The sequence below is a fragment of the Hamadaea sp. NPDC050747 genome (assembly GCF_040654195.1).
Taxonomy (GTDB): Bacteria; Actinomycetota; Actinomycetes; order Mycobacteriales; family Micromonosporaceae; genus Hamadaea.
Map to the genome: position 1 here is coordinate 444,399 of NZ_JBFAHM010000004.1, position 113,267 is coordinate 557,665.

Below are 113,267 nucleotides of genomic sequence, written 5' to 3' on the forward strand. Positions count from 1 at the left end.
CCTGCGGGAGGCCGAACAGTCCGCCGTCGCCGAACGCATCCCCACCCTGGTCTGAACGCCCACCCGGCTCAGCACCGGGACAGGCTGGATCAGGCGGCGGCCTCCCAGGTGAACCCGTCCAAGTCGGTGAACGGCCCGGCCGCGCTGCCGACGGCCAGCCGGTGGGAACCGCTCCCGTCGGCGGGCAGCCCGGCGTCCTTGGCTTCAGGACGGTGGCACCGGCGTCGACGGACTGACAAACGGCGATGTCCCGGCTGGGACGGGACATCGGCCCGTGCGCCCAGGACGCCGTCCGTCCGACGATGACAACCGTCAAACCGACGACTACGGCGGCAGATTCAGTACAGGCACTGATACGTCGCCGCCGTGACCCTGGCTAGCGTGCGGGTAGCCCGCCGACCACAGCCGTCCGAGGGAGGAAACGTTGACCAACGTCCGACCCAAGTCGCTGGACAACAGCGCTAACGCGCTGGTCGAGCTGGCCGGTCTGCTACAGGCGGGCCGCCCGGAGCCGGCGCTCTCCGGCAAAGTAGCGGCACCCGCGACCCACGAACATCTCGCGCGGGTGACCGCCGAGTTCGCGACCTATGCGGGTAACCAGTTCGAAGACGCGGTCGCACTGATCGCCGCCCTGTCCACGAAACTCAAGACAGCCGTGGGCGCGTACCACGCCGTCGACGCCCGGGCGCAGGCGACGCTCGACTCCTTCCTGCGCAACTCCACGTATCGAGCTCCGTAGGAGGACAACGATGGCGACTTACCGCGACGACGTCGCGTACGTCGAACACATGCGGCCGGAGCGGATCATGATCGGGGCCGAGGAGTTCCATCGCGTGGCTCGGCTCATCGCATCGGCCCAGCCCACCTTCGACGAGGTACGCCAGAAGGTCGAGTGGGCGGGCACGGCGCGAGAGCTGTTCGACCGGAGACTACGTGAGGCCGACCTGATCCTGGACGCGCTGTCGCACAGTTACGAGAAGGCAGGCCGTGCACTGGACGACTATCGGATCGCCCAGCGAACGGCGATCGACCTCGTCGTCGACGGTGTGGCGAAGGAGAACCAGCTCGCCGATCTTCTCCGCGGCGAGGTGACGGAGCCGGGTCCGCAGCCGATGCGCCGATGGGAAGATCTGCGCAGCAAGGACGGCGTTCTCGACTGGTTCAGCGAGCTGGGCGAACGCGACGACGTCGACCGGGTCCGGGCCGAAGCCGACCGGCTCTATCACGAGGCGAGCGACCTGTACGCACGAGCCAAGAAGACCGAGAACGACGCGCGTAGCGTCGCCGTGGCCGCGATCGACATGGCCCGGCGCGACCTGCCCGATTTCCAGGCCGACGCCGGTCACGCGCAGGCGATCATCAGCTCGGTTCCCGGGCTGCGGGAGGAGATCCATCAGGCGGCCCGGGATCCCAATGCCCGGCGACCCGGCCTGGGAATCCTGCAGGAGTACCAGGTGGAGGCGGACACGGATCAGGAAACCTACCTGGGCCTGACATTGAGCGGCTCCGAGCGCCGAATACTCCGCGAACGGGCAGCGGTCGAAGTGGCGGAGGTCTACGCCGTCCGGGAGGCGGCCTTCGCCGAAGCCCAGAAACGCTTCCCGAACGCGTTCGGCGAGGACGACCACCAGGACGCGTTTCGCCACGCGTACGCCAGCGCGCTGCTGACCCAGACCTACGGCGAGGACTGGGCCGAGCGGTTCACGACCGCGCACGAGACCGGGCCGAACAATCCAGGCACCCGTGAGGCGATGGACCTGTACAACAACGAGGTCGGCCGCAAGATCGCCCTGGAGCATCCGGATGCCACCCCGGAGCAAATGGCCGACCTGGTGCAGCAGTCCGTCCGGGACGGGCAGATGGTCGTCGTCGGACCGGACAAGAAGCTGGACTTCAGCGATGCGGTACGCCCGCTGGAGGGCGACTTCACCGACCGCGCGACGCTACCTGGACATCCCCAACGGCACGCCGGAGATCCGCTGCCCTGATGCGGCCGCCTATGATGGCGCGATGTCTTCCGCAGCACTGTGGACTCGGCTCCTGATGGTGGTGACAGCAGCCGCCCTCGCCGGTTCGGCCTACGCGATCCGGGCCGTGGCGGACGGGGCGGTCGACCAGTACTCAGGCGCCGCCTTGTCGGGGGCCATCGTCTACACCATCGTGATCTTCATCCGGCCGCGGATCTCCCCACTGGTCGCCGGCATCATCGCGACCGGGTATTGCTGGTTCATCGAGTTCGCGCAGCTCACTCCGGTCCCTGCGGCGCTCTCCGAGCGCAGCTGGCTGTTGCATCAGCTGCTCGGCATGCAGTTCGACCTCGTCGACGTCGTCTGGTACCCGGTCGGCGTCATCGCGTTGGCCGCGGTGCATTGGTTCCTCCGTGCGCGCACGGTTCGCCGAACTAGCCCCACCCCGTCCGAGCCGTAGGCCGCAGGCAGCCTGTCCGCAGTCCGCCGACGAGCGCCGGGTGACCTTACGGTTGGTCCGGCAAGCGCCAGACGACCGGCAGGACCGCCTCCGATCCGTCGGCCGTGTAGTCGTGGGACACCTCCAGCAGTTCCGCCATGCGCGCCTGCCAGGCGATGTTGACCGGCAGCGCAGACAGCCGGTCGAGCATCGCGGCGTAGTCGTCGACGTCGATCAGGTGGAACAGGTCCGATCCGCTGCGCCAGATCGTCCACTCGTGGACGCCCGAGTCCCGGATGGCGGCGGCCAGTTCTTGCGGCACCTGCTGGTGGGCGGCGTCGTAGTCGGCGATCCGATCCGGGCGCACCCGGGTGTGCAGTGCCACGCGCATGGCGGTTCCCTCCTCTGTCAGTCGCGCCCAGTGCCTCGGTAGAGATCCAGCTCGCCGTCGAACTCGACCGCGAGCACGGTGGCGTACTCGTCGAGGTCCGCGGCGGCGGGGGCGTCGATCCACGTCACGCCGGGTACGTCGCCGAGGCCGCCGTCCCGGCGATGCGCCAGTTCGGCGTCCCGCCCCACCACGCGTACCCGCTGGATGGCAGAGCGCAGACCGCGGACCGCGACCGTTTCGCGGGGCTGGTCGAACAGGTAGAGGTAGAGGGTGCGCCGGTCGGCGGACAGGGTGCTGGGTCCATAGTGGTGGCCGGCGGGCAGGCCCGCGGCCGTGCCGTAGACGGCCTCGGCGTGTGCGGCGATCCAGCCGCCCAGGCCTTCCAGGCGCGCAGTCTGCTCAGGTGTGATGCGCCCGTCGGCGGTGGGGCCGACGTCGAGCAGCAGGTTGCCGCCGGCGCCGATGGCCTCGGCGAAGTAGCGCACCAGCTGCCGGACCGACTTGTGGTTGGTGTCGCGGCTTTGGTAGCCCCACGAGTCGTTGATCGTGAGGCACAGCTCCCACGGCCCGTCCGGCGGCGTGATCGGCACGCCTTGCTCGGGGGTGGCGTAGTCACCGCGCGACAGCATGCGCGCGTTGAGCACGGTCTGCGGGTTGACGGCCAGGATCCGGTCGGCGAGCTTGTCGATCCCCCACTGCTCCTCGGCCCGTTCCCATTCGCCGTCGAACCACAGCAGGTCGGGCCGGTAGCGGTCCATCAGCTCGCCCACCTGCCCGTCGCGGTACGCGAGGTAGCGTTGCCACGCCGCCGGGTCTTCGCCGCCTTCCGGCGGCGCGGACAGCCGGTTGTCGTTGACGTACCTGGCTGCGCCGGTGCTGCGGACGGTGGCGTAGTCGGGATGGGTCCAGTCGGAGTGCGAGTAGTACAGGCCGACCTTCAAACCCTTGTCGCGCAAGGCTTCCGCGTAGGGGCCGATCAGGTCGCGGCCTACGTTGTTGGTCCCGTACGCGGTGTCCCACAGCGCGAAGCCGTCGTGGTGGCGAGCGGTGAGCACGGCGTAGCGCGCTCCGGCTCGCGCGAACAGGTCGGCCCAGGCCTGTGGGTCGTAGTGCTCGGCGGTGAACCCGTCGATCTGGGCCAGGTAGTCCGCGCGGGAGACCTCCCCGGTGTACATGGCCCACGATTCGGGCACTCCGTCGACCGCGTAGATCCCGTAGTGGATGAAGATCCCCAGCTTGGCGTCCGGGAACCAGGGCTGCATCGGCATGGCGTCATCTTCTCCAGGAGTCCACGAGGTCACGTGGGACGAAATCTTCGTCGGCCAGCCGCTGCCACAGCTGGTCCGGGATGTCCCAGTGGTACGCGTCCACGTTGCGTACCACTTCGCCGGCGGAGCGGCAGCCGACGATGACGGAGCTGACCGCGGGGTGCTGCAGCGGGAACTGTATCGCCGCCGCGGCCAGCGGTACGCCGAACTCGGCGCAGATCGCAGCGCACCGCTGGGCCCGCGCCAGGACGTCCGGCGGGACCGGACGGTAGTGGAACATCGCGTCGGGGTTCGGATCGGCGAGCAGGCCGGTGTTGAACACGCCGCCGACGACCACGGCAGTGCCGGTCTGGTGGCAGACCGGGAGCAGCGTGTGCAACGCGTCGTGGTCCAGCAGGGACAGCCGGCCCGCGATGAGGACGACGTCCACCTCGAATTCGGCGACGTACGCGGCCAGCGGGCCGCTGTGGTTCATGCCGAAGCCGATGGCGCCCACGAGACCCTCGTCGCGCAGCCGGCGCACCGCCGGGTACGCCGTTCGGCGTACCTCGTCGGGGAAGTCGTCGGGGTCGTGCAGGTAGAGCACGTCGACTCGGGAGCGGCCGAGGCGTTCGAGACTGGATTCCAGGGATTCGCGGATGCCGCGTTCGCTCCAGTCGGGCACCACCTGCGTCGGCCCGCCGGGTTCGCCGGTCGGGCGCAGCAGCCAGCCGGTCTTGGTCGAGATGACCGGTTCGGTGATCCCGGCCGCCGGCAGATAGCGCCCGAGGCGTGTCTCGGCCAGTCCGTGTCCGTAGCGGGGGGCGGTGTCGAAGAAGGTGAGACCGGCTTGGGCGGCCGCCTGGACGGTGGCTGCGGCGTCCTGGTCGGCGACTTCGGTGAACAGGCCGCCCAGTGGTGCGGTGCCGATGCCGAGCCGTGGCAGTGTGATCATTGGTCATCCCAGGGACGTCGGTAGGTCGGCGCGTCGGCTCGCCGGGTCATGGTCAGCGTGACGCGTACCTGGGTCTGGGCGGGCAGTCGCACGGTCAGGTAGCGGCCCTCCACGGGGTGGGCCGGCTGGTCGTCGACGCTGACGGTGTCCAGGCGGTGTTCGGCGTAGGTGCCGGCCTGGATGATGACCGACCGTGGCGTTCCGCCGAGGTTCGCGAACTCGATCACGGTATGCCCGGGGTCGATGTCGGAGACGAGGGCAGCCACATCGGCCGGGAGCCCGGCCTGGTGCGTTTCGGCGTCGTGGTAGCGGACGTGCATGTGGGCCAGCCCGCCGTTGTAGAGCACCTGTGGCGAGCCGGTGGTCAGCTGCAGCAGCGCCTCGGTGAGGACCGGATTGTGGTCCTGCCAGTGGTGGATGCCGAAGGTGTCCGGTCCGGTCGCGGGATCCACTGGATCGTTCTCGATCTGGGCGACCTTGGCCGCGCACGTGGCCAGCGCGCTGCGCAGCATGCGTTCGGGGAACTCGGGGTTGCGCCCGGCGAGGTATTCCCACCAGGGTTCGTCGTGCCCGGCCTCGTCTTTGAGGCGCTGGGTGTGGACCGCCGTCCAGTCCCAGGCCGACAGGGCGCGCAGTCGCTCGACGCGGTCGTGGTCGGCCGGATCGCGGGTCAGCTGCCACAGGGAGACGGTCAGCTGGTTGGGCATGATCGTGAAGTCGAACCAGCCGGTGTCGTCGCGCCGCTGGGGGATCATGAAGGTCGTGTCGGCCGGCATCGCGGCCAGGTGTGGCCGCCAGCGACGGCCGAGGGTGCCCATCTGCGCGGCGGTGCGCTGCTCGCCGTGGCGCATGGTGACGTCGAGCGGGTTGCGGGCGAGGTCGAGGTAACCGGGATCGCCGGTGACCAGCAGGGCGTTGGCCGCGCCGACAAGGGCCGCCATACCGACCGAGTGCAGGCCGTGGGGCCAGGACCAGCCGTAGTGACCGCCGTACCAGCGCCCGTCGAGGTACTCGCCCACGACACCGGTCAACCCGGCGTTGTCGGGCAGCACTTCGGAGCCGGTCAGCCGGTCGCGCCAGGCGCCGGCGTACTCGGCGACCCAGTCGGCGTAGCGGCGGTCGCCGGTGAGCAGGAACGCGTTGGCGGCCAGACTGGTCGACGCGAGGTTGACCAGGGTGTCGCCGCGGCCCATGCGGTCCCACATCGCGCGTCCGTAGGCCCGGGCGCGGTCCGGCGATCCGGCCAGCTCGTCGAAGGGGGCGGCCTCGTCGATCCAGTCCAGCGGCAGTCCGTAGGGACGCAGCGCGAGGCTCCACGGGAAGTACGCCTCTTCGTCGCTGAATCCCCAGCGCGGTCCTTCGGAACCGTTGTGGGGCGCCCGGATCACCCGGTACGCCGGATCGTAGTTGGGCCCGCCGGGCAGGTAGAAGTCGGCGAACCGGGTGGCGAGCGCCCGTAGTTCGGCGTCGTCGGGCCGGGCCAGGCAGAGCCCGTAGAACAGCAGCATCCCCTCGCCCTGGTGGAACCAGTCGTAGCCGCGCTCCATACCCTCGTGCAGCATGCCCATCCCGGCGAGCTGGCCGGTGACGGCGCGCCAGTGGCGGTGGGCCGCGTCGAGGACGTCCTGGCCGCCGCCGAGCAGGTGCAGTGTGGGCCAGTTGAAGAACGGCTCGTAGAAGTCGTCGACACCGTCGCGCCCGTCGAGCCCGACGCCGAGGGTGTCGCGGAAGATCAGCCGGCCGTCGGCTTCGGTGTAGCGCTCGGTGAACACGCGCCAGGCGGAGTCCAGCGCGGTGAACAGGTCTCGTTCGAGGACCGCCCAGGTGGGCGGCGTGGTCAGGGTGCGGGTCGCGGACACCGTGGGGGCGGTCGGCTTGACGGACACCGAGTCTCCAAATCGCTGATCGATTACCGATGACTACAATTCACGAGCCGGTGGCGACATGTCAACCGGCGTACGCCGGCCGGACGCGAGGAGCCACCGTGATCGACTGCCACGTCCACCTGTGGGACCCGGCCGACGGCCATCCGTGGATCCGCCCGGATTCTCCACACTTCCGACGCTATTCCGTCGAGGACCTGGCCGCGTCGGGAACCCCCGTAGAGGACCTGGCCACGTCGGGAACCGGCGTGCGGCTGGCTGGGTCGATTCTGGTCGAGGCCGCCCGCGGCGACGCCGGTGAAACGGCGGCTCTGTGGGAGGTGGCGCGGCGCCGTCCGGACCTGATCGCCGGGTACGTGGCCAACCTGCACGTGCACGCGGATGCCGGGCCGGCCGCGTTCGCAGCGCTGCTCGACCGGTACGCCCCCAACGGGATGCGGCTGGGCGGCCCGGACTGGCCGCGTACGCCTGAATCCGCCCGAGCCCTCGTGCCGATGCTCGCCGAGCGTGGGGTGGCGTTGGAACTCAACCTGATTCACGGCGCGCTGCGCACCGCCGCCGAGGTGGCCGACCGGCATCCGGAGCTGACCGTGATCGTCGACCACCTCGGCAATCCGGGCAACCTGTCCGCCGAGGACCCGGCGACCTGGCGGGCCGACGTCGCGTACGCCGCCCGCCGGCCGAACGTGGTGATCAAGATCTCGGGACTGCTGACCCAGCAGCGGGGCGTACGCGCTGCCCGGGTGGCCGAGCTGGTGCGGCACGCCGTCGCCTCGTTCGGCCCGGAGCGCTGTCTGGTCGGCTCCGACTGGCCGATCTGCCTGACGGCCGGGTCCCGGGCCGAGGCGCTGGAGCTGGCCCTGCTCGGCCTGACCGGCCTGACGGCGGCCGAATGTGAGCGTGTCCTGCACGGCACCGCGGAACGCGTCTATCGCCTGCGCCGGGTCGCCACCGAGCCCGACACCAGGCATGATCGATAAGCGATGAACGCTCGCAGGTCCGCTATCATCGACAAGCGGATCCGGTATCCACATGATGGGGAACTCATGGCACCGAAACAACCAGCGGACAACGCGGCGGGCGGCTTCGCCTCCACCCTGGGCACGAAGAAGGTCCGGCACACGCTGATCTCCGACCGGGTGTACGAGCTGCTGCGGTCGGCCATCGTGGAGGGCGAGCTCGCACCGAACGAGCGCGTCGTGGAGTCCGAGATCGCCCGGCGGCTCGGGGTGAGCCAGGCTCCCGTCCGCGAGGCGGTCAAGCAGCTGGCCCGTGAGGGGCTGCTGACCCATATCCCACGCCGGGGCAACTTCGTCGTGGAGATCTCCGGTCAGGACGCCGACAACGCCCGCCAGGTCCGCGAACCGCTGGAGCGGCTGGCCGCCCACCTGGCCGCCGAGCGGATCACCGACGAGCACCTGCGCGAGCTGGGCGAGCTGGTGGATCAGATGCACCGCGCGGTGGCCATCAACGACATCAGCCGGTTCCGGGACGCCGACATCGCCTTCCATTCGCTGGTCAGCCAGGCCTCCGGCAACCAGTTCCTCCTGCGCATGTGGGAGCTGCTCGAACCGAGCCTGCGCGCGCTGCACGCCATCGCGGATCCGCTGTTCGAAGGCGACTGGCATGCGATGGCCGACGAGCACGGGCGGCTGATGTCGCTGCTGCGCGACGGCGACCCGGACAAGGCCGCTGAGGCGTTCGCCGCCCACGCCGCAGGCCGGGCCCCCGTCGCCGACCTGCGCGCCGAGAAGAAGCCCGCGCGGGGCAAGTGACGCACGGGCGTCCCGGGCCGCTCGTCGCGGCCCGGGACGTCTGCTGAGGTTCGTCAGCGGGTCGCGCCGGCGATCCACATCGGGGCTCCATATTGGTACGCGCCGAGGCTCGGCACGGGGTCGGTCGACCCGTCGTTGATCCCCGGCAACGGGATCGCCTGCTGACGTGCCGGTGAGGCGTCCGTGAGCCGGAAATCGTGGCCGGCCGCGTCGACGAACAGCGGATCGACCTCCGGCGCGAGGTTGTTCGACAGGACCATGCCGCCGTTGGTGGCGTCGGTCAGCCCGCGGAACGTGCCGATGTTGTTGTAGACCTTCGTCCCGGTCGACTGGCCCGGTCCCTTGACGTAGAAGAACGTGCCGCCGCCGGTGTTGTTGTAGACGCCGTTGTTGCACGAGCAGCTGCCGAGTCCGTTGAGCATGATCGTGCCCTCGGGGTTGCCCCAGCCGACGTTGTTGGCGATGACGATGTTGCTCTGCCCGTTGTCGGCGTACACGCCGGTCACGCCGAACGACGTCACGCCCTTGCGCGGCGCGGGATCGTGGAGCACGTTGTGGTCGATCGAGGTTTGCAGCATGTCCGATCCGCAGCAGGTGTAGACCGCGGCCACGTCCAGGCTCAGCTTGGCGTACTGGGAGATGTCGTTGTAGGCGATGCGGTCCGGGCCCGGCGTACCGCCGATGGCGTTGTCCCACTGCAGGTTCACGCCGCTGCGGCCGACCCGGTAGATCGTGTTGTGGGTGACCGTCTGGCTGTTGCCCTGCACCGCGACGCCGGCCGCGTACGTGCCGAGGTAGTCCACGTCGTGGATGACGTTGTTGATCGCCGAGTTGCGCTGCCCGCGCAGGGCCACGCCGTTGCCGGCGCTCAGCGACAGGTCGCTGTTGATCACCTGGTTGTCGGTGCCGTTGAGGACGATGCCGGTGTCGGCGACGCCACGGGTGACCGTCGAACCGCAGTCGGTCGCGCCCCGGGTGATGTCGGTGTAGTGCGACAGGTAGGTCGCGGTGATTCCGTCGATCACATCGTTGGTGCTGCCGACGCCGGTCTCGATGCTGCTGGCGAACAGCTTCACTCCGGCGACCTTCGTGTGGCTGGCGTTGCGCAGGTCGAAGGCGAGTTTGCGGGACTTGGCCTCGATGGTGTGCGCGCTGGGGTCGTCCTCGCTGTAGAGGTAGAGGCGCTTGGCCGGGGCGTCGTAGAACCAGGTGCCGGGGGCGGCCAGCTCACCGATCTTGCCGGTCAGGGCGTACCGGGTGTCGTTGGGCACGATCTTGTGGATGCAGGGCGGCGCGATGTCGAGGGTCACCGAGCCGACGTCGGAGGAGGCCACCGTCCCGGTCGCCGTGATATACCAGTAGTTGGTCTGCACCCGGGCGCCGTTCCAGTACCCGGCCGGGCGGGTCAGCGCCGGGTCGACGATCGTGGCGGCGGCGCTGCCGGTCTTCGCGTACTGGAAGACCGGGTCGAGCAGGGTGAGCCCCGGGTAGGGCCATTGCGCCTCGACGTCCATCCGCTTGTCGGTGAAGATCTGCACTGTGGACACGTCGGAGCCGAGGTCGACGGCGGTGCTGTAGACGTGACCGGCGTCGACCGCGGCGCTGAACGGCGAGCCCACGGCGTACGGGTCGGTCTGCGCGATCTGTTGCACGGCGGCGCTGGTGACCTGGGTCCAGCCGGACACGCGCGTGGCGCCGCTGACGGTGACGTCGGCGCCGGGCGCGGGCCGGTAGGTGATGGGCTGGCCGGCGGTGCCCGAGCGGGCCGGCACCACCGTCTCCTCGTAGGTGCCGGACATGATCAGGCAGGTGTCGCCGGGCACCATGACGTCGGCGCACTGCTGGATGGTCGGGAACGGCGCGGCGGCCGACCGGCCCGCGAACGCCGGCTTGCCCCAGCCTCCGACGTAGTAGGTGGTGCCCTGGCGGCCGTGCGCGGCGGCGGGCGCGGCGGGAAGGACGACTCCCACCGCGGCCAGCACCGCTACGACTGCTTTCGTGCTGACTACTTTCATGCCTATCTCCCGTCCCGGGTGGATGGATGGTCGACGTGCGATGAACCTCAGGTCAGCCCTTCACCGCTCCGACGGTGAGTCCGCTGATGATGTGGCGTTGCATGTAGAGGAAGAAGACGACCACCGGCGCGATCGCCAGCAGCAGGTTGGGGAAGACCTTCGTCAGGTCGGTCGAGTACTGGCTGATTCCGGCGTAGATCGCGGTGGTCACCGTGTACTTGCCCGAGCCCGGGCTCAGCAGGATCTGCGGGCTGACGAAGTCGTTCCAGATGCCGATCGAATTGAGGATCAGCACCGTGACGACGGCCGGTCGCATGAGCGGGAAGATGATCGTCCAGAAGGTACGCAGCCGGCCGGCCCCGTCGATCATCGCGGCCTGGTCGATGGAGGCCGGGATGGTGCGGATGAAGCCGACGAACAGGAAGATGCTCACCGGCAGCGTCGAGGCGACGTCGTGGGCGATGAGACCGGCCACGGTGTTGGCCAGCCCGATCGATCGCAGCACGTAGATCACCGGGATGATCAGGGCCGCGCCGGGGATGAAGGTGCCGGCCAGGAAGTAGAGCATCACCAGTTGCGTGCGCCGTTTGAGGCTGCGCGCGATCGCGTACGCGGCGGGACCGGCCATCACGATGCACAGGATGTCGACGACGACGACCAGGAAGAGGGTGAACCCATAGCCCTGGATGACGTTGTACTGCGGGCTGCGTACCGCGTCCATGAGGTGCCGGACGGTGAGGTCGGCCAACGGCAGCGAGAACGGGCTGTTGAGGATGTCCTCCTGCGACTTGAAGCTGTTGACCACCAGCAGGTAGACCGGCACCGTCATGACCACCAGCAGGGCCAGCAGCATCAACGGGCGTACGGGCGATCGCCGTGGCCGCCCGGCGTGTCCTTGGACCATGATCAACGCCTCCTAACTCGCCACGTCCGTGTCCTGGCGATTCCGCAGTGCGGTCACCACCAGGGCGAGGACGGCCGACACGACCATGAGGAAGACGGCCTGGGCGGTGGCGTAGCCGACCTTGGTCCCCTCGAAGGAGCGGGCCAGGATGACGTACGCGTAGGTCTGCGTCGCCCCGGCGGGGCCGCCGCCGGTCAAGCTGACGACCAGGTCGTACGTGCGGATCAGGCCGATGAGGTTGAGGACGGTGGCCACCGTGACGACCGGGGCGATCATCGGAATGACCACGCGGCGGTTGGTCTGCCACCGGCTCGCGCCGTCGATGGCGGCGGCCTCGACCAGTTCGGCCGGGACCGTCTGCAGGGCGGCCACGAAGAGCACCACGTTGAACCCGAACCCGGCCCAGACGATGACGCCGATCAGCGAGATCAGGGCGAGCTTCTCCTCGAAGAGGAAGCCGATCGGCCCCATCCCGAACTTCGCCACCGTGTTGTTGATCGCGCCGTTGGTGCCGAGGATCGCCGACCACAGGTAACCCAGGATCAGGGCGCTGATGACGTGCGGGTAGTAGGCCAGCGCCCGGAAGAACGAGTTCGTGCGGGACGACTGTTTGAGCAGCAGCGCGTACGCCAGCCCACCGCCGATCATGAGCACGGTGCCGCTGACGGCGACGATCGCGGTCACATACCAGGCGCTTTGGGTGTTCGGATCGTCGAACAGGTGCCGGTAGTTGTCCCAGCCGATGAACGCGGCTTCGGAGAAGCCGTTCCAGTCGGTCAGGCTCAGGTAGATCGCCACTCCGACCGGCACGATCGTCATCACCGTGTAGAGCACGACGGACGGGGCGAGCAGGCCGGTGGTGACGGCTCCGGCCCGGAAGCGCGCCCAGCGGCGGCTGTGGGACCGGCCCAGGCGCGACCCGGTGGATCGCGCCTGGGACCGGGTTACTTCTGCGAGTTCCACCACTTGTCCAAACCGGCGGCCACCTGCTGGGCGGTGGCGTTGCTGTACAGCGACTGGACCTGCGTGTTGAGTTCACTGGAGAAGCCGCTGATCGGCTGGCGCTCGCCCGCCTTGACCAGCACCGACGGCGAGGCGTCGAGGATCTGCTGCACCGCGGTGCCGAGGCTGGACATCTTGTAGGTGAAGCCCTTGCGCAAGTTGCCGTCCGCCGCGAGCTGGCTTTCGATCGCGGTGGGGTCGGTGGTCAGCCACTTGACGAAGTCGATCGCGGCCGCCTTGTGCTTGGAGGCGCTGGCCACGACATAGGGGTTGGCGATGTTGCCGACCTGGCCCGACGGGTACGCCCCGTCGGTCGGCATGGTGAACACGCCGATGTCGTCGCTCTTCTTGGCGGCGTCGGCCGCGGGGACGAAGAACGATCCCATCACGTACATGGCCGACTTGCCGTTGACGAAGTCGGTCTGGCCGTCGGCGTACGTCAGGCCCAGGGCGCTCTTCTGCAGGTAGCCCTGGCTGATCCAGTTCTTGTAGCGCTCGAGGTACTTGACGTAGTCGCTGCCGGCGAAGGTGACCGAGCCGGCCTTGCGCTTGGCGTACCAGTCGGCGTCGGCGGTCAGCAGGCCCGAGTCGTTGACCAGGGTGAACTGCCCACCGGGAACCCACTGGCCGGCGGTCTGCAGCGGCGCGTACCCGGCCGCCTTGAGCTTGCCCATCGCGTCGGAGAACTGATCGAGGGTCTTGATGTCGGCCGCGACCAGGCCGGCCTTGGTGAACGCGGCCTTGTTGTAGAAGACCAGCGACTGGATCTGCACGCCCACGCCGACGAGATAGCGCTTTCCGTCGATCGCGTACTGGTCGACCAGCGGCGTGTCCTTGATCCAGTCCTGGTCGGACAGGTCGGTGAACAGGCTCGCGTTCTCCTTGGTGGGGGTGATCTGCTGGGCGATGTCCGGCGGGTCGCCGGCGGCCAGGTCCTGCGTCAGCTTCGCCTGTGCCGAGACCGTCCCGGTCAGCTCCAGCTTGATCTTGACGTCCGGGTGGCTCTTCTCGTAGTTGGCGAACAGCCCCGTCCAGTACTGCTCGGTCAGGTTCGGAGTGATGTTGACGATGATGCGCAGCGTCGTCTGCCCGTTCGAGTCGCCCGAGTCGCTCGAGCAGCCCACGGCCGATGCCGCGACCACGGTCGCCGCGACCGCCGCCGTCCACGTTCGGCGCCAGAGTCGTCTCATGTCTCCACTCCATTACGTAGTCGTGAATAATCGATAGTCGAGATGTAACCACGCGGTCTGGGGAAGGTCAAGAGCTCCGGTCGGCGGTGGTCACGCTCCCCTGTCTGCGTGATCATGAACTTACCGTCGCGCTCGACCGGCGCGCCGTGTCCGCCAGCCCCTGATCAACTCCCCTGCCCCATGATCGTCAACCGGCGGCCGCCCGGCGAACGCGGGGTTTGACAAGTCCCACCCGTTAGCGATTACATCTACTATCGATAGACGATCGCACGGAGGGCTACACGATGAACGCGAACGGCCACAGGGCAGCACCGGCAGCGGCGGAGCCGCAGACCTACGAGGCGATGGCGGGACCGCTCGCCGAGACCTCGTTCACCCGCCCGACGGCCCAGATGGTGACGGCCCTCAGCGACGTCAGCGCGGCGACGGCCTGCGCGAAACTGCACCAGATGGGCGTCACCCGCACCTTCATCGACGGTCCGGTCCCGCTGCACCGCACCCCCGACGTCCACGTCGTCGGCGGCGCCGTCACGCTGCAGTTCCTGCCCCAGCGCGAAGACGTCTTCTCCGGCGCCGCTCAGGAAGACGCCGAACGCAAGACCGCCCTCTGGCGGGTGCTCGAGACCATCCGGCCCGGCGACGTTCTGGTCGTCTCGGCGCAGGCCAGTCACTTCACCGGCTGCCTCGGCGACATGCTCGTGCGCTACTTCAAGCTTCGCGGTGGTGCGGGCATCGTGGTGGACGGACGGGTACGCGACGCGCAGCGCATCCGGGCGCTCGGCGTACCGGTCTGGTGCACCGGCGTGACCCCGCATTACGCCTCGCAGACCGAGCTGTTCCCGTACGCGTTCAACGTGCCGGTCGGCGTCGGCGGCACCCTCGTGACGCCGGGCGACCTCATCGTGGCCGACGAGGACGGCGCGGTCGCGGTGCCTCAGCAGCGCGCGATCGCCATCGCCGAGGACGCGCTCGCCCACCAGGATCGGGAGGCCTTCGCCCGCCATCGGCTGGACGCGGGGGGCCGGCTGTCGGACTACTACCCGCTGACCGGGCGCGGCCTGGACGAGTACCTCGCCAGCCGGTCAGCCGACTGACCCCCGGCCAGCGGAGGAGCATGATGACCCGCCGGCCCGTGACCGCCCTGGTCATGTCGACGTCCACCGCCCCAGACCTGTTCGACCCGCCCCGGCTCGACCGGCTCCACGCGTTGGCTCAGCTCGACCGTCCCGAGCCGCTGACCGAGGTCGTCTCCGCCGCGAACCGGGCGCGGCTGCGGGAGGTCGAAGTGATGATCACCGGCTGGGGCAGCCCGGTCCTCACCAGCGATGTTCTCGACGCCGCGCCACGCCTGCGGGCGGTGCTGCACGCCGCCGGTTCGGTGAAGCACCACCTGACCGACGCCTCCTGCTGGGACCGCGGCATCCTGGTCACCTCCGCGGCCGACGCCAACGCGGTGCCGGTCGCGGAGTTCACCCTCGCCGCGATCCTGCACAGCGGTAAGCGCGTGAGCGCCTTCGTCGAGGCGTACCGCCGCCGGAGCAGCGACTCCACCTGGCGCGACGGCGTACCAGAGGCGTCGAACTACCGTCGCACGGTGGGCATCGTCGGCCTGTCGCGCATCGGCCGGCGGGTGGCTCGCCTGCTGCAGTCCTTCGACTTCACCGTCCTCGCCCACGACCCGTACGCCGATCCCGCCGACGCCGAGGCGCTCGGGACGGTCCTGCTGCCGCTGCCCGACCTGGTGCGCCGAAGCGACATCCTCACGCTGCACGCGCCGTCGCTACCGGAGACCCGTAACCTGCTCGACCGGGAGACCCTGGCCCTGCTGCCCGACCACGCCACCGTGATCAACACCGCTCGCGGCAGCCTGATCGACACCGACGCGCTCACCGCCGAGTGCGTACGCGGGCGGCTCAACGCCGTCCTCGACGTCACCGAACCCGAGCCGCTGCCGCTCGACTCACCGCTGTTCGGGCTGCCGAACGTGCAGCTCACCCCCCACATCGCCGGAGCGATGGGCGCGGAGGTCCACCGGCTCGCCGACGCAGCCCTCGACGAGCTCGATCGCTACGCTCGGGGACTGCCGCCGGCATGCCCGGTCCACCTGCGCGACCTCGCCCGCATGGCCTAGTACTAGACGTAAGGATTCCCGCGATGACCGAGCTCTTCCGACCGGGCCAGCACATCGTGTTCATCGGCGACAGCATCACCGACTGCGGCCGCCGCGATCTCCGGCCGCCCTACGGCGACGGCTACCTAAGCCTCGTCCGCGCCTTCTCCATCGCCCGGCGTCCGGAGCTGGGGCTGCGGTGGACGAACCGGGGCGTCGCCGGCAACACCGTCCGTGACTTGGCCGACCGCTGGGAAGAGGACGTCGTCGCGCTGCGGCCGGACTGGCTGTCGGTGATGATCGGGATCAACGACATCTGGCGGTCCTTCACCGGGCACCCGGACGAGGCGGTGCCCGTCGACGAGTACGAGCAGACCCTGCGTGGCCTGCTGCGTCGTGCCGTTGACGTCACCGGCTGCCGGCTCGTCCTGGCCGACCCGTACCTCATCGAGTCCGACCGCGACGATCCGCAGCGCGCACAGACCATCCGGTACGGCGAGGTCGTCGCCGCCTTGGCGGCCGAGTTCGACGCGGTGCATGTGCGTACGCAAGCGGCCTTCGACCGGGTGCTGGAGACCTCCATCCCGAGCGACTGGTCGCGGGACCGCGTGCACCCGAGCCTGCCCGGGCATGCGGTGATCGCCGAGACGTTCCTCACCGCCCTCGGCATGTCGGCGTCGGACTTCGGACCGGCGGAATAGCCGCTCTGGTCAGGGGCGTTGGTCGTACACGTGACGTTGACTGGAGAGTACGCGCCGAGCGCGAGCGGATGGGTTCGCGACCATGTCGAGCAGGTGATGCGGACCGGGACGACCGAGGGTGTCACCATCCGAGGCCTGCCGACTGTGCTGATGACGTATCGCGGGGCGAAGACCGGCAAGGTCCGCAAGACGCCGGTCATGCGGGTCGAGCACGACGGGCAGTACGCGGCCGTCGCGTCGCAGGGTGGCGCGCCGAAGAACCCCCAGTGGTACGCCAGCCTCGTCGCCGAGCCGATCATCGACCTGCAGGACGGCCGGCTCACGCAGCAGTACCGGGCACGTGAGGTGTTCGGCGACGAGAAGGCGCTCTGGTGGGAACGGGCCGTCCAGGCGTACCCGCCCTATGCCGACTATCAGCTCAAGACCAACCGGCAGATTCCCGTGTTCGTGCTGGACCCGGTCGACGCCGTGGGCTGACGCCGGTCAGCTTCCTTTCTCCCAGACCGGGACCGAGGGCAGCCCTCGTTCCGCCCTCGCCCGGTCGGTGAGTTCCTGGATCAGGGCGGTCTTGTGCCGCGAGTAGTCGGGCAGCCCGGCGATCTCCCGCTTGAGCCGGGCGTACCGCTGCGCGTCGGCCGGATGCCGGCGGAGGTGGTCACGCAGGAGGCGCTGGTTGCGCGTCGGCCAGCTCTCCAGCGTCACGACGTGCAGGATGTGCGTACGCCGCCCGTCGCTTTCCCGCACGTAGAGCAGGCGATCTGTCATGCCGTTGAAGTGACGCCGATACCCGAGACGCCCGATCGTGTCATCGTCCACAGTGTCCAGCGACGCCACCGCGGCCATCAGATCGATCACCGGTTTGGCGGCCAGACCGGCAACGGCGGTCGAGCCGATGTGTTCCACCTCGACGATCACGTCAGGCAACGCCGCCCGGAGTTCGGTCATCGCCTCCTCCGCCTTGACCGGCCACGCCGGATCGTAGTCAGCGATCACGGCCTTACCGTACAGCGGACTGGTTGCGGGCCTGGGCGATCCGGCTGGCGGGGCTGCGGCACACTAGGCGTTCGACGTGACAGGAGTACGCCGTGACCTTGACCGCGACCGCCCGCCGGTTCGTGACCCGTTTCGCTGTGGTGTTCGCGCTGGCCGCGATGATGTTGAGCGCCGATCCGGCGACCTCGGGCGCCTGCGCCTGCGGGGCGTTCGTCGCCAACGACAAGCTCTCCCCGCAGCGGGAGACCGCGCTGGTCGAGCTGGCCGGTCGCACCGAGGCGGTCACGGTGTCGGTCCTGACGCGCTCGGAGGTCCATCAGGCGGCGTTCCTGATGCCAGTGCCCAGCCGGGCCCGGTTCGAGATCGCCGACGCGAAGATCTTCACCGAACTCGATCAGATCAGCCGGCCGGAGGTCAAGGTGCGCCGGGTGGTCGTCAGCGGTGACGGCGCGGGCGCACCCGGCCAGTCGGCGGACGGCGCCACCGTCGTCGACCACGTCGAGGTCGGCCCCTACGACGTGGCCCAGCTCAGCGGCACCGACGCCACTGCGGTGTCGAGATGGCTGACCGACAACGGTTTCACCCTGCCCACCGCGCTCGGCGACGCGCTGAAGCCCTACCTCGCCGAGGGTTGGCTCGTCGTCGCGGTACGCCTCGCGCCGACGTCCGGCAGCCTCTCCGACGGACTGCCGCCGATGCGGGTGGAGTTCGAGACGGACACCCCGGTCTATCCGATGCGGCTGTCGGCGACCGCCGAACGTCGGCAGCCGTTGCGGCTGTATGTGCTGGCGGATCACCGCATGGACATCAGCAACCCGGCGCCCAAGGGCAGCGCCCCCGACCTGACGTTCGCCGGTGAGGTGAAGCCGGATACGGCGACCCCGACGTTGTCCGCGCTGTTGACCGGCCCGCGCTTCCTGACCCGCTACGACGGGGAGTTCAGCCCGTCGCAGATCACCGACGACATCCGGCTCCGCCAGGCGTCCTCCGACGAGCACTACCGCGCCGTCGTGACCGTCACGAAGTACGTCCAGTCCCCCTGGCCGATGCCCGCCGTACCGTTGATCATTCTGGCGCTGGTGGTCGTGGGGGCGCTGGTGGTTGCGGTGACGATGCTGGTACGCCGCCGGGCGGCGCGGGTCTGACGACAGCCACCTGCGACGGTTCCCGGAATCGCCACTCGGCGGCGAGATACGTGCGTACGCGTGGGTTCGACACGAGCCACGCCTCGCCGACGAGCAGGACGATCGGGAACAAGGCGATGCACATCGCGACCGGGGCGCGCTCGCCGGAGTCCGACGTGTCCGATGCGGTCGCGATCGCCCCGGCCAGTGCCACGACGATGAACGCGACCCGTAGCCAGGTCAGGGACAGCAGGAATGCCCGGCCCCAGCGCCTCGTGACCGGCAGCGACGCCGCTGCGGCCAGTGAACCCAGGTCGGCGAGGAGGAACGGCACCCCGGTGATGGCGAGCGTCACGAGGAAGTCGGCTCCGGACAACCCTGACAAGCCCTGGGCGATCGCGCGTTGGACCACGACTGTGAAGAAGCCGCTCGTGCACAGCAAGAACACTTCCAGCACGATGATCACCCAGATCTGCGGCGGTATGCCCGGCGCGGCTACCGTCTGCTGCTCCTGCATGACCTCGATACGCGATAGCGGACCGGGCTGCGGCATTCTCGCGAGGATGGAGATCCACCATCCGGCGAACACCAGCAGCATCGCGTACCGGCCCGTCGCCAACAGGATGAACGACGTCACGAGGAACGCGTAGAGCACCGAGACGACCACCACCGGCCGTGCCTTGGACCACTGGGCGAGGAGCAGACCGGCCGATACGCCCAGTGGCAGCAGTTGGGTCAGCACCAGACAGCCGGCGAGCCAGGGGTCGTCATCATCCTGGAAGCCGGAGGCGGCACCGGCGACGACCACCAGCGCCAGCGAGATGAGCAGCTGGACGATGGCGAAGACGTCGGCGTCGGGGAATCGCCGAGGCACGGCAAGGTCTGACATGATCCGCAGATTGCCAGTGCGACAAGGGGTTCGGCATCGTCTGGCCGAGGTTTCCGGACAACTGCCTGACAACTCCCAGCCGCCTTCGCCGGTAAATCGTTTGTGTCGCCGCGATGCGGTGCCGCAGGGTGTCGCGCATGACCAACGGGGTTGTGCGTACGTTCGATCAGGTCGCTCCGGTGTACGACAGCGTCCTGCCGTTCTTCGAGACGGCGGCGCGCGGCTTCGCCGGCGTGGTCGAGCCGCAGGCCGGCGCCCGGGTGCTCGATCTCGGTTGCGGCACCGGCGCAGCGACCGCCGAGCTGCTGGCGCGTGGCTGTGACGTCGTGGCCGTCGACGCGTCAACCGCGATGGTCGAACGCCTGCGCGCCACGTATCCGACTGTTGACGCGCACGTGATGGACGCGGCGGCGCTGGACCTCCCCGATGCCGCCTTCGACGTCGTAGTGGCTACGTTCGTGCTGCACCTCCTCGACGATCCCGCCGCCGCGGCCCGTGAAGCGCGACGCGTCCTGCGCCCGGGTGGCCAGTTCGCCTTCGCTATGCCGGGTCCGCACGTAGATCCGTCGATCCCGCTGGACGAGACGATCCGCCTGTTCGCCGAGTACACCAAGTACCTGCCACCGGGTGGCTCGATGGGCGCGCCCTTCGACGAGCCGGCCGTCCTCGCCGAGGCCGGATTCACCGAGGTCCAGGAACGTCACTACACCTTCGAGGTGGCGGTGCCGGACGGAAACGCGTTCTGGCAGTTCACGTTGACGCACGGCACGAGGAAGTTCGTCGACGACCTTCCAGCGGAACGGCGCAGCCAGTTCGAGGACGAGATCCGGGCGCTCTCGGCGTTCACGATGACGCGGACGGTCTGGGTCTACTCCGGACTGGCGCCGGGCATCTGATCACCGCTTCAGTCCAGACACGAACCATCGCAGTCGTCGCAATCCGAAGAACGTCGACCAGTACAGCTCGTTGAAACCGAAGGTCACCCACAGGACGGGATTCAGCAGGCCCCACACCGGCATCGGCTTCCGGAAGACGTCCATATACGCGTCCTGCTCCGCGACCGACGCGATCTTGCGTGGCGGAGCGTAGCCGAAGGTCTCCACCTGGTCCCACGGCAGCACAGCACGCCACCGGCGATGCGTGTCCACGAAGTACGCTCCGCCGCGCCGCAGAGACCCCCACGGCATGGCGTTCTTCCGGGCGCCGTTGCAGCACAACAGAATCCCGGCCTGGTCGGTGATCCGCCTGATGTCCTTGAGGCATTCGTACAGATCGCGGCCGGTCGCCTCGTACCGCTCCCCCAGCGGATCGATCACCGACAGCTGACACCCGTCGACGTCGCCACATTCGTCCACGCTGAGGCTGTACTCGACGCGCCAGACTGCCGACGCCCCGTCGGCGGTCCGCACGTGGATGATCTCCTCCTGGACCTCGCTCATCGCTGAAGCTCCATCGCCAACTCCGCCCGCACCTGGTCGCTGTCGCGGAACAGGATGGTCGTCATGCCGAGCTGCGCGGCCGGTGCCAGCGCCCACTCCTTGTCGTCGACGAAGATCACCTGCTCGGCCTCGACCTGCGCGGTCTGGAGCAGGTGCTCGTAGATCCGGCGGTCCGGTTTGCGTACGCCGACCTCGTGGGAGAACACACCACCCTTGAACAGTCGCAGGAACCGATAGCGGCGTTCGACCGCCTCGACGCGGTCGGCCACGTTGTCCGACAGGTAGTAGACGTCGTGCCGCGTGGCGAGGTCTTGGATCAGGTCACGGGTCCCCTCGTGGATGCGGTATCCGTCGATCCACAGTCGGGCAAGGTCGTCCTCGGACACCGTCAGCTTCAGCGTCTCCCGGAAGGCGCGCCAGAATTCGGCCCGGGTCAGCTTGCCTTCCCGGTAGCTGCTGCCGAGCGCGCCGTGCAACAGCTCCCCGGCGTCGGCCGCGTCGACGCCGTACGCCGATGCCACGTGGTGGATGAATTCGGTCGTGCCGTCGCTGAACAGCACCCCGCCGAGGTCGAACGCCAGCACGCGCGCCATGTTGGGAAATGTACGCCGTCCGACGCCGGGGTCAGATCGGGAAGCGTCCGCGGCGCCAGTACCAGTGGCCGCCCGCCGTCAAGTGCTCCACGACCGCCCGCTGCAGAACGGAGCGGATCGGCAGTTCGCCGAGCGGTGTGGTCAGGTCGCGGAAGACGAACCGCCGCACCTCGACGTCGGCGTCCAGTCCTTCCGGCTCCACGTAGGGCTCCAGCTCGAACCGTTGCTGGAACCGGACGATGTTGGAGTCTTCGGGCAGGAACTTCTGCAGTTGCGGGTCGAGCAGCCACGAGCCGCAGGCGAACTCCGTGTAGTGCTCGTTAGGGAAATGGCGCGGGAAGAACGCGCGGGCCTCGTCGAGCGAGGCGTCGATTGCGTCCGGGCTCAGCGGCCCAGCCTCGGGGATGTGCAGGTCGAGGGTGCTGTCGGAGCGTTGGTGCTGCAACCGGCCCAGCTCGTACAGGCCGCCCCGTGCGTGCAGCGTCAGCCAGCTCTGCATCACCGGCCAGCCCTCGCGGTTCATCCGCCGGTCGACCGCGAGGTTGCGGCCCAGGTCCGCGAGGGTCGCCCAGGTCACGGCCTCATCGATGCCGTGTTCCCGGTGGTACGCCGTGACGACGTCGATCATTGCCAGGTACGCGTACACGTAGAGGTGCGCCCATGCCGGACCGCGGTCGCGGGGCAGCTCGGGGCCGGGCACAAGCCAGCCGTAGCCGCCGAGGTCGGCGCGGACCAGGGCGATCGACCGGTCGAGCAGCCACCGCAACTCTGGGGTCCACAATGGGGAGTCAGGGTCCGGCCAGCCGGCCATGATCTCGGCGGCGTCGTCCGGCCGCACCGCGAGCCGGTCGAGGATCGCGGGGGCGTCGGCCTTGGCGGGCAGCGGAGCCGACGGCCCGTCGCCGGCGAGCCGGTGCACGCGTTCGACGTCCTCAACCGGTACGCCGAGCTTGGCGGCGATGTCGTCCAGATCCACGCCGACGACCCTACCCGGCCGCTGCGCGTAGTTCGTTGCGCGTCCCGATTATGTGATAACTCCTTGCGACCCGTGGCCCGCGCGCCACATCCTGACCGGCATGAAACTCATGTACTGCGCTCACTGTCAGGACATCGTCCGGCTCTTTCCGGAGAAGCGGTCCTGCAAGTGCGGTAAGTCCTGGGGCCACTACCTCGAGGACAACGCGACCACCGTGCAGACTTGGCCGGGCCTGTCCATCGGCATCGCCAACCCGGACTTCGCCGCCGCCCATCAGACCTTCGCCGCCGAGCCGAACGCGTTCACACCGGTGTTGACCATGCGGGCGTGGATCAACCCGGCGTCGGAGCCGGATGTGAAGTTCGTGCAGGGTGAAGAAATCGAGCACGACCAGTCGGAGACCGAGTCCATCACCGGCGCCTGACGGCCGTGGACGGCAGGTTCGAGCCGGTCAGGTCAGCTCGCGCGTATACATCAAGCACGCGTCATCGTCGATACGCACGGCCCGCCCCGGCGGCACCGGTTCGCCGGCGTACATGATGCCCCGCCCGTCCGGCACGTATCCGCGTTTGGCGTACATCCGTTGGGCCGTTCCGTAGTCGGAGTAGAGGCCGACGATCGTGGTCCGCCTCGCCACGAGGCGCTCGGCCGCGTCCATCAACGCGCTGCCGATCCCCTGCCGGCGGTACGCGGGCAGCACGTTGAAGTCTTTGATCTCCGGAATGCCCGCATCCCGGAACGGCCGGTAGTCACTGTTCCAGACAACGGTGATGTAACCGGCGAACCACCCGGTCAGCTCGGCGACGACGACAGCCCGCTCCCCCGCCGCCTGCTCTGACAGGTAGCGGCGGAACTTCGCCTCGTCCTTGCCCGGCCAGCCCAGCTCCGCGAACGCGGCCGGGATCGTCCGCAGGTCTCGTTGCGCCAGGGCGCGCAGCTTGAGGTCGACGATCACCGCCACATCGTCCCGCAGTCCGACGTGACGCGCACACGGTCGCGAGGTACGAATCCCGATGACGTGGCAGACCTGGCGGAACCCGACGCTCATCGACCAGATTTGATGGATCCCTTTCCTTCCATCGATGATCAGCCCTATGATGATGATCACTTCGTTGTGATCTCCTGGAGGTGTCCATGAAGAAGATGACGATCCGCCACAAGAGCGCTGTGCGCCTGCTGTCCGGAGCCCGCCGGCTCTGGATCGAATGGTGCTGGTAAGACGCAGCCGGGCGGGCGCTTCCGAGCGCCTGCCCTATGACTGCTACCGTGACCTCGGCCCCTACGCCGGGGTCGCCGCGTTCCTCGCCGACCTGGCCGCCGAGCATCCCCGGCAGGCCGCTCGCCACGCCGTGGAGTTGCGGGCGATCGTGCCGGCGCTGGATCCGGGTGCGGTGCCGGCCGGTGACGAGCAGCCGATCCGGTTCTATCCCGCCCGGCGTACCGCGGCGCTGGCCTTCGGCGCGGCCGAGTTCGTGGCCGCGTGCGCGGTGCGCCGCCCGCTGACCGTCCACTTCGTGCACACCGATGCGGCCGACGAGACGACCGCGGAACTGCTGGCCACGCTGACACGACGGCTGGCGTCCGCGCCAATGATCTTGCACTTGCACGCTGGTGGGGCGCCGGAGCCGGCAGTCGAGACCAGGCCCACGGCCCTGCGGGCCATGCTCGGCGACAGCTTGGCGCGCGGCTTCTACCACCACGCCGCCCGGACCGCGCAGCGCGGCCGGGCCGCGGTCACGCCCGAGACCGAGCTTGCCCACTGGTGGTCGTTCACGACAGGTCTGGCCACAGCGCTAGCCGCGTTGGGCCGGGCCGACGAGGCACTGCAGTTGTACGCCGAGGTGCAGGCCGTCACCGACGATCCGAAGATCACGATGTCGGCCGCCTATTCGACGGCCATGTTGTACGCCCGGCACCTGTCGGCGGCCGATCAGGATCCGGCCACGGCGAGGCGCTGGCTCGAGAAGGCGCTGGTGCTGGCCGACGAGATCACCGACGAACGGCAGCGCGTGGTGTCGAAGGTCTTCTACGAGCAGGGCATCGCGTTGTTGGACAGCCGCGCGGGCCGGGCGGAGCAGGCGCTGGCGCTGGTGAACTCCGGGCTGGCCGAGTTGGCTGCCGTGCTGGGCCCCCGCGAGCGATGGCAGGACCGGGCCCGGCTGCTGCACAACCGGGCGCAGGTGCATCTGGCGCTGGGCGACGCCGCTCGGGCGCTGGCCGATCTGGACGAGGTCGTCGCGTTCGACCCGGACAACTGCGAGTACTACGCCGACCGGGCGGCGTTGCACCGGGCCGCGGGGCGTACGAGTGCCGCCTTGGACGACTATGTGGCCGCGATCCGCCTGGGGCCGCATCTGCCGGAGGCGTACTACAACCGCGCGACGCTGTATGAGGAGACCGGTCGCAGCGGGGCGGCCCGCGAAGATCTGCGGCGCGTACTGGCGATCGATCCGGATCATCTGGACGCGCGGGTGGCGTTGGCGAACGTGGACCTGGCCCGGGGCGATCTGACGGCCGCGGAGGCCTGCGTACGCTCGGCTCCTGCTGGAAGGCGTGACGAACCGGCGTTGCTGTGCACACTGGGGTTGATCCGCTCGGAGCGTGGCGCGCTGGACGAGGCGGATGATCTGTTGACCCGGGCGCTGGAGGCGGACCCGGGGCTGGCGGAGGCGTGGACGAACCGGGCGGCCGTGCGCTTCGAGCGCGGCGACGCGGCTGCGGCGGTGGCCGACCTGGACCGGGCGGTGGCGTTGTCCACGGCGGCCGAGCCTCGGTTCAATCGTGCGACCGCGCTCATGCGGCTGGAGCGTTGGGAGGAGGCGGCCGCCGATCTGACCGCCGCGTTGGGCGTGCCCGGGCTGGCGGCCGGGCTGCGGCGTGAGGTGCGGGCCGGGTTGAACCGCTGCCGAGCCCAGGCGTCGGCCCGTCGCTGAGGGACCCTATTCCTCCGTGACGTCTTCGAAGTCGGTCCGGCTCAGGCGCCGCCGGAACGTGTAGTAGGTCCACGCCTGGTAGGCCGCCACGACCGGGAAGATGAGCAGGAAGATGACGGTCATCAGCTTGAGCGTGTAGCTGCCGGACGCGGTGTTGGAGATGGTCAGGTCGGTGGCGGCGCCCTCGGTCGAGACCATCACGCGGGGGAACAATTCGGTGAAGATGGAGACGATGACGGCGGCCATGACGAAGGTGGTCAGCGTGAACGCCCAGCCGTCGCGTCCGCGGCCGGCGAACCAGGCGGCGGCGACGATCGCCATGATGGCCGCGATCTCGATCGGGTTGGGCAGGACACCTTTGTCGGCGACGATGTGGGTCCAGATGGCGAAGATCGCGACGATGGCCGCCACGAACGGCGCCACGCGGCCGGCTAGACGCTTGGCGCGGTCGCGTACGTCGCCGGTGGTCTTGAGGGCGATGAAGGTCGCGCCGTGGAGGACGCACAGCGCCACCAGCGTCACCCCGACGTAGAGGCCGTAGGGCTGCAGCAGGTCGGCGAAGCCGCCCGCGTACTCCTGGTCGCTTCCGATGGGCAGGCCGTGCAGGAGGTCGCCGAGGGCCACGCCGAGCAGGAGCGGCGCGACGATGCTGCCGGCGGTCATGAGGATGCTCCACGTGGTACGCCAGCGTGGGCTCTGGTCTCGGCCCCGGAACTCGAAGGCCACGCCGCGCAGGATCAAGGCGATGAGGATCAACGCCAGCGCCAGGTAGAACGCGGAGAACATGGTGGCGTACCAGCCGGGGAAGGCGGCGAACATGGCGGCTCCGGCGACCACCAGCCACACCTCGTTGCCGTCCCACAGCGGGCCGATGGTGTTGAGGATGGTGAGCCGGTCGGGCTCGTCGCGCGACAGGTAGCGGTGCAAGATGCCGACGCCGAAGTCGAAGCCTTCCAGGATGAAGAAGCCTGTCCACAGCGAGGCGATGAGGATGAACCAGACGTTGACCAGTGTCATGGCGGCCTCACTGGATCCCGGCGGGAACAGGTGGTTCGTCGGCCGGGACGGCCGGCGACGGTGGCAGCTCACGCCGCGCGTATCGCATCATCAGGACGAGGTCGACGATCGCCAGCACGAGATAGAGCAGGAAGAAGACGATCAGGCTGAGCACGATCGAGCTGGTGCCCACGGATGGGGACACGCCGTCGGCGGTACGCATGATGCCTTGCACCAGCCAAGGCTGTCGGCCGTTCTCAGTCAGCATCCAACCGGCGGTGTTCATGACGAACGGCAGCAGCACAGCCCACACCGACAGCCACAGGAACCGGCGGGAGGTCTCCAGTTTGTTGCGGTGTATCAGCCAGAGGCCCCATAAGCCGAGGAAGAGGACCAGGGTGGCCGTGTACGCCATGACCCGCATCGACCAGTACTGGATGAACACGTTCGGCACGTAGTTGCCCGGGCCGTACTGCTGCTGGTATTGCGCGTTGAGTTCGTTCAGCCCGATGACCTGGCCGTTCCAGTGGTTGGTGGCCAGGAGCGACAACAGGTGCGGGATGGCAATGATCTTGGTGGGGTTCTGGTCGTCGTTGCCGCCGCCGATCTGGAACGCCGAGAACGAGCACGGCTGACAGGTCTCCCACTGCGCCTCGGCCGCCGCGATCTTCATCGGCTGGTATTTCGCCTCGACGACGCCGAGTTCGCTGCCGACGAACATGGCCAGGAGCATCGTGGGGACGATGATCACCAGCGACAGCTTGGCCGAGCGGGCGAACACCTCCACGTGGGATTTCTTGCGCAGGTGCCAGGCAGACACCGCGAGCATGACGACCGCCGCCGTCGCGAGCGCGGCCAGCAGGACGTGGGCGTAGCTCCACAGGAACACCGGATTGGTCATCACCGCCCAGATGTCGTTGAGCTGCGGCCGGCCCGTGGCGGGGTTGTTGGTGTAGCCGACCGGATGCTGCATCCACGAGTTGGCGGCCAGGATGAAGGCGGCCGATCCGGCGGCGCCGATGGCGACGAGCCAGATCGTGGCCAGGTGCAGCCGTCGCGGCAGGCGGTCCCAGCCAAAGATCCAGACCCCGAGGAAGGTCGCCTCGAGGAAGAAAGCGGCCAGGCCCTCCATGGCCAGTGGCGCGCCGAAGACGTCGCCGACCAGCCGCGAGTACGCCGACCAGTTCATGCCGAACTGGAATTCCTGGACGAGCCCGGTCACGACGCCCAGTGCCACATTGATGATCAGGAGCGTCCCGAAGAACTTGGTCAGCCGCAGGTATGACGGCTCGCCGCGCCGGTGCCACACGGTCTGCAGGACGGCGGTCAGAAACGCGAGCCCGATCGTGACCGGCACGAATAGGAAGTGGTAGATCGATGTCATCGCGAACTGGATTCGCGCTAGATCTACGTTCGACATCGGCTCAGTATGGTGGACTATACGGGCTTAAGGTTTGGATTTCGCGAAGACCCCGAAAGGGACAGCACGGATGTCGCAGACTTCCGGCGAGGACCACAAGCCCCGTTGGATCCCGCCCGCCGTCAAGTACCACCCCAAGGTGGACGACGACCTGCTGACCGGGTTCCGCCATCCCAGCGGACGCCCCGGTGAACTGCGCGGCTTCTTCGCCACGACGATCGCCATCTCGCTGGTCGTCTGGGATCTGTCGTTCTCGCTCGGCGCGTACCACACGGTGTTCTATTACCGATTGCTGCAGATCTTCGTCGTGTGTGCGGTTCTGCTCCTCGGTGCGCTGGTTCTGCGCCGGCACGTGACGGTACGACCCTGGATGCTCGCCATCTTCGCGATCCCGGTCGTCTGGCTGACCTGGCGGCTGATCGTCCCGATCGGCGGCCACTGGCGCGACGTCTACCGCGCCATCGACGTCCTGCTGATCGGCCTCGTCCTGCTGACTCTGCCGGTCACACTGTGGGTGGTGGCCCGCATCCTGGCGCCGGAGTACTTCGAGCTGTCGACGCTGCGGCTGAGGCTGGCCAGCGCCGGCATCATCCTGGTGGTGGCGGTCGCTGGCCTGCTGACCGGTCAGTTCAACGATCATGTCGTCAACTGTCACGACTTCGTCGTCGCCGGGGACGACACCCCGGCGAACTGCCTGAACGCTCCGACCGGCGGAAAGTAGAGAACCTTTCGCAATTCCCACCCCAGGCTGCGTTAACCCCCGGCATGATTGCCGGATGGGCCTGGCGGCCCGGACAGATCACGGGGATCTCATGGACGCGAAAGCTACGAGCGTGGCGATCGTCGGCGGCGGTTTCGCCGGGGTCGCCTGCGCCAAACGGTTGGCCGGCCAGCCCGGCATTCAGGTCGAACTGTTCGATAGCGCCGGATACCACCAGTTTCAGCCGTTGCTGTATCAGGTGGCCACCGCCGAACTCACCTTCGAGGACATCCGGTTCGATCTCGCCCGCCTCTTCCACGGCAAAGGCGCCGTGCGCGTACGCAAGGCGGACGTCACCGCGATCGATCCGGACGCGATGACGGTCAGCGTCGACGGCGGCGAGACCGTCTCGGCCGACTACATCGTGCTGGCCGCCGGCGCGCGGCCGAACTTCTTCCACACGCCCGGCGCCGACGAGTACGCCTACCCGCTCTACAGCGTCGAGGACGCCCGCCACGTTCGCGGCCGGATCGTCCAGCTGTTCGAAGACGTGTCCGCCAAGCCGGAGCTGGCCGACGAGGGCGCGCTGACGTTCGTCGTCGTCGGCGGCGGGCCGACCGGCGTCGAGACCGCCGGGGCGCTGTCGGAACTCGTCCGCGACGTGATGCCGCACGTGTATCCGGACGTCCCGCCGGGCGCCGCGCAGGTCATCCTGGTCGATCTGGGGCACCACCTGCTGTCCGGGTTCTCCCCGGAGGCCGGCGACTACGCGGCGAACCAGCTGCATCGGCGCGGTGTGAAGCTGCAGTTGGGCGTACCGGTGAAGGAAGTCGGCGCCGAGAGCGTGACCCTGGGCGACGGGACGGTCATCCCCACGCGTCTGGTGGTGTGGGGCGGCGGCGAGCAGGCGGCGGCGATCGCCGGAGCCGCGGGCCTGGCCCAGGGCCGGGGCGGGCGCATCGACGTGGAGCCGGACCTGACGGTGCCCGGCCACCCGAAGATCTTCGCGGTCGGCGACGTGGCCAACATCCCGTTCGGCGACGAGGTCCTGCCGCAGCTCGGCAGCGTCGCGCAGCAGGCGGGTCACTGGGCGGGCGACAACATCCTGCTGCTGGAAGAGGGCAAACCGGCCCGGCCGTTCCATTACCGGGACAAGGGAATCATGGCGATGATCGGCCGCAAGGCGGCCGTCGCCGAGATGGGCGCGCACCGGCACGAGATCCACGGCCGGGTCGCCTTCGCCGCCTGGCTGGGCGTGCACGCCGAACTCCTGGGCAACATCGGCGCCGAGCTGAAGGCCTTCGTCGCCTGGGCCGAGGAGTTCTACGTGCGCCCGCACCACCGCACCGCCGCGCTGCTGGAGCCGTCGCGGATCGACATGCCGCGCATCGACTGGGAACAGAAGGGCTGAGCTATGGGCAACGCCGACGTCTTCGTCATCTTCGGCATCACCGGCGACCTGGCCAAGGTGATGACCTTCCATTCCCTGTACCGGCTGGAGGCGCGGGGCCTGCTGGACTGTCCCATCGTCGGCGTGGCCGTCGACCCGTGGACGCCGCAGGATCTGCGTGACCACGCCCGCGCGGCCATCGAGGGACCCGGCGTGGCCGGCGGCGGCGAGAAGATCGACGAGGAGGTGTTCGAGCGCCTGGTCGGCCGCATGTCCTATCTGGCCGGCGACTTCTCCGACGCCGACACGTACGCCAACGTCGCGAAGGCCGTCGGCGACGCCCGGACGCCGGTGTACTACCTGGAGATCCCGCCGTCGCTGTTCGGCATGGTGATCGAGAACCTGGCGAAGGCCGACATCATCCGCGACGGCCGGGTCGTCGTGGAAAAGCCGTTCGGTCACGACCTCGCCTCCGCCAAGCAACTCGCCGAACAGCTGCACACCTGGGTTCCGGAGCAGCAGCTGTTCCGCATCGACCACTTCCTCGGCAAGATGGGCCTGGAGGAGCTGATCTTCCTGCGGTTCGCCAACGCCCTGTTCGAACCGGTGTGGAACCGCAACTTCGTCGAGTGCGTGCAGATCACCATGGCCGAGGACTTCGGCGTCGACGACCGCGGCCACTTCTATGATCCCGTCGGCGCGCTGCGCGACGTTGTGGTCAACCACCTGATGCAGCTGATGTCGGCGGGTGCGATGGAAGCCCCGGCCGGCCACGACCCGGACACGATCAAGAACGCGCAGACGGCGCTGTGGAAGGCGGTCAGCACCGCCGACCCGGCGAACTATGTACGCGGTCAGTACGACGGGTACCAGTCGGTGGCCGGGGTCGCACCCGGGTCCACCACCGAGACGTACGCCGCGCTGCGGCTCGACATCGACAACTGGCGCTGGTCCGGTGTTCCGTTCTTCATCCGTACCGGCAAGAACCTCACGTTGACCGAGACCGAGTTCCGACTGGTGTTCAAACAGCCGCCCCGGCTGGGGCTGAACCTGCCGTTCGACCATCCGCCGGAGGCCGACCAGCTCGTCGTCAAACTCGACCCGACCACCGGCGTGCGGTTCCGGTTCCAGGCCCGGCGGGCCGACAATCCCGGACCGCAGACCGTCACCGCCGACGTCGAGTTCAGCGCGCAGGGCGGCGAAGGCGCGACACCGTACGAGGTGCTGCTGCACGCGGCGCTACGCGGTGACAGCACCCGGTTCACCCGGCAGGACGGCGTCGAGGAGACGTGGCGCATCATGCAGCCGCTGCTCGACGCGCCACCCCCGGTGCACGCGTACGCGAAGGGATCCATGGGTCCCGACGCGGCCGATCACCTCGTCGCCGACTACGGCGGCTGGCACACACCGTGGGGGGCAGCATGACCACCGTCGCCGATCGCTCGTCGGCCACCACCAAGGCGGCTACGCGCAGCAAGCCGAAGCGGGACCTGAAGCTCAAGCGAGCCGGGGTCGACGCCGAGGCGGGGCCGCAGAGCGCCGCCGCGCCGTCGCCGTTCCCGCCCATCGAGGACTACGCCTTCCTGTCCAACTGCCACACCGGCGCGCTCGTGGCGCCCGACGGTTCGGTGGACTGGTTGTGCGTACCGCGGTTCGACTCGCCGAGCATCTTCGGCAGCCTGCTCGACCGGGGCGCGGGCAACTTCCGGTTCGGCCCGTACGGCATCCACCATCCGGTGGCGCGCCAGTACGAGCCGGGTTCGCACGTGCTCACCACGACGTGGCGTACGCCGACCGGGTGGTTGCAGGTCCGGGACGCGCTGACGATCTATCCGCGGCACGAGGAGGACCGGTCGACGCCGCACACGCGTCCGCCGGTCGATGAGGACGCCGATCACCTGCTCGTACGCACCGCGGTGTGCATCGGCGGCCGGGTGGAGGTGGAGCTCGTCTGCGAGCCGGTGCTCGACTACGGCCGGGAGCCGGCCAGCTGGCAGTTGCTCGGCGAGGATCTCAAGATCGCTCAGGCATCCGGGCCGGATTTCCAGATGCGGCTGGCGTCGGACATGAAGCTGGGTGTCGAGGGCGACCGCGTACGCGGACGGCATGTGCTGGGCGAGGGCGAGGGCGCGTTCTGCGTCCTGTCGTGGCGGGAGGACGGCTACACGCCGCCCGACCTGACCGAGGCGACGGCCCGGCTGGACGCCACCGGTCACTTCTGGCGGCAGTGGCTGGCCAACGCCCGGATCCCCGACCACCGGTGGCGGGAGATGCTGCAGCGCTCGGCGCTGACCGTCAAAGGATTGACCTACATGCCGACGGGCGCGACCGTTGCCGCGTTGACGACGTCGCTGCCGGAGACGCCCGGCGGCGAGCGGAACTGGGATTACCGCTACACCTGGATCCGCGACACCACGTTCACGTTGCAGGCGCTGCACTGGCTCAACATGGACTGGGAGGCCGACGAGTTCATGCAGTTCGTCGCCGACCTGGAGCCGGCTGAGGACGGCTCGCTGCAGATCATGTACGGCATCGACGGCCGACGCGACCTGCCCGAGTCCACACTGGACCACTTGACCGGCTACGCCGGCGCCGCTCCGGTACGTGTCGGCAACGGCGCGTACGACCAGAAGCAGAACGACGTCTACGGCGCGGTGCTGGACTCGATCCTGATGCACACCCGGCGCAGCCAACGGCTGCCGCGGCGGCTGTGGCCGATAGTGCAGTCGCAGGCCGAGTGCGCGAGCCGGATCTGGCGCAATCCCGATCAGGGGATCTGGGAGGCGCGCGGCGAGCCGAAGCATTACGTGTCGTCGAAGCTGATGTGCTGGGTGGCGCTCGACCGGGCCTCGCAGCTGGCCGAGGTACGCGGCGATCCGAAACTCGCCGCCCAGTGGCACGACACGGCCGAGGAGATCCGCGAGGACATCCTGGCCCACGGGGTGACGGCCAACGGCGTGCTCCGCCAGCACTACGACACCGACTCGCTGGACGCGTCCACGTTGCTGGCGGCCATGTTCGGCTTCCTGCCGCCGACCGACGAAAGGCTGCGGGCCACCGTCGAGGCGATCGCCGACGATCTGACCGAGGCCGGTTTCGTGCTGCGCTACCGGACCGACGAGACCGATGACGGCATGTCGGGCAAGGAGGGCACGTTCCTCATCTGCTCGTTCTGGCTCGTCTCCGGGCTGGCCGTCATCGGCGACATCCAGCACGCCCGCGACCTCATGGAGAAACTGCTGCGGGTCGCCTCGCCACTGGGCCTGTACGCCGAGGAGTTCGACACCGAGACCGGGCGGCACCTGGGCAACTTCCCGCAGGCGTTCTCACACCTGGCCCTCATCGAGGCGGCCGGGCGCATCATCCTCGACGAAATGGTTCGGGAGATCTCGTGAACATCTATGACGTCATCATCGTGGGCACCGGCGCCGGCGGCGGCACTCTCGCCGCCAAGCTGGCCTCGTCCGGCAAGAAGATCCTGCTGCTGGAACGCGGCCCGTGGCTGCCCCGCGAGCCCGATAACTGGGACACCGGCGCGGTGTTCGTCGACGGCCGCTACATCTCGCCGGACATCTGGTACGACCACAAGGGCAAGGCGTTCCAGCCGCAGGTGCACTACTACGTCGGCGGCGCGACCAAGCTCTATGGCGCGGCACTGTATCGCCTGCGGGAGAAGGACTTCGGCGAGATCCAGCACCACGGCGGGCTGTCACCGGCGTGGCCGATCAGCTACGCCGACATGGAGCCCTACTACACCGCCGCCGAGCAGATGTATCAGGTGCACGGCAGCCGGGGCGAGGACCCGACCGAGCCGCCGACCAGTGGCCCCTATCCGTTCCCGGCGGTCGCGCACGAGCCGCGCATCCAGCAGCTGTCCGACGACTTGGCCGCGGCGGGGCTGCATCCGTTCCACGCGCCGTGCGGCGTACGCCTGAACGAGGCGAACCGGCCGTACAGCATCTGCGTCAAGTGCGGGCACTGCGACGGGTTCCCGTGTCCGCTGCACGCCAAGTCCGACGCCGAGGTGTTCGGCGTACGCCCGGCGCTGACGCAGCCGAACGTGGAGATGCTGACCAACGCCGAAGCCGTACGCCTGGAGACGGACGCGACCGGCCGGTCGGTGACGACCGTGGTCGTGGAGCACGAAGGCCAGGAAGAGCGCTACCAGGGCCACATCATCGTCGTCTCGTGCGGCGCGGCGAACACGGCGAAGCTGCTGCTGAGTTCGGCCACCGACAAGCACCCCAACGGCTTGGCCAACGGGTCGGATCAGGTGGGCCGCAACTACATGTTCCACGACAGCCAAGCGGTGCTGGCCCTGTCGCGGGAGCCCAACCCGACGGTCTTCCAGAAGACCCTGGGCGTCAACGACTTCTACTTCTCCGGTCCCGACTTCGACTATCCGCTGGGCAACATCCAGATGATCGGCAAGTCGGAGGCCGAGATGTATCGGGGGGAGAAGCCGCTGGAGACCAAGTTGGCGCCGTCGTTCTCGCTTCGCGACATCGCCAGTCACGCGGTGGACTTCTGGCTGTCGACCGAGGATCTGCCGATGCCGGACAACCGGGTGACGCTCGCGCCGGACGGACGGGTGCGGCTGGCGTACTCGCCGTCGAATAAGACCGCCGCCGACCGGCTCTACCACCAGCTCAAGTCGATGCTCAAGCACCTGGGCATGCACGAGGACCACCTCACGCACCGGTTCGCGTACATGAAGACCGACATCCCGATCGCCGGGGTGGCGCACCAGGCCGGCACCTGCCGGTTCGGCAACGACCCGGAGACCTCGGTGCTCGACGCCGACTGCAAGGCGCACGAGCTGGACAACCTGTATGTCGTCGACACCAGCTTCTTCCCGAGCATCGGCGCGGTGAACCCGGCGCTGACGGCGATGGCCAACGCGCTGCGCGTCGGCGATCACCTGCTGGAGCGCCTGGGCGCGTCGGCGGCCACGGCCACCGCCGCATAGGCGCGTGGCCGCTGCGATCGGCGCGAGGTGACGACCAATCAAGTCCTGCTCGGCGTGGCCCTGATCCTGGTCCTCGCCGTCGGGGCGCAGGTCCTCGCCTCGCGCCTGCATATTCCGGCGCTGATCGTGCTGTTGCCGGTCGGCTTCGCGGCCGGCGCCCTGACCGACGTCGTCGACCCGGAGAAGCTGCTCGGCCCGGCGTTCCAGCCGCTGGTGTCGCTGGCGGTGGCGGTGATCCTTTACGACGCCGGGCTGGGACTGCGGCTGAACCGGCTGCGCGGCCACAATCGCAAGGTCGTCCTGCGGCTGCTGGCCATCGGCGCGACGCTCACCTGGCTGTTCGCGGCGCTGCTGGCGATGTGGCTGCTGGGCATGTCCCAGCAGGCCGCGCTGATGATCGGCGCGATTCTCGTGGTCAGCGGCCCGACCGTCGTCGGCCCGCTGCTCAACTATGTGCGCCCGGAGGACCGCCTGCAGCACATCCTGGCCTGGGAGGGCTCCCTGGTCGACCCGGTCGGCGGCATCCTCGGCGCCCTGGTGTTCCATGCCGTCGTCGCAGGCGGCCGCGACCGGGTGCTCAGTGGCGTGGCGCACTTCGGCGGTAGTCTGCTGCTCGGACTGGCCGGTGCAGCCCTGGGCACGGCCCTGCTGTGGCTGGCCCTGAACCGGCTCCGGCTCGGCGAGATCCTGGGCACCCTCGTCCAGCTCGCCGTAGTGGTCGGCATCGCCGCCGTCTGCGACGTGCTGCGCGACGACAGCGGCCTGTTCGCGGCCATCCTGATGGGCCTGGCCCTGGCCAACATGCGCGCGTTCGACATCTCCGGCCGGAGGCCGTTCTTCGAAACCCTCGTCCAACTCGTCATCGGCGTGCTGTTCGTGTCGATCTCGGCCACCGTCACCCCGCAGTCACTGCGTGGGCTGGTCCTGCCGGTGCTCGCAGTCACCGCTGTGCTGGTGCTGGTCGTGCGGCCCCTGGTCGCGTACCTGTCGACGGTGCGCACCGACGTCCCGGCCCGGCAGCGGGCCTTCATCGGCTGGATGGCGCCGCGAGGCATCGTCGCCGCCGCCACCGCCGCATCGTTCGGGCCGTCGCTGGTCACCAACGGCTACACCGGCGCGGAGAAGATCCTGCCCGCCACGTTCCTCGTCATCGTCATGACCGTCACGCTCTACGGGCTCACCGCCGCACCGGCCGCGCGTCTGCTGCGGGTCGTCCGCGCCGCCCGCGCCCGGCCCCTGCTCGTCGGCGGCGACGCCTGGGTCCTCGACCTGGCCCGTGCGCTGCGCCACCTCGGGCTGGAAGTCGTGCTCTGGGCGGGCCGCCACACCGAACGCCAGGCCATCCAGGACGCCGGTCTCGACCTGGCCCCCGGTGAGCTGCTCACCGACGTCACCGACCCGGCCGCCCAGGTCGAGGGGGTCACGACCGTTCTGCTGCTCACCGACGAGGACGACTTCAACAATCTGGCGGCGACGCTCCTGCAAGGCGGCATCGAGGGTCCGGTCTACCGCCTAGCCCCCGCCCACGACGGGGTTTCGGTCTCCGGGGGCGGCGGGCCTGCGCTGTTTCGCCCCGGCCTCACCCGGGACGTCATCACCCGGCGGTACGCAGAAGGCCACCTCGTGACCGCCGACGGCTCATCCGGCGAACCGTTGTTCCTGGTACGCCGCGACGGCAGCCTCGACCCGGTCACGCACGACGGCGTACCCGAGGCGCTGCCGGGCGACACCGTCATCGTCCTGGCCGCCGCCGACGGCCGGGCTGTGCCGCGTTAGGAAGCCGCCGGCGGGCCTTGGTCAGCTGGATTTCAGGACCACCACCTTGGCGCAGGAGAACGGCAGGCTGAGGCTGACCTCGGCGGCGGTCTGGGCATCGACCAGGCCCGCCACGCTGAACGAGCCGCGTGGCCGGTCCGCCGCGCCGGTGTCGACTGTCGCGGTGCCGTGGAACGCGTCGCCGGGTTCGAGGGAGTGCAGGGCCACGCCGGGAAGGTTCTTCGCGCCGGCGAAGACCTTGCTGTACGCCTCCAGGGCAGCCGAGCGATGGCTGAGCAGAAGCACGGTGAAGTCGCCGCTCTCGCCGTCCACCGTGTACTTCCCGTCTTTCGCCCGCAGCGTGACCGTGAGCAGCCCACCGATTCTTGCTTCGGTGTCGAAGTAGAGGCTGACGTTCAGGACGCCGTCGCCGAGGTCGACGCACATCGTCGACGCCGACCAGCCGGCGGCCGCGCCGGGCATTCCCTTTCCGGTCAGGACGATGCCGTCGCGTCGGGCCTTGACCACCGTCCCGGTGCACAGATCGTGATCGCCCTTGAGCGTCACGAATGCCAGCGCGCCGGCCCGTTCGAGCAGCAGGCCCGGCACGATGCCGGCGATGGCCGCGCCCGCTGATCCGCGCGGCAGGGTCAGCCGGTCCACCACCCGCCATTGACCAGCCGACAGCATGGCGTCCATCTCGGCGCACGTCATGGTGCCGACCAGCCGTAGCTGCTCGGCTGGGCCGGGAAGGACCGAGACATTCGAGGCGTCGTGGTAGAGGCCGGGAAAGCCGGCCGACGCGATCGGGTCGGCGCCGGCGGGGCCGGCACTGGGCCGGCTGGTCGGCTGGTCGTCGCCGTCGCAGGCGGACAGCCCCAGACTCAGCAGCATGGCCAGGGCCACCCGCGCCGCACGGCTACGCGTTGTCGTATTCATACTTCACCGCCGGGCAGCGAGGGTCGGCGGCGACCCGGACGACGGGCCAGACCAGGTCACCGAAGGGGAAGGGGTTGCCGGCGACGAGCATCTCGACCTCGCCGACGGGCCGGCCGACGCGGTTGTCGTCGAGGATGACGGCGCTGTTGGCCGAGGCGGGCGGATAGAACGTCAGGACGCCGTCGAGGAACTGCTTGCCGCCTTCGCCCTTGAGAATGAGGAACGGGTTGGGCGCGTCCGGGTTCGTCATGACCGACAATGTGGCCCGGCCGCCCGGATACTCGTCGGCGATCGGCACGCCGATGACGCGCGACAGCCGCAACCATTCGGTGACCGAGCCGCCGAACCCGCCGGTTCCCTTGAACGGACCGTTGACGCCGCTGCAGCTGACCAGATCGACGTAGGCGTCGGGGATCGCGGCCAGAATCATCTCGATGCGCCCGTGGCCTTTGGCGACGATGATGTCGCTGCCGTGGTAGTCGACGCCGATAGTGATGGACTGCTCCGGCAGGCCCGCGCGGGTGAGCACGTCTTTGACGAGGTCGAACGACTTGGCGATGGCGAAACCGAGCGGGCCGCCGGCGAGGGAGAAGATGTCGCCCAGCTCGAACGGGAAGTTCTCCTTGTCCATCTTCGCGATGAAGGTCGCCGATCCTTTGAGTTTCTCACCGCTGCCGGCCGGGTTCTCCACGGGTGGTTTGAGTTCGAGGGTCGCGACGCCGTCCGCGCCGGTCTTGGTGCCCTTGGTCATCTTGGCCGAGTCGGCGGAGACGGCGACCAGGTACGCGTTGCCGCCTTTCTGGATGGTTCCACGCTGGTCCTGCTCGCTGGACCAGCGAATGGTGAAGCCTTCCATCGGACCGGCCTTCGGGATCGAGAGCCCGGCCAGTGTGTAGCACTCCAGCTTGTCGGCCGCGATCTTGATGTCGAACTCGGCCTTGGCGGTGAGCGTGACGTGCTCGGCCCGGCTGCCGGCCTGATGCTTGAAATGGGTGGTCGCCTTGTCCGAGGTCAGGGTCAGCCGCGCCCCGAGCATGAGCATGATGGCGCTGAGGGTCGCTCCGGCCTTGCCCCACGCCTCGGTCGCCTTGTCGAACATCTCCTTGGCGCCTTCGCTGAGGACCGCGCCGGCGAGCCGGTCCTTGAGCTGGTCCTTCAGGAAGTCGCTGTTGGCTTTGGTGACGGCGTCGTCCGTCTCGAACAGGGTCGTGAAGATCTCGCATGGCCCCTTGTCGTCGTCGGCCTTGGCGTTGACGAACGCCGCCGTGAGCCCGAGTGCTTTGGCCTTTGCCGTCGGCCGGGTGGCGATGCCGAATCGGCTGGTCGCGTGCGCCAGCAGCAGCACGGTCTGCAACGGATCGAAGTAGGTGGTCGCTACTTCGGCCGCCGGGTAGAGGACTTGACCCCGGCGGGCCGACAGCGCCCGCACCGCGGCCGCCGCGGTCGTGAAGACCGGCTGCTCGGCCGGCGTCTTACCCCAGCCCGCCAATGCTTTGGTGATCTGCGCGAAGGTCAGGTTCCGGTTGGTGAGCCCCACGGACGTCAGCAGGGTCGCCCACTGGTCGACCGAATACCGGTCATGCGCACGAGTCGCCGTCACCAGTGCCGGAATCAGCTCGGCGTAGACGGGTGCGTCGTACAGGACGAGCGTGTCCGGCATCGCCACCACCGGACCGCGTGCTGTCACGATCGGCAGGCCACTGCGGCGCAGCAATTCGGCTGCCGCAGCGACGGATTGATCCGCCGAACCGTCGAGCACGAGGTCTACGAGCCGTTCTGCGGCCTGGGTCGCATCCGGCGGAAGGCTCTGACCCACTGTCGACATGGCGCCTGTCAGCTCGGACGCGGTCGCCGAGTCGGACGGGTCGTCGGTGCATCCAGTGAGGACGAGGCTCATCGCGAGGAGTGCCACGAGGACTCTGGGCGGCCTTGATCTGAAGTGTGGCAAGCGGATCTCCTGGACACTGGAACGGAAGATCCACGGTAGGGCTGCGAGCGAGTCCCGGAATCCCGGAAACCCCTACAGTTTGCCGGTGGTGAAACGGTGTGCCAGCTCAGCGCGTGTGCGTACGCCGACCTTTCGGTAGATCCGCGACAGGTGTGCCTCCACCGTGCTTTCGGCCAGGAACAGTTCGGCGGCGATCGCGCGGTTCGTCGCGCCGCGTGCGGCGAGGTCGGCGACACGTTCCTCGGCATCGGTCAGTTCCGCGGTGGCGACCCGCCCACCGATGCGGGCGGTCTCGGCCCGTACCCGCTGTGCCCACACCGGTGAGCCGAGCGCTTCGAAGATGGCCAGCGCCTCGTCCAGCCCTTCGCGGGCCGCTCGTTTCATCCGGGCGCGACGCCGGGTGGCGCCCAGTACAAGCAACGTGCGTCCCCTCTCGTACCGATCTGGTGACCGCTGATGCAGGTCGACTGCGGCCGCGAGGAGGTCGAGAGCACCGGGCAGGTCACCACGGGCGGCGTGCAGCAGCCCGGCGCACCGCGCCGCGGTCGCCTGCGCCGTCGGGCGGGCGTACGCGTCGGCGTTCGCCGCGTAGATGCCGCGATACCGCGTCGCCAGCTCCAGTTCGCCCACCGCCATGAGCGATTCGATCGCGTCCGGCCACAGGGGGAACACCGTCGGCTCCCGCCAGCCCAGGGAGAGGAGGTGATCGGGCATATTCCGCAGCAGTCCGGCCGCCTCGGCCCATTCGCCCTGGGAGACGGCAGCATGGGCCCGCACGCCGATGTTCTGGATCCGGTAGAGCTCGTCGCCGCCCGCTGCGGCGAGCAGTTCGCCCTCGGCCGCGAGCGTCCTGGCTCGGGTGAGGTCGCCTTGGCGAACGGCCACCATCGCCTCGGCATACCGGGCGAGTCCGGGCTGTCCGTGCGCGGCATCGTGGGTGAGCAGGCTGCACTGGTGGGCGTACTCGGCCGCGGCGGCCCAGTTTCCGGCGCGGCACTCGAGTTCGGCGACGTGGACGAGCATCGCGGCGCGTGACCACTCGTCGCCGCTCGGCGCTGCCATCGCCAGCGCCGCCTGGAAATGGACGCGCGCCTCGTCGAAACGGTCCTCCAACATCAGCCGATGACCGACCCAGAAGGTCGGATGCTCATAGACGGACTCCACTCGGCTGGTCGCGGACATCGCCATCGCCCGCTCCAGCCGAGCTGTCGTCGTCGGCCCCGCAAAGTTCTCCAGCACGGCGAGGCACGTGAGGACCTCCACCGGGCAGGCTTCGCCCAGCAGGTCGACGGCGTGCCGGGCGTGCTGCTGGGCGACCGTCACGTCGGCTCGGGTGCTTAGGCACAACAGCGCCAGTTGCGCATGCGCGTGACCGGCCCGCTCACCGCCGGTGGCGAGGTCGGCGTCGAATCCGGCGAGGGCCGCGGCCGGGCCGTCCGGGCCGGGGAGTTGGCCGGAACCACCGGGGCGGGAGGAACCCGCGAGCCGGCCCACGATCGCCAGGGCCTGCCGGGGATTGCCGCCTGAGGAGGCGTGCAGGCGCAGCAACTGCGGCCGGGTCAGATCGATGCCGAGGCTGGAACGCACCAGGCGATGCAGCGATCCGAGTCCCAGCGGACCCAGCGGCAGCTCGAACCATGCCCGGTGATCGAGGGCGGCGACGACCGGGTGCGGCGCCGCGTCGCCGATGTCGGGCGCGCTGACCAGGAACACGACTGGGTCCGCCGGGCATCGTCGCGCCGCGTAGGCCAGGGCGAGAGCGGTCGGCGTGTCGAGCCAGTGCAAGTTGTCGACTGCGATCACGACCGGGCTGACAGCGGTCAGGGCGCGGATGACGCTCAGCAGGCCGTAGGCGACCGCGCGCTCATCGGGCGGCGCCGGCGATGGATCGGCGACCAGAGTCGCCACCGCGAGGGCGCGGCGCTGCGGCGGCGGGAGGCTTTCGACCACGGCCTTGTCGACCGCGGCCAGCAGGTCGCTCAGTCCCGAATACGGAAGGTGGCGCTCGGCGACGGCCGGTGCACACCGCAGTATCCGATGCGTGCCTGCACCATGGGCGCTGTCCAGCGCGGCCTGCCACAGCGTCGTCTTGCCCATCCCGTCGTCGCCGGTGATCACGATGCCTCGCGCACCTGGCTGCGGCTGCAGCAGCGACGCGAGCCTGGTCAGCTCGTCGCGCCGCCCGACAACGCTCCTGGTGTCCATTCGCTTCCTGTCCTGGGGCGGTGCCGCGGCTGGAGGTTTCGCCGCGGTGCTGCCCATCATGGGTTTACCCGCGATCGCTGACATCGGCCGATCGGCCGCGAGCCTCGGGCGTACGCGACCCGCTGCGGTCGCCGAGACGGTCAGGGCCGCCGTCCGGCGTAGTCGCATTTGTAGAACGGTGCGCTGACCGATTGGGTGAGGTCTTCGGTGTGCGCCCGCTCCCAGCCCGCGTACGCATAGATCAGCGTGACCTGATGGGCGGTGAATCGGCCGGCGTCGGTGCCGGGCGTGCCGGCGGGGCACATCGTCAGCCGGAGGCCGACGGAGGCCGCGTGGCCGGCCCGCAGTGTCACCGGCTGGAACGCGGTCATGCGATCGGCGTCAAAGCCGACGGCCGTCGCCCGGTAGAACGGGGCGATCGGCGGTGACGTGGCCGGATCGCTGGTCGGGACCCACGGCGCCCGGATGCCGGTGAGGCGGACCGGCAGGCCTCCGTCGTTCTGCAGCGTCACACGCAGCAGGACCTCGCCGGACGGCGTGTATCGGACCAGGTACCCATCGCCGTCGCTGACGACGGACGCCGCCTCGACGTCGACCGACGTCATGGCCACGGGCGACTCCACCGCCACGAACGCGGCGTAGCCGCCGACAAATAGCGCCAGCGCAGTGGCGATTGCGCCAAGCCGGACCACGCGTGCGCGCTTCGATGTCCCCGTCATGGGCGGCAGAGTAGACGACCTCGGCCGCTCACCGGGTCAGGCAAATCCGACTTGCACCGATCTTGTGTTAACCACGGCCGGCCGGGCTGTGACCGGCCGATGTCCGATCGAGGCCGAGGTCGCGGGACCTCTGACCGGTCGTTAGGGTGCGATAGCGCTCCCCCGCGCAAAGATCGTCCAGGAAAGGCGCGCAATGAAAAATCCCCCCACCGGCTCCCGGCGCCAGGTTCTCGCCGCCGCCGCGGCGGTCGCGGCCGCCCCGCTCATCGGCGCGACCCCGGCGCAGGCCGGATCGGCGAAGACCAAGAGCTGGGACCTCACCCTGCTGGGCACGTCGGACCTTCACGGCAACGTCTACAACTGGGACTACTACAAGGACAAGGAGTACGACGACAGCGCGCACAACGACGTCGGCGTGGCGAAGCTGGCGACGCTGGTCAACCAGATCCGCGCCGAGCGCCAGGGCAAGGCGACGCTCGTGCTGGACGCCGGTGACACCATCCAGGGCACCCCGCTGGCGACCTTCTACGCCAAGCAGGAGCCGATCACCTCGACCGGTGAGACGCACCCGATGGCCCGGTCGATGAACGTGATCGACTACGACGCCGTCACGCTGGGCAACCATGAGTTCAACTACGGCCTGCCGCTGCTCGACCTGTGGATCCGTCAGCTCGGCTTCCCAGCGCTGGCCGCGAACGCCGTCGACGCCGCCACCGGGCAGCCGGCGTACCAGCCGTATGTCATCAAGAAGGTCTCCCTCGGCGAGGACGCGCCCACCCTGCGGGTCGGCATCCTCGGCCTCACCAACCCGGGCGTGGCCATCTGGGACCGGGGCAACGTCGAGGGCAAGCTGGAATTCCGGGACATGGTCGCCACCGCCTTGAAGTGGGTTCCGATCATGCGTGCCCAGGGCGCCGACATCGTCCTGGTGTCCGCGCACGGCGGTGACAGCGGCACCTCCAGCTACGGCCCGGAGCTGCCGAACGAGAACCCGGCCGCGCTGATCGCCCAGCAGGTGCCCGACATCGACGCGATCCTGTTCGGCCACGCGCACAACGAGGTCGTCCAGCGCTTCGTCACCAACGACATCACCGGTGAGCAGGTCCTGCTGTCCGAGCCGTCGAAGTGGGGCCAGCGGCTGACCCGGATGGACTTCACCCTCACCCGGGAGCGCGGCGTCTGGCGCGTCGCCAGCAAGCGGTCCACCATGCTCAACACCAACACGGTCGTCGAGGACCCTGCGGTGCTCGATGCGGTACGCGCACAGCACAACAAGACCGTCGCGTACGTGAACCAGGTCGTCGCCCAGTCGGTGGTCGAGCTGTCGGCGGCGGAGTCCCGCTACAAGGACACCGCGATCCTGGACTACATCAACAAGGTGCAGACCGACACGGTGGCCGCCGCCATGGCGAGCACCCAGTACGCGACCCTGCCGGTGCTGTCGATCGCGGCCCCGTTCAGCCGCACGGCGGTCTTCCCGGCCGGCGACGTACGGATCAAGGACGTCGCCGGGCTCTACATCTACGACAACACCCTCGAGGCGGTGCTGATCAGCGGCGCCGAGGTCCGGGCGTACTTAGAGTACTCGGCGAAGTACTTCCGCACGCTCGCCGTGGGCGCCCCGGTCGACCCGGAGACGATCAACGACCCGGCGGTGCCGGACTACAACTACGACACGCTGTCCGGCGTCGACTACGACATCGACATCAGCAAGCCGATCGGTCAGCGCATCACGAAGCTGACCCACGCGGGCACCGACACCCCGGTGGCCGACGCCGACCAGTTCGTCATCGCGGTGAACAACTACCGGCGCAGCGGCGGCGGCAACTTCCCCGGCATCGTCAAGACGCAGGTCTACAACGAGCAGAAGGAGATCCGCCAGCTGCTCATCGACTGGGCACAGGCCAAGGGTTCCATCAACCCGGCCGACTTCTTCCAGCCGAACTGGCGGCTGGTGCGCGAAGGCGTACCGGTCTTCTGATCGTGACCACGGGCCGGGCGGTCGACGACCGCCCGGCCACACGTTCGCGCCCCGGCTAAGGTGCCTGCGTGGCTATCGCACTTGTCCTCGCAGCTTCGCGGACCCCGACGGCCCCGTGGCAGATGATCCTGTTCGGCTTGGGCTTCCTAGGCTTGGGGGCGTTCTCGATCTGGGCAGTGCGAAACGGCGCAGACCGGCGCTTCTACCGAGGCAGATACTTCGCCGTGCTCGCTGGCACAGTCCTGACGATTTACGGGATCGTGCGGGCGTTTAGGGCATAGGCCGGCTCATTGCGATGCGGTGATTGCGGCTGCGGCGTCGGTATCGTCGCCGGTTATGAGCGTTGATGACGACGCCGTTCTCGTCCGTCTTCTTCATCGAGCCGTGGCCGACTCGCTGACGTGGCTGGGCGACTATCCCGAGGATCAGGTCGACCCGGACGCGGTTGCCTCGATCCGGCGGAGCGTCGACTGGGTGATCGGAGGGCTTCCCGCCGGGCAGCGTGACTCCCTCGCCGCTGACGATCCGACCCCGGCGGCGTTGACGGTGATCACCGGTCTGTTCGCCGACCTGCTGTGGTGGCTGGACACGTGTGCGGACGACGAGGTCGACCCGCACGTGGCGGTCAAACTGCAGGAGAGCTGCGCCGCCGACGTCGACGAGCTGACGGATTCGCAACGCCGACGGCTGCTGGAGACGCTCGACGCGCTGGCCGCCGTGGAGCACGATGACGGCCGCCGGTATGAGCTGCGTTTCCTCCCGTACGCGATCGGTCTCGTCGATGACGAACCCGCTATGGAGCGACCCGCGGTCCGCGAATGGGCGCGCCCTGAAGCTCGGGCAGGCGGCTCGGCTGCGGAGTAGCCGGCGGGCCGGAAGTCACCCGGCCGGCGTCGGCAAGGGTGACGGCTGCCATTCCCGCCGGAGCAAGCCGTAGACCCACGAGTCCGAGACGTCGCCGTTCACGATGCAGTCCTCCCGCAGCGTCCCTTCCCGCAGGAATCCGAGCTTCTCCAGAACGCGGGCTGACGCCACATTGCGCGTGTCGGTCTCGGTCTGGACGCGGTTGAGATCCAGCGTGTCGAACGCCCATCCCAGCAACGCGCGGGCGGACTCGGTCGCGTACCCATGGCCCCACGCCGCTTCGACGAAGCAGTAGCCCACCGACGCGCTGCGGTATTCCGGGTTCCACCGGTTCAGGCTGCACCACCCGAGGAACGCTCCGTCGGCATCACGGTCCACGGCCAGCCGGGCCCCGGTGCCCTCCTCCGCCATCTGCCGGCACGCGGCGATGAATCGTTGGGCCCGGGCAGGTTCGCTCCACGGCGGCGAGTCCCAGTAGCGCAGCACGTAGGCGTTGCTGTGCATCGTGAAGAGGTCGTCGGCGTCCGCGTCGCGGAACGGGCGCAGCGTGAGGCGCGCGGTGTGCAGCGTGGGGGTCGGCAGCGACACGGACGTCATGGTTGATCAACCAACCATTTGGAGCCCGCCGCCCGCAAGGTGTTTTCGCCTGGGCGATTGCCACCGGCCTACGCCAGCTCGCGGGTGGCGATCCATCCGCCGGTCTCCGCCGGCCAGCCCAGCTCCCGGGCCAGCCGAATCGTCCGGTCGAGCGCGACCCACGACAGCACCCGGGCGTAGCTGGTGCCCAGCCGAACTGGCGGCTGGTCCGCGAACGCGTACCGATCTTCTGATCGCTAACCCGGGGCGGGGTGGTCGACGACCGCCCGGCCCCGGTGTGTGACCCACACGATGACACCATCGTTCCCGTCAGCTGATCTGGTCGAAGGATGGTGCGCCGCCGATGATGATCGACTACAACGTCAGCGAACACTGGGCGGAGGATGAGCCCGACTGGCTGAAGTCGCTCGTGTCCTCGCTCGACCGACGTCACGGCACCAGCACGGTCCTGCCGCTGACGCTCATCGTTGAAGAGATCGTGAAGTGGGTCGACCTGGCCAGCGGCCCGGACGCCTGGAAGAAGATCGACAACCGAGAGTCGCTCAAGCTGGATCTCGCTGAGGCGGTGGAGGCGACCGGGATTCGCCTTCGCCAGTACGTTTCCCGGCCGTTGCGTGCCTTTCAGGCGGCATTTGCGCGACTCGTCAGCAGCCCGAAGGACGTTCTGCAGCAGGCCCCCGGCACCCGAACCGCGCACGTGTGGACGGAGGTGTTGGCGACCGGAAGCAGCCTTCTCACCGCACTCGACGCCGACGAAGCGGCCCGCGCCAGTTGGGATGACCTGGTCGCGACCGCCCAAGATCGCACGCTCGCGCGGCGGCGATATCGGCCCATCGCGGAGCTGCTGTTCGCGCAACTGCGGCGACGTGGCCTGGACGCGGAGACGGCGTTCCGCGATCTCGTCTCGATGATCGCCTTCGGCCGAGCCCCCGGCGAATCCCGTCTGGAGCAGACGCGCAAGCCCGTCGCCGAGCGGCTCGCCAACGCTCGTGTCCACGTCGGCACGCCTGCCAGGATCGAACCGATCGTCGTATGGCTCGGCTATCTCGGTCGCGTCTCACCCCATCTTCGTGCTGGGCGAGTGATGTTCCTGGATGCGCACTGGGCGGTGCCCAACGCCGACCCCGATGGACAGGACTTCGAGCACAGGGCGGAGCTCCACGAACTCGTCCGGCAAGGGAACCTGTTCACCGTCGCGAAGATGATCGACGACGAGTCCGACGTCGATTTCCTCGTGCGTGTCGACCTCGGCGAGACGACGGCGGCCGGAGCGGTCAGGCGCGCGGTAGACATCGTCACTCTCATCCTCGATGTGTCGATTCACAACGCTGGCGGCATCCGCCCGCACCATGCTCAGTACGGTGTTCTGCGTTCCGGGCAAGCCGTATCGTTCGGATTCCTAGGGCCGCGGGTGGATGGTTTCCCTGAAGATCACTATGGAGCCGAAATCACCAGGGACGCGATCGAGGAGCATGGACCCCGGATCGCGGAGGCACTTGCACGCGAGGAGTTTCCCCGGTTTCTCGCCGCCGCTCTGGAAGTTCAGACCGCAGCGGATCATCCCTTCAGCCGCGACATGGCGCTGCGTCAACCGTCCGAAGCGGATGTGAGCAGCGTGATTCCGCTCGCTGACCGCGTAGTGCAGCACGTCGCGTCCCACGCGGCGCTTGACCCGAATGATCTCTTCGACCAGCTCGGGGAGCGATGGCCACACGTGCGCTGGCTCACCGACGTACGCCGGGCGGCGGACATGTGCCTCGTCAGCGCGGGGCGGCAAGGAGACCTTCACTCTGAGCTGATTCGCGAATGGCTCTCAGACCGCCCGAAGCAACCGTGGCTCCTGCTTGTCGCGGATCGCGCCGACGATTTCCTGTCGCTCTGCCGTGTCGAACATGAGCGCGCCTGGATCGCTCGAATGTTCGCGAGCGTTAGTGACCTGGACCAATACAGCGTTCTTGTTGACGAGTACCGCGCAGAGGGCGTCGTCCTGGACGCACGACGTCGCCGTGTTCGCAACGCGCTCGTCCACGGCAATCCAGTGAACTTCGCGGTGGTGGCTTCCGTCCGCGAGTACGCCCGGTTTCTGAGCGGCACCGCCCTCAACCTCGCACTCGACTCCTACGTCGAGGGCACCGAACCTGCGGCAGCGCTGGCGACGAGAACCGACGAGTTCCTCGGAATGCAGGCTGGAAAGGACGCCGCGAACTACTGGCGCGCACGTGTCGCCGCGGACACCCAGGCTCGCTGACCGCCCCGAACAAGTGCGGCGGCCACATACACGGCGCATGACGTGAGATGACCCCGGGCCAGCCGCCGGGGTCATCTCACCGCGATCAGGGACTGGTGCAGGTGGGTGACGGTGTCGACGGACTGCCGCTGGCGAGGAAGCCGAAGGTCGTCGAAGAGTTCGCGGCCAGCGAGCCGTTATAGGAGACGTTACGCATCGTGACGTTCGATCCGGCAACCGAGAGGGTCGCGTTCCAGACCTGGGTGATGGTCTGGCCACTGGCCAGCGTCCACTGGACAGTCCAGCCGGTGATCGGCGCGTTGGCGGCGCTGACGGTCACCTCACCCTGGAACCCGCCTGGCCACGCGTTGATCGTCCGGTAGGTGGCGGCGCACGAGCCCGCCGGCGACGGACCGCCTGAGCTGGAGCTGCTCGGCGAAGGACTGCTCGACGGGGACGCACTTCCGGACGGAGATGAGCTGGTGGACGGCGAGCCGCTCGGCGACGGGCTGCTCGGGAACTGAGCCAGGAAGGTGTTCACCTCCGACGACGTCCACGTACGCAATCCGCTGGTCGCGGTGGTGCCGTCCACGGGGCTCGGCGTGTGGTCGCCGTCGAAGGCCGCCCATTGGACGGGATAGCCGGACCGGCACCCGGAGTAGACCGTCGTGATGTGGGTGAGGCTGCCCTGGGAGGGCTCGCGTGGGCTTTGCGCGGTGCAGCCGTTGGCACGCACGAAGGTGTCGCGCAGGGACCGTCCGTTGGAGATGTTGAGCACGCTGTCATGGGTGCCGTGGATGCCGAAGTAGCCGACCGGCTGGGTGCCCCCGCTGCATCCGCTGAGGTTGGCGCCGGAGTAGACCACGACCGCCCGGAAGACCGCGGGCCGGGCGCAGGCCAGGGCGTAACTCATCGAACCGCCGTAGCTCCACCCCATCGCGAAGATCTGGCTGGTGTCCACGCACAGGTCGCCTTCGACGAGCCGGACGAGGTCGTCGACCAACGTGACGTCGCGCCCGTTGGTGTTGGCCCAACCGTTGTCGATGCCCTGCGGCGCGACGAAGATCGTGCTGCCGCTCGACAGCTGCTTTTGGCCGTAGAAGGCCCACGCCGCTCCGTCGGGTCCGCCGGTGGCGACGTCGTTGGCGGTGCCGTTGAGCCAATGCAGCCCGAAGATGAGCCGGTATGGCTGGGCGTTGCTGTATCCGCTGGGGATGCTCAGGATGTAGCTACGGTTCTGGCCGCTGCTTTGAATCGAATGCGTTCCGCTGGTGAGCGTCGGCGTCTTGCCGCAGCCGGCCGTCGGCCCGGCCTGGGCCAGCCGGGGCACGAGGAGAACGGCGCCGGCCAGGGCCAGGGTCATCAGGCTTCCCAGCACCCAACGATGCCGCTCCGGTGTGGTCATTCGTCTCATGACACTTCCTTGATCACAACAGTCTGCGGGTCGCTGCGCCAGGTCTGCTTCTTTGGAAATCCGGCAGTCTCCCGCGTAGGTGGTCGGGACCACTCGAATATGTGTCAGATAGTCTGACCGCAGGAGGCTAAACTGTCAATCGATAGATATCTAACGCATAAGACGCTCAGGTCGTTGATGGACGGCAGGGCGGCAGCCTGGAGCACGCTTATCATGGACAGGACCCCGGGGGCCGTGGGTCGGTCCGCCCCAGCGCCGGAGTCGCCGTGGTCAGTCCATTCGAGATCGAGGAGATCTTCCCCGAGGAGGCGCCGGCATCGCGGCTGCCCCGGCGGCGGCAGGAAGGCGCCTCGGCGCAGGCGCTGGCGGCGACACTCATCGCGGATTACACCTTGCCGGAGCGCATCTGGCTGCCGTCGGCCGCCATCGTGGCACTGCTGGTCGAATCCGGCGCCAGCAGCGGCGCGGCCCGCACCGCGATCAGCCGCCTGACGCGCCGAGGCGTACTGGAGAGCAGCCGCGACGGCCGGCACAGTTCCCACCGGCTGACCGCCGACGCGGCCGGCGAGCTACTGACCGGTGGCGCCTGGATCGCCCGGTTCGGCCACCAGGACCGTGTCTGGGACGGGTGCTGGACGCTGGTCGCCTTCTCGCTGCCCGAGGCTCAGGGCGCCCGGCGCCGATCGCTGCGGGCCGAGCTGCGATGGCTGGGTTTCGCGCCGCTCTACGACGGACTTTGGGTGTCGCCGGACGACCTGAATCCGACGGTCGAGCGTCGTCTTGCCGCGGTCGCGTTCGGTGCGTTGACCGTCTTTCGAGCCAGGCATGCCGACCTCGCCGTCAGGGCGAACCGGAGTCCGGTCGACGCATGGGATCTGTCTGCCATCGCCGAGCACTACGAGGAGTTCGATCGGCGGTGGCGACCGCTGCTACCGCGGGTACGCCGAGGCGAGATAACCGGAGCGGCCGCGATCGAGGCCCGCACGCAGATCATGGACGCCTACCGGCGTATCCCCTTGCTCGATCCACAGTTGCCCACTGAACTGCTGCCGGCCGGATGGCCTCGCTCGCGCGTCCGCGACCTGTTCGTGGCCGTTTACGACGGGCTCGCCGGCCAGGCCGAGAAGCACGTCCAAACAGTCGTGAGTCAGGCCGCCGCCACGCCAGTGTCCGTCGCCGTCCGCGCCCAGACGATGGTAGGTCTGGCTTCCATCAGCCTCGGCTGACGACTCGGAAACAGGCCCGGAAGTTTCGGCGCACTCGACGCTGCAGTTGCCGTTCGGCCCCGGTCAGATGCTGGACCAGGCCCAGCAGGGTGGTGTCGGAGACGACCAGGCGCTGCCGTAGCTGGTCCTCGCTCAAGCCCGCGGCCTTCTTCAGCACGCAGGAGCGGGCGAAGGACAAGAAGGCATGGGCGGTGTCGAGCTCGCCGGCGTCGTTCCGCGGGACGGCCTCGCGTTGGGATTCGATCATGCCTGAGCTTAGTTGATCACGCCCGCGGCGCTACGCCAGTTCGGCTGGGCGGCGCTCGTCCGGGGTGTCGAGGAAGTCGTTGAGCGTGACGGCGGCGTTGATCAGCGCCAGGTGAGTGAACGCCTGCGGGAAGTTGCCGAGGTGTTCACCGTGCAGGCCGAGTTCTTCGGCGTACAGGCCGACGTGGTTGCCGTAGGTCAGCATCTTCTCGAACACGAACCGGGCGTCGGCCAGCCGTCCGGCGCGGGCGAGGGTTTCGACGTACCAGAAGGTGCACATGGAGAAGGTGCCTTCGTGGCCGCGCAGGCCGTCGGGGGACGCAAGCGGGTCGTAGCGGTAGACCAGGCTGTCGGAGACGAGGGCGTCGCCGATCGCGTCCAGGGTGGACAGCCATTTGGGCTCGGTGTCGGAGATGAAGCCGACCAGCGGCATGACCAGGAGCGCGGCGTCGAGCACGTCACTGCCGTACGCCTGCACGAACGAGCGCCGCTCGGGACTCCAGCCCCGGCTCATGACCTGCTTGTGGATCTCGTCGCGGGCGGCGATCCATCCGCCGGTCTCCGCCGGCCAGCCGAGTTCCCGGGCCAGCCGGATCGTCCGGTCGAGCGCGACCCAGGACATCACCCGGGCGTAGACGAAGTGCTTGCGCCCGCCGCGGGTCTCCCAGATTCCTTCGTCGGGCTGGTCCCAATGTGCGGCCACCCAGTCGGCGAGCCGGCAGAGCCGCTCCCAGCCGCTGGTGCCCAGACGTCCTGCGCCGCCCTTGTACGCGGTCCAGATGGCGTCGAGCATCTCGCCGTAGATGTCGAGCTGCAGCTGGTGGGCCGCGCCGTTGCCGATCCGGACGGGTCGTGAGCTGCGGTATCCGTCGAGGTGGCTGAGGGTGTGCTCGTCGAGATCCGAGGAGCCGTCGACCCGGTACATGATCTGCAGCGGCCCGCCGTTCGCGCCGCCGACACCGCCGGGACGGGCCGACAGCCAGCGGAACAGACGCCGGGCTTCGTCGACGTAGCCGAGGCGCAGCAGGGCGTGCACGGACAGGCTCGCGTCACGGATCCAGGCGTACCGGTAGTCCCAGTTGCGTTCGCCGCCGATCTGCTCGGGCAGGCCCGCCGTGGGTGCCGCGACGAGCGCCCCGGTGGGGCTGTAGGTGAGCAGCTTGAGGGTGATCGCGGAGCGCATGATCGTCTCCCGCCATCGCCCTCGGTAGGCGCTCGAACTGACCCAGCGGTGCCACCAGTCCAGTGTGGAGCGATACCGGCCGTCGATCTCGGCGGCGGAGACCCGCCGGGGCACCTCCTCCTCGACGCCACCGCTCACGGCGAACCACGCCTCCTCCCCGGCGGCGAGGTCGAGGACGGTGGTGATGTCCTCGCCGTCGGGGACGAGCTTGCGATCACTGTCGAAGCGAAGCGAACGTCCACTCGCCCGGAACACCGCAGACTCGCCGTCGTGTTCCAGCCGGTGCTCGGCCCGGCCGTAGTCGAACCGGGGCGCGCAGCGGACGTCGAGACGGACCTCGCCGCGTACGACGCGCACCATCCGCACCAGCAGGTCGACGGTGTCGGTCGCGCGGCCGGTGACGGGCATGAAGTCGACGACCTCGGCGACCCCCTGCTCGCCGAGGAACCGGGTCACCAGCACCGCCGAATCGGGCAGGTAGAGCTGCCGGGCCGACCACTCCTCCCCGATCGGCGCGATGCGGAACAGCCCACCCCGCTCGGGGTCGAGCAGGCTGGCGAACACGCTGGGCGCGTCGAAACGTCCCGGGCAGTACCAGCTGATCGCTCCGGTGGTGTCCGCGAGCGCCGCCGTCCGCAGGTTGCCGATCAGCCCGTGCTCGGCGATCGGGACGTAGTTCTGGGTGTCGATCGCCTGCTCCGCCTGCACGCTGTACAGCATCTTCATACTGATCCGCACCCCACCAGCTGTCTGAGTTCGGCGATGTCCGGCAGGTCGATCTGGCGCGTATCACGTGACGCGCGGCCGACCAGGGCGGCCACGCCACCCACGGCAAGGCTTCATTGTCCCACGGACCGGGCCTGGCCTGCGCGCATTCACCCAGGCTCGCGGGAGCGGAAGATCGGCGGCCGCTGTGGGATCGTCATGCGCATGGCGAACGCGTTCGAGATCCATCTGACCGTCGGCTACGACGTCGAGCGGGCGGCCGTGGTGGCTCAGCGCCACGGCGCGAAGTTCGCGCACATCATGCTCGACCGCGGCGCTCGGCAATCGCAGCCCATGATCACCATTTCCGGCACGGGTACGCTCGCCGCCCAGCACAAGCTGGTCACCCGGTGGCAGCGAATCCTCGCCAAGGCCGGCTTGTACGTTTTCCGGACGAAGATCGAGGGTGCGCCCTGGAACGACGGCGTGCCGGACACCGAGGACGAGGCCCGCCGCGAGCCGACCGGCCGCTACTTCGAACACCACCTCAAGCTGCTACTGCCGGACGCGTCCGCCACCCGGCTGATCGAGCTGACCCAGGTCGTGGAGCCGTTCGGGGCACGCCTGTCACGCAACGCTCGGCGGCACCACGACGACAGCCGGCACGAGCGGTTCGTGACGCAGCGCTGCTTCGGGGTGGGACGCAGTGGAGCCCGGGAGCACCTCGACGCGCTCGTGACCGCCCTGCGTACGCGGCCGGAGGAGATCCTCGAGGTGGAGGCCGAGTATGTCTTCGAAGACTCTCGCCTCGGCTACGACGACGGCTGGTTGGCCGAGACCCCGCACTTCTACAACCAGGCGTACGAGGACACACACCGTCACGCGCCGGAGGGGGAGGTCGATTATCCGCCGACTTACCTGCCGGTTCCCGAAGACGGCCCGACGGTGTACCAGCGGGCGGCGTTCGACCCTGCCTTGAAGCAGTACCCGAACGCGTACCGGGCCGGCGAGCCGGTGTTCCAGGTCCGCACGGTGGACGCACGCTGGCGAGCGACCCGGCAGGCGTCGGCCGCCCATGTCCTCGCCTTGATCACCGCCTCCCGCTGGGCCGACCATCTGGTGCTGCGGGGAAGCACGACGCTGCGGGCGTGGCTGGGCGAGACGGCCCGCGAGCCGGGCGACCTCGACTTCGTCGTCGTCCCCGCCGACTTCCGCGCCAACGCCCCGTCCGCCGACCGCATGCTCGCCGACATCGTCGAGGCGGTACGCGCCGACCCCGGTCCGGGTCTGCGGGCCGAGCATGTCGCCGCCGTCGACATCTGGACCTACGACCGGGTGCCCGGCCGACGGCTGACCTTCCCTTTCGTCGCCCCCGACCTGCCCCGCGGAACCGTCCAGGTCGACTTCGTCTTCGGCGAGGCGATGCCGGTCGCGGCTCAACGCGTATCCGTTTATGGAGTTGATGTTGCTTGCGCGCCGCCGGACCTGGCGCTGGCGTGGAAGCTCATGTGGCTGGAATCGGACATGTACCCGCAGGGCAAGGACCTGGTGGACGCCGCGCTCCTGGCGGAATACACGACCGTCTCGCTGGACTTGGTCCGTGACGTATTACGGACCGCGCCGCCCGGCACGGGCATCGAGCCGGACGGGTTCACCGCGGCGTCGGTGCTGAGGTGGGACGTGGATTGGGAGAACTTCGCCGACGAGTACCCCGGTGCGGTCGGGGACGCCCGCGAGTGGCAGGAGCGGCTGGCTCGCGCGCTGGATCGGTCGTTCGCGGCCTGAGCGATCGACATTCGACGGACACCACGGCGAAGGATCGCGCTTGTACGATGCGTCGATGGTGGAACCTGGAATGTCGTTCGGCAGACTCGCCGCCCTGCTCTGCTGCCCCATCGTCGTGCTCGCCATTGTGGGCGGAGTCGTCTGGGCGATCGTTTACTTCACCCGCAGGCAGAGCAGGTCCGCCGGCCAAACATCGACTCCGCCGGTAGCGCAGCCGCCCCACGCGCAGCCGCCTTCTTCGCCGCCGCAGCCGCCCGCGCCTCCGGCGTCGGAGCCGACGCCGCCGTCGCCGGAGTAGGTTCGGCCGCTAACGCTGTCCTTAGTGGGCGACCGCCCGACCGTAACCGGGCCGGTGTGACTGATCGATGCCATGCTGGTCCCACGAGTACAGGTGCAGCGTCAGACCATCCGGATCGTCGAAGACCAGCAGCCAGCCGATGGACGCCTCGATGACCGGCGAGCGGCGGATGCCCAACTCGTCGAGGCGCGCCGCCCAGGCTTCGATGTCGTCCTTGCCGTCGACCGCGAAGCTGACCGGATCGAACCCCTGACAGCCTTCGGCGGCCTTCGGGTTCACCCGAAAGGCGATCATGGTGTCGCCCAGCCCGGGTGCCGTGCCGGCCACTCCCCTGGTGACGCCGTCAGCCTCGGGGAACTCCATGGTCGTCTCGAACCCGAAGACCTCGCCGTACCAGGCCACCGAGCGAGCCAGATCGGTGACGGGGATCTTGATGTGGTGGATGCCGGACAGGATCGGCTTGTTCATCGGGGACCCCCGAACACATTGGGCGCAGCCGCGCTGCGGCGAATATCTGTAGAATGCTCTTCATGGCCGAACCCGTCAAGAGGCCCTACCGGTCGCCGGCCCGCGCTGCGGCCGCCGCCGTCACCCGTGAGCGCATCCGCGAAGCCGCGGGCCGGCTGTTCACCGCCCAAGGCTTCGCGGCGACCACGATGAAACAGGTCGCGACCGACGCCGGCGTCGGCGAACGGACCCTCTACGACGCCTTTCCCACGAAAGCCCAGCTCTTCGGACACATCCTCGCTGTCGCCACAGTCGGCGACGAGCAACCGATCCGGGTCGCCGAACGCCCTGAAATCATCGCCGCCCACGAGGCAGCCGATCCCCGTGAGGCGATCAGCCTCTTCGTCGCCTACAGCAGTGATCTGCTGGAGCGAGCCGGAGACCTGATCATGGTGAGCGTGGAGGCGGCCGGGACCGACCCCGACATGCGAGCCGCAGCCGACGCCGGCTCCCGCGCCCACCACGAAGTCATGCTCGCCTTCGCCCAGGCACTCGACGCTCGCGGCGCGCTGCGGCCAGGCCTAGACACGACGACCGCCGCCGACATCCTGTACGCGCTCAGCTCGCCTCACATGCACCAACTCCTGCGACGGCACCGCGGATGGGGTGCTGAGCGCTATCGCAACTGGCTCACCGAGGCGCTGGTACGCGAACTCCTCGGTGAATAGCCCGCGGCCGTGTAACACGCGGGCCATAGCTGCGCCCGATGCCGGTGGGCGTCGGCGATGCTGTGGGTGTGGAGTACGTGTCCAGAGTGCCGCGACCGCCGCTGGACGGGCTGATCGACGACCTCTACTACCTAGAAGGTGCACCGCCGTACGCCCGGCTGACGCTGCCGCCAGCGCCGGCGGCGTTGCTCGTCGGGCCACACGCTGGACGGCTGGCCGCTGCCGGCCGATTGATTTCTTACAAGACCGGCAGCTCACGACACGTTAACTTGGGGGCAACCTGAAGCAGAGGAGAGCCCCGTGGGCAAGGTAGTCATGTACAGCTCGGTTTCGGTGGACGGCTTCGTCGCGGACGACAATGACCAGCCCGGACCGCTGTTCGACTGGTTGTCCAGCGGTGACGTCGCGTTGGACGAGAGCGGCGTGCTGAAGGTGTCGCAGACGTCCTACGACTACACCCGGCCGTATTGGGATCAGATCGGGGTAACGGTCGTCGGCCGCCACGTCTTCGACCTGACGGACGGCTGGGATGGGAAGCCTCCGGGCGGAATCGACCACGTGGTCGTCGTGACGCACCGGCCGGCGCCCGACGGGTGGGACCCCGAGGCGCCGTTCCACTTCGTCGACGGCGTCGAGGCAGCCATGGCCAAGGCTCAGGAACTTGCGGGTGACCGCGTTGTCGAGGTCGCCGCCGGCAACGTCGGTGGCCAGGTGCTTGCCGCGGGCCTCATCGACGAGGTGCGCATGGACGTCGTTCCCGTCGTGTTCGGGTCCGGCAAACGCTACTTCGGATCGGTCCAAGGACAGCACCTGTTGGAGGATCCTGACGTGATGATTCAGGGCAACCGGGTGCTTCACCTGCGCTTTCGAGTACGCCGTTGACCAGGCTGAACGGCACGCGAACACATCCACTGCCGAGGGTGGCACAAGGTCGGCCCTAGGCCGGGCGGCGTCCCCAGGCCGAGATGAGCGGGGCGAGCGTGAGATCGAGTTCACCGGCTTCGATGGCGGCCAAGTGGTCGTCGACCTGGGCGTCGTCGGCCAGCCCAGCGGCGAGCAGTTCGGTGCGGACCATGCGTACTGTCGCGGATTCGAGCCGGTCGCAGGCCAGCCCGCCGACCGGGAAGCTGCCGGACGCGGTTACGTCGACCAGGCCTGCGGTACGCAACGCGTGCGGCAGCGTACGGCCGTAGCGCATGTCGGCGCCGCGCCGGGTCATCAGCTCCCGGACTGCGCGGCGCAGCCGGTTGGCGCGCCGCTGCGCCGGGCCGACCTCGTCGAGGCAGGCCAGTGGCTGCAGCTCGGTGTCGGCATCTTCGATCAACAGCCAGCCGCCGGGTCGCAGCGCCGCCACCATCGTCGCCAACGCGCGGGCACGGTCGGGTACGTGAACGAGCAGGAGCCGCGCGTGGACCAGGTCGAACGTGCCTGGCTGCGGCGGCGGATCCGCGACGATGTCGTGCCGGCGCACCTCGTAGCCGCTGTCCGGGTCCAACCAGGTCGGATTGATGTCCGTGGCCAGGACGTAGCCGGTCGGTCCGACGGCCTTGGCGAGTGCCTCGGGGATGCTCGGCCCGCCGGCACCGACTTCCCAGCAGCGCCAGCCCGCCTTCATTCCGAGCCGGTCGAGGTGCCCAAGCGTGACACCGTCGAACAGCTGAGCCAGCCAGGTGAACCGCTCGCCCGCCTCCATTCGTGCGTTGTCGAGCAGATAGCCGTGGCCGGGGGATGATTCGGCAGCGTCCGACTCATGCTCGGGATCGGCAGCGGATTGCGAGGAACTCACGCCCACATCCTCACGACCCACCGCGCGCTGTGCCAGCGCGACACACGAAAACGCTGACATAACCTCGCTCCAGCCAGCCGGAGCCGACGCCTTCGGCGAACGGGCTATTGCCGGAAAGCCGTACCGTTCGGACGGGTCAAGCCGGATTGTTCGTTCTCCAATGAAGACGCGGTTGTGACTCAAGGCCGATAGCCGGGCGGTGGTACTGCCTGCGCCGGCCGGCATCAGCCGAATGATCCCGCTGCCTGGTGGTGCACGGAATGTCGCCGAACGGCGGCACAATCCGCCTCACGTTTGCTCGTCTGGCTCGCGTCTGCGGCGTTGTCGGAGCCGGCGTCAGACTGGACGTGAAGCCGCAAATGCGTCGCGGTGTGCGTGTCGCCCGTGGCGATCATCTGATCCGGCGTGCCCTCGAAGACGATGCGGCCGCCCTCGTGTCCGGCCTCGGGACCGAGGTCGATGATCCAGTCGGCGGCCGAAACGATGGCGAGGTTGTGTTCGATCACGATGAGTGTGGAGCCTGCGGCGACCAGGCGGTCGAGCAGAATGAGCAACCGCGCGATGTCGGCGATGTGCAGCCCGGTAGTCGGTTCATCGAGGATGATCGTGCGACCGGGTGTTCCCAGTTCGGCGGCGAGCTTGAGTCGTTGCCGTTCGCCGCCGGAAAGCGTCGTGAGCATCTGGCCGAGGGTGAGGTACTCGAGCCCCACGTCGCGGAGCCGTTCGAGGATGCGCAGGATCGGCGGCTGAGGGAAGAACTCGAGTGCGCCGGTCACGCTCATCTCGAACACGTCGGCGATGCTCCTGCCGTTGACAGTGTGAGCCTGGGCCTCCGGGGTGAAGCGGCGTCCGTCGCAGACCTCGCACCGGGTGAGCACCCCTTCCATGAAGGCGAGGTCGGTGTAGATGACGCCGTTGCCTTCGCAGGCGGTGCATCCTCCGGTCGAGTTCGGTGTGAAGAGTCCGGCTGGCTGCCTCGTGGCCTTGGCGAAGGCATCGCGGATGAGGTTCAGCAGGCCCGTGAACGTGGCCGGGTTGGAGCGTCGCGATCCCCGGATCGGTCGCTGGTCGATGACCACGGCGTCGGGCTCGGCTGCGGGCAGGCTGCCGAGGATGAGGCTGCTCTTGCCGGACCCGGCGACGCCGGTCACGACGGTCATCACACCCTGCGGGACGCGGGTGCTGACGTGCTGGAGGTTGTTGGCGGTTGCGTCTCGAATGTCGATCCATCCGGTCGGCTCGCGGCGCGCTCGCTCCGTTCGCCGGTGGTCGCGCAGCCCTCGCCCGGTGGGGGTAGCCGCGCGGATCAGCCCGGTGTAGTCGCCCTGATAGACGATCTGCCCGCCGGCGGCGCCGGCTCCGGGGCCGAGGTCGATGATGTGGTCGGCGAGCGCCATGATGTCGGGATCGTGCTCGACCACCAGCACGGTGTTGCCCCGGTCTCGCAGGGCCAGCAGCATCCGTCCGAGTGCCGCCACGTCACGCGGATGGAGTCCGACCGTGGGTTCATCGAAGACGTAGAGCATGTCCGCCAGGGCGCTGCCGAGGTGACGGACCATCTTGATCCGCTGAGCCTCCCCGCCCGACAGCGTGGAGGTCGCGCGGTCGAGGCTGAGGTAGCCCAGTCCGAGCGTCTTCATCCGTTCCAGATGGACGCGCAAGCTCGCGACCAGCGGCGCGACCGCGTGGCCGTCGATGCCGGCTGTCCAGTCCAGCAGGTCGCTGACCTGCATGGCGTTGCAGTCCGCGATCGAGGTCCCGGCGATGAGGCTGTCGCGTGCTGCGGCCGCCAAGCGACTGCCGCGGCATTCAGGGCAGGCGCCTCGTGCAACTATCCGCTCGAAGGCCACCCGCTGGGCGCCCTTGAACGAGGCAGCCTCGCGCTGGAGATAGATGCGGTTGAAGCGCGACACCAGTCCCTCGTAGGCGGTGCCCACCGCGTCCATGCCCGCCGGCGGGGTGTACTTTCCCGCCGGAGCGTGCAGGAATAGCTCGCGCTGTTCGGGTGTGTAGTCGCGCACCTTCATGTCGGGATCGAAGAACCCCGACTTCGCGTATGCCTTCCACAGCCACGTCCCCGGCTTGAACGTCGGGAAGGTGATCGCTCCCTCGTTCAGGGAGCGGTCGTCGTCCACCAACTCCGCCTCGACCGCGGTCGAGGCGACGCCGAGACCCTGACAGTTCGGGCACATGCCGGCGGGGTCGTTGAAGCTGTATGCGTTCGAGTAACCCGCGGACGGATGCCCGAGCCGCGAGAACAGCAGCCGCAGCCGCGCGCCGATGTCGCTGATGGTGCCCACCGTGGAACGCGGGCCGCCACCGAGCCGTTGCTGATCGACCACGATTACCGCGGACAGGTTCTCCAGCACGTCCACGTCCGGATGGGCATAGCTGGGCAACCGGCCTTGGGCGAACGCGGAGAACGTCTCGTTGAGCTGACGCGCGGACTCGGCCGCGATGGTGTCGAACACCAGCGACGACTTTCCCGATCCCGAGACGCCCGTCACGACGACGAGTTGATGCTTGGGCACGTCGATGTCGATGTCTTTGAGCGAGTTCTGCCGCGCGCCCCGAACCCGGATCGCGTCCACCTGATCGAGCTTCACGACAACCTCCTGCAACGCCGTCGAACGCGGGCGCGACCGAAGCCTGCCAACGACTTCAGGCCCACCCGCGCACGGTGATCGAGCCTCGCGGACTCTCGCCCATGGGCGACTCTACGGTGTATTATACAACGTAGAGTTGGAGGAGTGGGCGATGGCGAAGCGCACCGGAGTCGATGAACTCAAGCTGATCGGGCTGCTCTGGCGCGAGCCGCCCGTCGGTCCGCGTAGCGGCCTCAGCGCCCGGAGCATTACCGCCCTCGCGGTCGGGCTTGCCGACCGCGAGGGCCTGCACGCGGTGACCATCCGCCGCCTTGCCACCGAGGCCGGCGTGACCGCGATGGCGCTGTACCCCCACATCGGCGGACGTGCGGAACTGATCGAGCTCATGCTCGACCACGTCGCCGGTGCCACTTACGAGAAGGTCGGCACGCCCAACCACTCCGACTGGCGCGCGCGTATCACGGCGATCGCCGAGGCCAACTGGACAAGTTGCCAAGAGCACCCCTGGATCACCGACATCGCTCCCGGCCGGCCCGTCCCCGGTCCCGGCACGTCGAGCAAGTACGAGGCAGAGCTACGGGCACTCGACGGAATCGGACTGACCGACATCGAGATGGATCACACGCTGACGGCACTTGTCTCTCTCGTGTATGGCACGGCACGAGCCGCTCTCGCAGCCCGACGTGCGCGCGAAGCCGATGAGCCTGACGACGCCCAGTGGTGGTCGAGTATTGAACCGGCGCTGACCGCAGCCATCGGCGGCACCACGCGATTCCCTACGGCTTCGCGGGTGTCCCACGCTCTCGGTGCGGCGACCGGGAAGGCGAACGATCCAGAGGGTGCCTACCGGCGCGGTGTGGCGTTGTTTCTCGACGGGCTCGCGCTACAGCGCGAAGGGCCGACCGGCCAGTGAGAGGGAAGGCGCTTTTCCGATCGAGATGTCTTGCCAACCCGGCTCCTGCCGGGATTACGCGTCTCGTGACGAACCATGGCCCGTCAGCCGCCCGAGGGCGATACTCGACTCCGAGAGAAAGGGCGGCGGAACGGAGCACGCGAACCGACGGCAACCTCAGTGAGGAAGCACGATGGCTGGGACGCCAACGCCGAGTGGACCACATCGGGTCGCGACGTTACGACGCGGACGGGAGTTGAGGTGTCGCAGGAGGACAGGGACGCCCGGCTGGGCCTGACGGGCCTGACATCGGAGCAGCGTCGGCAGCGGATCGCTGAGATGGAGCATGACTTGGCCAGGAAGTACGCCGTGGCCAAGGCCACATTGGACGCCGCGCGGGCCTCCCGGCGGAAGCTCCCGGACGCGTGAGCCCGGGCCCGGATCTTGAACGATCCGGCCTCGACGGGCACCTCCTTCGGTGTCAGTAAGTCACCTAAGCTGGCTTGACGGCGAAGTACGCCGCCGTCTGCTCATCCATCGGGTAGTACGACTCGATCGACACCTCGTCCAGGGTGATGTCCACCGGTGTGCCGAACGAGGTGGTGGTGGAGAACAACCGAAGCTCCCGGTCGCCGAAGCGAAAGATCATGGGTACGACGATTTCGGAGCTTTCCGGTTCGCCTCCGTCCAACGGCCCGGCGAGGAACTCGTCGAACAGTGCCAGTAGCTCAGGCGAGGGTGCACGGGCGAGTTGACGTGCCATCCGCGTACGCAGAACCGACCGCACCTCGGCCAGATTGACGATGTTCTTCGCCAGCCCGCGCTCGTCGAGCCCGAGCCGCACCAGGTTGACCGGTGGCTTCAGCAGCTCGGGCGCGACACCGTCCAGGAACGAGTCGAGGGCTCGATTGGTCATCACGATGTTCCACCCGCGGTCCACCACCAGCGCCGGGTAGGGCTCATGCGCGCGCAGCAGCCTGCCGATCGCCTCCAAGACCGCTGGGAGCTGCTCGCGGTCGAGCGACCGCTCGGCGTATCGCGGGGCGAAGCCCGCCGCGAGCAACAGCAGATTGCGGTCGCGCAACGGCACGTCCAGCCGCTCGGCGAGCCGGTGAATCATGGCCGCGCTCGGCTGCGACTTGCCTGTCTCCACCAGGCTCACATGCCGCGCGGAGACATCCGCGGCCAGCGCGAGATCGAGCTGGCTGATCCGCCGCCGATGCCGCCACTCCCGCAGCAGCTCACCCACCGTCTGCATGAGCGTCGAGGCTACGCTCTGCCCTGCGTCCTCGCCATGAAATGCGGTTTCATCGACAGGGCGATCGGCGATCGCAACACTGCTGCCTATGACCTCATCATCGTCGTACGCCGACAACAAGGCCATCGTCCAGCAGGCACTGACCGCACTGATCGCGACAGGTGACGTCGACGCGCTGGCACGGTCGTTGAGCGACGACTTCGTCCATCATCGACCGGACGGGCGGAATTCCACGAAGACCGAGTGGCTCGACTCTGTTCGTGCCGCCCTCGTCCACCTCGCCGGGATGCAGGTCGACATCCAGCTCGTGCTTGCCGACCGCGACCACGTCATGATGCACTCCCGCCGATGGCTGGCCGGCGGACCCGAGATCGCCGTCGTCGATATCTGGCGTATCCGAGATGGGTTCATCGCCGAAGCTTGGGAGATCATCGAACCAGTCGCCGAGGCAACCGGTCATCTGACGTGGTGGGCGCCCGGCCACTAGCGCCGTCAGCCTTGATTCGGTCTCAGTTTCGACGACGCCACGCGTGCGCCGCGCCTCGGGAATCGGCGGCCGTCGGGAGCCGGCGCTCAGGCCGTGTTCGGCAGGCGTCAGCGGATGTGCGGCCGCGCCATCATCAGGGCGCTGGCGGTCTCGACGCCGGTGATCCGGGTTCCGATCGACGCGATCGCCTCGTCGAAGGGCACCTCGACGGTGCTCATGTCGAAGTAGCGCTCGATCTCGGTGTCCCACTCGGCCGTGCCCGTCGACACCACCGGATAGGCCAGGAAGAAGTTGATCCATTTGTTCGTCTCGGACGGCAGCGCATACAGCCGGCCGAGCGGTTGGAGGTTCACCCCGGCGGAGAGGGCGTGTCCGGTCTCCTCGACCAACTCACGCTGCGCGGCGGCCGCCATCGACTCGCCCACGGTCGAGATCCCGGCCGGAAGCTCCAGCGTGTCGGTCTTCAGGTTGTGCCGGTACTGCTGGACGAGGATCACCGTTCCGGCTGCCGTGACCGGGACGACCATGACGCTTTCGGCGGTGTCGGCGTAGTACCAGTCGATCTCGACGCCGTCGGGCATCCGCAGCTGCTCGCGTACGAACCGTTTGGGCTTGTCCACCAGCACCTCTGTGCTCAGCAGCTCGGCGTCGCGCATGCTGCCCAGTCCGGTCATGGTGTCCACTCCTTGGCGTCGTCCCACGTCCGCTGGACGTGCTTCACATAGCGATCGAACATCTTCCCCGTGGCCCGCCGAAGCTCCATTGTGGGCGAATTGCCGCCGACAAAGAACCGCAGGTAGGGGGTGACGATCATGTGATCGTCACCCCGCACGACGCTGACCGTGGGCGGGGCCGAGAAGACCCGGATCTGCATCGCCGGTCCGGCCGCGTCCTGCATCTGCCGATACCGCGCCAGCGCCGCTCGGGTTCGGGTCGCGAGGGTGCCCGGTGGGCTGCCCTCGTCGGCGTCCACGTCGACCGCTCCGGAGTATTCGGGGTCGAGCAACAGCACCCGGATGTCGCATCCGCGCTGTGCGGCACGTTCCACGAGGTCGGGCACGTCGTCGTCCAGGGCATAACCGAGTTCGGCCATTCCGTACAGCCACAGGTGCCGGTTGGCGTGGATGACGACGTCGTTCCAGGAGGGTCGCGAGACGAGGCCGCGGGCCGCGTACACGGCGGTCACTTCGCTGCCGGTGTCGTGGTCGGCGACGGCGACACCGCCGACCGGCACGCGGCTGCCCATGAACAGGGCGGAACGGGCGGCGACGGGCATCGCTAAGCCCTCGGCGATGCGGGCGAGCACGTCCACGCTGCTGACCCGCCGGCTGCCGCTCATGACTTCGCTGACCTGGGCCTGGCTCAGCCCGACGGCGACGCCGAGCCGGGTCTGCGTGACTCCGGTCTCGCGCTGAACCAGGCGGAAGAATTGCGGGATGTCGCGTTTGGCCAGTGCGTCGATCGTCTGGGACGTGGTCCAGAAGTCCGGCGCGAGCGCGATTGCCGCTCCCCCATCCGTCCACATGCCCACAGGGTATGCGCGGATTATCCGGCAGCCGGATATGTGAGCGTCTGGTTCATCCGATAGTGCTTCGCGCGTAGGTATGGCTTGACCACATCCGTCCGCCAGAGGCTGTCTGCGTGGGAGGAACAGCTGCGGGCGGGAGTAGGTCGTGTTTCACGATTCCGAGGGCGAACCCCTGAGACTGAACGAACCGTTGCTTCCCCGGTGGGACCTGGGGGACGGCCACTGGCTCTATATCGGCGACGAGGTGGCGCTGCTGTCGCCGCTGACAGCGCACGGCGCTGAGGCGTACGGGCGGATCATCGGGCTGGATCCGGAGGGTTCCGGTCGCCCGCTCGTCCTGGTCCTGTCCGGTCTGTATCCCGGAACCGTCCAGGCGCCGATCGGGCTGGGCGACATCCTGGGCAAGCGCGTGCGTTCACGCGGGATGGGCATCGCCGATGTCGATCGGCCGCCTGAGCGGACCGGCGGGGGCCGCGAGGATCGCACGTGGAGCGGCGGCCTCCGCCACGACCGCCACAGCCGACAGTGGCTGTGATGGGTGCGGACCGTCGGTTGCCTGCGGGATCGTCTGGTGGGCACGGTTGTCGGCCGCGCCCACCATCATGACGCGTGCGCTCGACGCACTCCTGCGCGGCCTACTCGTTGTGGAGCACCTCCGCGATCCTCAGCCGGGCCGCCCGGCGGGCTGGGACCAGCGCGCCGACGAGCGCGATCAGCACACCGGCGACGCCCAGCGCGGCCAGCGTCGGCGCGTGCCACACGTCCAGGACCGCCCTCGGGATGGCGACCCGGGCCGCGTCGGCGGTGCGCGGCAGGATGTACCGGTGGGCGAGCATTCCCAGGGGGATGCCGAGGATGCCGCCGACCGCCCCGAGCAGCGCCATCGAGGTCAGCACCATCGCCACCACCTGGCGCGGGGTCATTCCGATCGATTTCAGCATGCCGAGGCTGCGGCGTCGCTCGTGGACGTTGAGCACGACCGTGTTGAAGACGCCCAGCGCCGCGACCGTCGACAGGAGCAGCGAAAGCACTGCGGAGAAACTGATGACCGCCACCGCGAAACCGTTGAGCTGGGAGGTGTTCCACGCGTCGATTCCCGGGTCGGCCGCCCTGACCGCCTCGACGTACGCGGCGACGTCGCCACCGCGAACCAGCTGGACCTGGTAGTAGACCTCCCATGACTGCGCGACGCGGGCCGGGGCCAGCTCGGTCAGGACTCGCCAGTCGACGAACGCGGCGGGCGGGCCGATGGCGCCGTCCATCGTCTCGCCCACGATCGTCAGTTCGGTCCGCCGCCCGTCGAGCTCCAGGATGATCCGATCGCCGACGGCCAGCCCGCGTTCGCGCATGAGCTCCGACGGCACTACCGTCTCGTCCTGCCTGGTCATCCAGCGACCTTTGGTGATCTCGTTCGCGTAGCCCATCGACGCGTAGTCGCCGCGCACGAAGTTCACCCGTAGTGGCTGCGTCTGCCCGAGCGCCGGCACCGGCATCCCGAGAATGGCCGCCACCCGGGCCGCGTCCGGCAGGCTGCGCAGCAGAGCCTCCACTTGCGCGTCCGTCCGGGTGGTGACCTGGGGGGCCTCCTGCGGTGCCGGCAGGCCCCCGCCGGTGATCCGGGTCGTGCCGTCGGAGGGCTGGACCGCGATCTGCCCGGACGACCGGTCCTCGATCGCCGAGATCCGGGTCAGCGAGTCGGCCAGGCCGGTCGCGAAAGTCACCGTCGTGACGCCGAGCAGGACGGCTGCGACGGTGAAGGCGGTCCGGCCCGGGCGGGTGAAAGGCTGCCCGAGCCCCAGACTGACCGGCCGCGGCAGCCGCGTACCGGCAAGGCGGCGTTGAATCCTCAGGCCGCGACCGGCCCGCGGCGCGCTGCCCGCGCTGATCGCCTCGGCCGCCGACAGGCGATGTGCCCGCAAGGCCGGCACCAAGGCCGTCACGGCGGCGAGGGCTGGTACGCCGAGCAGCGCGACCGCCCACACCCAGCCGGCGACGCCGATGCCGCCGCCGACCCCGAGCCCTTCGAACCCGTCGCTGAGCAGTGGTTGGGCGGCGAACGCTCCGGCGACGGTACCGAGGACGCTGCCGGTGACCGCGGGGACGGACACCATGACGAGGTACACCGCGACCACTTGTCGTGGCGTGAAGCCGATCGCCTTGAGCACCCCGATGTGCCGGAAGCCGGAGACGACGGCGCCGCTGACCACATTGCCGACGATGACCACCGCGACGATGAGCCCGAGCACACCGAACATGGCCAGCAGCGGCACGTAGACGGCGATGTCGGAGGCGACTTTGTCCTTGACGACCTGGTAGGGCTGGACCGCGATCAGCGCGTCGGGTGTCAGTCCGCTCGTGACGGCGGCGAGGTCCGCCTCGACCGCGGCCTTCGTCGACACGTCCCCGGTGAACCGGTAGAGCATCTGCACCGCTGTCGGCTGCAACGCCGTCATCTGCTCCGGCGTCACCCAGGCGTCCGCGGTCTGGCTCAGGCTGTACGCCTGGCCGACGACCGTGAACTTCCTGCCGCCGAGCGTGATCTCGCCGGACAGTTCCTGCGGGTCGTCGGCGCTTATCGGCGGCGTGTTGAGCACCACCTCGCCGGGTCCGGTGGGCCAGCGCCCCTGCCAGAGGTCCAACCGGTCGACCGGGCCACCCGGGTCGCCGCGTCCCACGACGGTGAACAGCCCACGTGGACCGGGTCCGCCGTCGCCGAAGTCGAGCGTCGCCTGCCCGAACGGGCCCGCGGCGGCCGCGACGCCGGTACGCCGCCCGGCTAGCTCCGCGTCGGTGACGATCGCCGGGTCGAACACGGCGATCGCATGGGGGCCTTGCTGAGCGGCGAACGCCCGATCGAATGGCCCGGAGGACGCGTCCAGCAGCACCAGCGCGATCACGATGGTCGTGGTCGACAGCAGCACGACGAGACCGATGACGAACGTCTGCAGCTTCCGCCTCCGCACGGCGGCCCGGGCCGCCCGCCACACGGCGCTCATACCCGGTCCAGGGTGCGCTCGTTGGCGATCCGGCCGTCGGCGAGCTCGATCAGCCGGCTCGCGCATCGGGTGGCGAGCCGCTCGTCGTGCGTGACGATCATCAGTGTCTGCCCGATCTGGTTGAGGTCCAGCAGCAGATCCATGACCTGCTCGCCGGCCCGGCTGTCCAGCGCCCCGGTCGGCTCGTCCGCCAGCAGCAGTGCCGGGCGGTTCATCAAGGCTCGCGCCACGGCGACCCGCTGCCGCTCGCCACCGCTCAAGGCCGCGGGGTACACATTGCGCCGATCCGCGATGCCCAGTTCGTCGAACAGCTCCAACGCCCGCCTGCGCGCCGGCCCGGCAGCGGTGCCGGCCAGCTGCGCCGCCAGTGCCACGTTGTCCAGCGCCGACAGGTCGTCGAGCAGGTTGAAGAACTGGAAGATCATGCCGATGCGGTGCCGGCGAAACAGCGCCAGCCTCGTTTCGTTCAGCTGTCCCAGGTCCTCCCCGTGAACCTGCACCGTCCCGGACGTCGGCCGGTCCAGCCCGGCGATCATGTTCAGCAGCGTCGACTTGCCGCAGCCGGACGGCCCCATCACCGCCACCGCTTCACCGGTGTGGATCTCCAGCGACAGGCCGTCCAGCGCAGTCGTGTCGCCGTACTCCTTGCGTAATCCGTCCACTCGCACGACACAGGTGTCATTGGTCATGCGAGCACGGTATGGGTGCGCGTACCGGCACCACATCGGTCTGTGGATGGAACCAGCCGGCGCGGTCATCCCAGAGATGTATGCGGCTGGACACCGGGGAGGATGCCGCGCCCGGCGCAGTTCTGCAACAGTGATGGCGTGCAGACCGCAGGGGCGTGGCTCGGGGTCGCCCTCGCGGCGGCCGTCGCGGTCGCCGCCTGGCTGGGCGCGGCATTGCTGTACGCACGCCGCCGGCACCGCCGCGCGTTGGAGGAGCGGGGCTGGCTCATGGAACGCGAGCGCGAAAGCGCAGCCCGGACGGCCGTCGACGACGAACGGGCCCGGATCGCGCGCGAACTGCACGACATCGTCAGCCACAACGTTACCCTCATGATCGTCCAGGCGGCGGCGGCCCGGGAGGTTCTCGCGGCGATGCCGCAGGAGGCCGCAGCTGCCCTGTCGGCGGTCGAGCGGGCGGGCCGGGACACCATGACCGAGCTGCGGCACCTTCTCGGGCTGCTCGCCCCGCCGGCCGACAGCGGCGACGAGGACAGCGGCGAGGACGGTGGCCTGGCACCACAGCCCAGCCTGAGCCGCCTCAGCCCGCTCATCGACCGCATCGCGTTCGCCGGCTTGCCGGTGGACGTACGCATCTCGGGCGAGCCGAGACCACTGCCGGCCGGGATCGACGTCACCGCATACCGCATCGTTCAGGAGGCGCTCACGAACGCGTTGAAGCACGGCACCGGAGGAAAGTCGGAAGTGACGATCCGCTACGCCCAGCGTTCCCTGCGCATCGAGGTGCTCAACACGGGCCCGAGCGTACTGACCAGCGGCCAGACCGGAATCCGGGCGACCGGTGATGGCGCCGGCCGTGGTCTGCTCGGGCTGCAGCAGCGCGTGGCCGTCTACGGCGGGGACCTCGACGCCCGCCGCCGGCTCGGCGGCGGATACCGCGTCCGCGCCCGCATCCCGGTGGACTTCGGATGACGTCTCCAGACCGCCCGATGGACGCCGCACCAAGCGTCCTCATCGTCGACGACCAGGAGCTGATCCGGACCGGGTTCCGGCTCATCCTGACCGCCCGGGGCATCGACGTGGTCGGCGAGGCCGCCGACGGTGCCGACGCGGTGGCAGCCGAGCGGCGGCTACGGCCCGATGTCGTGCTCATGGACATTCGTATGCCCATAATGGACGGACTGGAGGCGACCCGGCGCATCCTCGACCACGAGCCCCGCTGCCGCGTGCTCATGCTCACCACGTTCGACCTCGACCGCTACGTCTACGCCGCCTTGGCCATCGGCGCCAGCGGGTTCCTCCTCAAGGACGTCACCGCTGACCACCTCGCGGCAGCGGTGCGTCTCGTCAACACCGGCGACGCCCTGCTCGCGCCCTCGATCACCCGGCGCCTCGTCCAGCGCTTCGCCACCGGCGACCAGCACGTCGGCGACCGCCTGTCGACGCCCGCCGCCCACCTCGATCTCGCCGCGCTCACACCGCGGGAGCTGGAAGTGCTGACCCTCCTCGGCCGCGGTCTGTCCAACACCGAACTCGCTCACCACCTGACCCTCAGCGAGGCGACAGTCAAAACGCATGTCGCGCGGATCTTCGCCAAGTTGGCGTTACGTGATCGGGCCCAGGCGGTGGTGCTCGCGTATGAGACCGGACTGGTCACCCCCGGTGACCAGTGAAGCCGCGCCGGTCGCCGTCTTATCCGCTGCGCGACGACGAGGAGCCATGAGGATTTCGGCTTTCGCTGCTCCAGCGTCAGCGGCCGCGACCCGGTTTCTGGGCGTAGGGTGCGCGAGTGACAGCCGACATCCCGGACTTGCTGGCGCGTTTGTCGACGGTAAACGATCATAACCAGCGCTGGGAGAATCTGAACCAGATCGCCGCGGTGCCGGGAGCCCGAACGGCGCTTCGACACGTCCGCCGATACGGTCCGGGCCGGCTGCGGGCGGCCGCACTGGACGCGTTGGCATACCTTGATGGCGAGCTGGGCCTGGAAGAAGCCGACCTGGCGGCCGTCGAGCGCCTGATCCGGATCCGCCGACGCACCGATCCGCTCAGCCCGGTCATGTCCATCGGGACGACCTGGTGGTGCGTACGCGACCTCGATCAGGCGGCCGTCCTGGCCTCGCTCGGTCTGGCCTCGCCCCGGCCGGCGACGTACAGGCTGGCGTCCAGCGTCATGGAGATCATCAACGAGGACGACGGTTGCGGTCTCGTCTACGTCGGCCCGCAGATCAACGGCTGGACGCCGATCGTCGGCCCCTGGTGCGACGCGTTCGGCGACCGCGCTGAAGAGGTCCGGGCAACTGCCGAACGGTTGAGCGCGGAGTGCGGCGAGGTGCACGCGTTCTACTTCAGCGCATACGGCGACGGAACGGGATGGCTGGTCGCGCGAAACGGGGTCACGATACGCCGCTACAGCACCCTGGACCCAGCGGACGTGTACGGCGACCCACTGCCCGTGGAACACGACTGGATGGCCGCACGTGGTGTTCCAGGTCGCCTGGAGGACCACCGCGCTTACAACGATCACGGAATCCTCGTGTGCGTCGGCGAGTACGCGGAGACGATGGAGGAGTTCTACGAAGCGAACGACGTCGCTGCCGCGATCAGCGTCGACGTCGGGTGGAGGCATCCTCATGACCCCGTCGTCCATGGCAGTCCTGTGATGGCCGCCGTACCCGGCGCTGGACCGATCGTGTTCCCACCTGGCCTCTACGAGATCTAGACCAAGATGGGCGTGACGTCGCCCGCGTGCGGTTCCTTCGTGCTTGGCGCGTGATGGGCCGTCAGCGCCCACTCTGCTGTGACCGGACTGTGAACTGGGTCGCGCATCCTCTGCGGACGAGCACTTTCCCACGTGCGACTCAAGGAGGTGAGCTGCTCATGGTGATCGTCATCACCAAGGTCGAGGACATCGAGGCAACCGCAATCCACCAGCGGGACACCGACCTGGCCTGACACCCGGGCGGGGCGGTCTGCGGGCCGCCCCGCACGCCCTAGACGAGAGGAGATGCGCTGTGGCGGCCCGGCCCATGCTCAAGGGCATCATGGTTCATCGCGGCGAGGGCCAGGTGGTGCTGTGGCCGCGGGCTCTTCGACGGATGTACCTCCAGGACCACGACGGCAGCCTCGCCGTCCTGCTCGGACTGCTTGCCGAGGCCCGGCCCCGCGACGAACTCCAGGCGGGACTGAGCGCGCAGGGCTTCGACGTCAGCGAAGAGCAGCTTTCCGCAGTTCTCGCGACGCTCGACGAGATGGGCGTCCTGATCGACGCTGACGGCGACGAAACCCTCGACGAGGCGACCCGCGAACGCCATCAGAGCAACCTTCGCTACTACGACCTCTTCGCGAGCCTCGAACACACCAGCGCCGCCATGCATGCGGCCGCCCAACAATCGCGAGTGCTGCTCCTGGGCGCCGGTGGCATCGGCTCGGGCATCCTGCAGTCCCTCGTCGGGCTGGGGGTCGGCCAGGTGACCGTCGTCGACCAGGACCAGGTGGAGACGAAGAACCTGGCCCGGCAGTTCGTCTACGGTCTGGCCGAGGTCGGCCGGCCCAAGGTGTATGCCGCTCAGGATTGGGCGAAGGCGTACTCCTCCGGAACCTCGATCATTCCCGTCCACGCGCGGGTGACCGACGTGGCAACCGTTCTGGAGCTGGGCGCCGACGCCGACATCGTCGTCTGCGCGATCGACTCGCCGGAAGACATCCGTCTCATCGTCAACGAAGCCTGCTTCGCTCTCGGCATACCGTTCGTCGCAGGTGGGCTGAACTACTCGACGCTGTCGTACTGGTCCGTCGAGCCTGGCAGATCGCCGTGCTGGCAATGCCTCGCCCTGCATCGCACGGCGGAGGCGGCTGTATTACCGGAAGTCCTCCGCCAGGAGGCCTACCTCGCACCTGCATCGGTCAACCGCGCCACTGGTCCGATGGCTCAGCTGATGTGCGGGCTCATGGCGATGGAGGTCATGCGATACCTCACCCGCAGCGATCCCCCCGTCGCGGCCGCCACCTATCAGGTCATCGAAGTCGCCGACGGGCTGGCGACGAGCAGCTCCGCATGGCAGCGGCACCCCGACTGTCCGATGTGCCGGGCCGTCCGATGACGAACGCCGTCACGAATCGCTATGCCGACCTGAGCCTGGTACGCGACGGCGACGGATACATCATCGGAAGACGCGGCAGCCGCACGTTCGTGGCGGTGCCCGAGATCGGCGGCACCGTCGTCGAGTGGCTGCAGGACGGCTGCACCGTCGAAGAATGCGCCGACCGGGCGGCGAAGCTGATGGGCGAGCCCGTCGACGTCGCCGGCTTCGTGGACGGGCTGACCGCCGCCGGACTTCTGTCGGCGGCGGCCCCCACGACGGACGGCCCGGCGCTGTGGACTCGGCGCGCCGGGCGGATTCTCTTCGGGCGTACGGGACTGATCGTCCAAGGTGTGCTGGCCGCAGCCGGCGTGGCCGCGCTGATCGCCCGGCCGGACCTGCGGCCGCACTACAGCGACGTCATCGTCAGCCACGTGTCCCTGCTGAGCATGGTGGCGGTCGCCGTCCTCGCCACCGCCTCCGGCCTGATCCACGAGTGCGCGCACGTCCTCGCCGCCGCAGCGCGCGGCGTCCCGTCGCGGGTGTCGATCAGCCGCCGGATGATCACCATCGTTTACCAGACGGACCTGACCCGGCTGTGGTCGGTGCCGCGCCGCCAGCGCATCGTCCCGCTGGCCGCCGGTCCGCTCTCGGACGCCGCCACGCTCGGCCTCCTGCTGGCCGCGGAGCTGGCGGTGCCGCCCGGCGCGCTGTTGTCTTTGATCCGGGCGCTGGCGTTCATCAAGATCTCCGGCATCGCGTTCCAGTTTGAAGTGTTCATGCGCACCGACTTCTACGCGCTGTTCGTCGTCGCGACCGGCTGCCGCAACCTCTGGGGCACGAAGGGCGCGGTCGCCCGCCGCGCAATCCACCGGGCCACCGCCGACGACCTCAGCCTCCTCGCCTCAGTACGCCCCCGCGAGATCCGCTGGGCCTGGCTCTACCTGTTCCTGTACGTCCCCGGCGTGGCGTGGACCGTCTGGTACTTCGTCACGTTCGCCTTGCCCGCCACCATCAGGCTGGCCGGCATGTCGATCGACGCCGTCCGCGACCACGGGGCCGCGAGCCTTATCGGCCTGGCCGGAATCGTGGCATTGGCGATCACCGCCACCACCACCGTGTTCATCCTGCGAGGCGTGGTCCGCACCATCGCAAGGCTGGCGAGAAACATCTGGCCCGGCCGCCCGGCGACCGTCTGACCATCGCCGTCCGCCTGCCCCAGGCGGCTTGCGGCCCGGGGCAGGCGAAGTGCGGATCAGTTGATACGCACGCAGGCGCGGCCACGCTGACTGCCGTTGGTGAACACGTACGCACAGGCGTACCCGTTCTTGGCCCAGCCCTTCCCGCGCCATGCCGCGACGACGGCAGTCTTGTCCGTGGCGAGACCGGGAGCCGAAACGCACCCCGTGTTGGTGTACGCGCGCTCGGTGTACCAAGGCTTGCTGTTGGTGTCCAGGTACACCCAGTTGATGTAGAAGTTGCAGATGATGTCGCCGCCGTACAAGTAGATCTTGGCGGTCTGCGAATCGATCGTGTTGCCGTCACCCGCCACATAGTGGTAGATGTACCCGTTATCGGTGCCGGCGATGAAGCCCGAGGTGCTACCGCTCGCGTAGGCGCCTTGGGATGTCGCTCCCAGCAACGTGATCGTCGCCAGAACCGCCGCGGTCGCGAGCTTCTTGAGACGTGTCATCAGGCCTTCCCTTCCGAATGGACTGGTCTGGCCACACTTCTACGCCCGCAGTGAGGGTGACGATATTCGCGCTGCCGGAAGTAGCAGAATCCTTGACTGCTGTCACGACGGTCACCGAGAGATCTACCGCCATCAACTCTGGCCGACGCTCCTCGGCGCAGCGAAAGTCAATGACCGCACCTTTAGCGAGTCATTTCACTCGACTCCGGTCGACGAGGCGCGCTGCTCGTCGGCGTTCTCGTTGCGGACCGACTCTACGGCCGTCCTTCCCGACGACAGCCCAACCCCTTGAGCGCAAGATCCTCGTAGACTGCGGCGATGAGCGAGCCCGAGACCTCCGCCAAGCCGAAGCGTTCGTCCCGGGTTCTCGCCGGCGTTGTAACCCTGGTTGTCGTCGCCGCACTGTGCTGCTGGGGTGCATGGAGCCAGATCTCGGGCTCATTCCGGTCGAACGACCCCCGGGAGTACCCGCGCGAAGACGAGGCGCTTCACATCACGTATCGCGGCGGAGATCTGGAGGATGACCTCCTGCCCCGATACGGTGTGAAGCTTCCGTGCGACGTTCAGCATCTGCGGTGGGGCAACCATGAGGACATGGGCCCGATGGGCTCGCTCTATCTCCGCTTTGACACGTCCTCGACCTGCCTGGACGAGTTTCTCCGGGACAACCGGCTGCAGCCGACGGCGGCCTGGACCCCCTCCGTGTTCGTACCGGATGAATACGGCTGGGCCATCAACGCCAGCGACGCCACCTATGATGCGCGCCCGTCGGAGCGCGTACAGCTGAGCGTCTCGATCCATCGAGGCGAGCAGCGGCACGTGGCCTACGTCGTCGCGGTGTACTCCTAGCGCCCACTGGGAGGTATTTCAGCCGACCTGCGTCGATGGGCAGGCACAAGGGCGCCTTGATCAAGCCGTGATGTGTCGCACGTGGACGCAATGACCGCTCGAAGGTGGATCAACGTTGCGGCGGCGTCGCCCCGATCCGCATCGATCAAGGCCGAGCCATCTCCTTCGAGGCGACGACCCCCTGCAGGGCGGGCCAAACATTCCTCAGCCGCCTTATATGCCATTCATGCACCGACGTCGACCGTTACCGTTGCATAGAAGATCTTGAGTGGAATCGACCCGTCGGCGCGGCCTTCGCTCGGCTCCCCGTCCCTGAGCTGTTCACCCTGAACGGCCCGGTCCCGCAACCTGAGTTGTGGAGAGCGACATGAAATTTGGTCGAGTTGCCCTAGCCGTAGCTAGCGCATTGATCGTCCTAGCAGTCGGCGTACCCGCGCTGGCCGACACGACGAGCGCGACCCCGAGCGCCAGCCCCAGCCCCCATGCCTGCCGCCCCCGGCGAGCGGATCGGTCCCAGAGGCAGGCCCGACGCACTTGACGTTCGCGGTTTCGGCGAACGGCGGCTGCGGGTACGCGCCCGTCACGGTTTCGGTCTACCGCAGCTTCGAGGACGCCAGCGCCCATCTGTCGGCCATCAGTTCTACCGCCGCCACAGTCGAGGCCGCTCAGGCGCTGACTGTGTCCGGCCTGAAGCCGGGCACGCCCTACTGGTACCGCTTCTCGGGCGGCGGCTCCAACTTCGATTCGTTGATCATGGGGCCGACGTTTACCGCCGCCGCACCGCAGGACAGCACGGCGACCTACGTGCTCGACAGCGCCTGGGACACCGGCTTCGTGGCCCGCGTCATCGTGCACAACAATCTGACCACTTCGATCCACGGTTGGCAGGTGGCCTAGGACTGGCCAGGTCAGCAGGTGATGCACGAGTACTGGAACGGCACCCCCCACGTCCAAGCTTGGCACCGTGACAGTGACGAGCGCCGACTGGAACGGCACACTCCAGCCAGCCGGGGAGGCGTCCTTCGGCTACGTCGCGGCCGGGCTGGCGCCGACCACACTGACCATAAGTTGTGTGGTGAAGCCAACGGCCTGACGAGCGGCGACACCGAACCCCCCAAGCGTGGCCCAGCAGCACCCAAGGGTCACGCTTGGGCGAAATGGCCACCCGCCCTTGGACCGCTCTGCCGGCGGCTGCAGCGGAAATGTGTCATCGAGGTGTCACGATCATCTACATAGGATTGCCGCACGCCGCGAACAGTTCCTCCGTGCTTCAGCTCAACAGACATGTTCGGTGCCAGAATGGTCGTCGTGGGGTTCTTCGATCACCTCGTTCAAGCATCGGTTTCACAGCGCAGGCCGCAGCGGCTGCGGCCACGGCCGGTGTGGATGAAGCCGGAGGCGGCGATCGGTGCGACGGTGCCGGTAGAGCTGATCCTCTTGCGTACGCCGGATGCGGCGGTTGTGGTTTCGGCGGTGACCGCGTATCCGGCGGGGTTCGAGTTCACGGTTTCGGCGATGCTGCGCGAGGACGAGGCTGTCCCGATGTTTCCCGGTGCGCCGGACGGGTCGATTCCGGACACATTCCTGCGGGTGGGTGTACTGTTCGCCGACGGCCGATCGGGTACAAACCTGGACGTCATGACAGGCGCGCCGGAGCTGGCCGCGGACAAAGGCAATGTGGTCTTCACCGGGACCGGAGGAAGTGGCGGGATGCGCCGCTTCGACGGAACGTACTGGGTGTGGCCGCTGCCTCCGGACGGTCCGGTCACGTTCGTCTGCGAGTGGCCCGGACACGATGTGCCCGAATCCCGGGCTAGCATGAACGGCGAGTTGATCACCGCGGCTGCGCGGCGTGCGATTCAGTTGTGGCCGGAGCACCATTCGCCAGGTGCTCCGATCATTAGCGCGGTCGTCGTAGACGACAGTCCGCCGGACACATCACCGTAGCCGATCACCGGATCGTCACGCACGTTGCTCGGCGTCTCCAGAATGATGGCGAGTCGCGCGGGCCTCATCGACGCTTTCCGCCTGGACGGTGTACACGATCGCCTGCGGCCCGGACGCGAGCAGGTACATGATCGCGCGGAAACGGGCGACGAACTCATCCGGCCGATAGGGGCCCAGAGCCGTTCCGGAGGCGGTCAGGCAGTAGGTGTCGTCACTGGTCATCGTCGGCCACACTGGTCCAGTACGCCGAGGACGACCATGCGCATTCCTCGCCCGATGGGGCGACGCAGTCGTCGCAGGTCTGGCTCAGCGCGACCGGGCAGTCCAAGGCACGCCTCGTGCCATCTTTTGACGCTCGGTGACGTGACGTCCGAGGTCAAATGAGGATCAGAGATCAAAAACGCGGCCTCCCCAACTTCAGGAAGACCGCTTCTGACCTGCAAATTCGATGTCGGGCTGGCCGGATTCGAACCGACGACCCCTTGACCCCCAGTCAAGTGCGCTACCAAACTGCGCTACAGCCCGTTGCCGCCCGGATCTCTCCGCGCGGCAGCCCACACAGCGTAGCGCACCGGGCCATCTGTTTGCGCGCAGGCCCCTGGTGTCCGTTTCGCGGCGGACGCCCGCGTCCGGATGATCTCCACAAATCATTCTAAAACGGGTGCAAGCCGAGCGGCTCGTGACGAGTTTCCATGACTGCGCGGTGGGCACACTGACGCGGTGTCGAGGGCCGCCCGGCAGGAGAACGTGCGCTATCAGCCGCCGCTGGACGGCGTACGCGCGCTGGCGGTGCTGGCCGTGCTGTTGTTCCATGCGGGCGTACGGCAGCTGCCCGGCGGGTTCCTCGGGGTCGACGCGTTCTTCGTGCTGTCGGGCTTCTTGATCACGTCGCTGCTCCTGGGCGAGCTGCGGCGTACGGGCAAGATCGCTTTGGGCGCGTTCTGGCTGCGGCGGGCTCGGCGGTTGCTGCCGGCGCTGCTCGCGATGCTGATCGTGGTGGCCCTGTTCGCCCGGACGCTCGCGGCCGACGAGGAGCTGGGCCTGGTACGCGGCGATGCCCTCGCGGCGCTGGCGTACGTGGCGAACTGGCGGATGATCTATCGCGGGATGAATTACTTCGCGCAGACCTCTGCGCCGTCGCCGCTGCAGCACACCTGGTCGCTTGGCATCGAGGAGCAGTTCTACCTGTGCTGGCCGGTGCTTGTCATCGCCATGATCGTGTTCGCACCGCGCCTCGTGCGCCGAGTACGGCCCCGCTCGCAGCGCACAGCACAGCCAAGCCCGCAGCGCAAAGCAGGGCCAAGCCCGCAGCGCAAAGAAGCGGGGGGCCGACCGCGGCCAAGCGCGCAGAACGGAGCGCAGCCACCACGGCTGCCGAGCGCACGAGACCGAACCCAGCCCGACCTGGCGGACCGAGGCCAGCGGATCGGGCGTGGCGTACTGGTGGCCCTCGTCCTGGTCGGCGCGCTGGTGTCGGCGGTCGCGGCCGCGGTTCTCTACCGAAGCGACGACATCGGCCGGGCGTACTTCGGGACGGACACCCGGGCTCAGGCGCTGCTGATCGGCTGCGCGCTGGCGCTCGCGCTGAGCGCTCGAGTGCCTAACGCGGCGACCGCGCCGTCCACCGGGCGGACCACCGCCGCGCGATCCGCCGTCGCCGGGCAAAGGGGCCGAAGGATCTCCGGCGTAGCCGCCGCGCTCGGGCTCGTCATCACCGGGTTCCTGTGGGCGTACGCCGACGGGACGCAAGCCTGGCTGTATCGGGGCGGGTTGACGCTCGGGGCGGTCGGGGTCGCGGCTGTTCTCTGGCATGTCAGCGTCGTGCCGGCCGGACGGCTGAGCCGGGTGCTGTCGGTCGCGCCGCTTGTGATGATAGGCCAGATCTCGTACGGGCTGTATATCTGGCACTGGCCGTTGTTCCAGCTGCTCGACGCCGACCGGACCGGCATGACCGGCACCGAGCTGATCATGCTGCGGCTCGGTGTCGTGCTGGCGGTCGCCACCGCGTCCTACTGGCTCATCGAACGCCCGGTGCGGCGCGGCGTACGCAGGCCTGCCTGGTTCGCCGGGCGCAAGGCCGCCATGGCGAGCGCGGTCGCCGCCGCGGTTCTGGTCTCCGGCACGGTCGCGGCGGTCATGTCGGGGACCCGTCCAGCCGCGGTGACTGCGGCCGCGCCCGTCGTGGTGTTTCCGGACGGCACCCCGTCGGCGGCCGCGTCGGCGACGCCGGGGCCGATGACGCGGGCGGGCCGCAAGCCGGGCGGTCAGCCTCGGATCACGATCCTGGGCGACTCGGTCGCCTGGACGGTCGGCACGTATCTACCTGAGCATCCGGGTCTGACGGTCACCACCCGCGCGATCCAAGGGTGCGGCATCGCGCTTCTGCCGGACATCCTGACGCAGGGCACGCCGCACACGAACTATCCCAACTGTGAACACTGGCCGGATCGGTGGCGGTCGGCGATCCGGGCCGACGACCCCGACGTCGCGGTGATCTTGCTGAACCGCTGGGAGCTGATGGACCGCCGGCTGCAAGGCCGCTACCAGCACGTCGGCCAGCCCGCGTTCGACGCGTACTTGAGCGGGCAGCTGACCGAGGGCATCGGGATCGCCCGGTCGCGTGGCGCGCAGGTCGTGCTGCTCACGGCGGCGTACACGCGGCGCAGCGAGCGCCCGGACGGCGGACTGTATCCCGAGGACGAGCCCATTCGGGTGGACGCCTGGAACCATCTGCTCCAGGCCACGGCCCAGCGATTCCCCGGCCACGTCTCCGTGCTGGATCTCAACGCCGTCGCCTGCCCCGGCGGCCGGTTCGCGTGGGATGTCGGCGGGCTGCGTATGCGCAGCGATGGGCTGCATTTCACGCCGCCCGGCGTACAACACGTGATCGCGCCTTGGCTTCTCCCGCAGCTGGCGCGCATCGCGGTGGCCGGGCCGCCCGCGCCTCGTGGCCGGGCCACCGCGCGGCCTGACTGAACCTCGCCCACCGGGCTCGGAAACGGACGATCCCACCGAGTCGACGGCATACGCGATGATGGTCGCCATGCGTCGCGTCTGGCTTCGTACCGCCGTCGCGGTCGCGATGGCCGCTGTGCTGGCGGGCATGTCCGTGTGGGCTTGGCGGCGGTCGGCCACCGACGGGTTGAGCCTGTTGTGGACGGTCGTTCCGGGCGTGCTGGCGGTGTTGGCAGCGCTCGGGGCGTGGGTCGGCAAGATCGCCGCCGATCGTGACGGTGATCTTGCGCGGGCCGCCGATGCGCTGGCGACGCGGGTGGCGGCGTACCTCGCGGCTTCCGAGGGCAATTCACACCAAATGCTGACGTTGCCGGTCGCGTGGGCGACGACGGAGCATGCCGAGTCTGTGATGGTCGGTTGGGCCGGCGTACGCGGTGATCCCCGGGACGAGTCGCCGGTGGATCTTTCCGGGCGGTTCGCCGACATCGCCGAGGTGTACGCACGACTGCCCAGGCCACGCCGGTTGGTGGTGCTTGGTCGAGGTGGTGCGGGAAAGACGTCGTTGGCTGCGCGTCTGGTGGCCGATCTGCTGGAGCGAAGGCAACCGGGCGAGCCCGTGCCGGTGCTGCTGGCGCTGTCGAGCTGGGATCCGCAGCAGCGGCTGCAGACGTGGCTGGCCGATCGGCTCGCCGAGATCGCGCCTGCGCTGGGTGCGCCGGCCGAGCCGTTCGATCCTGATGCGCGGCGTCGTCCGACGGTGGCGCAGGCGCTGGTCAACGCCGGTTTGGTGCTGCCTGTGCTGGACGGGTTCGACGAGATCGCCGAGGATGTGCGGCCAGGCGCGCTGTCGGGCATCGCACGGGCGGTCCGGCGGCGGGACGAGGTGGTGGTGACGTCCCGGCCGGACGAGTTCGAGGAGGCGGTGGCGGTCGAGGGGCCACTGCCGGGGGCCGGCGTCGTGGAGCTGGCCGACCTGGAGGCGGGCGACGTCGACCGGCATCTGCGGGCGTCCGCCGGTGGGCAGAGCGCGAAGTGGCGTACGGTGCTCGACGAGTTGCGGGGCCATCCGGACGGTCCGCTGGCGCAGGCGTTGTCGACGCCGCTGATGGTGTGGCTGGCGGTCACCGTGTACCGGGGCCAGGACGCTGATCCGTCGGAGTTGCTGGGTCCGGAGCTGCGCGACAGCCGGGAGGCCATCGAGCTGCATCTGCTGCAGGGTCTGGTTCCGGCGGTCTACGACCGTGCGCGGAATCCGCGTCGTCGCCGGTGGACTCCTGTGAAGGCTCGGCGGTGGCTGGGATCGATCGCGTACCGGATGACGCAGGGCGGTGGCGCGCTCGTGTGGTCGCTGCTGCCGGGATCGCTGTCGCACACAGCGGTGGCCGTGTTCGGTGCGGTCGCCGGTGGCGCCGCCGGGTACGCGCTCGGCAAGGCGCTGGGTCTGGTGATCGGCGTGGTCACCGGGGCGCTGGTCGGCGTCGGCGGTGACTGGCGGTTCGGGCCGAAGGTGGTCGCGATCGCTGGGGCGCTGGTCGTCGCGTTCACCGGTGCCGCGCAGGCCGGATCGGGGCATGTCGCTACTGGGTCGGGGATCATCGTGCTGGCCGGGTGGCTCATCGCCGGGGTGACCCGCAGTTTCCGGCAACGGAGATGGCGAACGCTTACCTCGGCTCGAACACATTCCCTCATCCAAACCCTGGTCGCCGTCGTGCCGGTGGCGTATGCGGCCCAAGCGCTCGACGCGAACGTGGGAGGGTGGGCGCTGACTGCCGCCCTGGTCTGGCTGGTGTTCTTCACGACGTGGGGGGAATGGCTCGTCGCCCGCACATGGCTGGCCGTCACCGGCCGGCTGCCGTGGTCGATCAACGCGTTCCTGCACGACGCCCACCGGCGCGGGGTGCTGCGGCACGAGGGGTTGGCGTACGAGTTCCGGCACGCGAGGTTGCAGGACACCTTCGCCACGACCATCCCGGCGCAGCGCGGGGCACTGTCCCGAGTGCGGTGATTGACCTTCCTGCTGCAGGAAGGTCTACCGTCGCTGGCATGCGGCTGTTCACGATCGGGCAGGCGACGCACTGTCCGGCGTGACCGCCAAGGCGCTGCGGCATTACGAAGCCATCGGGCTGTTGCGGCCCGCGGTGGTCGATCCGGCGACCGGCTACCGCCGGTACGACCAGGATCAGGTCGACCAGGCCCGTCGCATCCACCGGCTGCGTGCACTGGATCTTCATTAGATGTGGTACGCCGACCGCTGGAGTCGGAGCCGGGCGCCGTCCGGGACGCACTCCGGGCCCATCGCAAGCGGGTGGATGCGCAGATCACCCGACTGGCGGCGTACTGCACGGCGCATGCGTCGGCGTACCACTGCACTGGAGGTGGGCGCGCCGGAGAACGTCGCGCGCAGCCACAGATTATCGCCAGTGGCCCAACCAAACGACTCGCGATTGGATCTGCCGAGTGGGCCACCCGGACCGATACGGTCACAGCATGTCTTACCCACCGCAGCAGTACACCGCCGAAGCCCCCGCCGTCAGCGCCACCTTGCGCACCGGCGACGCGCCCGTGGACCTGGCGATCGGGGTGCGGTCGAAGGTCAGTTACCTGGCCACCGGCGAAACCACGAACGGCATGTTCGGGCTCTACCGCTGGGATCTGCAGGCCGTGCCGCGACCCGACAGCCTGCCGGGCGGCCACTTCCACCGGACGATGGCCGAGTCGTTCTACATCCTGAACGGCACCGTGGCGCTGTATGACGGCGACAAGTGGGTCGACACGTCACCAGGCGACTACTTCTATGTGCCGCCGGGTGGCGTGCACTCGTTCGCGAACACCTCCGGCGAGCCGGCGTCGATGCTGATCCTGTTCGCGCCGGGTGGCCCGCGCGAAGGCTACTTCGAGGAGCTGGCCGACATCGCGGCCACCGGCCGGGAGCTGACCCACGACGAGTGGGTGGCGCTGTGGGCGCGGCACGACCAGTACGAGGCGCCGATCACGACAGCGTGACGGTCGCCGCCGGCACGCCCTACGATCGCGATCATGGGAGACTGGACGCTGCGACCAGCCACGGCAGCCGACGCGGACGCCATCGCCGAGTTGCGGGCGGTGGTGATGCGGCCAGACCTGGAGCGGCTCGGGCGATATGACGAGCATCGCGTACGCCAGCGGTTGCGGGACCGGTTCGTGCCCGGCCACAACCGGGTCATCGAGGTCGGCGGCGACTTCGCGGGAAGCGTCGCGCTGACCCCGGCCGAAGACGGCCACTGGCTGGAGAACTTCTACCTCCATCCGTCCCTCCAGGGTCGCGGTATCGGGTCGGCGGTGCTGGAGCAGGTGTTGTCGCAGTGCGACTCTCCCGTCCGGTTGCAGGTGCTGCAGGGCAGCCCCGCCAGACGGCTCTACGAACGGCACGGCTTCACCGCGTACGCCGAGGACGCGGTCGACGTGTGGATGGTCCGCGAGCCGCGGTGAGTCGGACCCGGCGCCGAGAAGACGCCGGGTCCTAGTCCCTCAGTGGCCGTGGCCTGCGACGTCGTTGTCCGCTCTCGCCGGCAGGAGGAACGCGGTGACGATCACGGCGATCGACAGCACCACCCCGACGATGAACGCCAGCCGCATCCCGTCGAGGTTCGCGGCCACGGCGCCGACGCCCTCCGCCTTGAGCGCATCGGCTCGCGCACTCATCACCGTGATCACGAGCGCCGTGCCGAAGGCCGCCGCGACCTGCTGCAATGTGCCCAGGATCGAGCTGCCGTGGGAGTACAAGTGCGGGGGGACCGCGCCGAGCCCCAGGGTGAAGACCGGGGTGAAGGTTGCGGCCAGACCCACCATCATCAGCGAATGCAGGCCGAGGAGCTGCCAGAACGGCATCGTCATCGAGACCTGGGTGAAACCGGCGAGCGAGACGGTGATCGCGATCGCGCCCGGGATGACCAGCACCCGGCCGCCGAACCGGTCGAACAGCCGGCCGACCGTCGGGCCCAGCAGACCCATCGCCAGCCCACCCGGCATCACCAGCAGCCCGGTCTGCAGGGCAGTGAGTTCACGGACGTTCTGCAGGTAGAGCGGCAGTAGGATCATCGAACCCAGCATCGCCATGAACGCGACCGACATCAGGGTCAGCCCGATCGTGTAGGTGCGGTGCTTCAGCGTCCGCAGGTCCATGAGCGGCGTGCCTGTCTTCTGCAGCGACAGCTGGCGCAGGACGAACACCGTGATGGCGGCCAGCCCGGCGCCCACGATCGCGGTGGCCAGGCCGACGTTGCCGCCCTGGAACCGGCTGAGCCCGTAGACGAGTCCGCCGAAGCCGAAGGCGGCCAGCCCCACGCTGACCCAGTCGATCGTGCTGACCTGCGGCTCGCCCACGTTCTTGAGCTGCCGCAAGCCGCCCCAGGTGATCAGGCCGGCGATGGGCAGCACCACGGCGAACAGCAGACGCCACGACCCGAAGTTCAGGATCACCCCGGCGATCGCCGGGCCCATGGCCGGCGCGACCGAGATGGCCAGGGTGACGTTGCCCATCACCTTTCCCCGGTTCTGCTCCGGCACCACATGCATCAGCGTCGTCATCAGCAGCGGCATCATCACCGCCGTGCCGGACGCCTGGATGATGCGGGCGCCCAGCAGCACCCCGAAGCTCGGCGCGACGATCGCGACCGCGGTGCCGAGCAGGAACAAACCCATCGCCGTCGCGTACGCGGTGCGGGTGGACACCCGCTGCAGGAACCAGCCGGTGATCGGGATGACCGCCGCCATGGTCAGCATGAACGCGGTCGACAGCCACTGGGCGGTCTGCTCGGTGATGGTCAACGCGCTCATCAACTTCGGAATCGCGTTGATCATGATCGTCTCATTCAGAATGACGACGAACGTGGCCAGCACGAGCAGCCGGATCACCGGCGGGGTGCGACCCGAAATCGCGGAAGTCGCGGACTCGACAGGCGTCTCAAGCTGCTGAACAGGCACAATACCTCGATCAAGGTCGTCGGACAGAAGATCAGTCGTGCGAACAATCGTTCCCATACCAAGACTGACTGATCCCACCGACAAAACTCATCGCTCCGGATCCACATTCCAGCAAGTTCTTCCGGAATTCACCCCGGCCGGTTCTCCGGCTAGGGTCACCGCCATGGCCCGCTACCGACCGGCGGTACGCGCAATCGTGCTGGACGAACACGACCACGTGCTGCTGTGCCGGTTGGAGTTCACCGAGTCTGGACGCCACGTGACCATATGGACGGTCCCGGGCGGCGGCGTCGAACCCGGCGAAGACAACATCACGGCGTTACGGCGGGAGCTGGCCGAGGAAGTCGGGCTCGACCTCACCACCGATCCGCCGCACGTGTGGCACCAGCAGGTCCGCTGGCCGCAGCCCGGCAACGGATTCGACGGCCTCTGCAACGACTACTTCCTCGTGCGTACCGCGAGATTCGACCCACGCGGCTCGATGACCGACGAGCAGCTCGCCGACGAGGGCCTGACGGGATTCCGGTGGTGGAATCCGGCCGAGCTACCGGAATCATCGGCAGTGTTCTGGCCGCCGGAGTTCCCGGCTCTCCTGCGGACGCTGCTCGCCGACGGTGTTCCAGCCTCACCTATCGCGATCGACGGGTGAGGCGTACCTAGCGCCAACCCCCTCTGTCCGTCTTACGCCAGATCACCGGTGGTTCGACGAACCCGGTCGCCTGACGCGGAACGGGTGGTCGGCGGCGGCCGCCGCGGAACGGCAGCGCCGCGAGCACGCCGACGAGGAAGCCGAGCACGTGCGCCAGGTACGCCACCTCTCCCCCGCCGGTGACGGCCAGCCCGGCCGAGTAGAGCCACTGCAGCACGAACCAGGTGCCGAGCACGATCCAGGCCGGCAGGCGCAGCGGAATGAAGAACAGGATCGGCACCAGACTCCACACCCGAGCCCGCGGGAACAACACCAGGTACGCCCCGAGAATGCCGGACACCGCACCCGAGGCGCCGATCAGCGGCTCGGTCGTGTCCGGGTTGGCCAGCGCGAACCCGTACGCGGCGGCGTATCCGGAGGCGACGTAGACCAGCAGATAGCCGATCCGGCCGAACCGGTCCTCGATGTTGTTGCCGAACACCCACAGGAACAGCATGTTGCCCAGCAGGTGCAGCCAGCCGCCGTGCAGGAACATCGAGGTCAGCACCGACAACGCGGGCTGCTTCGTGTAGGCGGGCGCGTCGACGACACACCCCAGCCCGTTCCCCATCCGGCCGACCGCCCCGGTCGCGACCAGCGGCAGCTGGGTGTTGCTGATCAACTCCTTCGGAATGGCGGCGTAATGCTGGAAGAACGCCGTCTGGTGGCACAGGTCCGAGACCGCTTCGCTGCCGATGCCCATGTTGGCGAAGACCGGCGTGAACAGCAGCGCCAGCACGTTCGCCACGATCAACCCGTAGGTGACCCACGGCGTACGCCGGACGGGATTCACGTCATAGATCGGGATGACCATGGATTCACTGTGCCCTATCGACGCGGTCCCGGCATCCCCCGAGCGGGCCACCACGGCGCGTCCGGACTACCGCCGCCGACGCTAGAGTCAGCGCTGTGAGCGACCGATCCCCGTTCGGTACGCGGCTGTCGCGATTGCTGGCACACCGCTTGTCTGCGGCGCCCACGAATGCAGAGGAGGTGGCTGCCGCGTTCGCCCGCGACTCCGAACTGCCGGAATCCGAGCTGGCCGGGCTTCTGGCCGGCGCTCAGCCCAGCTCCGAGATCCTGCGGCGACTAGGCACGGCGCTCGGCATACCGGCGGCTGACATGTTCGTCATCGCCTCGCTGCCCGTACCGGATGATCTCGCCTCCGCGTGGCCGACGAAGCCGTGGAACGTCGGCACACTAGTCGAGACGGCGGCCGGGATGCCGCCCGCGCAGATCGCACGCCTAGACGAACTGGTCCGATCGCTGCCCGTACAGGCCCGCACGACGCCGCCGCCCCCGGACACCTATCCCGACGGCCCCGGTGCCGTGGTGTCGCGCCTGATGACGAACCGCAACATCCCGCCGTACGACGCCAAGGCTCTGTATTTCGTCGGCGGCGGCCCGCTCGTGTCCTACTCCACCGTGGGCCAGCTCGGCACGGGGAAAGTCACCCTGACTCCGCGATACGTCACGGCATTCGCGCGCGTCCTGGGGTATGAGCCCGGCGACCTGGTCGCCATCACCGGCGTCGGTCCCGTCCCCGAAGACCAGCCAAGGCATCGGTCGGCGGCCCAGATCGCGGCCCTGGCCTGGAACGCCCGGCATCTGACCAGCGATCAGATAAGACAGGTCCTGGAGAGCACTCGGCGAATCCCGTAGAACGGCCGCGGCTTTCGCCGGCAGCGAACGGCGTCCGCTCAAAGTGAACACGTCTTCTCGACCCGGACGCCGGATCAATACCGTCGCGGCATGAGCGAGATCATCACCGAGCTGCGTCCGCACCTGTACCGAATCGTGCTGGGCCGATATCAGGCGTACCTGTGGCGTGACGACGAGACCGCAACGATCATCGACGCCGGCCCGGCCGGATCAGGCCCGCTCATCGCCGAGGCGATGCACCACATCGGCCTCGACCCGTCCTGCCTCGCCCAGGTCGTGCTCACCCATTTCCACGACGACCACGCAGGCGCCGCCGCCGAGCTGGCCGCCTGGGGTGACGTGAAGATCATCGCGCATGAAGCCGACGCGCCCTTCGTTCGGGGCGAGCGACCCGGCCCGCCGCCGAACTTCACCGACTTCGAACGCGAACTGCACGCCCAAGTCGCCGCAGGACTTCCAGCCGCTCCCCCATCACGCGTCGACCACGAGGTCAGCGACGGCGACCTGGTCGAGTTCGGCGACGGCGCACGAGTCCTGTCGATCCCCGGCCACACCGACGGCAGCATCGCACTGCACCTGCCCTCGCACGGAGTCGTCTTCACCGGCGACACGATCGCCGAACACATGGGACAGGTCATACCTGGAGTCTTCAACCTCGATGTCGCCCAGCTCGCGAACTCGGCAGCGCGCCTGGCCGGCCTGGACGTCGAGGTCGCCTGCTACGGCCACGGCGAGCCCTCGCTCAGCGACGCGTCGGCGCGCCTGCGCGAGGTCGCCGAGCAGTAGCCGGTTGACGACCGTTTCGAAGCGGGTGGCGGGAGTGCCGTCGATTATTGTGGGCCGGGCGCGCCGTCCGTCCTGCAGCTCATCCCGTCGAACTGGCCGCACAGCGTCGCGCGGCGGCCAAACAGGAGAACCACATGACTCGTCAGTCAGCTCCCCGACCTGACCGGGTGATCGCGGTGTCTGACACATCACGATGAACTTTTGAGATGACCAGACAGCGGACGGACTCCACTGGCAGCGACCGGACACCCGAACTCGCGATGTGGGAACTGCGCCGATCAATGGCAGTCGCGTTGGCCACCACAGTGGCAGGGCTAAGTGCCCTGCTGATCGGGGCGCTATGGTTCGGCGGATTTCCGTCGTTGAAACGCGACGGCACGATCACCGTTTCGACACTCTTCGAGGTGCTGAAGCTGATCTTCGCGATCGTGGCGGGCATCGGCGGTGTGTTCGCACTGGTCGTGGCGTACCGGAAACAGCGGGTCGCCGAGCACGCTCATCGGCTGGTAGAGGCCGACGCGGTTCGCAGTGACGTGCGACTGTTCAACGAGCGATTCTCCGCCGCCGGAGATCAGCTCGGATCGGAACAGGCCGCGGTAAGACTCGCCGGACTTTACTCCCTGGCCGGCCTGGCCGACGACTGGCCGCAAGGCCGGCAGACCTGCATCGATGTCCTGTGCGCCTATGTGCGACTGCCCTCACCGGACGTGACCGCCGAGCACGATTCGCCGGGTCGGCAGGAGCTTCAGGTACGCGCGTCTGCGTTCGACATAATCGCCAGGCGCCTGCGACCTGGTGCGGAGACCTCATGGCAGGGGCACCGTTTCGATTTCTCACGCAGCCGAGTGCGCGATGGAGACTTCACCGGAATTCACGTGACTGGCGAGACCGTCCTTCTGTTCACGGAATGCGCGTTCAGCGGCGATCGGCTGACCTTCCAGGACATGGTTCTCGACGGCGGAATCATCGACTTCGCTGACTCCGCGTTCGATCATGGAATGCTGACATTCGCCAACGCCCACCTGAAGGAAGGGACATTGGACTTTCGCAGGTGCGGCTTCTCTGGAGGAACGCTGGCGCTCGTCGCGGCGACGTTCGACGGAGCTGACGTGATCTTCGACGGTTCGGGCATGAGGGATGGCGTCATCACCTTTGGCGGCACGACGGACGAGGAGGGCCAACGGGCGCTGCGTGGCTCCGTCTTCGCCGCGGGCCGGGTGAGTCTGCGGCGGTTCGGTGGCCGCGGCGGCCAAATTCGCTTCGACGACACAGCATTCAGCGGCGGACTTGTGGATCTCAGCGACTCCGTTTTCGACGGTACAGAAGTCTTTCTCAACGACGCGCGCGAGTGGCGGAGACCTCCGGTGTATACACACGACGTGTACCGGAACCCGGGCTTCCACCTCCCGCCGCAGAGCAGGAGCTCACCCTCACGCGCGGATTAGGTAATTTGGCGGCGCCGAATCAGAGGCGGTAGACGCGGGCGGCGTTGTCGACGCCGATTAGGTGGGCGATGCGGGTCGCATCCGACTCCGTGAACTCGGCGAGGAACGCCGACAGCGCCTCGCGGAACAGGGTCGCGGCGAGGTAGTAGTGCTCGGGCAGCCCGAACGCGTCCGAGGAATAAAGGAGCTTTGGGAACGGGGCGAGTTCGAGCGCTTCGGCGAGCACGGCGGTGGCGCGTGAGCCGACGTTGTGCACGGCGAGGCCGATGTCGAAGTACACGTTGTCGAAGACCTGCGTCAGGTAGCCGGCCTCCCGGTGGTAGGGGTAGGTGTGCAGCAGCAGCACGGGCACGCCGGTCGGTTCGATCGCTCGCAGGAGCGGTGTGAGCAGCGCCGGGTTCGCCTGGTGGAGGTTCAGGTCGGGGTCGCCGAAGCCGGTGTGGAACTGCACCGGCAGGCCGAGGTCGACGGCCGTCCAGACCAGGAAACGGTGCAGCGTCTCGTTGGCGATCCGCGCCGGGCCGCCGCGGCCGATCGTGGCCAGTGCCAGCCCGGCCGCCGCGGTCACCTCGCTGTCCGTCGGGCGGCGAGGATTCAAATTCAAGCCCATGCGGTACGCGGCCACGCTCTTGGCCGCCACGGCGGCCTCGGCTCGGTCGGCGAGATTCTCCCGTACGCCGGACGCGAAGCCCATGGCGTCGACCCCGCTCGTGAGCAGCTGTTCGGCGAGCTGCTCCAGGCGTACCACTTCATGCGCGGCCGCGCCCGCCGCGGCGCCGAGCTCTTGCGGGGTGAGCAGGGGTTCGGGCAGGTAGCCGGTGTCGACGCAGAGTGCGCCGAGGCCGGCCGCGGCCAGGAAGCGGGCCGTGACCTCGGCGTGGCCGAGCGACGCGCGGCGGTCGAGGTAGTCGGCGGGCGGGGCGTGCGCGGGCAGGTCGAGCAGCGGGGCGCAGTGATCGCGCACGGCGAAGCCGAGCCGGGAGTCCCACGAGCCGCGCGCACCTTCGGTGAGCAGCCCGGCGAATCCGGCCGCGTCGAGGTCGCGGCGGACGACGCCGTGGCAGTGGTGGTCGGTCAGCGGCAGCGCCGCCACGGATTCCCGCACCTCACCAGCTTGCCGGAAGGCCGGGCGTTTTGCCGGTAGGTTCGCTTCTGTGACCAATCCGGACGAGATCGCCGCCGAGCTGTCCGCGCGCGACGTCGCCGTGATCGCGCTGACCTGGGTGGACAACAGCGGCATCACCCGGATGAAGGGCATCCCGGTGGCGCGGCTCGCGCATGCGGCCCAGTGGGGTGTCGGCGCGTCGCCCGTGTTCGACACGTTCCTGGTCGACGACTCGTCCGTGACCGGCCGGTACGCCGGTGGCCCAGTCGGCGATCTACGGCTCGTGCCGGATCTGCGACGGCTCATCGTGCTGGCGGGGCAACCGGGATGGGCGTGGGCGCCCGCCGACCGGTACGACCAGAATCGCGACCGGCATCCGCAGGACGCGCGCGGGATTCTCGGCACGGTCGTGACGCGCCTCGCCGATCAGGGTTTCACGGTGCGGGCGGGGTTCGAGGTCGAATGGTGCGTGTTCCCGGCTGATTCGTCACCGGCCTACGGAATGGCTCGGGTCGTCGAGCACTCGGACTATCTGCGTACGCTGATGGAGGCGTTGATCGCGGAGAACGTGCCGGTCGAGCAGCTGCATCCGGAGTACTCACCGGGGCAGTTCGAGGTGTCGTTCTCACCGCAGGACCCCGTCGGCGCGGCCGACATGCTCGTGCTCGTCCGCGAGACGATCCGCGCCGTCAGTCTGTCGCACGGCCTGCGCGCCAGCTTCGCCCCACGAGTCGTCGCCGGTGGTGTCGGCAACGGCGGTCATGTGCACCTGAGCCTGTGGCGGCACTCGGTGAACCTCATGGAGTCCGGCGTCGGCTCGTCGTTCGTCGCTGGAATCCTGGCTCGCCTACCAGCGCTGCTCGCCTTCGGCGCCCCCTCGGTGGCGAGCTATCTACGGCTCGTGCCCTCCCATTGGGCCGGTGCGTACGCGTGCTGGGGGCACGAGAACCGGGAGGCTGCGCTGCGGTTCATCACCGGTTCGGTAGGCGAACGTGAATCGGCCGCCAACGTCGAGGTGAAATGTTTCGACGCCACCGCCAACCCTTACCTTGCGCTGGCTGCGTTGTTGAGCGCCGGCTTGGACGGGGTGTCCTCCACGTTGTCGCTGCCGGAACCGGTCGAGGTCGATCCGGCTTCGCTGGCATCGCCGCCGCCTCGGCTGCCCACTTCCCTGTCGGCTGCGGCCGACGCGTTGGAGGGCGATCCCTTCTTCGCCTCCGCGCTGGGGGTTGAGCTGGTCGACACCGTTCTCGCTGTTCGGCGCGGTGAGGTTGCGGTGTTCGACGGGGCGTCCGAAGAGGAAATCGTCGCCCGTACGCTCTGGCGCTACTGAAGTTTGCGGCCCGGTAGCTTCACTTCATGATCGACTCCGTCATCTTGCGCCAGCGTCCGAGTCCCACCAAGCAGTACACAGTGATCTGGCCGTTCTCCGCCGTCTCGGTCCGCATGTACATGTAGGTCATCGCCGGATCGAGACGCGCGGACACCGTGAGGTTCTCGCGGCCGACAGCGCACTCCACCTCTGCCCTGCTGGCCACCACAGCCTCTTCGGCTGAGTCCTGCACCTGCGCGACGGCGTAGACCTGCAGGGCGTGCAGTTCAGTGCATGGCACGACCTGGAACTCGGTGACGGACAATATCCCGGGCATCTCCGGCAGACAATCACCTTGACGCAGCTCCGCCGCTGATGTCCCCCGGTCGCTCACCCAGACCGCCGCCGCTCCGAGCGACAGCGTGATCGACGCCAGGCCAAGGAGAATTCCCATAATTGCGAGGAATTGACCACGCTGGGTTCGGCGCGCGATCTGGCGCAACGCCATACCGCCCATGATCAGAGCCGCGATCCCGCCCGGCGCGGCGCATGATGCGACGACGGCTGAAGCGATCGCCAGCACATTCCAGCTTCGATCGGCGCGTTCCGGCGTGGCCGCCGGCAGTTCGGGATCGGTCACGCGGGCACGCTACAGCTCGACATGATCAGCTGTCCGTCCGCGCGAGTAACGATCTTGTAGCTCTCCTTCGTTGCCTGGATCGGGGACGGACGGAATGCTTGATCATGGTCATTTCCAGGTCGCCATGACGACGTGGAAATGACCATGATCAAGGAGTGCCGGTCACGAGCTGGCGCTGGCGAGGATCTCCGGGCCGGTCAGGCCGGTGCTCTGCGCCACCGTCAGGCCGCTCGCCTTCAGGTGTGCGTCCACGATGCGCAGGCCGACGGCGTACCCGGCCATGTCGGGGATGCCGACCGGCTCCGAGCCGAACCTGCGGGCCGTGGTGTCGCCCAGCACGTACGCCGCGGTCTTGTCGTATCCGGTGACGTCGAACGCGGCGACCGTCTTGTCGTAGGCATCGTCCAGGGAGGAGCCGGTGACCATCGTCGACCACGGTCCCATCGCGGACGGGCCGGCGAGTTCGCGTACGAACGCCTCGGCGAGTCCTTCGGAGACGACGTGCTCGCCGACCATCGGCACCCAGGGCACGTTCTGGTACCGGATCTGGTGGTGCAACTCGTGCACCGCGCAGTACGCGATCCGCCCGATGACGTCGTCGGACGGCCAGCCGATGAGGTAGAGCCAACCCGGCGCGCCGCCCATGCCGTAGTAGCCGCCGGTGACCTTCATCAGGTGCTCGTCGTCCGGGTTGCCGAGCATGAACAGGACCTTGACCTCGTCCGGCTGCTTCCAGTCCCCCAGCGCTGCCGAAGCACGATCCAAGGTGGCGGCGATCTGCCCGACGACGTCCTCGTCGACGAGCCGGGTCAGCGCAGGGACGTAGCGCTGGTCGTCGGCGTCAACGCGGAAGCCACCACCCTGGTGGTGCAGATCGACCGGGTCGCCGGGCATCGGGACGTGCTCGTACATGGGCGCGATGAGGTCGCGCAGCGCGTCGGCGCGCTCGGCCACCGGACGGGCCAGGATCTCCAGCATCGCCCGCGGTGTATCCATAACCGTGATCTTCATGGTTTCGACGGTAGGGACTCACGTCGCGTGAGGGTCAAGCGCGCACAATCGCAGTCATGGGCAGGCGGAAGGTTATGCGGGCCGTGATCGTCGTGCTGTCCGTTACCGTGCTCCTCGTGGGTGCGCTCTACTTCGGCCAGCGCAAGCTGATCTACTTCCCCAGTCAGGAGACCGGCCCGGTGCCGGCCGACATGACGGAGGTCAGCTTCGGCACCGCCGACGGTCTGACGCTTCGGGGCTGGCTCTCGACGCCGCAGGCGAGCCGAGGCACAGCGGTGCTGGTGGCCAACGGCAACGGCGGTAACCGGGCGGGACGAGTACCGCTGGCTCGGGCGCTCACCGAGCGAGGGCTGACCGTGCTGCTGTTCGACTATCGTGGCTACGGCGGCAATCCCGGGAGCCCGACGGAATCCGGGCTCTTCCTCGACATCCGCGCGGCGTTCGACTTTCTGCGCGCCTCCTTCGACAGCCGCCGAATCGTGCTGTTCGGGGAGAGCCTTGGATCGGCGGTCGTGACCGACTTGGCGACAGAGCAACCGGTGCGGGCCGTCGTCCTGCGTTCGCCGTTCACCGATCTCGCCTCCGTGGGTGCGGCGCACTACCCGTTCCTCCCCGTACGCCTTCTCCTGCGCGACCGGTTTCCCGTGCTGGACAAGGTTTCCAGCGTGCAGTCACCGATCACCGTGGTGTACGGAACCGCCGACGGCATAGTGCCGCCCGCGCAGAGCATCGCCGTCGCCGAGCGGGCCGGCGTCGCCCCGATCGCCGTGCCCGGGGCGGATCACAACGATGCGGTGCTGGCCGAGGGTCCGCTGCTGATCGACGCGATCGACGCCGCCGCCGGGTGAGCCGCGCGAGCTCGAGCAGAGGCCGACGCGGCCGGGTGAGCCGCGCGGGTCGAGTGGAGCCCGACGCCGCCGGGGTGCCGCGCGGGTCGGGCAGAGGGCCGAGGGTCAGGCGGAGCCGGGTGATCTCCGGAAGCTCACGCACGTCACCGCACCATGATCACGTTACGTGGCGCTCCGGAGATCACCCAGCCCGGATGACGTCAGCGAGCGAGCTGGACGGTCGCGATCTCGAATCCGCGCAGATCCAGCGACACCGAACCGTCCGGCGAGACGGCGAGCGAGCCGAGCCGACGCCCGCGGAGGTCGGCCAGCCAGGCCGACCGCAGTCCGGGCACGGACACGACCGCGGTCGACGGAGCAGGCTGCAGACAGACGACCCGCAATTCCAGACAACCCGGACGGGAGCGCAGCGATGTCATCGTGACGCCGTCGCCGGACACCGACAACCCGGAGGAAGATGCGGGCAGCGGAGCCGACGGCGCGGCGGCGCCGGGGAACGCGAGCAGCGAATGCCGGTAGACCTCCGCCGCCAAGGCCACTCCCGCCCGATCCCACGAGGCGCGGATCGGCATGACGGCCAGGTCGAAGGTGATCGGCCCGTGGCACTGGGCCTGCGGAGCCGGCAACTGCGGCCCGGCGGGCTCGTCGCGTAGCGCGTGGATGTTGCGCGAGAGCATGCCGATGGAGCGCAGCAGCGTGATCGCGAGATGCCCGTCGACCACCTCGTACTCGGTGGGCTGGGTGAGAAGCACGGCAGTCTCGCCCGCGACGACGAAGCCCGACGCCGGGAAAGTCGGCAGCGGGAACTCGCCGGGAGAGCCGTCCGGCGGGACCGTGGCGGGACGGGTCACGACCGCGAACTGGCCCTCGGCGTGGGACTCCACGGCGGACGCAGGTAGGTGCAGCCGCACCCGGTGATCGGAGCAGGGGTTGTCGAAGCTGATCGTCAGGCGTACGAACGGTTCACCGACGCGCAGCTCGACACGGGTCACCACGGTCACCGGGACCAGCGTCGAGGACCGGGCCGGGGCCGGTGGCGCGGCGGCGACCACGGTCGGGCTGACCGGCGTGGCCACCGAGGCGGCCACCGGCCACTCGTAGACCCGCGAGACCTCCACGATGCCGAGCAACGGCCCGGCCGCCACAACCGACGACGATGTGGAGGTCGGCTCGGAGACCAGCAGATCGGCGGCGGGTGCGGCGTAGTTGTAGCTGTCCCCCACGTCCCCGCCGTCGACGATCAGCCCGAGGTCGGCCACGTCGAACCGCAGCAGACCGTTGTCGAGAACGGAGCCGTCGACGGTCACCGGCGAGGAATGCGCGGCGGCGGAAATGGCGGGCCGGACCGACACGTGGCCCAGCGCGGGAACGGTGACCGCGGCGGCGACGACCGAACGCGGGGCGGCCACGATCCGCATCTGGACCGAGGTGTGGTCGGCGAGCGCGGCCCACACGGCTTCCAGGCTGAACGTCGGGTCGCCGTGCCGGGCCACGTGGAAGGTCAGCTCGTCGCCCTCCAGCTCCCACTTGGTGATCTCCTGCCCGTACAGCTCGATGCCGTGGATGCGCCGCAGTCCCTTGGCGATCTCGGCCAGGCCGTCGAGCCGGTCGTCGGCGAGCACGGAGGGGCCGGAGGAGAGGACCTGGGTCGAAACCGGCACACCGTCGCCGGTCACGAGGCCGGCCGACGTGTCGAGGTCCAACTCGACCAGCGAGGTCCGCTCGAACGGCGACGGGTTCCAGACGGCGTACCCGTCGTTGGGCACGGCCGCGGTCAGGCTCGCGCCGGCGAGGTCGACGACCGCGCGGGCCAGCTGGTCCGCCTCGGCCAGCCGCGCGGCCACCTGCACCGCGGTCTCGTCACAGCCGCAGCCGGTCACCGAGTCGTGGCACGACGCGTCGATCAGCCGGCTCCACGCCATGTCCAGGAAGCCCTCCACCGGCGGGCTGGTGTGCCACAAGGCCGCGAGTGGTTCGGCGTGCCGCTCGACCGCCCGCTCCGCGCGTCCCATCGCCCGCTTCAGAGGGGTACGCACAGAGATGACCCCGGGCAGGATGTTCGCGCGGGCGTGCGACCGCAGTTCGCCGGTGATCCGGGGCAACCCTTCGAACCGGGTGGACTGCGTGGCGAAGTATTCGGCGAGCGTACCGAGGCGCAGGTCGAGCCCGGTCTCCGCGGACGCGCGGGCGAGCAGGTCGGCGACGTCGGCCGCCGGGGCGGCGTGGTCGGTGCCGTACATGCCGAGCATCGGGCCGCCGGCGCCGGGCCGGGTCGCTCGATCCGGCGAGGACTCGGAGCCGGGAGGACGGCGCGGGCCGGCCAAATCGTTGGCGGGGTACCAGGCGCTCAGGTACGCCGCGAGTTCGACCGCGCGGGCGGCCACCAGCGGCGGCGACGCGGTCAGCGACGCCGCGTTGCCGTAGCCGCCCGGCAGGTATTCGGTGCGGATGACGGTGCCGTCGGGGGCTTCCCAGCCGAAGGCGTGCTGGTCCAGCGACCCCGGTACGCCCCGGAACACGCACGCGTGGGCGAGCCCGGCACCGGTCAGGATCTGCGGCATCTGCGCGATGTGGCCGAACATGTCGGGCAGGTAGCCGACCGGCAGGGCTGCGCCGAGTTCTTCGGCCCGGCGCAGTCCGCGTTCGAGGTTGCGGATGATGTTCTCGCCCGAGCACAGGAACTCGTCGAGCAGGATCTGCCACGGCCCCACCGACAGCTGCCCGTTGGCGACCAGGTCGCGTACCTGGTCGCGGCGGTCAGGGCGGACTTCGAGGTAGTCGTCGACCGCCGCCATCTGCCCGTCGAGGGTGAACCGCTGCCGCGGGTCGGCGGCCATCCGGTCGAAGACATCGTCGAGCAGGGCCACCAGGCGCAGCCGGAACCGCTGGAACGGCTCGTACCACTCGCGGTCCCAGTGGGTGTGCGGGACGACGATGATCTCCGTCGGCGTACGAGTCGGCGTCATGCGGCTATGGCCTCTCCGGAGACGGCGTGCTGGGACGCGCGGACGATGCGCTGGCTGGTGACCAGGTCGGACAGGCCGCCGGCGACGCCCGTGCGGACGGATTCTCCGGTGGTGACCAGCGAGTGGAAGGCGACCAGTTCCCGTTCGAACGCCTCGTCGACGCTGGTGAAGACCGACCGGAGCGGCCCGTCCACGATGGTCAACCGAGTCGGCGCGTTCATCAGGTACGGCGACGGGAAGACCAGTTCGAGCGAGCCGCGCTCGTGGTGGATCGTCACCGTCTCCCGGTACGCCGGATAGTCCGGCAGGTAGTGCCAGTGCAGCGTGTAGCGCCCGCCGTCGGGCAGGTCCCCGGTGACTTCGACGGACGGCTCGGGCACGCCCTTGCGCGGCCACGTGGTCGCATGATCGATCGTGGCGGGCGCCCCGGTGAACAGCCGCAGCAGGGACAGGTCGTGGCTGAGGCTGTTGACCAGGATGCGGTAGAGGCGCTGCGCGCCCGGATCGTCGCCGACGGCGGCGCGTACGAGGTCGTCGTCGCGGGCGCGCAGGGAAGCCAGCGCCGCGGCGGGAACATCGGAGAAGGATGGCAGGTGGGCGAAGGCGAGCTGCGACTCGCCGCTCGGATGCAGGACGGTGACGTCGACGTGGTGCACGGCCGACGGGCCGCCGATCCGGTCCAGCTCTTCCAGGGCCCGTTCGACGGCCGGGTCGTACTGCTTCATGTAGCCGACCATCAGCCGATCCGTCTCGGGAAGTTCGGCGATCTCGGCCCGGGTGAGCGCCAGCGGCTTCTCGCAGAACACCGGCAGCCCGGCGGCCAGCGCCTGACCGGCCAAGGCCCCGTGTGATCCCGACGTGAGCAGCAGGATCGCGTCGAAGCCACCGGCGGCGATCATGTCCGCCGCGTCGGCGTACCGGGCGACGTCGAACTCGGCCAGCGCCGACGGCGACAGGTCGCTGACGGCGACGACGGAGAACAGGTCGGACCGGCGGGCCAGCATCGGCAGGTGCGCCGTGCGGGCGATCGTGCCCAGCCCGGCTATCGCCACGCGGATCATTTCAGCCCCCATTCGGCAAGCTTGGCGCGGTTGGCGCGCTGGTCGGCGAGGATCCGGCCGAGGTCCTGGCCGGTGCCGGGCGCGTCCTGCTCCACGACGAGCCAGCCGGTGTAGCCGATCTCGGTCAGTTCGCTCAGCACGGCAGGCAGGTCGACGTCGCCTTGGCCGATCGGTGGGAAGCCGCCGGCGCGAACCATCGCCGACAGGTCCGCCCCCTCATCGCGTACACGATGATGGACGAGACGGTCCGCGTCTTTGACGTGGACCTGTTTGATGCGCGGACCCCAGCGTCGCACCGCCGCGACCGCGTCGCCGCCCGCGAGCGCCAGGTGCCCGGTGTCCAGGCAGATCGAGATGTCGGTGAGCGCGAGCAGCCGGTCGGCCTCTTCGCCGGTCTCGATGTCCGTGCCCAGGTGGTAGTGGAAGACCGGCTCGAGGCCGCGCGCCCGGCACCGGTCCGCGGCCTGCTGGACCCGGTCCGCGAACCCGGCCCAGGCCGCCTCGGGCAAGGCTGCTTCGGGATCGACGGGTACGCCGGGAGCAGCGAATCGGCGCGGATCGGCGGGGCAGGCGAGGGTGGGCCGGGGAGCGAACCGGTCGTCGTCGACCGGCGCGGCGGCGAACACGTCCAGCGCCGTGTCGAGGTTGGGCAGGTCGGCCGCAAAACCGTCCGGGTCGCCGTAGCGCAGGTCGACCCAGCCGCCGGCCAGATGCATGCCGTGCCGGGCGAGCCGGTCGGCCAGCTCCGCACCGGTGCCGAGATAGCCGATCGGGCCGGAGTCGATCCCGGTGTAGCCGGCCGCAGCCAGTTCGGCGAGCATCGTGTCCGGGTCGATGATCGGCGTGTCGAGCGAATAGACGCCGAAGTTGCAGGGGGCGTTGGCGATTCTCACCTGCACAGCGCGACCACCTCCGTCGTTGCGGTTTCCAGCAGGTGCAGGCCGTCCCCGGCCGGGATCGTCACCCGGTCGCCCCGGATGACGATCCGGGAGCCGTCCGGCCGGATCAGGACCGTGCCGTCGGCGTCCAGGGCGAGCAGTTCGTCGCCGAACCGGACCAGCAGGGCTTCGGCGGGTCCGGCGTTGATCGCGACCCGGCCCGCCTTCAGCCCGCCGAGCACGTCGCCGTCGTCGGCGAGGACCCAGGTTGTGGGGTTGCCGGGCAGCCCGTCGTTGCCCGGCCGGTGAAAGTCGCTGCCGCCGACCGGGATGACGTCGGGCCGCCAGGCGTCCGCCCAGGCCAATGGCGCGCCCCAGGTCCGGTCGAACCAGCCGGAGTGCCAGATCTCGGCGTGCCGGGGCCGGTCGGTGACCGGCTGCCGCCAGGCGCAGTCGCCGCCGAGCGGATGGTTGATCGACAGGATGCCGCCGTCGCGGTCGACCGCCGCCACCCATTCGTCGACCGGGCGCCGGAAGTCGACCCAGCCGATGGGTCCCCACGCGTTGGCGTGGCCCCGGTCGGTGGTGACCTCCTGTCCCGGAATCAGGTCGATCCCGTAGTGCCTGCCTGCGGCGGCCAGCTCCGGGTGGTGGCTGACCGTGTTGTGGTCGGTGACGGCGAGGAAGTCCAGTCCCCGTTCGACGGCCAGCGCGGCCAGCTCCGGCACGGTCAAGATCCCGTCACTGTGGACGGTGTGCGAGTGCAGGTCGCCCGCCAGCCACTTCTTTCCCTCCACGGCCGGGAGTTCTCGTCGCGGGCCTCGTGCTGTGACCGGCGGCGGTTCGCTGGCCGGTGGTTCTTGCGCTGTCTTGTCGGACGTCGTCGCGGTGACGGTGAAGTCGAGCCCCGTCGGCGGTACGCGATGCAACCGCAGCAGCACCTGCCACACCCCCGGTTCCAGGGCTCCCGGCAGGTAGCCGGGCGTGGCCCAGCCGGGCGTGATCGTGTAGCGATCCCTCGCCCCGCCGGACCAGCCGCGGAATCCGTCGGGTCCTTCGCATCCGAGATCGAGCACGCCCTGGGTCCGGTCGTACGCCAGCTCGACGGTGAGCGCGGCGGTGCCGGGCGGAACGTCGACCGGGATCGAGCGCATGATCTGCTCGGCCTGGTCCTCCATCGTCCAGCGGCCCCGCTGCACGGTCATCGGTTCGCCCCGGTGGGCTGGACCGGGATCGGCGCGGCGACCAGCTCGTCGTCGCGGTAGAGCAGCGCTCGACCGGGTCGCGGCACGACCCAGCCGCGGTCGCCGGGCGCCGGTTCGTCGCCTTCGGGCACCACGACCTGCACCGTGCCGGTGTCGCCGGGCAGGTCGAGGCTGACCAGCGACGAACTGCCGAGGTTCTCGACCACCACGACCTCGCCCGACAGCGCGTTCGCGCGTTCAGCCGGCGAAAAGTCGAGATACTCCGGGCGTACGGCGTAGGTGACGCTTTCCCCGTCGGCGGTTTGGCCTTCGGCGGCTTCCGGGATGGGCAGGATCGCGCCGGCGACCGCCACGCCTCCGTTCTGGACGGTCGCGGGCAGCAGATTCATCGGGGTCGACCCGATGAACCCGGCGACGAAGGTGTTGGCCGGGCGGCGGAACACCTCGACCGGCGTACCCACCTGACGGATGCGCCCGCCCTGCATCACCGCGATGCGGTCGGCCAGCGCCAGCGCCTCGGCCTGATCGTGGGTGACGAAGACCGTGGTGACGCCGAGGTCGCGCTGCAACCGCTTGAGGAACGTGCGCGCCTCCAGCCGCAGCCGCGCGTCCAGGTTCGACAGCGGCTCGTCCAGCAGGAACACCTGCGGCGTGTAGGCCATCGCCCGGGCCAGCGCCACCCGCTGCTGCTGCCCGCCGGACAGCTGCGCCGGTCGCCGCTCCAGCAGCTCGGCCAGGCCCAGGCCGTCGGCCGTGTCGGCCGCCTTGCCGTGCCGGGTCCGCTTGTCCACCTTCTTGATGCGCAGCGGGTACGCGATGTTGTCGCGCACGTTCATGTGCGGGAACAGGGCGTAATCCTGGAACACCATCGCGACGTCGCGCCGCCCCGGCGGCATGCCGGTCACGTCGGTGTCGCCGATGTGCACCGTGCCGCCGGAGGCCGACTCGAGCCCGGCGATGGTGCGCAGCAGCGTCGTCTTGCCGCAGCCGGACGGGCCGAGCAAGGCGAAGAACTCGCCGTCGGCGATCTGCAGGTCGAGGGCGTTCAGCGCACGTACGCCGTTGGGGTAGACCTTGGTCAGCCCGCTCATGGTGATGGCGGCCATCAGCGTTTGATCCCTCCGTGGAAGCGGAAGCCGTAGCGGGTGCTCACGAAGATGAACATGAGCACGACCGGCAGCGAGTAGAGCAGTGAGAACGTGGACAGCAGCCGCAGATCGGCCTGGCCGCCCTCGGTGTAGAGGGTGTACATGATGACCGCCGCCGGGGCCTTGTCCGGGCTGCGCAGCAGCAGGAACGGCACGAGGAAGTTGCCCCACACGTTGGCGACCGCCCACACCGCGACGGTGGCCAGACCCGGGCGGACGACGGGCACCACGATGTGCCGCACGATCTGCAGCGGGCTGGCCCCGAACACCCGCGCCGACTCCTCGTACGAGGTCGGCGTGGAGTCCATGAAGTCCTTCAGGATGAAGATCGCCGCCGGGAGCAGCCCACCCGACATGATCAGGATGACCCCGAGCCGGGAGTCGATCAGGTTCAGCCGGAACGCCAGCTCGAACAACGGCACCATCGTCGCCGTCCCCGTCACGATCGACGAGAGCAGCAGCAGACCGTAGAGCAGCGCGTCGCGGCCCGGGATGCGGACCCGGCTCAACGCGTAGGCGGCCAGCGCGGCGAACGCGACGACCAGCAGGGCCGTGCCCCCGGCGAGCCACACCGAGTTCAGCAGCGACTCCATCGCGTACGGGTTGTCCATGAGCGCCCGGAAGTTGTCCAGCGCGAAGTCCGGCATCGACGTCGTGATCCGCGGCGTGCTGTCGAACGGCGCGGTGGCCAGCCACAGCAGCGGGATCGCGAAGAACCCCAGGACCAGGCACAGGAAGACGTAGCGGCCGATCCGGCCGAGCAGGTGGCTGACGGTGGAGTTCACGCCTCCTCCTTCCGGCGTCCCAGCATCCGCAGGTAGACCAGCGCGATGACGAGGTTGATGAGCAGCATGAGGAACGAGATCGCCGACCCGAAGCCGAGCTGACCGCCGGACAAGGCCACCTTGTACACGTAGACGGCCAGGATCTCCGACTTCTGCTCGGGCCCGCCCGCCGTGATCAGATACGGTGCGAAGTCGTTGAACGTCCACAGACTGATCAGCAGCAGGTTGGTCAGGATGTGCCCGCGGATGCGCGGGAACACCACGTCCCGCAGCTGCTGCCAGGTGTTGGCCCCGGCCAGCTTCGCCGTCTCCAGATGCGACGGCGGCACGTTACCCAACGCGGCGCTGTACAGCATCATCGAGAACGCCGTGCCCCGCCACGTGTTGAACACGATGATCGACAGCATCGGGTGGTCCAGCAGCCAGGCCGCGCCCGGCGTGTGCAGGACCGCGTTCAGCGTCCCGGCGTCGCGGTCGAGCAGCGCGATCCATAGGAACGCCACCACCGAACTTGGCAGGATCCACGCCAGCAGCACGAACGCCTCGACGATGCGGCGCATCGGGCCACGGCGGTCGCGCAGCGTCCACGCGATCGCGAAGCCCAGACCGGCCTGCCCGATCACCGCCGACCCGAGCACGAACTGCAACGTCAGACCCAGCGACGTCAGGAAACGGTCGTCGCCCAGCGCCGTCGTGTAGTTGTCCAGCCCGACGATCTCCGGATGCGCGGCGGCGAGCCCGGTCAGCCGGTAGTTGGTGATGCCGAGATAGATCGTCCAGGCCGCCGGCAGGACGAGGAACAGCACGATGAGCACCATGCTGGGCACCACGAACGCGGCCGCCCGGGCGCGGCCGAGCCCGGCGGCGTCCGGGGACGCGCCGTCGCGGCGCGCCCCCGGCTCTTGCTGCGTGCTGGTGTCCTCGGTGGTGTCAGGACTGGACGTTGCCTGCACCACCGACGATCCCCTCCACCTTCTTCTGATACTCGGCGGCCGCGTCCGCCGCGCTCTTGCCGGACACGACCGCGGCGGTCGCCTCCTGCAACGCCACCGACACCTGCGGATACACGGCCAGCGGCGGCCGGTACGCGGTCAGTGGCAGCACCTTCTGCGACACGAAACTGAGCATCGGGTCGGCGGAGAGGACGTCCTTGTTGACGTCCATCCGGGCAGTGATCCGGGCCGCCCCGGCCAACTCGGACTTGACCGCCTCGGCCGAGCTCATGAACGACAGCAGCTCCCAGGCCTGCGCCGGGTACTTGCTGTTGGGGTTCACGACGCGTACGCCGCCGCCGGACATGCTGACGAAGTCCTGGCCCCGGATGCCGCCCCCGGGCTGCTTGGCCGGGATCAACGCGTACCCGACGGTGGTGTCCCGGTCGGCCATCTTCGCGATGCCCGACTTCGGTTCCACGACGCTACGCCAGAAGTAGTCGCCCTCGCCGAGGATGCCGATCTTGCCCGCGGCGAACATCTCGAAGGACTTGTCCCGGCCCTTGGCCTCCTGCTGCAGCTTCGGATCGCCGAGGCCGCCGCCGTACACCTTGGAGTAGAAGTCGAGCATGTCCTTGACCGGCTGGTTGGCGCCGGCCCACTTGCCGTCCTTCCAGATCTCGCCGCCCGCGCCCACCAGCAGCGGCAGCGCGCCCTGCATGGAGGTCGCCTCGCCCATCGCGGTGCCGGCGTTGATCTGGATCGGCGTGACGCCGGGGAGGGTCTTGAGCTTGGCCCCCGCGTCGAGGATGTCCTGCCAGGACTTGGGCTGCCAGTCGGCCGGCAGGCCCGCCTGGGCGAACAGCTTCTTGTTGAAGTAGAGGACGCGACCGTCGGTGCCCTGCGGCACGCCGTACTTCTTGCCCTCGAACGTGCCGAGGCCCTGGACGGACTGCGGGATCTGGCTCCAGCCCTCCCACGAGTCCACTCCGGCGCCGGCGACGTCCGCGAGCGGCTTGATGTAACCGGCCTGGGCGAACTCGCCGACCCAGATGCCGTCGATGGCGATGACGTCGGGGCCGGCCTTGCTGCGCAGGTCCAACGCCAGCTTCGTCTTGTACTGCTCGTCGTCGACGCCGCTCGGCACGAACGTCACCTTGGCGGTGACGCCCTTGGCCTTCTGCGCCTCGATGAACTTGGGGATGACCCAGTCCTGGATCCACTGGGCCCCGGCTGAGTTCTTGCCGCCGACGATGGAGTTGGCGGCGATGGTGAGGGTGATGTTCTTCGCGTCCGCGCCGGACGGCTCGTCGGAGCCGCAACCGGCCATGGTGAGAGCGAGAGCGGTGAGCGCGGCGACCGCGCCCGTAGTCGTTCTACGCTGAACTGACATGGTGCTTCCCTTCGGCGACTGGGGTGACTCGAAAGGCTGGCGTTGCTCAGAATGTCATGACAACCTGCCGACGTAAATGACTGCCGGGAAATCTTCACGTAACAGATCGGACGCCGGTTGTTGTTAGGACATCCAGACGTTCAGATGATCAATCTCTTGACGCATAATGACGGCGTGGACGGCCTCGCGCAACTCATCCGGATCGACCGGTCCAGCCCGGTCCCGCTCTATTACCAGGTCGCGCAGCGGATGCAGGAACTCATCGAGTCCGCACAGCTGCCGCCGGGATCCCGGCTGGACAACGAGATCACCCTCGCCGACCAGCTCGGCCTGTCCCGGCCGACCATGCGGCAGGCGATCGGCCACCTCGTCGACAAGGGACTGCTCGTCCGCAAACGCGGTGTCGGCACCCAGGTCGCCCAGCGCCGCGTCAGCCGGCAGGTCGAACTCACCAGCCTCTACGACGACCTCGACCGCGCCCGCCGCCGGCCGCGTACCGAAGTCCTCGCGTTCGAGGTGATCACCGCCCCGGCCGCCGCCGCAGCCGCCCTGCACCTGCCGGCCGGAGCCGACGTGCTCCACGTCGAACGACTCCGGTACGCCGAAGACGAACCCCTCGCCGTCCTGCGCAACTACCTGCCCGCCGGGCTCGCCGACATCAGCCGCGACGCCCTCGCCGACCGCGGCCTCTACCAAGTCCTGCGCGACAGCGGCATCCAGATGCGCATCGCGGATCAGACCATCGGCGCCCGCAAAGCCAGCACCGCCGAGGCCAGGCTGCTCGGCGAAGTCCGCGGCGCTCCCCTGCTCACCATGTCGCGGACGGCATACGACCCGGCCGGGCACGCCGTCGAGTACGGCGACCACGTGTACCGGGCCTCGCACTACTCGTTCGAACTCACCCTGCTCTCCCGCTGACCCGTCTGATCAGGTCACCAGCCCCCGGCGGTACGCGTAGATCACCGCTTGGACGCGGTCCCGCAGGTCGAGTTTGGTGAGGATGCGTGAGACGTAGGTCTTGACCGTCTCCTGGCTGATCACCAGCGCCGCGGCGATCTCGCCGTTGGACAGGCCGTCGGCGATCAAACGCAGCACCTCCAGCTCGCGCGGCGTCAGCGGGCCGTCGTCGGGAACGTTCTCGGCGGGACGGATTCGCGCCGCGTACCGGCCGACCAGTTGCCGGGTCACCTCGGGCGCCAGCAACGCCGCCCCGCTCGCGACCGTCCGGATGCCGGTCAGCAACTGTCCCGGCGGGGCGTCCTTGAGCAGGAAGCCACTCGCCCCCGCCCGCAGCGCCGCGTAGACGTATTCGTCCAGGTTGAACGTCGTCACCACGAGCACCTTCACGGGGTGCGCCACGCCGATGCCGGCCAGTTGGCGGGTCGCCTCGATGCCGTCGAGCACCGGCATCCGGACGTCCATCACCACGACATCGGGGTGCAACCGCCGGGCCAGGTCGACCGCGGCACGCCCGTCACCGCAGTCGCCCACCACCTCCAGATCCGGCTGGGCGTCGATGATGGTTGTCAGGCCGGTCCGGATCAGTATCTGGTCGTCACAGACGAGCACCCGGATCGGAGCGCTCACGACGCGCCTCCGGCGGGAATCCGGGCGCGGACGACGAAACCGCCACCGGCCCGCTGCCCCGCGCTGAACTCCCCGCCGAGCACACCGACGCGTTCACGCAGCCCGGCGAGGCCACGGCCGCTCCCACCCGGAGACGAGGTGACCGTCTCCCGGCCGTCTGTGCTGACCTCCACGATGATCTCCTGGGGTGCGTGGTGCACACGGACCGCCGTACGGCTGCCGTGGGCGTACTTGAGGGCGTTGGTCAGGGCCTCCTGCACAACGCGGTAGGTCGCGACTTCGGCGCTGCCGGCTGTCTGCTGTGGACTGCCTTCCTCGACGAACTCCACCGGCTGGCCCGCGCGGCGAGTCTGCTCCACGAGGTCGCGCAGTTCGCCGATGACGACCGGCCCGAGCGCGCCTAGGCCGGGCAACCCGGCTGCCATGGCCGGCTCCGCGTCGTGGTCGGGGTTGAGCAGGTCGAGCAGGTGCCGCAGATCGGTGATGGCCCGGCGGCCGGTGCCGCTGACCGCAGCCAGGGTCTGATCAAGGCGTTCCGGTGCGGCAGTCAGGTACCTCGCCGCTTCCGCCTGCACGACCATCGCGGTCACATGATGGGTCACGACGTCGTGCAGTTCCCGGGCGATGCGGGTCCGTTCGGCCGCTCGGGTGGCCTCGGCGAGGTGGCGGCGGCTTTCGGCCTCAGCCGCCCGGGACAGGCGCAGCCACGCCCCGATCCCCCAGGCGATGGCCAGCGCCAGGTAGAACGTGGTGAAGCCGGACACGCCCTCGCCCGAACCACGCCGGTCCAGTTCCACCGCCAGCAACGCGTACGCCACCGTGCCCACGACCACCGTTTCGCGCCAACGACGTCCCAAGTGCAACGCGGTGCTCAACAGGGCGATGGGAAGCGCGGTGCCCGCCACGGTGTGGAAGCGGAGGAGTTGATCGGCGGCGAAGCCGAGCGACACCAACGCGAGAGACAGTCCCGGCCAGCGGCGGCGCAGGGCAAGCGGAAGGCTTTCGAGAGCGATCACGACGACGGCCAACGCGCTGAACGGCCGATCGGGGAGGTTGCCCATCTGCGTGCCGTTGCTGTGCAGAGCCGGGATGACCGAGCCTACGGCGAGCGCCAACGCCAACGGGAGATCCCGGACCGTGACAGGCCACCGCCGCCATCGGTCCAGGATCCGCTGGTGGTCGATCACCGGGAAAGAGTAGCGGTCGCCGCCACCCCGGCGGCACGCCGCCGGAACGGCACCAGGTGACCGCGGCGTCGGGCCAGCACCAGGAACGCTCCCGTCATCACGAGCCCGGCGACCAGTGCGAAGAGGCTCGCCTCCGGACCGAACTCGCCACCACTGATCGCGGTCGGGCCAGACAGTACGCCGTGCAGCAGCCCGTCCGGCGCGCCCTGACCGGAGACGCCCGTTCCGAAGATCCCGCCCTCGGCGAAGTTCCAGGCGAAATGCAGCCCGATCGGCACCCACAGGGTACGGGTGGCTGCGTAGGCCGCGCCGAGCATGCCGCCCGCCTCGACCGCGATGGCAAGCGTGCTCCACAAACTGGCGTGGGGGTTGAACATGTGCGCCATGCCGAACAGCAGAGCGGTGAGGACCAGCGCCGGCCAGGTGCCGATGCGCTCCTCGACGAACCGGAACAGCACACCGCGGAACATCAGCTCCTCGGTCACAGCGGCAGCGGCGGTGAACCCCGCCAACGCGATCGCACCGCCGACGGAGCCCCAGCCGTCGACCCGGTAGCCGCCAGACAACGCGATCGCCGCGATGACAGCCGCGAACATCGCGAAGCCGAAAAGCGCGCCCCGGCCGAACGCGGCGAGTGCGCCGTTCCGCCCCACCTCGGCCGGCTCACGGCGTTCGGTCCGGCGCACCACCCAGGCGTACGCCACCAGCGCGAGCACCGCAGTGGCCACGCCGAGCACCAACGTGAGCGGCACGTTCCACTGCACGGCGCCGACCGCGCCACTACCCGCGATCGCGACCACCGCAACGGCCACGAGCTGCGCCAACAGTCGCAAAAACAGTCGCATGACGAACCTTCCCCCAGATCCCGCGGCCGGAGCGCCGCGGCTACCCCGAACGCTATGGATTCGCAGGCCCGGAATCGTCACCGCGCAGCGGACAGTTGCCGGTAGCTCTCCCGGGGGACAAGCCACCCGGCCGGCCGATCCGCTACGCGCCGCTCGTCGGCAGCGACGGGATGTCTCCTGGCACCGCCCGAAGCCGACCTCGCCCGGCCTCGACGGCTGGGCGAGGTGGCGCTGCTCGCCCACGCTCGCCGCGCCGACCCGGACGACGCCTCGCGAGATCGAGGCATTGACCGCCTTTCCGTCGGGCAATAGCCTGCTGCCGATGACCTTGGGCGACGGAGCCCGGGCGTCCACGTTCTGGGGAGGACGACATGCGTCTCGGTAGACGGTTGGCGATAGTGGTCGGACTGGTGCTCGGAGTGCTGACCCTGGTGGGGCAGCCGGCCAACGCCGCCTACTACAACACGTACACGACCATCGCCGGCTTGCCGAACACGAGCTGCTGCACCGGCGTACAGGGGTTCGCCGCCGGATCCACCTATCTGTACTCGGTGAAGAACCACACCAACTACGACGACCTCGCCGTCATCTACCGGGTCAACAAGTCCACCGGTGACCGGGTGCTGATGACCAACGGCACCAACGGCGGCACCACCAACACCTGGCTCGGCCACGCGAACGACATGACGATCGTCGACATCGACAGCCAGCACCACCTCTTCGTCGTCACCATGGAGTCAACCGGCGCGCAGCTGGTGAAGCTGCGCTACGACGGGACCACCTACTACTACGCCGGGTCGTTCCAGATCCGTCTCAACGGTGCGGTGGCGGCGCCGTCCGGGGTCAGCCGCGTCTCCCAGGACAGCACGACGATCAGGTTCATGTTCAAGAGCGGCCGGACCGTCTACAACGGCAGCATTCCGCTGCGCGCCAACACCGGGACCATCGACTTGACCAAGGCATTCGACCTGCAGGTCGAGGGCGCCCTCGTCAACGGCGCCCCGGTCTCGGACATCACGACCTTCCTCAATCAGGGATTCTTCTACGACGCGACGAAGAAGGTCCTCTACTACCCGCTGACGAAGGAGAACCGCAGCATCGTGCTCGTCTACCGGAACATCTCGCCGACGACGACGGGCACCGCGCCCGCGGCCAGCGATCTTTCGTTCCGGATCACGTCCTCGGCGTACACGACGTTCGAGATCGAGGGCGTGGGGCTCAGCGGCGGCATCCTGTACTTCAACACGAACCGGTCGAACGCCGACGGTTCCGCCGACGGGGTTCACTCGTTCAACGCCTACGTCGCCTAGTGCATTCGGACTCGCTGCGGCTCGGTGGTCGAGCCGCAGCGGGTCCGTCCGATCAGCGGACGATGACGAGGTTGGCCATGTCGACGACCGCGCGGTAGCCCAGCGCCGCGTAGATCTTGTTCGAGGTCGGGTTCGCCTGGTCGGTGAACAGGCACGCGCGGGCGCCGTCGGCGACGATGCGGCGGGACACCTCCGCGACGGCCGCGCTGGCCCAGCCGCGTCCGCGCTGCTCCGGCGGAGTGTAGACCGGGCCGACCCGGGCCACGCCGTACGACGGCGGGTTCGCTCCGGTCAGATGCACGGGTACGCCGTCCTCGTCGACCCAGAACCAGATGTTCTTCGTGACCAGGTTCTGCAGCGTCTCCTCCCGGTCGGGCACCTGGTGGAAGCTGGTGCCCCGGGCGCGACCGGCTTGCTCGTCGGCGTCCGCGCCGAAGGCTTCGTACCAGGCTTGGACGAGGTCGACGTCGGCTTCGGTCGCACGGCGTAGTTCGCCGGGGACGGGCGTCGGGGGGATCAGGTCGCCGAGTTCGTGGAGCCGGGTGTGCTGGCCGACTTCGACCGTGCCGCCCTGGTGGCGTACGAGTTCGGCGGCGCACAGCTGGACGGCGGGCAGTGCTCCGTTGATCGCCGTGATGTCTTCCCCACGTTCCTGCAGCGCTCGGCCGAGGGCGACAGCGGCTTCATCCGGCATGGGCAGCAGGAACGGCGGATAGGGCTCGAAGGGAGCCGTACGCATTCCAGCGCCGACCACCGCGCCGGACTCGTCGCGCACGACGAGCCACCAGTTACGTTCCGGCTGTTCCTTGCCCTGGGCGAGCTGCGCCGCCGTACGCTCGGCGAGCGTGGCCACGACGGTGCTCACCACCGGATTCGCCGCGAGATGGTCACCGGCGGCGGCGAGGAACTCGACAGGATCGGTCAGGAACTCCAGCTGCATCCGCACACGCTACCGAGCGTGCAACGCCGACCGCAGCCCATTTGCCGCCGGTCGGTGGAACGCCGTATACCTCACCGATCGGCGGTGAGGTGCGTGACGTTCCACCGAGGCCAGAGCAGGTGGCGGCCATAACGCTGCCCCGCCGGCTCGGCAGCGTCGACCGGTGCCCCGGCGCGTCAGGCGAAGCCGTAGACCGGAATGATCGCCCCGTTGATCGGCCAGGCCTCCTCCGAACACAGGAACGCGATCACCTTCGCCACATCCTCGACCGGGACGGCCTTGGCCATGGCACCGTCCGGGATCACCGCCCGGTTCGCCGGGGTGTCCAGCAACGCCGGCATCACCGCGTTCACCCGCACGCGCGAAGACTTGAGCTGCTCGGCGACCAGACTCGTCAGGCGTACCACCGCGCTCTTGGACAAGGAGTAGGCGACTGGATCGAGCCCGGTGACCGCGGAGCGCGACCCGACGTTGACGATCGAGCCGCCGTGCTTCGCGAGCCGGGGCGCGGCCGCCTGGCTGGACCACAGCGCGGTCGCGACATTGATCTCCGTCGCCGCCGCCAGGTCCTCCTCCGTGACGTCGGCCAGCGCGCCGGGAAAATAGCCGCCCGCGATGTTGACCAGCGACCGAGTGTCCCCGAGTTCGTCGATGCGACCCCACGCCTCGTGCACCGCCCGGCGATCGGTCAGGTCGACCTGCAACGCGTGTACGCCATCCGGCGTCTGCTGCGGCTTGGCCCGGTCCAGCGCCACCACGTCCTTCGTACGCCGCGCGAACTCGGCCACGACAGCCCGCCCCAACGCGCCCTGCGCACCCGTCACGACAACCAGATCAGCCATCCGCCCATTGTCGCCTACGCCCAGTGCCCGCGTCAGGGCTGTCGGCGACGCCGATCAGGGCTCCTCGTCGAGCAGGCCCAACATCGAACGGCCCGCCGCTTCGTGCGCTCCACCGGCCGGAGGTCTGGCGGCGGATGACTCGCCGGACCCGTTCGCGTCCCCCGCCGTCACGACGCTCACCGACGGCGACGAGGCGCCCGACGAGAGGGCTGAAGCGCCGACCGGGACCGCTGCCGCGGTCGGCACGAGCGGGCGCGGCATCGACAGCCGCACCACCTCCCGGGCGTGCACCGCCGTCGGGCAGGGCGACGGCCGCCCACACCGCCCGCACGGCTCAGCCGCCCCGGCGGGCACATGCGCCTTCGCCAACGCCAGCGCAGTCGTCGCCACGATGCTCATACGCAGGAACAACGGTCCGTCCTGCGGCTGCTCGGGGGAAATCTCGCCCGATCCGGGCCGGTCCTGCCGGTGCTCCACACCCGCCTCCTTCGGTCGGCATCGCCGCTGGAACTAACCGCTGGGAGGGGCCGTAGGACTTGCGTACCGTGCAAATTCCATCTTGCGTGTGTCCGTGGCAGGACTGGCGGTCAGCTTCTCGGGCAGATGTAGAACAAGATCACGTTGTGGACGTGCTGGCCCTTGTTCACGCCACGGAAGTCCATCTCGTAGGTGTGCGTGCCGACGTTGATGGCGATGGACGAGCTCGAATAGAACGAGCCGGCCCACGACTTGTTGCTGACGACGCTGACGCTGGTGATCCGCGAGTACGGGATGCTCGTCAGCGCGACTTTCTTGCCGACGAAGGACTTGTCCTGGATGATCACCCGCCGGTCGGTGAGTCCGAGGAAGCCCGTGCCGACCCCCGTCGCGTCGTAGACGGCGAGGATCTTCTCGCCCTCCATCAGACCACTTTGGATCTGGCGTAGCTGATCCTCCCGGTCGAACGGCACTGAGGCGGTTTGCTGCTGGGCCATGGCTCGAACCTCCTTGAGTCGATCAAGCCCAGGGTAGGGCCACCGGCCAAATCAGCCGTCCACGTCGGTCGGTTCAGAAGCAGTGCCACGAGCCGCCGCCGGAGTCGGACACCGTGGACCCGTCGGGCAGCGTCACTGTGATGCTCCATGAATAGTTGCCGAACACGGATACTCCGCCACCGCCTCCGCCGTAGAACGAGGCGTCGCCGGTGAACGACGTGGTCCCGCTGCCTGCGTACGAGATGCTGCGCAGGGAGTCGGCCTGGCCTGCGCTGCCCCGGGGATTCGTGCCGTACGGCGCTCCGGAGAGCGTGGCGTACACGTCGATCGTGACGGTGCCGCCGCTGCAGCTCGACGAGGAGGAGCCGGCCAGCGACGCGGTGCGATAGTCCGGTGGCGCGGCTTTCGTCGTGGCCGGTGCGGCCGTCGTCCGCCGAGCCGACGGCTTGCCCGAGGGAACGGAACGCCGCGTGGTCGGGCTCGCCGCCGGGGACGTCGGCAAGGCGCTCGAACCCGTCGCCGAAGGCGCCACCGGGGATGCGATCACCGACGGGGACACCACCGGCGTGACCGGCTGATCGGCTTGCGGCGGCGAATCCCGTGGCCACAGTGCCACGATCGCGACCGTGACGATCAGAAGTCCGAGCGCGATCACCGTCAGGCGTCGCGACTCCGGACGCCGACGATCCTCGACCGGAGGCGACAGCGGCTGCTCCCGCTCC

Annotated in this window: 110 protein-coding genes and 1 tRNA gene (2 of these 111 cut by a window edge); 54 read left to right on the forward strand and 57 right to left on the reverse strand. The window is 68.9% G+C overall.

Annotated features, from left to right (window positions below; genetic code table 11):
- Positions 1-55, forward strand: the final stretch of a protein-coding gene (locus AB0H43_RS11485) for an MFS transporter (protein ID WP_359999176.1). Its footprint begins 1,259 nt before the window's first position; only the last 55 of its 1,314 coding nucleotides appear in the window; its start codon lies beyond the left edge, outside the window; the stop codon is at positions 53-55.
- 34 nt (positions 56-89) lie between these two features.
- On the opposite strand, the gene AB0H43_RS11490 is transcribed toward AB0H43_RS11485, so the two are convergent.
- A complete protein-coding gene (locus AB0H43_RS11490) occupies positions 90-239 on the reverse strand; it encodes a hypothetical protein (protein ID WP_359999177.1) in 150 nt (49 codons plus the stop codon).
- Positions 240-424: 185 nt separating this feature from the next.
- Between AB0H43_RS11490 and AB0H43_RS11495 the strand changes: the two genes are divergently transcribed.
- From AB0H43_RS11495 to AB0H43_RS11505, 3 genes are read left to right on the forward strand one after another with little or no spacing between them, the layout of a single operon-like run.
- Complete coding sequence (locus tag AB0H43_RS11495; RefSeq protein ID WP_359999178.1) at positions 425-739, forward strand: hypothetical protein; 315 nt, start codon at positions 425-427, stop codon at positions 737-739.
- A gap of 10 nt (positions 740-749) precedes the next feature.
- Complete coding sequence (locus AB0H43_RS11500; protein ID WP_359999179.1) at positions 750-1,988, forward strand: hypothetical protein; 1,239 nt, start codon at positions 750-752, stop codon at positions 1,986-1,988.
- 22 nt (positions 1,989-2,010) lie between these two features.
- The gene (locus AB0H43_RS11505; protein WP_359999180.1) at positions 2,011-2,427 is read left to right on the forward strand and encodes a DUF2809 domain-containing protein; all 417 of its coding nucleotides are present in this window, start codon (positions 2,011-2,013) and stop codon (positions 2,425-2,427) included.
- A gap of 46 nt (positions 2,428-2,473) precedes the next feature.
- Here the strand turns inward: AB0H43_RS11505 and AB0H43_RS11510 are convergent, their stop codons facing one another.
- Genes AB0H43_RS11510 through AB0H43_RS11525 form a run of 4 tightly spaced genes read right to left on the reverse strand, consistent with a single transcriptional unit; the run spans position 2,474 to position 6,885 of the window.
- Complete coding sequence (locus AB0H43_RS11510; RefSeq protein ID WP_359999181.1) at positions 2,474-2,797, reverse strand: L-rhamnose mutarotase; 324 nt, start codon at positions 2,795-2,797, stop codon at positions 2,474-2,476.
- Positions 2,798-2,814: 17 nt separating this feature from the next.
- On the reverse strand, positions 2,815-4,065 hold the full coding sequence (locus AB0H43_RS11515; protein WP_359999182.1) for an alpha-L-fucosidase: 1,251 nt from the start codon (positions 4,063-4,065) through the stop codon (positions 2,815-2,817).
- A 4-nt stretch (positions 4,066-4,069) separates the two neighbouring features.
- The gene (locus AB0H43_RS11520; RefSeq protein ID WP_359999183.1) at positions 4,070-4,999 is read right to left on the reverse strand and encodes an aldo/keto reductase; all 930 of its coding nucleotides are present in this window, start codon (positions 4,997-4,999) and stop codon (positions 4,070-4,072) included.
- A complete protein-coding gene (locus tag AB0H43_RS11525) occupies positions 4,996-6,885 on the reverse strand; it encodes a hypothetical protein (protein WP_359999184.1) in 1,890 nt (629 codons plus the stop codon). Before AB0H43_RS11525 ends, AB0H43_RS11520 begins: the two co-directional genes overlap by 4 nt.
- 50 nt (positions 6,886-6,935) lie before the next feature.
- Between AB0H43_RS11525 and AB0H43_RS11530 the strand changes: the two genes are divergently transcribed.
- Both AB0H43_RS11530 and AB0H43_RS11535 read left to right on the forward strand, forming a co-directional pair.
- On the forward strand, positions 6,936-7,862 hold the full coding sequence (locus AB0H43_RS11530; protein ID WP_359999185.1) for an amidohydrolase family protein: 927 nt from the start codon (positions 6,936-6,938) through the stop codon (positions 7,860-7,862).
- A 66-nt stretch (positions 7,863-7,928) separates the two neighbouring features.
- Entirely contained in the window at positions 7,929-8,657 is a 729-nt protein-coding gene (locus tag AB0H43_RS11535; RefSeq protein ID WP_359999186.1) for a GntR family transcriptional regulator, read from the forward strand.
- 53 nt (positions 8,658-8,710) lie between these two features.
- On the opposite strand, the gene AB0H43_RS11540 is transcribed toward AB0H43_RS11535, so the two are convergent.
- Genes AB0H43_RS11540 through AB0H43_RS11555 form a run of 4 tightly spaced genes read right to left on the reverse strand, consistent with a single transcriptional unit; the run spans position 8,711 to position 13,768 of the window.
- Positions 8,711-10,672, reverse strand: coding sequence for a hypothetical protein (locus AB0H43_RS11540; RefSeq protein WP_359999187.1), 1,962 nt, complete (start codon positions 10,670-10,672; stop codon positions 8,711-8,713).
- A gap of 52 nt (positions 10,673-10,724) precedes the next feature.
- Positions 10,725-11,576: a carbohydrate ABC transporter permease gene (locus tag AB0H43_RS11545; protein WP_359999188.1), complete on the reverse strand. Its 852-nt coding sequence runs from the start codon at positions 11,574-11,576 to the stop codon at positions 10,725-10,727.
- A gap of 12 nt (positions 11,577-11,588) precedes the next feature.
- A complete protein-coding gene (locus tag AB0H43_RS11550; protein WP_359999189.1) occupies positions 11,589-12,539 on the reverse strand; it encodes a sugar ABC transporter permease in 951 nt (316 codons plus the stop codon).
- The gene (locus tag AB0H43_RS11555) at positions 12,521-13,768 is read right to left on the reverse strand and encodes an extracellular solute-binding protein (RefSeq protein WP_359999190.1); all 1,248 of its coding nucleotides are present in this window, start codon (positions 13,766-13,768) and stop codon (positions 12,521-12,523) included. The genes AB0H43_RS11550 and AB0H43_RS11555 overlap by 19 nt, the downstream gene beginning before the upstream one ends.
- 284 nt (positions 13,769-14,052) lie before the next feature.
- Here AB0H43_RS11555 and AB0H43_RS11560 point away from each other — a divergent pair, with 284 nt between their 5' ends.
- From AB0H43_RS11560 to AB0H43_RS11575, 4 genes are read left to right on the forward strand one after another with little or no spacing between them, the layout of a single operon-like run.
- A complete protein-coding gene (locus AB0H43_RS11560) occupies positions 14,053-14,862 on the forward strand; it encodes a hypothetical protein (RefSeq protein ID WP_359999191.1) in 810 nt (269 codons plus the stop codon).
- 23 nt (positions 14,863-14,885) lie between these two features.
- Positions 14,886-15,899: a hydroxyacid dehydrogenase gene (locus tag AB0H43_RS11565; protein ID WP_359999192.1), complete on the forward strand. Its 1,014-nt coding sequence runs from the start codon at positions 14,886-14,888 to the stop codon at positions 15,897-15,899.
- Between the two features lie 23 nt (positions 15,900-15,922).
- The gene (locus tag AB0H43_RS11570) at positions 15,923-16,579 is read left to right on the forward strand and encodes an SGNH/GDSL hydrolase family protein (protein ID WP_359999193.1); all 657 of its coding nucleotides are present in this window, start codon (positions 15,923-15,925) and stop codon (positions 16,577-16,579) included.
- A 30-nt stretch (positions 16,580-16,609) separates the two neighbouring features.
- Complete coding sequence (locus AB0H43_RS11575; RefSeq protein WP_359999194.1) at positions 16,610-17,056, forward strand: nitroreductase family deazaflavin-dependent oxidoreductase; 447 nt, start codon at positions 16,610-16,612, stop codon at positions 17,054-17,056.
- Positions 17,057-17,062: 6 nt separating this feature from the next.
- Here the strand turns inward: AB0H43_RS11575 and AB0H43_RS11580 are convergent, their stop codons facing one another.
- Positions 17,063-17,572 carry a GrpB family protein gene (locus tag AB0H43_RS11580; protein ID WP_359999195.1) on the reverse strand — a complete coding sequence of 170 codons (510 nt, stop codon included), beginning with the start codon at positions 17,570-17,572 and terminating at the stop codon, positions 17,063-17,065.
- Between the two features lie 92 nt (positions 17,573-17,664).
- Between AB0H43_RS11580 and AB0H43_RS11585 the strand changes: the two genes are divergently transcribed.
- The gene (locus tag AB0H43_RS11585) at positions 17,665-18,717 is read left to right on the forward strand and encodes a DUF2330 domain-containing protein (protein WP_359999196.1); all 1,053 of its coding nucleotides are present in this window, start codon (positions 17,665-17,667) and stop codon (positions 18,715-18,717) included.
- Here AB0H43_RS11585 and AB0H43_RS11590 read toward each other — a convergent pair.
- On the reverse strand, positions 18,638-19,585 hold the full coding sequence (locus AB0H43_RS11590) for a hypothetical protein (RefSeq protein ID WP_359999197.1): 948 nt from the start codon (positions 19,583-19,585) through the stop codon (positions 18,638-18,640). The genes AB0H43_RS11585 and AB0H43_RS11590 overlap by 80 nt on opposite strands.
- Before the next feature lie 137 nt (positions 19,586-19,722).
- On the opposite strand from AB0H43_RS11590, the gene AB0H43_RS11595 reads away from it, so the two are divergent.
- Entirely contained in the window at positions 19,723-20,481 is a 759-nt protein-coding gene (locus AB0H43_RS11595; protein ID WP_359999198.1) for a methyltransferase domain-containing protein, read from the forward strand.
- On the opposite strand, the gene AB0H43_RS11600 is transcribed toward AB0H43_RS11595, so the two are convergent.
- Genes AB0H43_RS11600 through AB0H43_RS11610 form a run of 3 tightly spaced genes read right to left on the reverse strand, consistent with a single transcriptional unit; the run spans position 20,482 to position 22,593 of the window.
- Positions 20,482-21,024 carry a hypothetical protein gene (locus AB0H43_RS11600; RefSeq protein WP_359999199.1) on the reverse strand — a complete coding sequence of 181 codons (543 nt, stop codon included), beginning with the start codon at positions 21,022-21,024 and terminating at the stop codon, positions 20,482-20,484.
- Complete coding sequence (locus tag AB0H43_RS11605) at positions 21,021-21,617, reverse strand: HAD family phosphatase (protein ID WP_359999200.1); 597 nt, start codon at positions 21,615-21,617, stop codon at positions 21,021-21,023. Before AB0H43_RS11605 ends, AB0H43_RS11600 begins: the two co-directional genes overlap by 4 nt.
- A 31-nt stretch (positions 21,618-21,648) precedes the next feature.
- On the reverse strand, positions 21,649-22,593 hold the full coding sequence (locus tag AB0H43_RS11610; protein WP_359999201.1) for an acyltransferase domain-containing protein: 945 nt from the start codon (positions 22,591-22,593) through the stop codon (positions 21,649-21,651).
- 100 nt (positions 22,594-22,693) lie between these two features.
- On the opposite strand from AB0H43_RS11610, the gene AB0H43_RS11615 reads away from it, so the two are divergent.
- A complete protein-coding gene (locus AB0H43_RS11615; protein WP_359999202.1) occupies positions 22,694-23,017 on the forward strand; it encodes a hypothetical protein in 324 nt (107 codons plus the stop codon).
- Between the two features lie 27 nt (positions 23,018-23,044).
- Here the strand turns inward: AB0H43_RS11615 and AB0H43_RS11620 are convergent, their stop codons facing one another.
- Positions 23,045-23,641 (reverse strand): GNAT family N-acetyltransferase, encoded by a 597-nt coding sequence (locus AB0H43_RS11620; protein ID WP_359999203.1) that lies wholly within the window; start codon positions 23,639-23,641, stop codon positions 23,045-23,047.
- Positions 23,642-23,801: 160 nt separating this feature from the next.
- On the opposite strand from AB0H43_RS11620, the gene AB0H43_RS11625 reads away from it, so the two are divergent.
- Complete coding sequence (locus AB0H43_RS11625) at positions 23,802-25,526, forward strand: tetratricopeptide repeat protein (protein WP_359999204.1); 1,725 nt, start codon at positions 23,802-23,804, stop codon at positions 25,524-25,526.
- Between the two features lie 6 nt (positions 25,527-25,532).
- Here AB0H43_RS11625 and cydB read toward each other — a convergent pair whose 3' ends face one another.
- Positions 25,533-26,543, reverse strand: coding sequence for a cytochrome d ubiquinol oxidase subunit II (gene cydB / locus AB0H43_RS11630; protein WP_359999205.1), 1,011 nt, complete (start codon positions 26,541-26,543; stop codon positions 25,533-25,535).
- Between the two features lie 7 nt (positions 26,544-26,550).
- A complete protein-coding gene (locus AB0H43_RS11635) occupies positions 26,551-27,942 on the reverse strand; it encodes a cytochrome ubiquinol oxidase subunit I (RefSeq protein WP_359999206.1) in 1,392 nt (463 codons plus the stop codon).
- 70 nt (positions 27,943-28,012) lie between these two features.
- Between AB0H43_RS11635 and AB0H43_RS11640 the strand changes: the two genes are divergently transcribed.
- The 6 genes from AB0H43_RS11640 (at position 28,013) to AB0H43_RS11665 (ending at position 36,777) form a co-directional block, all read left to right on the forward strand.
- On the forward strand, positions 28,013-28,663 hold the full coding sequence (locus AB0H43_RS11640; protein WP_359999207.1) for a hypothetical protein: 651 nt from the start codon (positions 28,013-28,015) through the stop codon (positions 28,661-28,663).
- A 91-nt stretch (positions 28,664-28,754) separates the two neighbouring features.
- Positions 28,755-30,053 carry an NAD(P)/FAD-dependent oxidoreductase gene (locus AB0H43_RS11645; protein ID WP_359999208.1) on the forward strand — a complete coding sequence of 433 codons (1,299 nt, stop codon included), beginning with the start codon at positions 28,755-28,757 and terminating at the stop codon, positions 30,051-30,053.
- A 3-nt stretch (positions 30,054-30,056) separates the two neighbouring features.
- Positions 30,057-31,457: a glucose-6-phosphate dehydrogenase gene (locus tag AB0H43_RS11650; RefSeq protein ID WP_359999209.1), complete on the forward strand. Its 1,401-nt coding sequence runs from the start codon at positions 30,057-30,059 to the stop codon at positions 31,455-31,457.
- On the forward strand, positions 31,454-33,427 hold the full coding sequence (locus AB0H43_RS11655; RefSeq protein ID WP_359999210.1) for a glycoside hydrolase family 15 protein: 1,974 nt from the start codon (positions 31,454-31,456) through the stop codon (positions 33,425-33,427). Before AB0H43_RS11650 ends, AB0H43_RS11655 begins: the two co-directional genes overlap by 4 nt.
- The gene (locus tag AB0H43_RS11660; protein ID WP_359999211.1) at positions 33,424-35,001 is read left to right on the forward strand and encodes a GMC family oxidoreductase; all 1,578 of its coding nucleotides are present in this window, start codon (positions 33,424-33,426) and stop codon (positions 34,999-35,001) included. The genes AB0H43_RS11655 and AB0H43_RS11660 overlap by 4 nt, the downstream gene beginning before the upstream one ends.
- 27 nt (positions 35,002-35,028) lie before the next feature.
- Positions 35,029-36,777: a cation:proton antiporter gene (locus tag AB0H43_RS11665; RefSeq protein ID WP_359999212.1), complete on the forward strand. Its 1,749-nt coding sequence runs from the start codon at positions 35,029-35,031 to the stop codon at positions 36,775-36,777.
- A gap of 21 nt (positions 36,778-36,798) precedes the next feature.
- Here AB0H43_RS11665 and AB0H43_RS11670 read toward each other — a convergent pair whose 3' ends face one another.
- The 4 genes from AB0H43_RS11670 to AB0H43_RS11685 all read right to left on the reverse strand — a co-directional run bounded on the left by AB0H43_RS11670 (position 36,799) and on the right by AB0H43_RS11685 (position 42,567).
- Positions 36,799-37,695 carry a hypothetical protein gene (locus tag AB0H43_RS11670; RefSeq protein ID WP_359999213.1) on the reverse strand — a complete coding sequence of 299 codons (897 nt, stop codon included), beginning with the start codon at positions 37,693-37,695 and terminating at the stop codon, positions 36,799-36,801.
- Positions 37,676-39,607 (reverse strand): hypothetical protein, encoded by a 1,932-nt coding sequence (locus AB0H43_RS11675; RefSeq protein ID WP_359999214.1) that lies wholly within the window; start codon positions 39,605-39,607, stop codon positions 37,676-37,678. Before AB0H43_RS11675 ends, AB0H43_RS11670 begins: the two co-directional genes overlap by 20 nt.
- 108 nt (positions 39,608-39,715) lie before the next feature.
- Positions 39,716-41,848: an AAA family ATPase gene (locus AB0H43_RS11680; protein WP_359999215.1), complete on the reverse strand. Its 2,133-nt coding sequence runs from the start codon at positions 41,846-41,848 to the stop codon at positions 39,716-39,718.
- 140 nt (positions 41,849-41,988) lie between these two features.
- Positions 41,989-42,567 (reverse strand): hypothetical protein, encoded by a 579-nt coding sequence (locus AB0H43_RS11685; protein ID WP_359999216.1) that lies wholly within the window; start codon positions 42,565-42,567, stop codon positions 41,989-41,991.
- Positions 42,568-42,760: 193 nt separating this feature from the next.
- Here AB0H43_RS11685 and AB0H43_RS11690 point away from each other — a divergent pair, with 193 nt between their 5' ends.
- Positions 42,761-44,548, forward strand: a complete 1,788-nt coding sequence (locus AB0H43_RS11690) for a 5'-nucleotidase C-terminal domain-containing protein (protein ID WP_359999217.1) — start codon at positions 42,761-42,763, stop codon at positions 44,546-44,548.
- A 336-nt stretch (positions 44,549-44,884) separates the two neighbouring features.
- Entirely contained in the window at positions 44,885-45,412 is a 528-nt protein-coding gene (locus tag AB0H43_RS11695) for a hypothetical protein (protein WP_359999218.1), read from the forward strand.
- A gap of 15 nt (positions 45,413-45,427) precedes the next feature.
- Here AB0H43_RS11695 and AB0H43_RS11700 read toward each other — a convergent pair whose 3' ends face one another.
- Positions 45,428-46,000, reverse strand: a complete 573-nt coding sequence (locus AB0H43_RS11700) for a GNAT family N-acetyltransferase (RefSeq protein WP_359999219.1) — start codon at positions 45,998-46,000, stop codon at positions 45,428-45,430.
- A gap of 352 nt (positions 46,001-46,352) precedes the next feature.
- Here AB0H43_RS11700 and AB0H43_RS11705 point away from each other — a divergent pair, with 352 nt between their 5' ends.
- On the forward strand, positions 46,353-48,257 hold the full coding sequence (locus tag AB0H43_RS11705) for a hypothetical protein (protein ID WP_359999220.1): 1,905 nt from the start codon (positions 46,353-46,355) through the stop codon (positions 48,255-48,257).
- A gap of 85 nt (positions 48,258-48,342) precedes the next feature.
- On the opposite strand, the gene AB0H43_RS11710 is transcribed toward AB0H43_RS11705, so the two are convergent.
- Positions 48,343-49,599, reverse strand: a complete 1,257-nt coding sequence (locus tag AB0H43_RS11710; protein WP_359999335.1) for a cellulose binding domain-containing protein — start codon at positions 49,597-49,599, stop codon at positions 48,343-48,345.
- Between the two features lie 317 nt (positions 49,600-49,916).
- Here AB0H43_RS11710 and AB0H43_RS11715 point away from each other — a divergent pair, with 317 nt between their 5' ends.
- Positions 49,917-50,876 carry a PaaX family transcriptional regulator C-terminal domain-containing protein gene (locus AB0H43_RS11715; RefSeq protein ID WP_359999221.1) on the forward strand — a complete coding sequence of 320 codons (960 nt, stop codon included), beginning with the start codon at positions 49,917-49,919 and terminating at the stop codon, positions 50,874-50,876.
- Here the strand turns inward: AB0H43_RS11715 and AB0H43_RS11720 are convergent.
- Positions 50,863-51,123, reverse strand: coding sequence for a DUF664 domain-containing protein (locus tag AB0H43_RS11720; RefSeq protein WP_359999222.1), 261 nt, complete (start codon positions 51,121-51,123; stop codon positions 50,863-50,865). The genes AB0H43_RS11715 and AB0H43_RS11720 overlap by 14 nt on opposite strands.
- Before the next feature lie 30 nt (positions 51,124-51,153).
- Positions 51,154-53,031, reverse strand: coding sequence for a glycoside hydrolase family 15 protein (locus AB0H43_RS11725; RefSeq protein ID WP_359999223.1), 1,878 nt, complete (start codon positions 53,029-53,031; stop codon positions 51,154-51,156).
- A 204-nt stretch (positions 53,032-53,235) separates the two neighbouring features.
- On the opposite strand from AB0H43_RS11725, the gene AB0H43_RS11730 reads away from it, so the two are divergent.
- Positions 53,236-54,795 (forward strand): nucleotidyl transferase AbiEii/AbiGii toxin family protein, encoded by a 1,560-nt coding sequence (locus tag AB0H43_RS11730; protein ID WP_359999224.1) that lies wholly within the window; start codon positions 53,236-53,238, stop codon positions 54,793-54,795.
- 55 nt (positions 54,796-54,850) lie between these two features.
- A complete protein-coding gene (locus AB0H43_RS11735; protein WP_359999225.1) occupies positions 54,851-55,093 on the forward strand; it encodes a hypothetical protein in 243 nt (80 codons plus the stop codon).
- Between the two features lie 21 nt (positions 55,094-55,114).
- On the opposite strand, the gene AB0H43_RS11740 is transcribed toward AB0H43_RS11735, so the two are convergent.
- Complete coding sequence (locus tag AB0H43_RS11740) at positions 55,115-55,561, reverse strand: VOC family protein (RefSeq protein WP_359999226.1); 447 nt, start codon at positions 55,559-55,561, stop codon at positions 55,115-55,117.
- 62 nt (positions 55,562-55,623) lie between these two features.
- Here AB0H43_RS11740 and AB0H43_RS11745 point away from each other — a divergent pair, with 62 nt between their 5' ends.
- Positions 55,624-56,268, forward strand: a complete 645-nt coding sequence (locus AB0H43_RS11745) for a helix-turn-helix domain-containing protein (protein WP_359999227.1) — start codon at positions 55,624-55,626, stop codon at positions 56,266-56,268.
- Positions 56,269-56,568: 300 nt separating this feature from the next.
- Positions 56,569-57,150, forward strand: a complete 582-nt coding sequence (locus AB0H43_RS11750) for a dihydrofolate reductase family protein (protein WP_359999228.1) — start codon at positions 56,569-56,571, stop codon at positions 57,148-57,150.
- 55 nt (positions 57,151-57,205) lie between these two features.
- On the opposite strand, the gene AB0H43_RS11755 is transcribed toward AB0H43_RS11750, so the two are convergent.
- Both AB0H43_RS11755 and AB0H43_RS11760 read right to left on the reverse strand, forming a co-directional pair.
- Complete coding sequence (locus tag AB0H43_RS11755) at positions 57,206-58,054, reverse strand: methyltransferase domain-containing protein (RefSeq protein WP_359999229.1); 849 nt, start codon at positions 58,052-58,054, stop codon at positions 57,206-57,208.
- A 224-nt stretch (positions 58,055-58,278) separates the two neighbouring features.
- Positions 58,279-60,660 carry an excinuclease ABC subunit UvrA gene (locus tag AB0H43_RS11760; RefSeq protein ID WP_359999230.1) on the reverse strand — a complete coding sequence of 794 codons (2,382 nt, stop codon included), beginning with the start codon at positions 60,658-60,660 and terminating at the stop codon, positions 58,279-58,281.
- Positions 60,661-60,811: 151 nt separating this feature from the next.
- On the opposite strand from AB0H43_RS11760, the gene AB0H43_RS11765 reads away from it, so the two are divergent.
- Positions 60,812-61,573 carry a TetR/AcrR family transcriptional regulator gene (locus AB0H43_RS11765; protein ID WP_359999231.1) on the forward strand — a complete coding sequence of 254 codons (762 nt, stop codon included), beginning with the start codon at positions 60,812-60,814 and terminating at the stop codon, positions 61,571-61,573.
- 240 nt (positions 61,574-61,813) lie between these two features.
- Entirely contained in the window at positions 61,814-61,981 is a 168-nt protein-coding gene (locus AB0H43_RS11770; RefSeq protein ID WP_359999232.1) for a hypothetical protein, read from the forward strand.
- A gap of 64 nt (positions 61,982-62,045) precedes the next feature.
- Here the strand turns inward: AB0H43_RS11770 and AB0H43_RS11775 are convergent, their stop codons facing one another.
- Complete coding sequence (locus AB0H43_RS11775; protein ID WP_359999233.1) at positions 62,046-62,810, reverse strand: helix-turn-helix transcriptional regulator; 765 nt, start codon at positions 62,808-62,810, stop codon at positions 62,046-62,048.
- Between the two features lie 88 nt (positions 62,811-62,898).
- Between AB0H43_RS11775 and AB0H43_RS11780 the strand changes: the two genes are divergently transcribed.
- Entirely contained in the window at positions 62,899-63,297 is a 399-nt protein-coding gene (locus tag AB0H43_RS11780; protein ID WP_359999234.1) for a nuclear transport factor 2 family protein, read from the forward strand.
- A 107-nt stretch (positions 63,298-63,404) separates the two neighbouring features.
- Here the strand turns inward: AB0H43_RS11780 and AB0H43_RS11785 are convergent, their stop codons facing one another.
- Both AB0H43_RS11785 and AB0H43_RS11790 read right to left on the reverse strand, forming a co-directional pair.
- Positions 63,405-63,971, reverse strand: coding sequence for an NUDIX hydrolase (locus tag AB0H43_RS11785; protein WP_359999235.1), 567 nt, complete (start codon positions 63,969-63,971; stop codon positions 63,405-63,407).
- Positions 63,968-64,822 carry a helix-turn-helix domain-containing protein gene (locus AB0H43_RS11790; protein WP_359999236.1) on the reverse strand — a complete coding sequence of 285 codons (855 nt, stop codon included), beginning with the start codon at positions 64,820-64,822 and terminating at the stop codon, positions 63,968-63,970. Before AB0H43_RS11790 ends, AB0H43_RS11785 begins: the two co-directional genes overlap by 4 nt.
- Before the next feature lie 148 nt (positions 64,823-64,970).
- Here AB0H43_RS11790 and AB0H43_RS11795 point away from each other — a divergent pair, with 148 nt between their 5' ends.
- Positions 64,971-65,360: a hypothetical protein gene (locus AB0H43_RS11795; protein ID WP_359999237.1), complete on the forward strand. Its 390-nt coding sequence runs from the start codon at positions 64,971-64,973 to the stop codon at positions 65,358-65,360.
- 100 nt (positions 65,361-65,460) lie between these two features.
- On the opposite strand, the gene AB0H43_RS11800 is transcribed toward AB0H43_RS11795, so the two are convergent.
- On the reverse strand, positions 65,461-67,821 hold the full coding sequence (locus AB0H43_RS11800; RefSeq protein ID WP_359999238.1) for an FtsX-like permease family protein: 2,361 nt from the start codon (positions 67,819-67,821) through the stop codon (positions 65,461-65,463).
- Positions 67,818-68,510 (reverse strand): ABC transporter ATP-binding protein, encoded by a 693-nt coding sequence (locus AB0H43_RS11805; RefSeq protein ID WP_359999239.1) that lies wholly within the window; start codon positions 68,508-68,510, stop codon positions 67,818-67,820. Before AB0H43_RS11805 ends, AB0H43_RS11800 begins: the two co-directional genes overlap by 4 nt.
- A gap of 201 nt (positions 68,511-68,711) precedes the next feature.
- Here AB0H43_RS11805 and AB0H43_RS11810 point away from each other — a divergent pair, with 201 nt between their 5' ends.
- The 5 genes from AB0H43_RS11810 (at position 68,712) to AB0H43_RS11830 (ending at position 73,788) form a co-directional block, all read left to right on the forward strand.
- Entirely contained in the window at positions 68,712-69,479 is a 768-nt protein-coding gene (locus AB0H43_RS11810) for a histidine kinase (RefSeq protein ID WP_359999336.1), read from the forward strand.
- Positions 69,476-70,180 (forward strand): response regulator transcription factor, encoded by a 705-nt coding sequence (locus AB0H43_RS11815; protein ID WP_359999240.1) that lies wholly within the window; start codon positions 69,476-69,478, stop codon positions 70,178-70,180. Before AB0H43_RS11810 ends, AB0H43_RS11815 begins: the two co-directional genes overlap by 4 nt.
- Before the next feature lie 116 nt (positions 70,181-70,296).
- Positions 70,297-71,229: a hypothetical protein gene (locus AB0H43_RS11820; protein ID WP_359999241.1), complete on the forward strand. Its 933-nt coding sequence runs from the start codon at positions 70,297-70,299 to the stop codon at positions 71,227-71,229.
- Positions 71,230-71,521: 292 nt separating this feature from the next.
- Positions 71,522-72,610, forward strand: a complete 1,089-nt coding sequence (locus tag AB0H43_RS11825) for a ThiF family adenylyltransferase (RefSeq protein ID WP_359999242.1) — start codon at positions 71,522-71,524, stop codon at positions 72,608-72,610.
- A complete protein-coding gene (locus tag AB0H43_RS11830) occupies positions 72,565-73,788 on the forward strand; it encodes a hypothetical protein (RefSeq protein ID WP_359999243.1) in 1,224 nt (407 codons plus the stop codon). The genes AB0H43_RS11825 and AB0H43_RS11830 overlap by 46 nt, the downstream gene beginning before the upstream one ends.
- A gap of 56 nt (positions 73,789-73,844) precedes the next feature.
- Here AB0H43_RS11830 and AB0H43_RS11835 read toward each other — a convergent pair whose 3' ends face one another.
- The gene (locus AB0H43_RS11835) at positions 73,845-74,282 is read right to left on the reverse strand and encodes a hypothetical protein (RefSeq protein WP_359999244.1); all 438 of its coding nucleotides are present in this window, start codon (positions 74,280-74,282) and stop codon (positions 73,845-73,847) included.
- Between the two features lie 318 nt (positions 74,283-74,600).
- Between AB0H43_RS11835 and AB0H43_RS11840 the strand changes: the two genes are divergently transcribed.
- The 4 genes from AB0H43_RS11840 (at position 74,601) to AB0H43_RS11855 (ending at position 77,078) form a co-directional block, all read left to right on the forward strand.
- Entirely contained in the window at positions 74,601-75,131 is a 531-nt protein-coding gene (locus AB0H43_RS11840) for a hypothetical protein (RefSeq protein WP_359999245.1), read from the forward strand.
- Positions 75,132-75,665: 534 nt separating this feature from the next.
- Complete coding sequence (locus tag AB0H43_RS11845) at positions 75,666-76,028, forward strand: cellulose binding domain-containing protein (protein WP_359999246.1); 363 nt, start codon at positions 75,666-75,668, stop codon at positions 76,026-76,028.
- Positions 76,029-76,095: 67 nt separating this feature from the next.
- Positions 76,096-76,224, forward strand: coding sequence for a hypothetical protein (locus AB0H43_RS11850; protein ID WP_359999247.1), 129 nt, complete (start codon positions 76,096-76,098; stop codon positions 76,222-76,224).
- A 215-nt stretch (positions 76,225-76,439) separates the two neighbouring features.
- Entirely contained in the window at positions 76,440-77,078 is a 639-nt protein-coding gene (locus AB0H43_RS11855; RefSeq protein WP_359999248.1) for a hypothetical protein, read from the forward strand.
- 15 nt (positions 77,079-77,093) lie between these two features.
- On the opposite strand, the gene AB0H43_RS11860 is transcribed toward AB0H43_RS11855, so the two are convergent.
- Together AB0H43_RS11860 and AB0H43_RS11865 are read right to left on the reverse strand one after the other, a co-directional pair.
- Positions 77,094-77,300 (reverse strand): hypothetical protein, encoded by a 207-nt coding sequence (locus AB0H43_RS11860; RefSeq protein ID WP_359999249.1) that lies wholly within the window; start codon positions 77,298-77,300, stop codon positions 77,094-77,096.
- A gap of 229 nt (positions 77,301-77,529) precedes the next feature.
- Positions 77,530-77,603, reverse strand: a tRNA-Pro gene (locus AB0H43_RS11865).
- 195 nt (positions 77,604-77,798) lie between these two features.
- Here AB0H43_RS11865 and AB0H43_RS11870 point away from each other — a divergent pair.
- The 5 genes from AB0H43_RS11870 to AB0H43_RS11890 all read left to right on the forward strand — a co-directional run bounded on the left by AB0H43_RS11870 (position 77,799) and on the right by AB0H43_RS11890 (position 83,501).
- Positions 77,799-80,054 carry an acyltransferase family protein gene (locus AB0H43_RS11870; RefSeq protein WP_359999250.1) on the forward strand — a complete coding sequence of 752 codons (2,256 nt, stop codon included), beginning with the start codon at positions 77,799-77,801 and terminating at the stop codon, positions 80,052-80,054.
- 67 nt (positions 80,055-80,121) lie between these two features.
- Positions 80,122-82,038: an NACHT domain-containing protein gene (locus AB0H43_RS11875; protein WP_359999251.1), complete on the forward strand. Its 1,917-nt coding sequence runs from the start codon at positions 80,122-80,124 to the stop codon at positions 82,036-82,038.
- Between the two features lie 79 nt (positions 82,039-82,117).
- Positions 82,118-82,267, forward strand: a complete 150-nt coding sequence (locus AB0H43_RS11880; protein WP_359999252.1) for a MerR family transcriptional regulator — start codon at positions 82,118-82,120, stop codon at positions 82,265-82,267.
- A gap of 253 nt (positions 82,268-82,520) precedes the next feature.
- Positions 82,521-83,036 carry a cupin domain-containing protein gene (locus AB0H43_RS11885; RefSeq protein ID WP_359999253.1) on the forward strand — a complete coding sequence of 172 codons (516 nt, stop codon included), beginning with the start codon at positions 82,521-82,523 and terminating at the stop codon, positions 83,034-83,036.
- 33 nt (positions 83,037-83,069) lie between these two features.
- Complete coding sequence (locus AB0H43_RS11890; RefSeq protein ID WP_359999254.1) at positions 83,070-83,501, forward strand: GNAT family N-acetyltransferase; 432 nt, start codon at positions 83,070-83,072, stop codon at positions 83,499-83,501.
- 39 nt (positions 83,502-83,540) lie between these two features.
- Here AB0H43_RS11890 and AB0H43_RS11895 read toward each other — a convergent pair whose 3' ends face one another.
- Positions 83,541-84,926, reverse strand: a complete 1,386-nt coding sequence (locus AB0H43_RS11895) for an MDR family MFS transporter (protein ID WP_359999255.1) — start codon at positions 84,924-84,926, stop codon at positions 83,541-83,543.
- Between the two features lie 232 nt (positions 84,927-85,158).
- Between AB0H43_RS11895 and AB0H43_RS11900 the strand changes: the two genes are divergently transcribed.
- Positions 85,159-85,644: an NUDIX domain-containing protein gene (locus AB0H43_RS11900; RefSeq protein WP_359999256.1), complete on the forward strand. Its 486-nt coding sequence runs from the start codon at positions 85,159-85,161 to the stop codon at positions 85,642-85,644.
- Between the two features lie 7 nt (positions 85,645-85,651).
- Here AB0H43_RS11900 and AB0H43_RS11905 read toward each other — a convergent pair whose 3' ends face one another.
- Entirely contained in the window at positions 85,652-86,497 is an 846-nt protein-coding gene (locus tag AB0H43_RS11905; protein WP_359999257.1) for a rhomboid family intramembrane serine protease, read from the reverse strand.
- A gap of 179 nt (positions 86,498-86,676) precedes the next feature.
- On the opposite strand from AB0H43_RS11905, the gene AB0H43_RS11910 reads away from it, so the two are divergent.
- The 3 genes from AB0H43_RS11910 (at position 86,677) to AB0H43_RS11920 (ending at position 89,576) form a co-directional block, all read left to right on the forward strand.
- Positions 86,677-87,345, forward strand: coding sequence for a hypothetical protein (locus AB0H43_RS11910; RefSeq protein ID WP_359999258.1), 669 nt, complete (start codon positions 86,677-86,679; stop codon positions 87,343-87,345).
- 90 nt (positions 87,346-87,435) lie between these two features.
- A complete protein-coding gene (locus AB0H43_RS11915; protein WP_359999259.1) occupies positions 87,436-88,131 on the forward strand; it encodes an MBL fold metallo-hydrolase in 696 nt (231 codons plus the stop codon).
- Between the two features lie 206 nt (positions 88,132-88,337).
- The gene (locus AB0H43_RS11920; protein ID WP_359999260.1) at positions 88,338-89,576 is read left to right on the forward strand and encodes a hypothetical protein; all 1,239 of its coding nucleotides are present in this window, start codon (positions 88,338-88,340) and stop codon (positions 89,574-89,576) included.
- Positions 89,577-89,595: 19 nt separating this feature from the next.
- Here the strand turns inward: AB0H43_RS11920 and AB0H43_RS11925 are convergent, their stop codons facing one another.
- Positions 89,596-90,681, reverse strand: a complete 1,086-nt coding sequence (locus AB0H43_RS11925) for an amidohydrolase family protein (protein WP_359999261.1) — start codon at positions 90,679-90,681, stop codon at positions 89,596-89,598.
- A 49-nt stretch (positions 90,682-90,730) separates the two neighbouring features.
- On the opposite strand from AB0H43_RS11925, the gene AB0H43_RS11930 reads away from it, so the two are divergent.
- Entirely contained in the window at positions 90,731-92,014 is a 1,284-nt protein-coding gene (locus tag AB0H43_RS11930; protein WP_359999262.1) for a glutamine synthetase family protein, read from the forward strand.
- 19 nt (positions 92,015-92,033) lie between these two features.
- Here AB0H43_RS11930 and AB0H43_RS11935 read toward each other — a convergent pair whose 3' ends face one another.
- Together AB0H43_RS11935 and AB0H43_RS11940 are read right to left on the reverse strand one after the other, a co-directional pair.
- Positions 92,034-92,633, reverse strand: coding sequence for a DUF4190 domain-containing protein (locus tag AB0H43_RS11935; RefSeq protein WP_359999263.1), 600 nt, complete (start codon positions 92,631-92,633; stop codon positions 92,034-92,036).
- A gap of 162 nt (positions 92,634-92,795) precedes the next feature.
- Positions 92,796-93,644 (reverse strand): DUF2268 domain-containing putative Zn-dependent protease, encoded by an 849-nt coding sequence (locus tag AB0H43_RS11940; protein WP_359999264.1) that lies wholly within the window; start codon positions 93,642-93,644, stop codon positions 92,796-92,798.
- Between the two features lie 56 nt (positions 93,645-93,700).
- On the opposite strand from AB0H43_RS11940, the gene AB0H43_RS11945 reads away from it, so the two are divergent.
- Complete coding sequence (locus AB0H43_RS11945) at positions 93,701-94,492, forward strand: alpha/beta fold hydrolase (RefSeq protein ID WP_359999265.1); 792 nt, start codon at positions 93,701-93,703, stop codon at positions 94,490-94,492.
- Between the two features lie 200 nt (positions 94,493-94,692).
- Here AB0H43_RS11945 and AB0H43_RS11950 read toward each other — a convergent pair whose 3' ends face one another.
- From AB0H43_RS11950 to AB0H43_RS11985, 8 genes are read right to left on the reverse strand one after another with little or no spacing between them, the layout of a single operon-like run.
- The gene (locus AB0H43_RS11950; RefSeq protein ID WP_359999266.1) at positions 94,693-97,458 is read right to left on the reverse strand and encodes a hypothetical protein; all 2,766 of its coding nucleotides are present in this window, start codon (positions 97,456-97,458) and stop codon (positions 94,693-94,695) included.
- Positions 97,455-98,519: a Gfo/Idh/MocA family oxidoreductase gene (locus AB0H43_RS11955; RefSeq protein WP_359999267.1), complete on the reverse strand. Its 1,065-nt coding sequence runs from the start codon at positions 98,517-98,519 to the stop codon at positions 97,455-97,457. The genes AB0H43_RS11950 and AB0H43_RS11955 overlap by 4 nt, the downstream gene beginning before the upstream one ends.
- Positions 98,516-99,418: a sugar phosphate isomerase/epimerase gene (locus tag AB0H43_RS11960; protein WP_359999268.1), complete on the reverse strand. Its 903-nt coding sequence runs from the start codon at positions 99,416-99,418 to the stop codon at positions 98,516-98,518. Before AB0H43_RS11960 ends, AB0H43_RS11955 begins: the two co-directional genes overlap by 4 nt.
- Positions 99,409-100,602, reverse strand: a complete 1,194-nt coding sequence (locus AB0H43_RS11965) for a CehA/McbA family metallohydrolase (RefSeq protein ID WP_359999269.1) — start codon at positions 100,600-100,602, stop codon at positions 99,409-99,411. Before AB0H43_RS11965 ends, AB0H43_RS11960 begins: the two co-directional genes overlap by 10 nt.
- Positions 100,599-101,708, reverse strand: a complete 1,110-nt coding sequence (locus tag AB0H43_RS11970) for an ABC transporter ATP-binding protein (RefSeq protein WP_359999270.1) — start codon at positions 101,706-101,708, stop codon at positions 100,599-100,601. The genes AB0H43_RS11965 and AB0H43_RS11970 overlap by 4 nt, the downstream gene beginning before the upstream one ends.
- Positions 101,708-102,535, reverse strand: a complete 828-nt coding sequence (locus tag AB0H43_RS11975; protein ID WP_359999271.1) for a carbohydrate ABC transporter permease — start codon at positions 102,533-102,535, stop codon at positions 101,708-101,710. The genes AB0H43_RS11970 and AB0H43_RS11975 overlap by 1 nt, the downstream gene beginning before the upstream one ends.
- On the reverse strand, positions 102,532-103,491 hold the full coding sequence (locus tag AB0H43_RS11980; RefSeq protein WP_359999272.1) for a sugar ABC transporter permease: 960 nt from the start codon (positions 103,489-103,491) through the stop codon (positions 102,532-102,534). The genes AB0H43_RS11975 and AB0H43_RS11980 overlap by 4 nt, the downstream gene beginning before the upstream one ends.
- Positions 103,466-104,860, reverse strand: coding sequence for an extracellular solute-binding protein (locus AB0H43_RS11985; RefSeq protein ID WP_359999273.1), 1,395 nt, complete (start codon positions 104,858-104,860; stop codon positions 103,466-103,468). Before AB0H43_RS11985 ends, AB0H43_RS11980 begins: the two co-directional genes overlap by 26 nt.
- A gap of 174 nt (positions 104,861-105,034) precedes the next feature.
- Between AB0H43_RS11985 and AB0H43_RS11990 the strand changes: the two genes are divergently transcribed.
- Positions 105,035-105,778 carry a GntR family transcriptional regulator gene (locus AB0H43_RS11990; RefSeq protein WP_359999274.1) on the forward strand — a complete coding sequence of 248 codons (744 nt, stop codon included), beginning with the start codon at positions 105,035-105,037 and terminating at the stop codon, positions 105,776-105,778.
- A gap of 9 nt (positions 105,779-105,787) precedes the next feature.
- On the opposite strand, the gene AB0H43_RS11995 is transcribed toward AB0H43_RS11990, so the two are convergent.
- Genes AB0H43_RS11995 through AB0H43_RS12005 form a run of 3 tightly spaced genes read right to left on the reverse strand, consistent with a single transcriptional unit; the run spans position 105,788 to position 108,467 of the window.
- On the reverse strand, positions 105,788-106,447 hold the full coding sequence (locus tag AB0H43_RS11995; RefSeq protein WP_359999275.1) for a response regulator transcription factor: 660 nt from the start codon (positions 106,445-106,447) through the stop codon (positions 105,788-105,790).
- On the reverse strand, positions 106,444-107,634 hold the full coding sequence (locus AB0H43_RS12000; RefSeq protein ID WP_359999276.1) for a histidine kinase: 1,191 nt from the start codon (positions 107,632-107,634) through the stop codon (positions 106,444-106,446). The genes AB0H43_RS11995 and AB0H43_RS12000 overlap by 4 nt, the downstream gene beginning before the upstream one ends.
- Positions 107,631-108,467, reverse strand: a complete 837-nt coding sequence (locus AB0H43_RS12005; RefSeq protein WP_359999337.1) for a type II CAAX endopeptidase family protein — start codon at positions 108,465-108,467, stop codon at positions 107,631-107,633. Before AB0H43_RS12005 ends, AB0H43_RS12000 begins: the two co-directional genes overlap by 4 nt.
- Positions 108,468-108,850: 383 nt before the next feature.
- On the opposite strand from AB0H43_RS12005, the gene AB0H43_RS12010 reads away from it, so the two are divergent.
- Positions 108,851-109,789 (forward strand): hypothetical protein, encoded by a 939-nt coding sequence (locus AB0H43_RS12010; protein ID WP_359999277.1) that lies wholly within the window; start codon positions 108,851-108,853, stop codon positions 109,787-109,789.
- A gap of 52 nt (positions 109,790-109,841) precedes the next feature.
- Here AB0H43_RS12010 and AB0H43_RS12015 read toward each other — a convergent pair whose 3' ends face one another.
- From AB0H43_RS12015 to AB0H43_RS12035, 5 genes are all read right to left on the reverse strand, one after another.
- Positions 109,842-110,729 (reverse strand): GNAT family N-acetyltransferase, encoded by an 888-nt coding sequence (locus AB0H43_RS12015; protein ID WP_359999278.1) that lies wholly within the window; start codon positions 110,727-110,729, stop codon positions 109,842-109,844.
- 176 nt (positions 110,730-110,905) lie between these two features.
- Positions 110,906-111,571 carry an SDR family NAD(P)-dependent oxidoreductase gene (locus tag AB0H43_RS12020; RefSeq protein WP_359999279.1) on the reverse strand — a complete coding sequence of 222 codons (666 nt, stop codon included), beginning with the start codon at positions 111,569-111,571 and terminating at the stop codon, positions 110,906-110,908.
- Between the two features lie 54 nt (positions 111,572-111,625).
- Positions 111,626-112,048 carry a hypothetical protein gene (locus tag AB0H43_RS12025; protein ID WP_359999280.1) on the reverse strand — a complete coding sequence of 141 codons (423 nt, stop codon included), beginning with the start codon at positions 112,046-112,048 and terminating at the stop codon, positions 111,626-111,628.
- Positions 112,049-112,158: 110 nt separating this feature from the next.
- On the reverse strand, positions 112,159-112,545 hold the full coding sequence (locus tag AB0H43_RS12030; protein WP_359999281.1) for a PH domain-containing protein: 387 nt from the start codon (positions 112,543-112,545) through the stop codon (positions 112,159-112,161).
- A gap of 73 nt (positions 112,546-112,618) precedes the next feature.
- Positions 112,619-113,267 carry the 3' portion of a hypothetical protein gene (locus AB0H43_RS12035; protein ID WP_359999282.1) on the reverse strand. 5 nt of this gene lie beyond the right edge of the window, so 649 of the gene's 654 nt are visible here — the last part of the coding sequence; its start codon lies beyond the right edge, outside the window; it ends in the stop codon at positions 112,619-112,621.

Coding starts and splice junctions, on each gene's coding strand:
- AB0H43_RS11500 (WP_359999179.1), top strand. CDS start 750: ATGGCGACTTACCGCGACGACGTCGCGTACGTCGAACACATGCGGCCG.
- AB0H43_RS11505 (WP_359999180.1), top strand. CDS start 2,011: ATGTCTTCCGCAGCACTGTGGACTCGGCTCCTGATGGTGGTGACAGCA.
- AB0H43_RS11510 (WP_359999181.1), bottom strand. CDS start 2,797: ATGCGCGTGGCACTGCACACCCGGGTGCGCCCGGATCGGATCGCCGAC.
- AB0H43_RS11515 (WP_359999182.1), bottom strand. CDS start 4,065: ATGCCGATGCAGCCCTGGTTCCCGGACGCCAAGCTGGGGATCTTCATC.
- AB0H43_RS11520 (WP_359999183.1), bottom strand. CDS start 4,999: ATGATCACACTGCCACGGCTCGGCATCGGCACCGCACCACTGGGCGGC.
- AB0H43_RS11535 (WP_359999186.1), top strand. CDS start 7,929: ATGGCACCGAAACAACCAGCGGACAACGCGGCGGGCGGCTTCGCCTCC.
- AB0H43_RS11540 (WP_359999187.1), bottom strand. CDS start 10,672: ATGAAAGTAGTCAGCACGAAAGCAGTCGTAGCGGTGCTGGCCGCGGTG.
- AB0H43_RS11545 (WP_359999188.1), bottom strand. CDS start 11,576: ATGGTCCAAGGACACGCCGGGCGGCCACGGCGATCGCCCGTACGCCCG.
- AB0H43_RS11555 (WP_359999190.1), bottom strand. CDS start 13,768: ATGAGACGACTCTGGCGCCGAACGTGGACGGCGGCGGTCGCGGCGACC.
- AB0H43_RS11560 (WP_359999191.1), top strand. CDS start 14,053: ATGAACGCGAACGGCCACAGGGCAGCACCGGCAGCGGCGGAGCCGCAG.
- AB0H43_RS11565 (WP_359999192.1), top strand. CDS start 14,886: ATGACCCGCCGGCCCGTGACCGCCCTGGTCATGTCGACGTCCACCGCC.
- AB0H43_RS11570 (WP_359999193.1), top strand. CDS start 15,923: ATGACCGAGCTCTTCCGACCGGGCCAGCACATCGTGTTCATCGGCGAC.
- AB0H43_RS11590 (WP_359999197.1), bottom strand. CDS start 19,585: ATGTCAGACCTTGCCGTGCCTCGGCGATTCCCCGACGCCGACGTCTTC.
- AB0H43_RS11595 (WP_359999198.1), top strand. CDS start 19,723: ATGACCAACGGGGTTGTGCGTACGTTCGATCAGGTCGCTCCGGTGTAC.
- AB0H43_RS11600 (WP_359999199.1), bottom strand. CDS start 21,024: ATGAGCGAGGTCCAGGAGGAGATCATCCACGTGCGGACCGCCGACGGG.
- AB0H43_RS11605 (WP_359999200.1), bottom strand. CDS start 21,617: ATGGCGCGCGTGCTGGCGTTCGACCTCGGCGGGGTGCTGTTCAGCGAC.
- AB0H43_RS11615 (WP_359999202.1), top strand. CDS start 22,694: ATGAAACTCATGTACTGCGCTCACTGTCAGGACATCGTCCGGCTCTTT.
- AB0H43_RS11620 (WP_359999203.1), bottom strand. CDS start 23,641: ATGAGCGTCGGGTTCCGCCAGGTCTGCCACGTCATCGGGATTCGTACC.
- cydB (WP_359999205.1), bottom strand. CDS start 26,543: ATGACACTGGTCAACGTCTGGTTCATCCTCATCGCCTCGCTGTGGACA.
- AB0H43_RS11635 (WP_359999206.1), bottom strand. CDS start 27,942: ATGTCGAACGTAGATCTAGCGCGAATCCAGTTCGCGATGACATCGATC.
- AB0H43_RS11640 (WP_359999207.1), top strand. CDS start 28,013: ATGTCGCAGACTTCCGGCGAGGACCACAAGCCCCGTTGGATCCCGCCC.
- AB0H43_RS11645 (WP_359999208.1), top strand. CDS start 28,755: ATGGACGCGAAAGCTACGAGCGTGGCGATCGTCGGCGGCGGTTTCGCC.
- AB0H43_RS11650 (WP_359999209.1), top strand. CDS start 30,057: ATGGGCAACGCCGACGTCTTCGTCATCTTCGGCATCACCGGCGACCTG.
- AB0H43_RS11655 (WP_359999210.1), top strand. CDS start 31,454: ATGACCACCGTCGCCGATCGCTCGTCGGCCACCACCAAGGCGGCTACG.
- AB0H43_RS11670 (WP_359999213.1), bottom strand. CDS start 37,695: ATGAATACGACAACGCGTAGCCGTGCGGCGCGGGTGGCCCTGGCCATG.
- AB0H43_RS11680 (WP_359999215.1), bottom strand. CDS start 41,848: ATGGACACCAGGAGCGTTGTCGGGCGGCGCGACGAGCTGACCAGGCTC.
- AB0H43_RS11685 (WP_359999216.1), bottom strand. CDS start 42,567: ATGACGGGGACATCGAAGCGCGCACGCGTGGTCCGGCTTGGCGCAATC.
- AB0H43_RS11690 (WP_359999217.1), top strand. CDS start 42,761: ATGAAAAATCCCCCCACCGGCTCCCGGCGCCAGGTTCTCGCCGCCGCC.
- AB0H43_RS11695 (WP_359999218.1), top strand. CDS start 44,885: ATGAGCGTTGATGACGACGCCGTTCTCGTCCGTCTTCTTCATCGAGCC.
- AB0H43_RS11705 (WP_359999220.1), top strand. CDS start 46,353: ATGATGATCGACTACAACGTCAGCGAACACTGGGCGGAGGATGAGCCC.
- AB0H43_RS11710 (WP_359999335.1), bottom strand. CDS start 49,599: ATGACCCTGGCCCTGGCCGGCGCCGTTCTCCTCGTGCCCCGGCTGGCC.
- AB0H43_RS11720 (WP_359999222.1), bottom strand. CDS start 51,123: ATGATCGAATCCCAACGCGAGGCCGTCCCGCGGAACGACGCCGGCGAG.
- AB0H43_RS11725 (WP_359999223.1), bottom strand. CDS start 53,031: ATGAAGATGCTGTACAGCGTGCAGGCGGAGCAGGCGATCGACACCCAG.
- AB0H43_RS11730 (WP_359999224.1), top strand. CDS start 53,236: ATGGCGAACGCGTTCGAGATCCATCTGACCGTCGGCTACGACGTCGAG.
- AB0H43_RS11735 (WP_359999225.1), top strand. CDS start 54,851: ATGGTGGAACCTGGAATGTCGTTCGGCAGACTCGCCGCCCTGCTCTGC.
- AB0H43_RS11740 (WP_359999226.1), bottom strand. CDS start 55,561: ATGAACAAGCCGATCCTGTCCGGCATCCACCACATCAAGATCCCCGTC.
- AB0H43_RS11745 (WP_359999227.1), top strand. CDS start 55,624: ATGGCCGAACCCGTCAAGAGGCCCTACCGGTCGCCGGCCCGCGCTGCG.
- AB0H43_RS11765 (WP_359999231.1), top strand. CDS start 60,812: ATGGCGAAGCGCACCGGAGTCGATGAACTCAAGCTGATCGGGCTGCTC.
- AB0H43_RS11775 (WP_359999233.1), bottom strand. CDS start 62,810: ATGCAGACGGTGGGTGAGCTGCTGCGGGAGTGGCGGCATCGGCGGCGG.
- AB0H43_RS11780 (WP_359999234.1), top strand. CDS start 62,899: ATGACCTCATCATCGTCGTACGCCGACAACAAGGCCATCGTCCAGCAG.
- AB0H43_RS11785 (WP_359999235.1), bottom strand. CDS start 63,971: ATGACCGGACTGGGCAGCATGCGCGACGCCGAGCTGCTGAGCACAGAG.
- AB0H43_RS11790 (WP_359999236.1), bottom strand. CDS start 64,822: ATGTGGACGGATGGGGGAGCGGCAATCGCGCTCGCGCCGGACTTCTGG.
- AB0H43_RS11800 (WP_359999238.1), bottom strand. CDS start 67,821: ATGAGCGCCGTGTGGCGGGCGGCCCGGGCCGCCGTGCGGAGGCGGAAG.
- AB0H43_RS11805 (WP_359999239.1), bottom strand. CDS start 68,510: ATGACCAATGACACCTGTGTCGTGCGAGTGGACGGATTACGCAAGGAG.
- AB0H43_RS11815 (WP_359999240.1), top strand. CDS start 69,476: ATGACGTCTCCAGACCGCCCGATGGACGCCGCACCAAGCGTCCTCATC.
- AB0H43_RS11830 (WP_359999243.1), top strand. CDS start 72,565: ATGGCAGCGGCACCCCGACTGTCCGATGTGCCGGGCCGTCCGATGACG.
- AB0H43_RS11835 (WP_359999244.1), bottom strand. CDS start 74,282: ATGACACGTCTCAAGAAGCTCGCGACCGCGGCGGTTCTGGCGACGATC.
- AB0H43_RS11840 (WP_359999245.1), top strand. CDS start 74,601: ATGAGCGAGCCCGAGACCTCCGCCAAGCCGAAGCGTTCGTCCCGGGTT.
- AB0H43_RS11860 (WP_359999249.1), bottom strand. CDS start 77,300: ATGACCAGTGACGACACCTACTGCCTGACCGCCTCCGGAACGGCTCTG.
- AB0H43_RS11875 (WP_359999251.1), top strand. CDS start 80,122: ATGCGTCGCGTCTGGCTTCGTACCGCCGTCGCGGTCGCGATGGCCGCT.
- AB0H43_RS11885 (WP_359999253.1), top strand. CDS start 82,521: ATGTCTTACCCACCGCAGCAGTACACCGCCGAAGCCCCCGCCGTCAGC.
- AB0H43_RS11890 (WP_359999254.1), top strand. CDS start 83,070: ATGGGAGACTGGACGCTGCGACCAGCCACGGCAGCCGACGCGGACGCC.
- AB0H43_RS11900 (WP_359999256.1), top strand. CDS start 85,159: ATGGCCCGCTACCGACCGGCGGTACGCGCAATCGTGCTGGACGAACAC.
- AB0H43_RS11905 (WP_359999257.1), bottom strand. CDS start 86,497: ATGGTCATCCCGATCTATGACGTGAATCCCGTCCGGCGTACGCCGTGG.
- AB0H43_RS11915 (WP_359999259.1), top strand. CDS start 87,436: ATGAGCGAGATCATCACCGAGCTGCGTCCGCACCTGTACCGAATCGTG.
- AB0H43_RS11920 (WP_359999260.1), top strand. CDS start 88,338: ATGACCAGACAGCGGACGGACTCCACTGGCAGCGACCGGACACCCGAA.
- AB0H43_RS11940 (WP_359999264.1), bottom strand. CDS start 93,644: ATGAAGATCACGGTTATGGATACACCGCGGGCGATGCTGGAGATCCTG.
- AB0H43_RS11945 (WP_359999265.1), top strand. CDS start 93,701: ATGGGCAGGCGGAAGGTTATGCGGGCCGTGATCGTCGTGCTGTCCGTT.
- AB0H43_RS11950 (WP_359999266.1), bottom strand. CDS start 97,458: ATGACGCCGACTCGTACGCCGACGGAGATCATCGTCGTCCCGCACACC.
- AB0H43_RS11955 (WP_359999267.1), bottom strand. CDS start 98,519: ATGATCCGCGTGGCGATAGCCGGGCTGGGCACGATCGCCCGCACGGCG.
- AB0H43_RS11965 (WP_359999269.1), bottom strand. CDS start 100,602: ATGACCGTGCAGCGGGGCCGCTGGACGATGGAGGACCAGGCCGAGCAG.
- AB0H43_RS11970 (WP_359999270.1), bottom strand. CDS start 101,708: ATGGCCGCCATCACCATGAGCGGGCTGACCAAGGTCTACCCCAACGGC.
- AB0H43_RS11985 (WP_359999273.1), bottom strand. CDS start 104,860: ATGTCAGTTCAGCGTAGAACGACTACGGGCGCGGTCGCCGCGCTCACC.
- AB0H43_RS12010 (WP_359999277.1), top strand. CDS start 108,851: ATGCGTCTCGGTAGACGGTTGGCGATAGTGGTCGGACTGGTGCTCGGA.
- AB0H43_RS12015 (WP_359999278.1), bottom strand. CDS start 110,729: ATGCAGCTGGAGTTCCTGACCGATCCTGTCGAGTTCCTCGCCGCCGCC.
- AB0H43_RS12020 (WP_359999279.1), bottom strand. CDS start 111,571: ATGGCTGATCTGGTTGTCGTGACGGGTGCGCAGGGCGCGTTGGGGCGG.
- AB0H43_RS12030 (WP_359999281.1), bottom strand. CDS start 112,545: ATGGCCCAGCAGCAAACCGCCTCAGTGCCGTTCGACCGGGAGGATCAG.